At 60.1% G+C, this 115,343-nt stretch carries 94 protein-coding genes, 2 pseudogenes and 1 riboswitch (1 of these 97 running past the window's edge); of the genes and pseudogenes, 45 read left to right on the top strand and 51 right to left on the bottom strand.

From position 1 onward, the window contains the following. The 11 genes from LC094_RS15735 to LC094_RS15685 all read left to right on the top strand — a co-directional run. Positions 1–363, top strand: the end of a protein-coding gene (locus LC094_RS15735) for a sugar ABC transporter ATP-binding protein (RefSeq protein ID WP_226553748.1). The gene continues 1,164 nt to the left of window position 1, outside the view; only the last 363 of its 1,527 coding nucleotides appear in the window; the start codon falls outside the window, past its left edge; the stop codon is at positions 361–363. Further along, positions 360–1,337 (top strand): ABC transporter permease, encoded by a 978-nt coding sequence (locus tag LC094_RS15730; protein ID WP_226553747.1) that lies wholly within the window; start codon positions 360–362, stop codon positions 1,335–1,337. Before LC094_RS15735 ends, LC094_RS15730 begins: the two co-directional genes overlap by 4 nt. Continuing rightward, entirely contained in the window at positions 1,334–2,338 is a 1,005-nt protein-coding gene (locus LC094_RS15725) for an ABC transporter permease (protein WP_226553746.1), read from the top strand. Before LC094_RS15730 ends, LC094_RS15725 begins: the two co-directional genes overlap by 4 nt. Next, positions 2,338–2,652, top strand: a complete 315-nt coding sequence (locus tag LC094_RS15720) for an L-rhamnose mutarotase (RefSeq protein ID WP_226553745.1) — start codon at positions 2,338–2,340, stop codon at positions 2,650–2,652. Before LC094_RS15725 ends, LC094_RS15720 begins: the two co-directional genes overlap by 1 nt. After that, positions 2,649–4,028, top strand: coding sequence for an FGGY-family carbohydrate kinase (locus LC094_RS15715; RefSeq protein ID WP_226553744.1), 1,380 nt, complete (start codon positions 2,649–2,651; stop codon positions 4,026–4,028). Before LC094_RS15720 ends, LC094_RS15715 begins: the two co-directional genes overlap by 4 nt. Continuing rightward, the gene (locus LC094_RS15710) at positions 4,019–5,164 is read left to right on the top strand and encodes an alpha-hydroxy acid oxidase (RefSeq protein WP_226553743.1); all 1,146 of its coding nucleotides are present in this window, start codon (positions 4,019–4,021) and stop codon (positions 5,162–5,164) included. Before LC094_RS15715 ends, LC094_RS15710 begins: the two co-directional genes overlap by 10 nt. A 304-nt stretch (positions 5,165–5,468) precedes the next feature. Then, complete coding sequence (locus LC094_RS15705) at positions 5,469–5,918, top strand: ImuA family protein (RefSeq protein ID WP_319003302.1); 450 nt, start codon at positions 5,469–5,471, stop codon at positions 5,916–5,918. Continuing rightward, positions 5,833–7,287 (top strand): Y-family DNA polymerase, encoded by a 1,455-nt coding sequence (locus LC094_RS15700; protein WP_449727670.1) that lies wholly within the window; start codon positions 5,833–5,835, stop codon positions 7,285–7,287. Before LC094_RS15705 ends, LC094_RS15700 begins: the two co-directional genes overlap by 86 nt. Beyond that, positions 7,284–10,631, top strand: coding sequence for an error-prone DNA polymerase (locus LC094_RS15695; RefSeq protein WP_226553740.1), 3,348 nt, complete (start codon positions 7,284–7,286; stop codon positions 10,629–10,631). Before LC094_RS15700 ends, LC094_RS15695 begins: the two co-directional genes overlap by 4 nt. 170 nt (positions 10,632–10,801) lie before the next feature. Then, positions 10,802–11,215 carry a DUF2946 domain-containing protein gene (locus tag LC094_RS15690; RefSeq protein WP_226553739.1) on the top strand — a complete coding sequence of 138 codons (414 nt, stop codon included), beginning with the start codon at positions 10,802–10,804 and terminating at the stop codon, positions 11,213–11,215. A gap of 102 nt (positions 11,216–11,317) precedes the next feature. Further along, on the top strand, positions 11,318–13,390 hold the full coding sequence (locus LC094_RS15685) for a TonB-dependent receptor domain-containing protein (RefSeq protein WP_226553738.1): 2,073 nt from the start codon (positions 11,318–11,320) through the stop codon (positions 13,388–13,390). A gap of 90 nt (positions 13,391–13,480) precedes the next feature. Here the strand turns inward: LC094_RS15685 and LC094_RS15680 are convergent, their stop codons facing one another. Beyond that, the gene (locus LC094_RS15680; RefSeq protein WP_226553737.1) at positions 13,481–14,644 is read right to left on the bottom strand and encodes an S-(hydroxymethyl)glutathione dehydrogenase/class III alcohol dehydrogenase; all 1,164 of its coding nucleotides are present in this window, start codon (positions 14,642–14,644) and stop codon (positions 13,481–13,483) included. A gap of 32 nt (positions 14,645–14,676) precedes the next feature. On the opposite strand from LC094_RS15680, the gene LC094_RS15675 reads away from it, so the two are divergent. Next, entirely contained in the window at positions 14,677–15,789 is a 1,113-nt protein-coding gene (locus tag LC094_RS15675) for a GlxA family transcriptional regulator (RefSeq protein ID WP_226553736.1), read from the top strand. Between the two features lie 10 nt (positions 15,790–15,799). Here LC094_RS15675 and LC094_RS15670 read toward each other — a convergent pair whose 3' ends face one another. The 6 genes from LC094_RS15670 to LC094_RS15645 are packed head-to-tail and all read right to left on the bottom strand — an operon-like array spanning position 15,800 to position 21,715. After that, entirely contained in the window at positions 15,800–16,447 is a 648-nt protein-coding gene (locus tag LC094_RS15670) for a DUF1826 domain-containing protein (protein WP_226553735.1), read from the bottom strand. Positions 16,448–16,476: 29 nt separating this feature from the next. Further along, complete coding sequence (locus LC094_RS15665; RefSeq protein WP_226553734.1) at positions 16,477–16,950, bottom strand: phosphoribosyl-AMP cyclohydrolase; 474 nt, start codon at positions 16,948–16,950, stop codon at positions 16,477–16,479. 26 nt (positions 16,951–16,976) lie between these two features. Then, positions 16,977–17,387, bottom strand: coding sequence for a Zn-ribbon domain-containing OB-fold protein (locus tag LC094_RS15660; protein ID WP_226553733.1), 411 nt, complete (start codon positions 17,385–17,387; stop codon positions 16,977–16,979). A gap of 1 nt (position 17,388) precedes the next feature. Then, the gene (locus LC094_RS15655; protein ID WP_226553732.1) at positions 17,389–18,567 is read right to left on the bottom strand and encodes a thiolase domain-containing protein; all 1,179 of its coding nucleotides are present in this window, start codon (positions 18,565–18,567) and stop codon (positions 17,389–17,391) included. Beyond that, a complete protein-coding gene (gene thrS / locus LC094_RS15650; protein ID WP_226553731.1) occupies positions 18,564–20,510 on the bottom strand; it encodes a threonine--tRNA ligase in 1,947 nt (648 codons plus the stop codon). The genes LC094_RS15655 and thrS overlap by 4 nt, the downstream gene beginning before the upstream one ends. Before the next feature lie 56 nt (positions 20,511–20,566). Further along, positions 20,567–21,715: a CobW family GTP-binding protein gene (locus tag LC094_RS15645; RefSeq protein WP_226553730.1), complete on the bottom strand. Its 1,149-nt coding sequence runs from the start codon at positions 21,713–21,715 to the stop codon at positions 20,567–20,569. An 88-nt stretch (positions 21,716–21,803) separates the two neighbouring features. Here LC094_RS15645 and hisI point away from each other — a divergent pair, with 88 nt between their 5' ends. After that, positions 21,804–22,277: a phosphoribosyl-AMP cyclohydrolase gene (gene hisI / locus LC094_RS15640; protein WP_404815028.1), complete on the top strand. Its 474-nt coding sequence runs from the start codon at positions 21,804–21,806 to the stop codon at positions 22,275–22,277. 7 nt (positions 22,278–22,284) lie between these two features. Here the strand turns inward: hisI and LC094_RS15635 are convergent, their stop codons facing one another. Both LC094_RS15635 and LC094_RS15630 read right to left on the bottom strand, forming a co-directional pair. Continuing rightward, positions 22,285–24,039: an ABC transporter ATP-binding protein gene (locus LC094_RS15635; protein ID WP_226553729.1), complete on the bottom strand. Its 1,755-nt coding sequence runs from the start codon at positions 24,037–24,039 to the stop codon at positions 22,285–22,287. Positions 24,040–24,382: 343 nt separating this feature from the next. Then, positions 24,383–25,237 (bottom strand): DUF4394 domain-containing protein, encoded by an 855-nt coding sequence (locus tag LC094_RS15630; RefSeq protein WP_226553728.1) that lies wholly within the window; start codon positions 25,235–25,237, stop codon positions 24,383–24,385. 133 nt (positions 25,238–25,370) lie between these two features. On the opposite strand from LC094_RS15630, the gene LC094_RS15625 reads away from it, so the two are divergent. Both LC094_RS15625 and LC094_RS15620 read left to right on the top strand, forming a co-directional pair. Further along, positions 25,371–25,952, top strand: coding sequence for a sigma-70 family RNA polymerase sigma factor (locus tag LC094_RS15625; RefSeq protein ID WP_226553727.1), 582 nt, complete (start codon positions 25,371–25,373; stop codon positions 25,950–25,952). Beyond that, a complete protein-coding gene (locus LC094_RS15620) occupies positions 25,949–26,641 on the top strand; it encodes an anti-sigma factor (RefSeq protein WP_226553726.1) in 693 nt (230 codons plus the stop codon). The genes LC094_RS15625 and LC094_RS15620 overlap by 4 nt, the downstream gene beginning before the upstream one ends. 173 nt (positions 26,642–26,814) lie before the next feature. Here the strand turns inward: LC094_RS15620 and LC094_RS15615 are convergent, their stop codons facing one another. The 5 genes from LC094_RS15615 to LC094_RS15595 form a co-directional block, all read right to left on the bottom strand. Then, complete coding sequence (locus LC094_RS15615) at positions 26,815–28,224, bottom strand: PepSY-associated TM helix domain-containing protein (RefSeq protein ID WP_226553725.1); 1,410 nt, start codon at positions 28,222–28,224, stop codon at positions 26,815–26,817. 713 nt (positions 28,225–28,937) lie between these two features. Beyond that, the gene (locus LC094_RS15610; protein ID WP_226553724.1) at positions 28,938–29,927 is read right to left on the bottom strand and encodes an LLM class flavin-dependent oxidoreductase; all 990 of its coding nucleotides are present in this window, start codon (positions 29,925–29,927) and stop codon (positions 28,938–28,940) included. After that, positions 29,924–30,700: an ABC transporter ATP-binding protein gene (locus LC094_RS15605; protein ID WP_226553723.1), complete on the bottom strand. Its 777-nt coding sequence runs from the start codon at positions 30,698–30,700 to the stop codon at positions 29,924–29,926. The genes LC094_RS15610 and LC094_RS15605 overlap by 4 nt, the downstream gene beginning before the upstream one ends. After that, on the bottom strand, positions 30,697–31,752 hold the full coding sequence (locus tag LC094_RS15600; RefSeq protein ID WP_226553722.1) for a FecCD family ABC transporter permease: 1,056 nt from the start codon (positions 31,750–31,752) through the stop codon (positions 30,697–30,699). Before LC094_RS15600 ends, LC094_RS15605 begins: the two co-directional genes overlap by 4 nt. 80 nt (positions 31,753–31,832) lie before the next feature. Then, complete coding sequence (locus tag LC094_RS15595; protein ID WP_226553721.1) at positions 31,833–32,867, bottom strand: ABC transporter substrate-binding protein; 1,035 nt, start codon at positions 32,865–32,867, stop codon at positions 31,833–31,835. A 128-nt stretch (positions 32,868–32,995) separates the two neighbouring features. Beyond that, positions 32,996–33,186: riboswitch (cobalamin riboswitch) on the bottom strand. A gap of 468 nt (positions 33,187–33,654) precedes the next feature. On the opposite strand from LC094_RS15595, the gene LC094_RS15590 reads away from it, so the two are divergent. Next, positions 33,655–33,984, top strand: a complete 330-nt coding sequence (locus LC094_RS15590; RefSeq protein WP_226553720.1) for a DUF2322 family protein — start codon at positions 33,655–33,657, stop codon at positions 33,982–33,984. A gap of 121 nt (positions 33,985–34,105) precedes the next feature. Here the strand turns inward: LC094_RS15590 and LC094_RS21715 are convergent, their stop codons facing one another. Further along, positions 34,106–34,327, bottom strand: coding sequence for a helix-turn-helix domain-containing protein (locus LC094_RS21715; protein WP_226553955.1), 222 nt, complete (start codon positions 34,325–34,327; stop codon positions 34,106–34,108). A gap of 37 nt (positions 34,328–34,364) precedes the next feature. Here LC094_RS21715 and LC094_RS15580 point away from each other — a divergent pair, with 37 nt between their 5' ends. Together LC094_RS15580 and LC094_RS15575 are read left to right on the top strand one after the other, a co-directional pair. Then, the gene (locus LC094_RS15580) at positions 34,365–34,784 is read left to right on the top strand and encodes a nitrilase-related carbon-nitrogen hydrolase (RefSeq protein WP_226553719.1); all 420 of its coding nucleotides are present in this window, start codon (positions 34,365–34,367) and stop codon (positions 34,782–34,784) included. Between the two features lie 36 nt (positions 34,785–34,820). Next, positions 34,821–35,165 carry a RidA family protein gene (locus LC094_RS15575; protein WP_226553718.1) on the top strand — a complete coding sequence of 115 codons (345 nt, stop codon included), beginning with the start codon at positions 34,821–34,823 and terminating at the stop codon, positions 35,163–35,165. A 170-nt stretch (positions 35,166–35,335) separates the two neighbouring features. Here LC094_RS15575 and LC094_RS15570 read toward each other — a convergent pair whose 3' ends face one another. The 9 genes from LC094_RS15570 to LC094_RS15530 form a co-directional block, all read right to left on the bottom strand. Continuing rightward, positions 35,336–36,163: a carbohydrate ABC transporter permease gene (locus LC094_RS15570; protein WP_226553717.1), complete on the bottom strand. Its 828-nt coding sequence runs from the start codon at positions 36,161–36,163 to the stop codon at positions 35,336–35,338. Further along, positions 36,160–37,044 carry a carbohydrate ABC transporter permease gene (locus tag LC094_RS15565; protein WP_226553716.1) on the bottom strand — a complete coding sequence of 295 codons (885 nt, stop codon included), beginning with the start codon at positions 37,042–37,044 and terminating at the stop codon, positions 36,160–36,162. The genes LC094_RS15570 and LC094_RS15565 overlap by 4 nt, the downstream gene beginning before the upstream one ends. Positions 37,045–37,119: 75 nt before the next feature. Beyond that, positions 37,120–38,394, bottom strand: coding sequence for an extracellular solute-binding protein (locus LC094_RS15560; protein WP_226553715.1), 1,275 nt, complete (start codon positions 38,392–38,394; stop codon positions 37,120–37,122). An 89-nt stretch (positions 38,395–38,483) separates the two neighbouring features. Beyond that, positions 38,484–39,569, bottom strand: a complete 1,086-nt coding sequence (locus LC094_RS15555) for an ABC transporter ATP-binding protein (protein ID WP_226553714.1) — start codon at positions 39,567–39,569, stop codon at positions 38,484–38,486. Between the two features lie 66 nt (positions 39,570–39,635). Further along, positions 39,636–41,153 (bottom strand): arabinosylfuranosidase ArfA, encoded by a 1,518-nt coding sequence (arfA, locus tag LC094_RS15550; RefSeq protein ID WP_226553713.1) that lies wholly within the window; start codon positions 41,151–41,153, stop codon positions 39,636–39,638. Between the two features lie 132 nt (positions 41,154–41,285). Then, entirely contained in the window at positions 41,286–42,215 is a 930-nt protein-coding gene (locus LC094_RS15545; protein ID WP_226553712.1) for a LysR family transcriptional regulator, read from the bottom strand. Positions 42,216–42,412: 197 nt separating this feature from the next. After that, positions 42,413–43,660, bottom strand: a complete 1,248-nt coding sequence (locus LC094_RS15540; protein ID WP_226553711.1) for a TRAP transporter large permease — start codon at positions 43,658–43,660, stop codon at positions 42,413–42,415. Beyond that, positions 43,657–44,166: a TRAP transporter small permease gene (locus tag LC094_RS15535; RefSeq protein WP_226553710.1), complete on the bottom strand. Its 510-nt coding sequence runs from the start codon at positions 44,164–44,166 to the stop codon at positions 43,657–43,659. The genes LC094_RS15540 and LC094_RS15535 overlap by 4 nt, the downstream gene beginning before the upstream one ends. A gap of 34 nt (positions 44,167–44,200) precedes the next feature. Beyond that, positions 44,201–45,181: a TRAP transporter substrate-binding protein gene (locus LC094_RS15530; RefSeq protein ID WP_226553709.1), complete on the bottom strand. Its 981-nt coding sequence runs from the start codon at positions 45,179–45,181 to the stop codon at positions 44,201–44,203. Positions 45,182–45,610: 429 nt separating this feature from the next. Here LC094_RS15530 and LC094_RS15525 point away from each other — a divergent pair, with 429 nt between their 5' ends. The 3 genes from LC094_RS15525 (at position 45,611) to LC094_RS15515 (ending at position 50,466) form a co-directional block, all read left to right on the top strand. Continuing rightward, a complete protein-coding gene (locus LC094_RS15525) occupies positions 45,611–47,404 on the top strand; it encodes a sigma-54-dependent Fis family transcriptional regulator (protein WP_226553708.1) in 1,794 nt (597 codons plus the stop codon). Between the two features lie 141 nt (positions 47,405–47,545). Beyond that, positions 47,546–49,345, top strand: coding sequence for an NAD(P)/FAD-dependent oxidoreductase (locus LC094_RS15520; RefSeq protein ID WP_226553707.1), 1,800 nt, complete (start codon positions 47,546–47,548; stop codon positions 49,343–49,345). A gap of 68 nt (positions 49,346–49,413) precedes the next feature. Then, positions 49,414–50,466, top strand: a complete 1,053-nt coding sequence (locus LC094_RS15515; protein ID WP_226553706.1) for a 2,3-butanediol dehydrogenase — start codon at positions 49,414–49,416, stop codon at positions 50,464–50,466. A gap of 98 nt (positions 50,467–50,564) precedes the next feature. Here the strand turns inward: LC094_RS15515 and LC094_RS15510 are convergent, their stop codons facing one another. Continuing rightward, the gene (locus LC094_RS15510) at positions 50,565–51,326 is read right to left on the bottom strand and encodes a DeoR/GlpR family DNA-binding transcription regulator (RefSeq protein WP_226553705.1); all 762 of its coding nucleotides are present in this window, start codon (positions 51,324–51,326) and stop codon (positions 50,565–50,567) included. Positions 51,327–51,562: 236 nt separating this feature from the next. Between LC094_RS15510 and glpD the strand changes: the two genes are divergently transcribed. From glpD to LC094_RS15450, 12 genes are all read left to right on the top strand, one after another. Further along, positions 51,563–53,173, top strand: coding sequence for a glycerol-3-phosphate dehydrogenase (glpD, locus tag LC094_RS15505; RefSeq protein ID WP_226553704.1), 1,611 nt, complete (start codon positions 51,563–51,565; stop codon positions 53,171–53,173). A 42-nt stretch (positions 53,174–53,215) separates the two neighbouring features. After that, positions 53,216–54,304: an ABC transporter ATP-binding protein gene (locus tag LC094_RS15500; RefSeq protein ID WP_226553703.1), complete on the top strand. Its 1,089-nt coding sequence runs from the start codon at positions 53,216–53,218 to the stop codon at positions 54,302–54,304. 12 nt (positions 54,305–54,316) lie between these two features. Continuing rightward, positions 54,317–55,402, top strand: a complete 1,086-nt coding sequence (locus tag LC094_RS15495; protein WP_226553702.1) for an ABC transporter ATP-binding protein — start codon at positions 54,317–54,319, stop codon at positions 55,400–55,402. Further along, positions 55,402–56,274, top strand: coding sequence for a carbohydrate ABC transporter permease (locus LC094_RS15490; protein WP_207020869.1), 873 nt, complete (start codon positions 55,402–55,404; stop codon positions 56,272–56,274). The genes LC094_RS15495 and LC094_RS15490 overlap by 1 nt, the downstream gene beginning before the upstream one ends. A gap of 1 nt (position 56,275) precedes the next feature. Continuing rightward, positions 56,276–57,127: a carbohydrate ABC transporter permease gene (locus LC094_RS15485; protein ID WP_066708846.1), complete on the top strand. Its 852-nt coding sequence runs from the start codon at positions 56,276–56,278 to the stop codon at positions 57,125–57,127. A 15-nt stretch (positions 57,128–57,142) separates the two neighbouring features. After that, positions 57,143–57,415 carry a DUF2160 domain-containing protein gene (locus LC094_RS15480; RefSeq protein ID WP_226553701.1) on the top strand — a complete coding sequence of 91 codons (273 nt, stop codon included), beginning with the start codon at positions 57,143–57,145 and terminating at the stop codon, positions 57,413–57,415. A 57-nt stretch (positions 57,416–57,472) separates the two neighbouring features. After that, complete coding sequence (locus LC094_RS15475; protein WP_226553700.1) at positions 57,473–59,179, top strand: ABC transporter substrate-binding protein; 1,707 nt, start codon at positions 57,473–57,475, stop codon at positions 59,177–59,179. Positions 59,180–59,283: 104 nt separating this feature from the next. Beyond that, on the top strand, positions 59,284–60,768 hold the full coding sequence (gene glpK, locus LC094_RS15470; protein WP_226553699.1) for a glycerol kinase GlpK: 1,485 nt from the start codon (positions 59,284–59,286) through the stop codon (positions 60,766–60,768). Further along, complete coding sequence (locus LC094_RS15465; protein WP_226553698.1) at positions 60,768–61,925, top strand: iron-containing alcohol dehydrogenase; 1,158 nt, start codon at positions 60,768–60,770, stop codon at positions 61,923–61,925. Before glpK ends, LC094_RS15465 begins: the two co-directional genes overlap by 1 nt. 131 nt (positions 61,926–62,056) lie before the next feature. Beyond that, positions 62,057–63,037 (top strand): Bug family tripartite tricarboxylate transporter substrate binding protein, encoded by a 981-nt coding sequence (locus tag LC094_RS15460; protein WP_226553697.1) that lies wholly within the window; start codon positions 62,057–62,059, stop codon positions 63,035–63,037. Positions 63,038–63,040: 3 nt separating this feature from the next. Beyond that, on the top strand, positions 63,041–63,484 hold the full coding sequence (locus LC094_RS15455) for a tripartite tricarboxylate transporter TctB family protein (protein ID WP_226553696.1): 444 nt from the start codon (positions 63,041–63,043) through the stop codon (positions 63,482–63,484). A gap of 13 nt (positions 63,485–63,497) precedes the next feature. After that, positions 63,498–65,006 (top strand): tripartite tricarboxylate transporter permease, encoded by a 1,509-nt coding sequence (locus LC094_RS15450; protein WP_226553695.1) that lies wholly within the window; start codon positions 63,498–63,500, stop codon positions 65,004–65,006. On the opposite strand, the gene LC094_RS15445 is transcribed toward LC094_RS15450, so the two are convergent. Continuing rightward, positions 64,939–65,136, bottom strand: coding sequence for a hypothetical protein (locus tag LC094_RS15445; protein WP_226553694.1), 198 nt, complete (start codon positions 65,134–65,136; stop codon positions 64,939–64,941). The two genes, LC094_RS15450 and LC094_RS15445, sit on opposite strands and share 68 nt — an antisense overlap. Before the next feature lie 347 nt (positions 65,137–65,483). Between LC094_RS15445 and LC094_RS15440 the strand changes: the two genes are divergently transcribed. Further along, positions 65,484–66,287 carry a helix-turn-helix domain-containing protein gene (locus LC094_RS15440; RefSeq protein WP_226553693.1) on the top strand — a complete coding sequence of 268 codons (804 nt, stop codon included), beginning with the start codon at positions 65,484–65,486 and terminating at the stop codon, positions 66,285–66,287. Positions 66,288–66,338: 51 nt separating this feature from the next. Here the strand turns inward: LC094_RS15440 and LC094_RS15435 are convergent, their stop codons facing one another. Then, positions 66,339–69,929, bottom strand: a complete 3,591-nt coding sequence (locus LC094_RS15435; RefSeq protein WP_226553692.1) for a porin family protein — start codon at positions 69,927–69,929, stop codon at positions 66,339–66,341. A gap of 11 nt (positions 69,930–69,940) precedes the next feature. Next, positions 69,941–77,149: a DUF7507 domain-containing protein gene (locus tag LC094_RS15430; protein ID WP_226553691.1), complete on the bottom strand. Its 7,209-nt coding sequence runs from the start codon at positions 77,147–77,149 to the stop codon at positions 69,941–69,943. Positions 77,150–78,050: 901 nt separating this feature from the next. Between LC094_RS15430 and LC094_RS15425 the strand changes: the two genes are divergently transcribed. Then, entirely contained in the window at positions 78,051–79,007 is a 957-nt protein-coding gene (locus LC094_RS15425) for a sugar-binding transcriptional regulator (protein ID WP_226553690.1), read from the top strand. Between the two features lie 9 nt (positions 79,008–79,016). Here the strand turns inward: LC094_RS15425 and LC094_RS15420 are convergent, their stop codons facing one another. The 3 genes from LC094_RS15420 to LC094_RS15410 are packed head-to-tail and all read right to left on the bottom strand — an operon-like array spanning position 79,017 to position 82,978. Further along, on the bottom strand, positions 79,017–80,288 hold the full coding sequence (locus tag LC094_RS15420; protein WP_226553689.1) for a class II aldolase/adducin family protein: 1,272 nt from the start codon (positions 80,286–80,288) through the stop codon (positions 79,017–79,019). 22 nt (positions 80,289–80,310) lie between these two features. Beyond that, positions 80,311–81,882, bottom strand: coding sequence for an FGGY family carbohydrate kinase (locus tag LC094_RS15415; protein WP_226553688.1), 1,572 nt, complete (start codon positions 81,880–81,882; stop codon positions 80,311–80,313). 52 nt (positions 81,883–81,934) lie between these two features. Continuing rightward, positions 81,935–82,978, bottom strand: a complete 1,044-nt coding sequence (locus tag LC094_RS15410) for a 2-hydroxyacid dehydrogenase (RefSeq protein WP_226553687.1) — start codon at positions 82,976–82,978, stop codon at positions 81,935–81,937. Positions 82,979–83,104: 126 nt separating this feature from the next. Between LC094_RS15410 and LC094_RS15405 the strand changes: the two genes are divergently transcribed. The 4 genes from LC094_RS15405 (at position 83,105) to LC094_RS15390 (ending at position 87,386) form a co-directional block, all read left to right on the top strand. After that, on the top strand, positions 83,105–84,454 hold the full coding sequence (locus tag LC094_RS15405) for an ABC transporter substrate-binding protein (RefSeq protein WP_226553686.1): 1,350 nt from the start codon (positions 83,105–83,107) through the stop codon (positions 84,452–84,454). A gap of 97 nt (positions 84,455–84,551) precedes the next feature. Then, positions 84,552–85,469 (top strand): carbohydrate ABC transporter permease, encoded by a 918-nt coding sequence (locus LC094_RS15400; RefSeq protein ID WP_226553685.1) that lies wholly within the window; start codon positions 84,552–84,554, stop codon positions 85,467–85,469. Beyond that, positions 85,466–86,296: a carbohydrate ABC transporter permease gene (locus LC094_RS15395; protein ID WP_043869034.1), complete on the top strand. Its 831-nt coding sequence runs from the start codon at positions 85,466–85,468 to the stop codon at positions 86,294–86,296. The genes LC094_RS15400 and LC094_RS15395 overlap by 4 nt, the downstream gene beginning before the upstream one ends. A gap of 40 nt (positions 86,297–86,336) precedes the next feature. After that, entirely contained in the window at positions 86,337–87,386 is a 1,050-nt protein-coding gene (locus tag LC094_RS15390; RefSeq protein ID WP_226553684.1) for an ABC transporter ATP-binding protein, read from the top strand. A 67-nt stretch (positions 87,387–87,453) separates the two neighbouring features. Here the strand turns inward: LC094_RS15390 and LC094_RS15385 are convergent, their stop codons facing one another. The 4 genes from LC094_RS15385 to LC094_RS15370 form a co-directional block, all read right to left on the bottom strand. Next, positions 87,454–87,942: a VOC family protein gene (locus LC094_RS15385; RefSeq protein ID WP_226553683.1), complete on the bottom strand. Its 489-nt coding sequence runs from the start codon at positions 87,940–87,942 to the stop codon at positions 87,454–87,456. Positions 87,943–87,981: 39 nt separating this feature from the next. Next, a complete protein-coding gene (locus tag LC094_RS15380) occupies positions 87,982–88,962 on the bottom strand; it encodes an ABC transporter permease (RefSeq protein ID WP_226553682.1) in 981 nt (326 codons plus the stop codon). Then, complete coding sequence (locus tag LC094_RS15375; RefSeq protein ID WP_226553681.1) at positions 88,955–90,451, bottom strand: sugar ABC transporter ATP-binding protein; 1,497 nt, start codon at positions 90,449–90,451, stop codon at positions 88,955–88,957. The genes LC094_RS15380 and LC094_RS15375 overlap by 8 nt, the downstream gene beginning before the upstream one ends. A gap of 80 nt (positions 90,452–90,531) precedes the next feature. Then, complete coding sequence (locus LC094_RS15370) at positions 90,532–91,512, bottom strand: substrate-binding domain-containing protein (protein ID WP_226553680.1); 981 nt, start codon at positions 91,510–91,512, stop codon at positions 90,532–90,534. Between the two features lie 409 nt (positions 91,513–91,921). Between LC094_RS15370 and kdsB the strand changes: the two genes are divergently transcribed. Then, entirely contained in the window at positions 91,922–92,704 is a 783-nt protein-coding gene (gene kdsB, locus LC094_RS15365) for a 3-deoxy-manno-octulosonate cytidylyltransferase (RefSeq protein ID WP_226553679.1), read from the top strand. Beyond that, on the top strand, positions 92,697–93,365 hold the full coding sequence (locus LC094_RS15360; RefSeq protein ID WP_226553678.1) for a histidine phosphatase family protein: 669 nt from the start codon (positions 92,697–92,699) through the stop codon (positions 93,363–93,365). The genes kdsB and LC094_RS15360 overlap by 8 nt, the downstream gene beginning before the upstream one ends. Before the next feature lie 45 nt (positions 93,366–93,410). On the opposite strand, the gene LC094_RS15355 is transcribed toward LC094_RS15360, so the two are convergent. From LC094_RS15355 to LC094_RS15305, 11 genes are all read right to left on the bottom strand, one after another. Then, positions 93,411–94,421 carry a substrate-binding domain-containing protein gene (locus LC094_RS15355; protein WP_226553677.1) on the bottom strand — a complete coding sequence of 337 codons (1,011 nt, stop codon included), beginning with the start codon at positions 94,419–94,421 and terminating at the stop codon, positions 93,411–93,413. A 224-nt stretch (positions 94,422–94,645) separates the two neighbouring features. Further along, complete coding sequence (locus tag LC094_RS15350) at positions 94,646–96,271, bottom strand: FGGY-family carbohydrate kinase (protein WP_226553676.1); 1,626 nt, start codon at positions 96,269–96,271, stop codon at positions 94,646–94,648. 112 nt (positions 96,272–96,383) lie between these two features. Then, positions 96,384–98,009, bottom strand: coding sequence for a fucose isomerase (locus LC094_RS15345; RefSeq protein WP_226553675.1), 1,626 nt, complete (start codon positions 98,007–98,009; stop codon positions 96,384–96,386). 127 nt (positions 98,010–98,136) lie between these two features. Continuing rightward, the gene (locus tag LC094_RS15340; protein ID WP_226553674.1) at positions 98,137–99,141 is read right to left on the bottom strand and encodes a TRAP transporter substrate-binding protein; all 1,005 of its coding nucleotides are present in this window, start codon (positions 99,139–99,141) and stop codon (positions 98,137–98,139) included. A 56-nt stretch (positions 99,142–99,197) separates the two neighbouring features. Continuing rightward, a complete protein-coding gene (locus LC094_RS15335; RefSeq protein WP_226553673.1) occupies positions 99,198–100,475 on the bottom strand; it encodes a TRAP transporter large permease in 1,278 nt (425 codons plus the stop codon). Further along, the gene (locus LC094_RS15330) at positions 100,475–100,987 is read right to left on the bottom strand and encodes a TRAP transporter small permease (protein WP_226553672.1); all 513 of its coding nucleotides are present in this window, start codon (positions 100,985–100,987) and stop codon (positions 100,475–100,477) included. The genes LC094_RS15335 and LC094_RS15330 overlap by 1 nt, the downstream gene beginning before the upstream one ends. A gap of 75 nt (positions 100,988–101,062) precedes the next feature. Continuing rightward, entirely contained in the window at positions 101,063–102,016 is a 954-nt protein-coding gene (locus tag LC094_RS15325; protein WP_226553671.1) for a phosphoglycerate dehydrogenase, read from the bottom strand. Positions 102,017–102,029: 13 nt separating this feature from the next. After that, positions 102,030–102,980, bottom strand: a complete 951-nt coding sequence (locus LC094_RS15320; protein WP_226553670.1) for a dihydrodipicolinate synthase family protein — start codon at positions 102,978–102,980, stop codon at positions 102,030–102,032. A gap of 297 nt (positions 102,981–103,277) precedes the next feature. After that, positions 103,278–104,198 carry a dihydrodipicolinate synthase family protein gene (locus LC094_RS15315; protein WP_226553669.1) on the bottom strand — a complete coding sequence of 307 codons (921 nt, stop codon included), beginning with the start codon at positions 104,196–104,198 and terminating at the stop codon, positions 103,278–103,280. Next, the gene (locus LC094_RS15310; protein ID WP_226553668.1) at positions 104,195–104,356 is read right to left on the bottom strand and encodes a hypothetical protein; all 162 of its coding nucleotides are present in this window, start codon (positions 104,354–104,356) and stop codon (positions 104,195–104,197) included. The genes LC094_RS15315 and LC094_RS15310 overlap by 4 nt, the downstream gene beginning before the upstream one ends. Further along, positions 104,349–105,248: a ribokinase gene (locus LC094_RS15305; RefSeq protein WP_226553667.1), complete on the bottom strand. Its 900-nt coding sequence runs from the start codon at positions 105,246–105,248 to the stop codon at positions 104,349–104,351. Before LC094_RS15305 ends, LC094_RS15310 begins: the two co-directional genes overlap by 8 nt. A 105-nt stretch (positions 105,249–105,353) precedes the next feature. Between LC094_RS15305 and LC094_RS15300 the strand changes: the two genes are divergently transcribed. Beyond that, on the top strand, positions 105,354–106,451 hold the full coding sequence (locus LC094_RS15300; protein ID WP_226553666.1) for a LacI family DNA-binding transcriptional regulator: 1,098 nt from the start codon (positions 105,354–105,356) through the stop codon (positions 106,449–106,451). Between the two features lie 63 nt (positions 106,452–106,514). Here the strand turns inward: LC094_RS15300 and LC094_RS15295 are convergent, their stop codons facing one another. Together LC094_RS15295 and LC094_RS15290 are read right to left on the bottom strand one after the other, a co-directional pair. Beyond that, positions 106,515–108,128: an alpha/beta hydrolase-fold protein gene (locus LC094_RS15295; RefSeq protein WP_226553665.1), complete on the bottom strand. Its 1,614-nt coding sequence runs from the start codon at positions 108,126–108,128 to the stop codon at positions 106,515–106,517. Positions 108,129–108,130: 2 nt separating this feature from the next. After that, positions 108,131–110,203 carry a TonB-dependent siderophore receptor gene (locus tag LC094_RS15290; RefSeq protein WP_226553664.1) on the bottom strand — a complete coding sequence of 691 codons (2,073 nt, stop codon included), beginning with the start codon at positions 110,201–110,203 and terminating at the stop codon, positions 108,131–108,133. 237 nt (positions 110,204–110,440) lie between these two features. On the opposite strand from LC094_RS15290, the gene LC094_RS15285 reads away from it, so the two are divergent. Further along, positions 110,441–111,289, top strand: coding sequence for an AraC family transcriptional regulator (locus tag LC094_RS15285; protein ID WP_226553663.1), 849 nt, complete (start codon positions 110,441–110,443; stop codon positions 111,287–111,289). A gap of 784 nt (positions 111,290–112,073) precedes the next feature. After that, positions 112,074–112,842, top strand: a pseudogene (locus tag LC094_RS15280) (IS3 family transposase); the annotation flags it as partial. Between the two features lie 79 nt (positions 112,843–112,921). Here the strand turns inward: LC094_RS15280 and LC094_RS15275 are convergent. The 3 genes from LC094_RS15275 to LC094_RS15265 all read right to left on the bottom strand — a co-directional run bounded on the left by LC094_RS15275 (position 112,922) and on the right by LC094_RS15265 (position 114,911). Further along, on the bottom strand, positions 112,922–113,419 hold the full coding sequence (locus tag LC094_RS15275; RefSeq protein WP_226553662.1) for an RES family NAD+ phosphorylase: 498 nt from the start codon (positions 113,417–113,419) through the stop codon (positions 112,922–112,924). Next, positions 113,416–113,886, bottom strand: coding sequence for a type II RES/Xre toxin-antitoxin system antitoxin (gene parS / locus LC094_RS15270; RefSeq protein ID WP_226553661.1), 471 nt, complete (start codon positions 113,884–113,886; stop codon positions 113,416–113,418). The genes LC094_RS15275 and parS overlap by 4 nt, the downstream gene beginning before the upstream one ends. A 635-nt stretch (positions 113,887–114,521) precedes the next feature. Beyond that, positions 114,522–114,911, bottom strand: a complete 390-nt coding sequence (locus LC094_RS15265; RefSeq protein ID WP_226553660.1) for an MFS transporter — start codon at positions 114,909–114,911, stop codon at positions 114,522–114,524. 52 nt (positions 114,912–114,963) lie between these two features. Between LC094_RS15265 and LC094_RS15260 the strand changes: the two are divergent. Further along, positions 114,964–115,137: pseudogene (locus LC094_RS15260) on the top strand (integrase core domain-containing protein); the annotation flags it as partial. Positions 115,138–115,343: the final 206 nt, after the last annotated feature.

Raw genomic sequence — 115,343 nt, 5'->3', positions numbered from 1 at the left:
CTTGATCTTCGCGCGGCCTCGCTCGACACCACGGTGGGAAGCCTCTCCGGCGGCAACCAGCAAAAGGTGGTCATCGCCAAATGGCTCGCCACGCAGCCGACCGTCATCATTCTCGATGAACCGACCAAAGGCATCGACATCGGGTCCAAGGCCGCTGTGCACGACTTTATGTCGGAACTCGCCTCCGAAGGTCTCTCCGTCATTATGGTCAGCTCTGAAATCCCGGAAATCCTCGGCATGTCCGACCGCGTGATCGTCATGCGCGAAGGCCGGATGGTGGCGGAGTTGGAAGGCGACGATCTGACCCCCGAAACCCTCGTCCGCCATGCGGCGGGTATCTCATCGAAAGGAGAAGCAGCATGACCCTGCTGAAATCCCGCGAGGCGATCCTTGTTGGCGCCATCCTGCTTCTTCTGGCTCTGGTCGCGAGCCGTTTTCCGGGGTTTGTGACCCCCTCGAACCTCGTCGCCGTGTTCACCGACACCGCGCCGCTGATCATCCTCGCGCTGGGGCAGATGGTCGTCATCCTGACCCGCTCCATCGACCTCTCGGTCGCCGCGAACCTCGCGCTGACAGGGATGGTCTGTGCTCTGATCAACGTCGCGTTTCCGGGCGTGCCGGTGCCGGTTCTGGTCGCGCTGGCGCTCGGGCTTGGCGCGCTCATGGGCGCGATCAACGGCTTTCTCGTCTGGAAACTGACGATCCCTCCCATCGTGGTGACGCTTGGCACGATGACGATTTTTCGCGGCATCATTTTTCTTCTGACCAACGGCAGCTGGGTGAACTCGCACCAGATGAGCAGCGCATTCAAGGCCTTCCCGCGCGAGAACATCCTCGGCCTGCCGGTCCTCGGCTGGATCGCGGTTCTCGTCACGCTGATCCTTGGCCTTGTCATGAGCCGGACCACATTGGGACGCGCCTTTTTCGCGGTCGGCGGCAATCCCCATGCGGCCGTCTACACCGGCATCAATGTCGGTCGGACCCAGTTTCTGGCCTTCGTGATTTCCGGCATGTTGGCCGGTCTCACAGGCTACCTCTGGGTCGCACGTTACGCCGTGGCCTATGTCGATATTGCCGGCGGGTTCGAGCTTGATGTCGTTGCAGCCTGTGTGATCGGCGGCATCTCCATCGCCGGTGGAGTCGCCACCGTCGCGGGCGCCGTCTTGGGCGCGCTGTTCTTGGGCATCATCAAGAACGCCCTGCCGGTGATTGACGTCTCCCCCTTCTGGCAACTCGCCATCTCAGGGGCCGCGATCATCATCGCCGTGACCTTCAACTCGCGTGCTGGCCGCTCAAAAGGCCGTGTCATTCTCAAATCCGCGGAGCATGCCCAATGAGCCTTGCAGAGACACAAAAGACCGCCGCCCGTCACATTCCCGACCGGCTGACGACGCCGCTCGCGCGGACGCTCAAAAGCTGGGAAAGCCTGCTGTTGTTGGTGGCCATCGGAATTTTCATCCTCAACAGTTTTGCCTCGCCTTACTTTCTGAATGCGTGGAACCTGTCGGATGCGACGTTCAACTTCACGGAAAAGGCGATGATCGCCTTTGCGATGGCACTGCTGATCATTTCAGGTGAGATCGACCTCTCCGTCGCCTCCATCATCGCGCTCGCCTCCACAGCGATGGGCCTCGTGATGCAGGCCGGTTTTGGCACCCCTGCGATTGTCGCCACGGGCCTCGTCACCGGACTTCTCTGCGGCGCCTTCAACGGTGTGCTTGTCACCCGCCTTGGCCTCCCGTCCATCGTTGTGACCATCGGCACCATGAGCCTGTTTCGCGGCATCAGCTATATCGTTCTCGGCGACGGCGCGTTTCGTGGTTACCCCTCTGATTTCGCGTGGTTCGGTCAGGGGTATGTGTTCTGGGTGATCACCGTCGAGCTGATGATCTTCGCCATCCTCGCGGTGATCTACGGCATCGTGCTGCACAAAACCAATTTCGGCCGCGCGGTCTATGCCATCGGCAACAACGCCACCGCTGCCACCTTTTCCGGCATCCGTGTGGAGCGGGTGAAGTTCATCCTCTTCCTGCTCACGGGCCTGATGTCGGGGCTGGCCTCCGTCTGTCTCACCTCGCGCCTCGGATCGACACGGCCCTCCATCGCCTCCGGCATGGAGTTGGAAGTCGTGACCATGGTGGTGCTTGGCGGTGTCAGCATCCTCGGCGGCTCCGGCTCGATCCCCGGCGTCGTGATCGCAGCCTTTGTGATGGGCCTCGTGACCTTCGGCCTCGGCCTTTTGAACGTGCCGGGCATCGTGATGTCCATTGTGGTCGGCGCGCTGCTGATCGGGGTGATCGCCCTGCCGCGCATCTACCAGAACCTTCGGAGGACATAATGGAAAAATACGCCTTCCGCATGGTCCTGAACGAAGGGTGTCTGGACGAATACCGCAAACGCCATGACGAGATCTGGCCGGAGCTGGTCACCCTGCTCAAAGACGCGGGTGTCGAGGATTACTCCATCCACTACGACCCCGAGACCCGTCACCTGTTCGGCGTCCTCTGGCGGCGCGACGATCACGGCATGGCGGCCCTGCCCGACCATCCGGTGATGAAACGCTGGTGGGCGCATATGGCGGACATCATGGAGACCCATCCGGACAATCGCCCGAAAGAGCAACCGCTTGAAACCGTGTTTCACCTGCCATGACCACGCCGCGCCATATCGCCGTTCTCGATGTTGGGAAAACCAACGCCAAGCTCGCCTTGGTCGATGCCGACAGCCTGACGGAAATCGCCATCGTCACCCGTCCGAACACCGTTCTGGCGGGGCCGCCCTGGCCGCATTTCGACCTTGAAGGGCATTGGGCGTTCTTTCTCGACCACCTCGCGGCCTTCCATGAAAGCCACGGGATCGACGCGATTTCCGTCACCACGCATGGCGCCTCGGCCGTCTTGCTAGATGCGGAGGGCGAACTGGCCGCGCCGATGCTCGACTATGAGTATGACGGACCGGACAGCCTCACCTTCGCATATGACGCGATCCGCCCGCCGTTTTCCGAGACCGGGTCTCCCCGCCTCGGCATGGGCCTGAACGTGGGCGCGCAGCTGTACTGGCAATTCGAAACCGATCCGGGTCTGCGCGACCGCGTCGCCCATGTGCTCACCTATCCGCAATATTGGGGCTATCGTCTGACCGGTCAGATGGCGACGGATGTCACATCTCTCGGATGTCACACCGATCTGTGGAACCCGTGGGAGGGGAAGTTCTCGTCCCTTGTCGCCCGTCTCGGCCTCACCGACAAACTCGCCCCCGCGCACCCCTCCGCAGATGTGCTTGGCACGGTGTCCGACGCCATCGCCGCCCGCACCGGCCTGTCACCTGACACGCCCGTCGTCTGTGGCATTCACGATTCAAACGCCTCTCTCCTGCCCCATGTGCTTGGGCGCAAAGGGGCGTTCTCTGTTGTCTCCACGGGCACTTGGGTCATCGTCATGTCGATGGGCGGGCGGTCAACCGCACTCGATCCGGACCGCGATACGCTCGTCAACGTCAACGCACTCGGTCAGGCCGTGCCCTCCGCCCGGTTCATGGGCGGGCGCGAATACGAGATCATCCGCGCGGGCGGCGACACAGAGGTGACGGACGTCGACCGCGCAACTGTGCTCGCGGAACACATCATGCTCCTCCCCGCCGTCGAGCCGGGATCGGGCCCGTTCCGAGGGCGTGAGGCCAGTTGGCGCTTTGAGCCAGCGGAACAGGGCGTGCGCATGGCCGCGCTCGGGTTTTACCTCGCCCTGATGACCAAAACTTGCCTTGATCTCGTTGGCGCAGACGGCCCGGTGATCATCGAAGGTCCCTTTGCTCGCAATCGCGCGTATCTCGACATGCTCGCCACGCTGCACACAGGCGGGGTTGAGATTGCGGCCTCCGCAACCGGCACTTCCGTTGGCGCCGCCATGTTGTTCGCCGAGAACGCCGCCCCGCCACACACCCATAAGGTCACACCATCGCAGAGTGATGCACTCACAGAATACGCCACCGCGTGGCGGGCCCAAGTTGAGAAGGAAAAGACATGCGCCTGACCGAGTGTCACAACTTCCACGATTTCCGCCGCTTGGCCGAGCGCCGCCTGCCGGGGCCGATCTTCAACTATATCGACGGCGGCGCGGATGACGAAGTGACCCTGCGCCGCAATACCGAGGCCTTCGAACACGTCGATCTCGTCCCCAACGTGCTGCGCGGCGTGACCGATGTGGATCTGTCGACGGAGATCATGGGCCAAAAGCTCGCCCTGCCGGTCTACCTGTCCCCCACCGCGCTTCAGCGCCTGTTCCATCATGAGGGCGAACGCGCCACTGCCGCCGCCGCCGCCAAGTTCGGCACGATGTTCGGGGTCTCGTCTCTGGGCACCGTCTCTATGGCCGAGCTTGCCGCGAAACACGACACGCCGCAGGTCTATCAGTTCTATTTCCATAAGGATCGCGGTCTCAATTCCGCGATGATGCAAAAGGCGAAAGAGAGCGGCATCAACGTCATGATGCTCACCGTCGACAGCATCACCGGCGGCAACCGCGAACGCGATCTGCGCACCGGCTTTTCGATCCCCTTCCGCCTGACACTCGCGGGTTTGATCCAATTCGCGATCAAGCCGATGTGGGGGATCAACTATGTCACCCACGAAAAATTCAGCCTGCCGCAGCTCGACGCCCATATCGACATGAAGGGCGATACGCTCACCATCGGGCGCTATTTCACCGAGATGCTCGATCCGTCGATGAACTGGGACGATGTGGAACGCATGGTCGCCGAGTGGGGCGGGCCGTTCTGTCTCAAAGGCGTCATGAGCGTCGAGGATGCGAAGAAAGCCGTCGAGATCGGGTGTCGGGGGATCGTTTTGTCAAACCACGGCGGGCGGCAGCTGGACGGCTCGCGCTCCGGCTTTGATCAGCTCGACGAGATCGTGCAGGCCGTCGGGGACAAGATCGACGTGATGGTCGATGGCGGGTTTCAACGCGGCACCCATGTGCTCAAGGCGCTCGCGCTCGGGGCAAAAGCCGTGGGCCTGGGCCGCGCCTATCTCTATGCACTCGCGGCAGCCGGTCAGCCGGGAATTGAGAGGATGCTCACCCAATTGACCGCCGAGATCACCCGCGACATGCGCCTCATGGGCGTGACGCGGGTGTCTGATCTCAACCCCGATATGCTGCGCCTCCGCTAACGGGCAGGCCCGTTGGGCACTGCGGTCGTTCGTGCCATAGCACACGTCCGTTTCGAGATCTCTGAGGGGACGCGAAAGTCACTCCTGCAGTGGATGGCTGAGCCGTCTTCACTGACGGCCCAGCAGATGAATATGAACGTTGATCGGGGCAATCGTTCCCCTTATGTTCTCGCTCATGCGAGTCGATTTTCACACTGTCTTTCCCCTGCGTCGTGCCCGGGTCCATGAGGTCTGCGGTCCTGTTGCGATGGGGTTTGCGGCGATGTCGGTCGGGGATGGGGCGCTCTGGATCAGAGAAAGCTGGATGTCTGACACACTCATGCCTCAGGGACTTTTGCCGATCTTCAACCCGGCACGTCTGTTGCTGGCCCGCCCCAAGGATCAGACCGATGCGCTCGCCGTCGCCGAAGAGGCGCTGAAAGACGGCGCGCTGCCCTTTGTCGTCATCGAAATCACCCGCCCGCTGAACCTGCGCGAGGGGCGACGGTTGCAACTCGCGGCCAAGGCGGGCGGCACCACGGGGCTTTGCATCATTTCCGAAGGCATGGGGTCAAACGCCGCCGAGACCCGTTGGCATGCCGCCTCGATCTTCGACACACAAAGCGAGGACTCGACTCTGATGCGATGGGAAATTAAAAAGAACAAATCGGGAACACTTGGGGCCTGGAATGTTCGATGGGATCAAAAAACGCGTCGTGTGCATGTGGTTTCCCCGGTTGGCGAGCGACCGGGTTCTGCGCGCGCGTCTGGTTGATGGCCCCTTCGCAATCACGCTCAAGTCGAACAACACCGAACGGATTTATTGCCTCAACGAGACCGCCGAAGGCTTGGGCCTGACGCGCGGCATGAGCTTTGCCGATGCCCGCGCCTTTTGCCCCGACCTGATCAGCCAGCCCGCGCGCCCCGATCTCGACGCCCGGTTCCTCGCCATGCTGCGCCGATGGGCGACGCGCTATTGCCCTTGGGTGGGGCGCGATGGCGAAGATGGCTTGGTGCTGGATGTCACCGGATCGACGCATCTTTGGGGCGGCGAAGCGGAGATGCTCGCGGATATCCGAGCCCGTGCGATGCGGGCGGGCCTGACGCTCCGTCTGGGATGCGCCGAGACCCGAGGTGCTGCTTGGGCCTTTGCGCATTACGGCACCGGGACGGAGGCGCTTAGCGATCTCCCCGTGGCCGCGCTCCGCCTTGCGGACACCACTGTCACAGCCCTGCAACGTCTCGGGTTGCGCAGCATTGGCGATCTGGCGGAAGCTGCTCGCGCCCCGCTGACCCGTCGCTTTGGTCCTGATCTGCTGTTGCGTCTCGATCAAGCCATGGGTCATATCCCCGAACCGGTCAGGCCCGAAAGCGAACCGCCAAGCTTTGCGACCCGTATGAGTCTGCCGGAGCCCATCGGCCTGACAGAAGACGTGATGGGTCTCACCGCCCGGCTTCTGACCCCGCTCTGTGACAAGCTCAACCGCTATGAAATGGGCGCGCGCCGCCTGACCCTCACCCTGCGCCGCGTCGATCAGGGCAGCCAACAAGTCGAGCTGCGCCTCGCCGCCCCGATGCGCGATCCGCAGCGGATTTTGCCCCTGTTCGAGCGTGGCGTGAGCGAGGTGGATGCGGGCTTTGGCATCGATCAGATTCGGCTGGAAGCCACACAGGTCGAACCGCTCCCCGTGCAACAGATCGGCAGCGCACAAACCTCCCCCGATCAGCTCAACGACCTGATCACCCGGATCGGCACGCGCATCGGGCTGGAAAACATTCAACGTTTCCTCCCCTCCGACAGCCACATCCCGGAGCGCAGCTTTGCCATCGCGCCCGCCGCCTTCAGTACGCCCGACAGCGCATGGTCCTGCCTGCGCCCGCGCCCCCTGCGCCTGTTTTCGCCCGAACCGATTGCCGCTCATAGCGCCGAACCGCCCGCGCGGTTTCGTTGGCGGCGCATGTCGTTCACCACCGGGCGCGCCATCGGCCCCGAACGCATCGCGCCGGAATGGTGGCTGCCGGATGAGGCGTGGCGCTCCGGTGTGCGTGATTACTGGCGGATCGAAACTCGCGAAGGCCGCCGCCTTTGGCTTTATCACACGCCGCAAAACCCCGGCTGGTTCGTGCAGGGGGAATTCGCATGAGTTTCCTTTGTGCCCCAAATACTCATCCCCAGCCCGCCTCTTACGCCGAGCTGTGCGTCACCTCGAATTTCACCTTTCTCACGGGCGCTTCGCATCCCGAGGAGCTGATGCTGCGCGCCGCAGAGCTGGGGTTAGAGGCCATCGCGATCACCGACCGAAACACGCTTGCGGGCGTTGTGCGGGCCTATTCGGCGCTCAAGACACTCCGCGAAGAGGTCGCCGCACAGCTTCGCGTGCGCTCCTCGCATCAGGTCGACCCCTGTTCACGACAAGAGATTGGGGCGCCGCAAGACTTCCCTGTTCCGCTGACTCCAAAGCTGCCGAAGCTCATCGTCGGCAGCCGCCTCGTCCTGCGCGATTGCCCTGTCGAATGGCTCGCACTGCCTACCGACCGTGCGGCCTATCACCGGCTGTCGCGGCTTTTGACTTTAGGTAAGCGCCGGGCGGAGAAGGCCGAGTGTCATCTCGATCTAAGAGATTTGGAGGCCGGATGTCGGGGGATGATCCTCATTGCCTTGCCCCCGAAGGACCTAACGCGTGCTCAACCCGCCCTTCAGCGCTTGCAACGCCGCTACCCCGGTCACGTCTTTCTCGGCGCCGCGCCGCGCTATGACGGATCCGATCAAGCGTGGTTAGATGCCTGCGCTGCGTTGGCGTTGCGGAGTTCGACGCCTATGGTGGCGGTGGGCGATGTCCTCATGCATCACGGGCGGCGGCGCAGGCTTGCGGATGTGCTGACCTGTCTGCGCGAGGGGCTGACCATTGACCGGATCGGCACCAAGGCCCTGCCCAATGCCGAACGTCGCCTCAAAGGTGCCGCCGACATGGCGCGGCTCTACCGCAACCACCCGGCGGCGCTCAAGCGCACCTTGGAGATCACCGCGCGCTGCGGCTTTGATCTCTCCGAGTTGAGTTACGAATATCCCGACGAGATGTCGGAGGGCGAAGCACCGCAAGACCGCCTTGTCCGGCTGGCGCGCGACGGGCTGCGCCGCCGGTATCCGGAGGGCGCGACCGAGCGTGTGCATCAGTTGATGGACAAGGAACTGTCGCTGATCGGCGAGCTCAACTACGCGCCCTATTTCCTCACCGTGCATGACATTGTCCAAGAGGCCCGGTCGCGTGGCATCCTCTGTCAGGGGCGCGGCTCGGCGGCCAATTCGGTCCTCTGCTACCTTCTGGGCATCACCGACGTGTCGCCCGACATGATCGGCATGGTGTTTGAACGCTTCATCTCGCGGCATCGCGGCGAGCCGCCCGACATTGACGTGGATTTCGAACACGAGCGCCGCGAGGAGGTGATCCAGTGGATCTATGAGAAATACGGACGCCACCGCGCAGGTCTCTGCGCCACCGTGATCCATTTCCGGACCCGCGCCGCCATTCGCGAGGTGGGCAAGGTCATGGGCCTGTCCCAAGACCTCACCGCGCGGCTCTCGGGCGACATTTGGGGGCTGACCAATTCCGGCGCGGATATGGAGCGGGCGAAAGAACTGGGCCTCAACCCCAAGGACCGGCGGCTGGCGCAGACCATTGAACTGATCGGCGAGATCATCGGCTTTCCGCGCCATCTTTCGCAACATGTCGGCGGTTTCATCATCACACTCGGGCGCCTCGACGAGCTGTGCCCCATCGAGAATGCGGCGATGGAAAACCGCACGGTGATCGAATGGGACAAGGATGACATCGACGCCTTGGGCATTCTCAAGGTCGATATTCTGAGCCTCGGGATGCTCACCTGTCTGCGCAAGAGCTTTGATCTTTTGGACGCCCATGAGAAGACCCGCCTCACCCTCGACAGCGTGCCGCAAGAGGACCGCGCGACCTATGAGATGCTGCAACGCGCCGATGCGGTGGGGGTGTTTCAGGTCGAAAGCCGGGCGCAGATGAATTTTCTGCCACGCATGAAACCCGCCACGTTTTACGATCTGGTGATCGAGGTCGCCATCGTCCGGCCCGGCCCCATTCAGGGCGGCATGGTCAAACCTTATATCCGGCGGCGGCAGAAGCTTGAAGCCCCCGAACCCTTTGGCCCTGCGCTCGAAGAGGTCACGCGTAAAACACTTGGCGTGCCGCTTTTCCAAGAACAAGCCATGCAGATCGCCGTTGTCGGCGCGGGCTATTCGGCAGAAGAGGCCGACAAACTCCGGCGCTCGCTGGCCTCTTTCCGGCGCATGGGCACCATCGGCGAGCACCGTGACAGGTTTGTGCGCGGCATGATGGGGAATGGCTACAGCCAAGAGATCGCGGAGGCCTGTTTCGGCCAGATTGAGGGCTTTGCCGATTACGGTTTCCCCGAAAGCCACGCGGCCGCCTTCGCCATGCTGACCTATGTGTCGTCCTGGCTCAAATGCCATCACCCGGCGGTGTTTGCCTGTGCTCTGCTGAATTCCCAGCCGATGGGGTTCTACGCCCCGGCGCAGATCGTGCGCGATGTCCGCGACCACGGCATCGAGGTGCGTCCCGTTTGCGTCAACCATTCCGACTGGGACAATCTTTTGGAACGCCGCGCCGACGGAGCGTTGGCGCTGCGCCTCGGGTTTCGTCAGATCAAGGGCTTTCGCGAGGAAGACGCCGGTTGGATCACGGCGGCGCGCGGCAATGGCTACCAAGACCCGGAAAGCGTCTGGCTCCGGGCGGGCGTCGCACCCTCCGTGCTTGAGCGGCTGGCCGAGGCGGACGCCTTCATCGGCATGGGGCTAACCCGCCGCGATGCGCTATGGCAGGTCCGCGCGATCCGCGCCCCGAAACCGCTGCCGTTGTTCTCTGATCCGCTCGATGGTGAGGGCATTCGTGAACCCGAAGTCATCCTCCCCAACATGCATTTGGGCGAGGAGGTGGTGGAGGATTACGTTGCCCTGCGGCTGACGCTGCGCGCCCATCCGATGGAGCTTTTGCGCCCAACGATCCCAAACCTGACGCCGCACGACCGCCTGCCAACAGCGCCCCTCATCCGCACCACCGTCTGCGGTCTCGTCATCACCCGGCAACGCCCCGGCACGGCCTCGGGCGTGATCTTCCTGACGCTCGAGGATGAAACTGGCGTCTCAAACATAGTGGTCTGGCCCAAGGTCTACGAGCGCTTCCGCCGCATCGTCATGGGCGGACGGCTGTTGCGCGTCACCGGACGGCTGGAGCGCGAAGGCATCGTCGTCCACCTCATCGCTGATCACATCGAAGACCTGTCGCACAAGCTCTCGGAACTCGGCCACCCGCTCGATGACGCCATCGGTGTCACACAGCCCCAAGCCGACGACGCGCCACGACCTCCACGCTACCCGCCCCGTGCGCGTCACCCGAGGGAGCAGGCCAAGCGGTTGTTTCCAAGCCGGGATTTTCACTGAGAAATGAATAGGGGAAGCGATCTATTCCTGCCCCTCAGTGAAGGCACGCGCGGAATGTTTCCCAAGTTTGAAAGAGGAACACATTTTCACGCCTGCCGCTCTACATACAGCTGCAATGGATCTGAAAATTTTCAGTTGCGTTTTCATGAACTTGTGAACATACGAAAGCCATGGGGGACAAGTTTCTGAATAAGCGGTTTTTGCGTGGCGTCTGGGCCGCCTGCCTTGCTGTTCTTTTGTCCGTCCAGTTCGCAGTCGCTTTCCAGCCCGATGCGCGCGACGGGATCGTTCTTTCCGACACCGAAGTTCTCCTGCAAATTTGTAGCACGCCGGGAAGCGGTGCCACGCTTGTCTTTGACACGGCGACTGGTGAAATCCGGGACGTGCCATCGGGGGACACGACAAAAGGGGCGGAGTGTCCTTACTGTGTTGTCGGTGCCGCGTTCCTTATGTCGGCCCTTGCGACGCCCATTTTGCCGGTGGCGCAACAACGGGCAGAATTCACCCCATCTGCAACCGATGTGCTGTTGGTTGCCCGCCGCGATTTCAGCCGAACACCCCGCGCACCACCTCTGACGCTCTGATCACATGACAGGCCCGGAAGGGCTGTTTCCCGGATGTGCACCGCTATCGGTCACATCCGGGCCAAAAACATATGACCAGATACCATTCCCAGAGGGACACACATGACCACTCACAACACGGTAAAAACGGTGCGCCTTGGCGCGACCGCTCTCTTGATGAGCACCATCTCGACCCTGGCCTATGCTCAGGATGACATTCTAACGCTCGATACGATCATCGTCGAAGGCGCCCAAAATGTAACGCAAGCGGCCAATACCTATACGTTCGACCCCGAAGCCTTGCCGGTTCCCGCAGGCCTTGATGGTGGCGCGCTTTTGTCTTCCGTTCCCGGCGTTTCTGGTCGGCGGATGGGCGCACATGGCATCGACATCATCATGCGCGGCATGCAAAAGAACCAGCTCAACGTGATCGACGCCGGCGGCTTTACCTATGGCGGCTGTCCAAGCCGAATGGATCCGCCAACCTCGATCGCGGCGTTCTATCGTGCCGACAAGGTGATCGTCGAAAAAGGCTACACCAGCGTGACAAACGGGCCGGGTGGTTCTGGCGGCACAGTACGGCTTGAACGCGAGGCGCCGGAGTTCGCGCCCGGCAAGGTCTTCACCGGCTCTCTGAGCACTGGCGCGAATTCGAACGGCAATGGCTACGGTATCGCAGGGACGGTCTCCGCCGATCTGGGCCATGGCTTCTATGCTGAGTTTGCCGGTGAGCGCAAAAGCTCGGATGATTACGAAGACGGCAATGGCAACGAGGTGCGCAGCGGCTTTACGCAAAAAAGTGCGGGCGTTACCTTTGGCTATGCAAATGACGGTGTCGATCTTGCACTCGACATCGAGAAGGACCGTGCCGAAGACGTCAAATTTGCCGGGACGCAAATGGACAGCCCGCTGTCCGAAACCATGACCTACCGTCTGCGCGGCGGTGTCGATGTTGATGCAAGCCGACTGACCCGGATCGAAGGCGTGCTCTACAGTTCAAATGTCGATCACACGATGGACAACTATACCCTGCGCACCCCTGCGGCGATGAACATGCTCTCGCCGACAACCTCCGATACCGTGGGGGGCAGCCTTGAAGGCCATCTCGATTTCGGGACGACCACCGCCCGGATCGGTGTGGATTATCAGGCCAACACGCGCCGTGCGCTTGGCTATTCCAGCATGGTCGGCATGCCGATCAACCTCAACAGCCCCTCGTCGCTCAGCTGGCCTGATGTCACAATTGCGCAGCTTGGGGTTTTCGGGGAAACCGAAACGACACTCAGCGCGCACTCCACGCTGAAGCTTGGCCTGCGCTACGACCATGTCAAAGCGCGTGCCGATGAGGCGGATGTGGCCGTCGGGTCGTCTTCGACCAAGGCCAATGATTATTACCAGATGGTCTATGGCACCGATTTCACCGAGGATAAAACCGAGGACAATTTTGGCGGTCTCATCCGCTACGAACATCACCTGTCTTCGGGCACGATGCTTTTCGCCGGCCTGTCCCGGTCCGTGCGCACCGCCGACGCAAACGAGCGTGCGTTTTCCCGTGGCATGAACGGGGTGCCCTCCTATGTGGGCAATCCGGACATTGACCCGGAAAAACACACCCAGCTCGATTTCGGGCTGGAAACCCAAACGGAGACCTACAGCCTGACCGCCACGGTGTTTTACGACCGGGTCAACGACTATATTCTTGAGGAGAAAACCGCGTGGCCCGGGTCGATGAGCGGGGTAACAACCTATCGCAATATCGACGCAGACCTGGCGGGCGTTGAACTGTCCGGCAGCTGGACCTTCGGACAGGTGATCCTTGCGGGGGATATGAGCTACACCTACGGGGCCAACAAGACCGATGGCGGTGCTTTGGGACAAATTCCGCCGCTGCAAGGCACGCTGAGCGCGACCTATGATGCCGATCTCTGGCAGGCGGGCGCGCGCCTCAACTGGGCGTCGAAACAGGATCGTATCTACACCGTACTCGATGCGGGCGAGACCCCGGGCTATGCGACTCTCGATCTGTTCGGGTCCTATGCGCTGAATGACAGCGTCACGCTTGTGGCAGGAATAGATAACGTTTTTGACAAGTCCTATGCGACCCACCTCAACCGCTCGAACAGCTATGACACCTCCGTTGAGCGCGTCAACGAACCGGGGCGCAATGTCTACCTGACGATGCAGGTGCAGTTCTAATCCTTGCGGGCGCGCCAGTCTCTGGCGCGCCCTGTTCCTTTTTGCCTGACCCGCAGGTCAGATCCCGCAGGTCAGATTACGCGGGCCAGATTACGCGGGCACGATGACGCCCGGCAAATCATTGGCCAGCATCGTTTCACCCGGCTGGAAGTGGATCACGGAGCGGATCGACTTCCCGGCATGCAACAGATCGAAGGCGGTGTTGATCTGATCATGGGTCATATTGTGGGTGATATAGGGATCGACATCGAAATCGCCACGCAACCATTCATCGACCATTCCCGGCAACTGACTCCGGCCCAAAACGCCACCAAAGGCCGACCCGCGCCAGACGCGTCCCGTGACAAGCTGGAACGGACGGGTGGCAATTTCTTCACCGGCACCTGCGACGCCGATCACCGTGCATTCGCCCCAACCTTTGTGGCAACACTCCAGCGCCGAGCGCATGACATTGACGTTGCCGATGCACTCAAAGGAATAATCCACGCCGCCATCGGTCATCTCGATGATGATGTCCTGAATCGGCTTGGAGAAATCCGCCGGGTTGATGCATTCGGTGGCGCCGAGGCTCCGGGCCAGTTCGAATTTGTTCGGGTTGGTGTCGATGCCGATGATGCGCGACGCGCCTTGCATCTTGGCGCCCTGAATGACGGCCATGCCCACAGCCCCCAAACCGAAAACGGCGACCGTCGCCCCCGCTTCGACCTTGGCGGTGTTGCGCACCGCACCCATGCCGGTCGGGATCGCACAGCCCATGACCGAAGCCTTCGCAAGCGGCGCCTCTTTCGAGATTTTCGCAAGCGCAATCTCCGGCAAAACCGTGTATTCGGCGAAGGTCGAGGTGCCCATATAGTGATGGATCATCTTGCCCTTATAGCTGAATCGCGAGGTGCCATCGGGCATGACGCCCTGGCCTTGGGTCTTGCGGATGGTCTGGCAGAGGTTGGTTTTGCCGGATTTGATATAGGGACAGTTCGGGTCTTCTGGCGTGTAAAGCGGGATGACGTGATCGCCCGGTTTCACCGAGGTGACCCCCGGCCCAAGCTCTTCGACAATGCCGACGGCCTCATGGCCCAGCACCGCCGGGAACAGACCCTCGGGATCGGCGCCCGACAGGGTGAACATGTCGGTGTGGCACAGGCTGGTGGTGACGATGCGGATGAGGACTTCGCCTTCCTTGGGGCCGTCCAGATCGATCTCTTCGATTTCGAGCGGACGGTTGGCTTCCCAAGCAACGGCAGCGCGGATTTTCATGGCTGTTCTCTCTGTTAATCTGTGATCCCGAGATGTTACAGTATCACCTCGGGCGGTCCAGCGATCTGACCCCGCCCATTTGGCCAAACACCGGGCCGTACTGGCCACATCCGGGGAACCACGACACGATGCCGACAGATCACGACCTTGCCCCCGGGATGAACCAGCGACGACAGGTGACACTGATTGTTTACCCCGGCTTCAAGACCTTGGAGGCAACAGGCCCTCTGAGCGTTCTAAGCTATGCGTCGCAGCATCTTGCCGCCGCCGGGCATACGGGCGGCTATGATGTCACCATCGCGGCCCCTACCGCTGGCCCGATCCCCTCCGACACTCTGATGACGCTGGGCGCCACGGTCGCCCTCGACGACCTCGGCACCCCAGAAACGGTCCTGATCGCAGGCGCGGCCAAGATCGAAGAGGTGCTGCGCAATGAAGACAGGCTGGTGGCCTGGTGCCGCGAAAATGGGCGCGACGTCACGCGCTGCGCGGCCTTATGCACCGGCTCTTTCTTTCTGGCCGAGGCCGGTCTTTTGGAGGGCCAGAGTGCCGCGACCCATTGGAACTATGCCGACAGGCTGCGCCAACGGTTTCCAAAGCTGCAGGTGGACCCCGATGCGATCTTTGTGCAGGCGGGCAATTTCTGGACCTCCGCCGGTGTGACGGCGGCGATTGACCTGACCCTGGCCTTTGTCGAACAGGACTACGGGCGCGACATCGCCCTGGCCGTGGCGCGAGACATGGTGATGTACCTCAAACGACCGGGCGGGCAATCTCAGTTCAGCACCTTGCTGGCCGGGCAAATGTCGGGGACAAGCCGGATGAGCGATGTGTTGAACTGGATGAGCGAGCGGCTGGATCAGCCTCTGACACTCGATGAAATTGCCCGCGCGCAGGGCATGAGCGTGCGCAGCCTGTCGCGGGCGTTCACGTCGGAATTCGGCGCCTCACCGATGACCATGCTGGAAGGCCTGCGCTGTGACCGCGCCAAGGCCTTGCTGCTCGACACCGACCTGCCGCTGAAAAGCGTGGCGTATAAGGCCGGGTTCCAGTCGGACGAACAGATGCGCAAAGCCTTTCGCCGCCGCTTCTCCCTCTCACCGCGCGACTATCGCGCCCGGTTTGCAACGGCAGGGTCCGAATAGCTCTAGCGCCTCAATGCAGGTAAGCGCCCTCTGCCTCCTCCGCTGGATCCGCCACCGGGTCAAGCACCAAAAGGAGCCGCGTCTCCCCGGTTCCGGCAATCGGCGGCGAGCGATGCAACAGGCTTGAGAGCGGCGTCTCAGGCCAGCGCGTCCCCCGCAAGACAATCGGTGCGCCGGTCGGCACCGTGACGATGTCCACAGGATCTTGGCCATTCTCCGACAGACCGTATTGCGTGCCTGTCCCGCGATAGGTGCAGACCAGCCGGGCTGTCACGGCGTCGATGTGGAACTTGCGACAGGCATTTGTGTCCACGACATCAAGCCGCAGCCGCAGGTATTCGGCCTGCATGACATTGGCAAAAATCGCCGCCAGCGCAGAGGCATCTTCGATCAGCATGTCGCGCTCCGGGCACTCCGGTGTCCCGCACTGGCATGCCACGTGCATCAGCGCATCACAGACCACATCGGACCGCAAGATCAGGCGTGCCTTAGGTAACTGCTCCGGCGGCAAGGCCTCGATCCAGTTTTGAAAACGCGGCAGCGGATTGCGTTCCCAGATCGCCGCCGCGCAGGCCGGTTCGTGAATGTCCAAAAGGCCTTTAGGTGTTGAGACGACCGAGGTGCAATCGGTGAGATTGTCGCTGATTTCAAGGAACATCCGGGCACTCTTTTCTGATATTTGGAGGGTTACGGTTGGTAGGGCAAAGACGAATGGTGCAGCACGATGCGCATCTTGCCGGCCGCATCCTTTTTGTAGCCAAAGCTCTTGTCGACGGTGGTGACCGATCCGTCCTTATTCGTCAGTTTGATCCAGCCCATCCACATGGCGACATCGCCCTGAATGAAGCTGGCCGAGGTGATCCGCTCCATCGCGCGCCAGCCCATGATCGCAAAGCCATTGTCGAGCGGGTACTCTTCGGAATGGCCACAGAAATAGGCCAAAGCGCCCGCTTTCGTCGGGCGAAACGTCTGCGCTCCGCTGGCCATCGTCGGTTTGAACATCACCGGGCCAAGGTTATAGCCGTAGTACTCATCGAGATTGGCGGAGGCCACCTCGCGTGCCGCGTCGATACCGCCCTCTTCGAAAGCTTTCGAGATGGCGATCTTGCCCTCGCCCCAGGTGATGAGAGCGTTTTCGATGTCGTCTTGGGTGATCTGCATGGGATAGTCCTCTGTGTGATCTTGTTTCAATCGGTCGCAACCGTGGTAAACATGGGGACACGTCTGCCGTTTGCGCAAGGCTCAAAGACGACGTGGACCCTTTGCCCGATCTTTGCCGCGGACAGGTCGCACCGGGTCAGCGCGCTCAGGAAGATCGGGCCTTCTGTGAGGGCAATGTAAGCGATGCAATGCACCGCGCCCTGACGTTTCGAGACGCTGAGCGCATAAATTTCCCCTGTGCCCTCCGCCTCGATCCAATCGGTATCGTCCCGCCCGGTGAAGGGACTGATCGTGCGCGGCGGGTGAAAGGCCTTGCCCGTGCCGAGGCAGCGTTTCAACACCAGCCGCCCCTCATCGGCGGCGTCCCAATAGGCAGCAGTCTCTGCGGTCGGCTCCGGCGCGGTGATGGGATTTTGTTCAGGCATCTCAGCGGACATCTCAAACCCTCTCAAGAACAAGCGTGGCACTGCCGTGTCGTGATCCAAGTTGCCCGCCCGTGCCATGGGCCAGTGCCAAATGACAATCGGGCACCTGAACAGCGGGATGGGCCTCACCACGCAACTGGCGCACCGCTTCGATCAGCTTGGTCATGCCGCCGCGATTGCCGGGATGATTGCTGCACAGCCCGCCCCCATCGGTGTTGACCGGCAGACGTCCTACCCCCGCAATCAGGTTGCCCTCCGCCACGAAACGCCCACCCTGTCCCGGCGCGCAGAACCCGAGGTTTTCAAGCTGCACCAGAACGGTGATCGTAAAGCTGTCGTAGATCGAGGCATATTGGATGTCCTGCGGCGTGACGCCCGCCTGCGCAAAGGCTGCTGCGCCGGATTTCACGCCGCCCGAGGCCAGAATGTCGAAATAGCCGCCATTGAGATGCTTGACGGTGAACCCCGCGCCGATGGGGGTGATTTTGGGCCGATCCAAGTCGCGTGCCACGTCCGGGTGCACGACAACCAGCGCCCCGCCACCATCGCTGATCACACAGCAATCCAACCGGTGCAGCGGCGTCGCCACGATGGGGGAGGTCAGCACATCTTCGACCGTCACCACCTTGGGCAGGACGGCGTTGGGATTGTACTGCGCGTGATGCGAAGCGGCGACCTTGATCCAGGCCAGTTGCTCCGGCGTGGTGCCGTGTTCGTGCATATGACGGGCGGCCACCATACCGTACATGTTGGTGACCACCGGGCCATAGGGCAATTCGAACTGGGCCTCATACGCGCTTTGCGTCTGTTCGCTGTGCATCTGCGCGGGGGATTTACGCTCCGCGCGCGGGCGACCGGCCTGCGTGATCAGCGCCACGCGGCATTTACCCGCCTCGATGGCCTGCACGGCATGGGCGACGTGGTTGATATAGGCCGACCCCCAGCTTTCGGTGGTGTCGAGATGGCGCAGGTTCAGTCCCAGATATTCGACCATCGAAAACGGCCCGCATCCGGGCGCGTCCCAGCCCGCTACATCACCGTCACAGAAGTACCCGTCCACATCCGCAAGGCTCAACCCGGCATCCGCCAGCGCCCCCGCCGCCACTTCGGCATGCAGTTGCGCCAATGGAATGTCGATCGCATCCCGTGTCGGATGCTCATAGGCCCCAACGATAAAAGCTTTGTTCTTCATGGTTTCCCCACGCAAAGACTGTGGCCCGTCACCCCCGGCACCCGTGCCTCCGCAACCAGCAGCTGAAGCGCCTCCTCCAGTGGCAAAGACTGCGTCTTGTCCGTGCCGTGACGGCGGATCGAGACGCTGCGCGCTTCGGCTTCACGGGCACCAAGGGCGATCTGAACCGGGATTTTTTGCAGCGCGTGTTCGCGCACCTTGTACCCGATCTTCTCGTTGCGCAGGTCGGTCTCGGCACGCAGCCCGGCGGTTTTCAAGGCTTTCGCAACCTCCATAGCCCACTCATCCGCCGCCCCGGTGACCGTGGCGACCACAACCTGCACTGGCGCGAGCCAGAGCGGCAGGTGCCCGGCATAATGCTCGATCAGAATGCCCGTGAAGCGTTCAAGCGACCCGAACAGCGCACGGTGCAGCATGACCGGCACCATTTTGTCCCCCGAAGGCGCGACATAGGTTGTCCCGAACCGTTCCGGCAGGTTGAAATCCACCTGCAACGTGCCGCATTGCCAGTCACGCCCAATGGCGTCGCGCAGGACATATTCCAGCTTCGGCCCATAAAACGCGCCTTCGCCCTCGAAAATCGTATAGGGATGCCCCGCCTGATCCAGCGCGGCGCGCAACGCCGCTTCGGAGCGATCCCAGCTTTCATCACTGCCGATGCGGTTCTCGGGCCGGGTGGAAAGCTTGATCCGCACATCCTCGAACCCGAAGTCGCGGTAGATCGACAGCACCAGATCGTTGACCTTCAAACATTCCTCTGTGAGCTGTTCGGGCGTGCAATAGATATGCGCGTCATCTTGGGTAAAGCTGCGCACACGCAATAGCCCATGAAGCGCGCCCGAGGGTTCATAGCGATGCACCTTGCCGAATTCGGCCAGTTTGAGGGGCAGATCGCGGTAGCTTTTCACGCCTTGCCCGTAGATCAGCATGTGACCGGGGCAGTTCATCGGCTTCAGAGCATAGTCGCGGTCATCTTCGGTTTTGGCGAGGAACATGTTCTGGCGATAGTTCTGCCAATGGCCGGAGGTTTCCCAAAGGGCGCGGTCCATGATGTCGGGCGAATTCACCTCGATATAGCCCGCCGCCTCCTGCCGATCCCGCATGTAGCCAATCAGGGTCTGAAACAACCGCCAGCCCTTCGCATGCCAAAAGACCGAACCGGGCGCGACCTCTTCGAAGTGAAAAAGGTTCATCTCGCGCCCCAACCTGCGGTGGTCGCGTTTTTCGGCCTCGGCCATCATAGTGAGATGCGCCTCAAGGGCAGGCTTGTCGGCAAAGGCCACGCCGTAAATACGGCTGAGCATCTGGTTGTTGCTGTCGCCCCGCCAATAGGCCCCCGCTACGCGGGTCAATTTAAAGGCGCTGCCCGCATCGCCAGTGTGGCGCATATGCGGGCCACGACAGAGATCGAGCCACGCACCTTGACGGTAAATTGTCACCGGCTCACCTTCAGGGATCGCCTCCAGAAACGCCAATTTATAGGGCTCCCCTGCCGCCTCGAAATGCGCGCGCGCCGCGTCGCGGGTCCACTCCTCACAGTTGAAAGGCATTTTCGCCGCGATGATCTCGCGCATCTTCGTCTCAATCGCAGGCAGGTCCTCCGGGGTGAAGGGCGTGTCGCGCTCGAAGTCATAATAAAACCCATGCTCAATCGCCGGGCCGATGGCGGTTTTCGTGCCGGGCCAGAGCGCCTGTACGGCTTCGGCCAGCACATGGGCCAGGTCATGCCGGATCAACTCAAGCGCCGCCGGCTCATCGCGCGTGACAAGCTCCACCTCCGCCCCATCCGACAAAGGCACGGAGAGATCGGTGAGCTTGCCATCGACCCGCGCCGCCACCGTGCGTTTGGCCAGGCTTGGGCTGATGGAGGCGGCGAGATCGGCGGCGGTGCTGGCGGGCTGAAGCGAGCGGGTGGCGCCATCGGGCAGGCGAATATGGATCATTGCGGGGTCTTTCTTTGGCGGGGCGATTTGATGAGACAGGTCAGGCACGCATCGGATCAAAATGGCATCTCGAGGGTTTCGACCATCATGCCACTGGCCAGATCATGCACCGGCGCGCTCTTTGGCGGCCGCGACAGAAGCATGTTGAGACTGGCTTTGAGGTCGGCTTCCTCCATATCGCGCGCGATAACAACCACACGGCTTGTGGTGTCGGTACTGGACCAGTTTTTCAACGGCACAGGCGCGTCGAAAATATGCTGAACCCCGTGGATCACAAAGGGATAGGCCGCGCCCTCGACGTGCAGAATGCCCTTAATACGCAGGATGTTCGGCCCCCGGAGCGCGATCAATGTGTTCAGCCAAAAGTCAAAGACCGTGGCGGGAATGGGCTCTGTCACCTCAATCGAGGCCGATGCGATCCGGTGATCGTGACGGCCCTGCGCCACCGAAGGCATAGCGTTGAATGTCAGAGGAGCCGAAAGCGTGGCTTTCAGACCAGACAGCCCGGCCAGAGGGTCACGTTGCGTCGCATCCGACATGTCCCCGAGCCAGGTGTTAATCTCAGCATGCGACACACCCATGCGCATCGCGGACAGTCCGAAAAGCGCGCCGGACGGCACCTGCGCGTGGCTTGATCGGATGCGCCGGGCGGTATTGTTGATCCCCGCCAGACGCGTCTCGAACCGGATCAGATCAAAATCGTCGACCAGATCGGTTTTCGTCAGGATCAGCACATCGGCCATCGCCACCTGCTGCACCGCCTCTGGCTGTTGATCGAGCGTCTTCATGCCCGTCGCGGCATCCGCCAGCGTCACGACGCCATCCAGCCGAAAGGCCTGAGCGATCTGCCGGTCCGCGACCAGCGTGTGAATGATTGGCCCCGGATCAGCGATGCCGCTGGTTTCGATGATGACCCTGTCGAAGTGCAAATCACCCGCCGCGCGCTTCGCCTCCAGCGTCCCAAGCGTTGTCGCCAAATCGCCAAGGATCGCGCAGCACAGGCAGCCGGAGGGCAATAGCACCGTCTCCTCTGTCGCCTCCTCGATCAGATCGTGATCCAGCGCCACATCGCCGAATTCATTCATAATGACCGCAACCCGCCCCGCCTGCGGATCACGGATCAGGTGAGTCAACAGAGTTGTCTTCCCGGCGCCAAGGAAACCGGTCAGCAAGGTGACCGGAAGGCGCATGTCCTCCAATGCCATAGTGCGTGCCCTTTACAATGCGTCTGGATTTGGCCATGCGTTGTTACGTTATAACATTACTATTCGCAACAGCTGAAAAGAGACGCCGATGACACAAATGAACTTCGCCCCGCGCAAAACAATCGAACAGGTCGAAGAGAGTACCGAACTTGCCCCGAAATTCGATCACAATGGCTTACTGCCCTGCATCACCACGGATGCGGCGACCGGAGACGTTCTGATGCTGGGATGGATGACGGAGGAGGCCTTTCGGCTGACGATTGAGACCGGCGAAGCGCATTACTTTAGCCGCGCGCGACAGGTTCTTTGGCACAAGGGCGCAACCTCCGGGCTTGTGCAAAAGGTCGTCGAGGCGCGCATTGATGATGATCAGGATGCGCTTTGGCTCAGCGTTGACGTCACCGGATCGGGCGCATCCTGTCACGTGGGCTATCGGTCGTGTTTCTATCGCGCCGTGCCCCATGGCGCGCAGGCTGGAGCCCCCTTGGTGTTCGTTGAAGATCAAAAGACATTTGATCCGGTGGCCGCCTACGGAGACGCGCCGAACCCGACACAGCTTTGATACTGTCTCAACTCAAAGCCTGCCGGGCGCGCAGGGCGCGGTAGAGGCCGTCTTCGCGTGCCATGAGCTCCAAAGGCGTGCCGTCTTCGACGATCCGTCCACGATCAAAGACGAGGATGCGGTCCATCCGTTCGACCGTCGCCAATCGGTGCGCAATCACCAAAGTGGTGCGCCCCTCCATCAACCGCTCTGCGGCCTGCGCCACCTTGGCCTCGGCTTCTGAATCGAGCGACGATGTCGCCTCATCCATGATCAGAACCGGGGCGTTGGACAAAAAGGCGCGCGCGATGGCGACCCGCTGCCGCTCTCCCCCCGAAAGTTTGACGCCCCGCTCGCCCACCTTTGTGCCAAAGCCTTTGGGCAAACGCTCGATGAAATCGAGAGCCCCTGCGCGCTCAGCAGCCTCCTGGACCTCCTGCATCGATGCGCCGGGACGCGCGTAGGCGATGTTCTCGGCCAAAGAGCGGTGAAACAAAACAGGCTCTTGCGGGACAAGCGCGATGTGTTGGCGCAGCGCCTCCAAGGGGACGCGCGCGATATCGACGCCACCCAATGTGATGCTGCCGTCATTGATCTCGTGAATTCGCTGGATCAGCTTCACGAAAGTGGTTTTGCCCGAACCGGACCGCCCAACCAATCCGACTTTCTGGCCCTCAGGAATGGCAACATCCAGCTTGGTAAAAAGCGGTGTTGCAGCCCCGTCGTAGCCATAATCCACATGATCGAACGCCAATGCCGCCGCGCGGGGCGGCAAGGTAGCTTCGGGTCTTTTTGCGACAGAGGTTTCGGGGGTGACAGCCATCAGGGCCACCAGTTCCTCGGCATCGTTGACCGCCTTTTGCAGCCCGCGCACATGGTTGCCCATCTGGCGCAAATAGCCGTCGAGCATCCCGAGGGCCGAGACCACAAAGGCAATTTCGCCCGCATTGGCCAGACCACGGGTATAGGCAACAAGAGCCCCGCCCAGAACCAGCGCCCGCAAGGCCCAGATCGTCATGTCCTGCGACAGGCCGGACACTGTGCCGCGCCGCCATGTGCGTCGACTGCGATGTGCCCATTTGTCCAGAACAAGGCCCAGCCGCCGGTCTTCGCGCAGCTCGCCCGCATGGGCCCGCACAACCCCGTTGGAGGTGACCGCATCGGCCAGCGCGCCGGACACACGGCTGTCTTGCGCATTGGCCAAACGCGCCGCAGGCGCCACCCAAAACAGCGTCAACGACAGGGAGAGGGTCAGGAACACAAGCGCGCCGATCCCGGCGACCAGACCCACCTCCCAGCGAAACGCCGTCAGCGTTCCGATCGTGCCCAAAAGGATCAGCGCCGAGGGCAACAGTGCCAACAACAAAAGGTCTGCCATTTCATCCAAGGCCCAGGCCCCGCGTGTGATCTTCCGCACGGTGGAACCGGCAAAGGCATTCGCATGCCAGTCGGCGGGGAGCCGCTGAATATGGGCGAAGGCTTCGGCTTCGGCGGCGCGCATCGAAGGGATGGTCAGATCGATGATGGCAAAATAGCTTTGGATTTTGGCGAAGACGGAGAGAACACCAAACACCAAAAGCGCCCCGAAGGCGGGCCAAGGCGTCTCCGACGCGGCCACCGCATCAACGAGGCGTCCCGTGAAAACAGGTATGGAGAGATCGGAGGCCGCGGAGATCAGAACCAAGGCCAGAATGGTGACAACCTTCCCCTTTTGGCGCATCCAAAGACGGAAGGTGAACGAGAAAACACGCGCAAACGCGCTGTGAGCAGAAAAATGGATCATGATGACAATCTCACAACCGGACGGGTTGCGCCTTGCGAAGGGGTTGGAAAATGGGTCCAGCCTGGACCAGTCAATCTGTAGCTTGTGGGCGAAAGCGCCACGAAAGCGTCAGATAAGGGCTGCTCCGAAACCGGAGTTCCCCGGGAGGAAGCGATAAGCAATCGTCATGTGCGTCCTCCATGCAAGGTGTGTCGTCATGGGTGTTGTAGTTGGGGATTTTAGGGTCCGTCAAGTGCAACTTCAGGATCGACTGAGGGAAGATGCCATAGAAAAACACCCCGATCCTGAGATCGGGGTGTGCGTTTTGATCTTTGCATGACCGCAAGCGATCAGCATGATCGTTTTACATGCCTTTCGAGGCGGCAAAGCCCGTAAAGCCACCCATCCCAAGATCTCCGAGCATGGTCAGCGCGCCGGAGGAGAGGTCCACGGAATAGAGACCTGCGGAGCTTTCGCCGTCGATCTGCAAAATGGCATAGGCATGGTCCATGCCTTCCTCGGGCGACACGATATCAAAGCCGCCCCAATCGGTCACATCTACGGTCTCGCCATCGAGGGTCAGATAACCGATCGAGGTCAATTCACCTGCATTATTGGCCAGCGAAACCAGAGCGTTGGCGCGGGCATCGAGCGCAAATTGCGCCGTGGACCCGGCCGTCATGCCATTGATCGCATTGGTATAGGCATTGGCAAAAATCAGCGGCTCGGTGCCAGTGCTCATGTCCCCTTCGGCATAGAAGGTATCGGTAAAGCGACGGACGGACCCCGCACGTTCATCGCCGTCCCCGAACCCATCGGGGAAATACACAAGGTTCGCCCCATCGGCGCCCACAGCACGCACCGCGTCGATCATGTTGTTGAAGTCAAAGGCAACCGCGCCTTCACCGATCATCGCATCCTCCATGAACATCGCGCCAAGGTCCGTCAAAGCGCCCGACATCGGGTCGACCTCAAAGATCATGCCATCGGCATAGCCCAAAAGCTGTCCGGTCACGGGACGATAGGCGATGGCCCGCAGCGGCATCTCCAGATCGTGGGTCATCACCTCGCCGGGGGAGGCAATGTCGGCCATGGTCACAAGGGTTTTTCCGTCTTCGGCAAGTGCGTAGCCCATGGTGCCGACATGGTCCATGGCGAAGGTCGGCGCAGCGGTGGCAAGTGCAGCAGAGGCAGTCAGGGCAAGTTTCAGGGTGGTCATCGTGGTTTCCTTCCTATGTATTGGCCTAGGTATTGGCTTGCGTTGAGCCGAGATTTACGGATCAATCGCCTTTAACCACGGGGGGACACGGGCAAGAGTTTCAGCCCGATTGATTTTTTTTGAGGACGGCAGCGTGACAGAGGCAAAAGAGGGCGACAAAGAGGACAGCGCGCCACCGCCCCGAGACAGGGTCGAAGAGCTGATCGCGCGCGTGTCACTGGGCGAGCGGGCCGCCCTCTCCGAACTTTATGACCTGACGAGTGCGAAACTTTTCGCCGTGTCGCTGCGTGTCTTGGGGGAACGCCAGTCGGCCGAGGACGCCATGCACGACACCTATGTCAAAATCTGGAAGAACGCCGGACGCTACCGCGTGACAGGTCATTCACCGATGACATGGCTCATCACGATTGCCCGCAACACGGCGATTGATCGGCTCAGGGCACGGCGCAATCACGCCCATGTCGGCGATTACGAAGACACGCTGGCCGCGCCCAGCCAGACACCAGAGCAAGCCACCATCGTCGCCTCGGACGCCCGGCGCATCGTCGCCTGTCTCGACACCCTGCCCGAGGATCGGCGCGCCGCCATCACCGGGGCCTATCTCGACGGTCAAAGCTATGCCGAACTGGCCGAGGCCGCCAAAGTGCCGCTCAACACGATGCGCACATGGCTGCGACGCGGGTTGATCGCATTAAGGGAGTGTATGGACGGATGACCCAATCCCATGACGATGATGAGATGCTCGCCGCGGAATTGGCGCTCGGTCTGCTTGAGGGCGACGAGCGGGCCAGAGTGCAACGCCGCGCCGCCTCCGATCCCGGGTTTGCGGGGCTTGTGCGGGGGTGGGAAACACGCCTGTCCACGATGGCGGATTTGCCGCCCGTGACGGCGCCGTCTTCGGTCAAGACCGCGCTGATGGCGGATCTCTTTCCCGAGACCGTGAAGCCCCCCATCTGGAAACGGCTCGGGGTTTGGCAGGCCCTGACAGGCGGGGCGATGGCCGTCGCGCTTGTGCTCGTTCTCACACTGGCGCCGCTGCGTGGCCCCAACACGACGGGTCCGCTCTATACCGCCGAGATCACATCGGACATCGGAGATTTCCGTGTCGTCGCTGTGGTCGACAAATCCCGCCAAGAGGTCATCCTGACCCGCACCCTGGGCGGCGCTCCCGAGGGGCGTATCCTTCAGGTCTGGGCGCATGGCCCAGATGAACCGGCCCAGTCGGTCGGTCTGTGGCCTGCGGGCGAAAGTATCAGACTGCCGCTGCCGCCAGACATCGCCGCGGTGCGCGGGACGCTCACTCTGGGCGTTTCCGAAGAACCGCCCGGAGGCTCGCTGACAGGGTCGCCCTCTGGTCGCGTCTTCGGCACGGTCGACATCGCAAATGTCATGGGAGCGGGTTAAAAAATTTCAGTCGATACGCTTTCAGGCGGCACTCAATCGACGCCTTCGGCCCAAAACGGTCGTTCGTGATTGTTATCTTGCCCTTAGGTGACTGTCCCAGGCAGATAAATAGAGGGGCCAGCACCGGCCCCTCTTAAAGTATCTATTGTCTGAGCCCCATCGTACACTGGGTCTCATGCTAACTTTCTGCGACGTCCGATCGTATGAGCGACCAACTCAATCCCCAGCAGAAGCAACATCGACAGCCCCACCAGCGGGAAGAAGATCCCCGCCACAACGGCCATCCCGAGCAAAGTCCGGGGAATGCGCCAATCGGTCGGAACGGTCGGAATACCCAAGGCACCGGAGGGGCGACGTTTCCACCACATGGTTGCAGCTGACACGCAAAGCATGACCATAGCGAGACAGGAGAGCAGCAGGACGATCTGGTTCAGAAGGCCCCATTCCTGGCCCATATGGACCGAGATGCCCCATTCCGCCCAGCGACCCAGAGTGCCCAGGTCTTCGAGACCCGCGTCATAGAGCACGTCTCCCGTGTAGCGATCAAGGTGGATAACCCGCTCAAAAGTGATGTCGTCCGGATATACGGAAGCCGTGAAGACCCCGGTCGGCGTGGTCGGCACATTGATGGCATAACCCGGCACGATGCCCAGTCGCTCGACCGTGGCGATCACTGTGTCGAGGAGCGGAAGCTCGATGCCCTCCGGCATGGGGGATGTCGTCGCATGTTCACCATGGCCTGCATGAGCACCACCCTCAGGGGGCTGCGAAGACGGGATCGTCTGGCGCTCCATGATCCAGGGCGCGCGATCTACCACGTCCTGTGTGGGAACCTCGGATTGCGGTGTCTTGGACCAGTAACCATCGGGCATTCCGAGCCCAAGCGCGTAGGCTGTGTCATAGAATTTCGCCCCCCAGACGCCGGACCAAGGCAGACCCGTCATGGCAAGAAAGACGATGAATCCCCCGGTGTAGATCCCGGTGACCGCGTGCAGATCGCGCCACCAGGGACGGCCACGCTTGGCCTTTATACGTAGCGTCCCCACGGTCTTACGGCCACGCGGAAGCCACAGGTAGATGCCGCTGGCCACCAAAAGGACCATCCAGCCCGCCGCCGCCTCAATCAGGCGGTTGCCGAACCAGCCGACGTATTCCAGAGAATGCAGCTTGCGCACGACATACATCATTGGGCTGCCAGCCGCGCCGCCGTCCCAGAGCGTGCCCAGCACACGCCCATCGTAGGGATCGACGTAGATCGTGTTGCGCAGCCCATCCTCACCGACGATGTCGACCTCGGCGCTGCGGTTCGGGGCAGAGGCGGGCGTATAGGCGCGAAGCGTGCCGGGATGGGCGGCCAGTGCGGCCCCGGTGATCTGCGAGGGGGACAGGGCCACAGATTGGGCCTCCACGAAGCGCAGGTTCCGGTGCACGGTGTTGTTGATCTCGTCCTTGAAGAGATAGATTGCGCCTGTCACGGCCAGGATCAGAACGAAAGGCAGGACGATAAGCCCCGCGATGAAGTGCCAACGCCAGACGGCGCGATAGAGTGCAGCGCCTGCTGCACGATTTGGTGTGTCAGTCATTTGAACATTCCTTTGTTCCGCCTCTTGGGCGGGAACGGGCATGGGATTTGCCCCGCGCATCAGGCGACAGGGCCGTCGAATCTTTGCCAATCAGGCGATCCGCGGAGGGGCCCTTGTGGAATGATTGATGTTGCGCGCCGAGGCTGCACGTCGCAGTGGCTCTATCTGTCGCCATAGTTCATGCGGCTGGAATGCCAGGGACAGGTCAGGCGCAGTCAACTGCGGCGCGTTAGGGAGAGCGTGGCAGAACGGACAATTGGACGCGTGTTCACCATGCCCCGCATCTCTACCACAGAAATCTTCCGCCTCTAATCCGAAAACCATCGCATAGACGGCCTGGGCATTGCTGGTTCTGTTGGGGGCCATATGGGTCGCCGATACAACGCTCGTCACGGCGAGGCCGAAGCCAAGCAGCAAAGCGAAAATGGTCGAGGTCCGAACAGTCATCCACTTCATATGCCAGCAACTCTTGCAAATGTGAATAATGGGATTTGTGACGGCGCTCTCACGCAGGAAGCCGACTTTCACCCTAAGAGCAATTGAATGGCTACCCGCCCAAAATGACGGATGGCCGCATACGGCCCATTTCCGACGTTGGAAAAGCAATCCGCGAACGGCGCCTTAAAGGCCCTCCACTCCTTCGATTGATTGCGGCGAATGCCGATTTCCAACGCCCGGCCTTCCGCCGCCGGGCACCACCATCACAGATCCGATCAGCGGAAGTGGGGCAACGTACCTTTGCCAAGCAAGGTCATTTCGTTGATCGCGGCTTCATCGTCTAAAGCACCGTTCCCATTAAAGACCAACCGGATGGAGGAGATCCCGTGTTTGGCCCCGAGCGCTGCGATCTGCTCTGCACATTCGTCTGGCGTGCCGACGATCGCCTGTGTGTCACGAAAGCGATCCAGGTCTGGAGGACCTATTCGGGTGATGTCCCGGCCAGCGCGCTGCGCCGCGTCAATCCTGCGACGGTGGAAAAGATCATAGCGCTCGGTCATGAGTGCTTCCGCCGCACTCTTCGAACGCGCGACGAAAGCGAAGCGGGACAGCGAGAATTCCGCGCTGCGATCGACGAGAGAGTCGCGCTTGATGGTCTGGCTGTAGACAGCGCACTGCGCGGTTTCCGGGGGCTCCAGGCTGAGCAGGAGTGGAAGCGCGTGCTTTGCCGCGAAGCCTATGGTCTCTTCGGTAGAGCCACCAACGTAGATCGGCACGTTTTGTCCAGCCAAAAGCGGCCCGACCGGCGTGTCGGACGCAGGCCATGGGCTGTCGGCCTCTATGGTGGCGACCGAGTACAAGGCAGCGGTCAGGACGTCATAGGCGCTTTCGAACAGGCGGCGCGTGTCCTCTGGTGCAATCCCGAGGCACCGTAGAGTATCGGGATGCGTTCCCCGACCGATCCCCAAATCGAACCGCCCACCGCTTTGCCAGTGCAGTTGCGCGACCATCTCGGCCAGCATCAGCGGATGGTACAGAGGCAGGACAACGATAGACGTGCCGACGCGCAGCGCCTTGGTGCGAGCCAGCGCTGCCGAGGCCAGAAGAAGCGTAGAAGGATAGGCCTGAGGCGTGGGCTGAAAATGGAACTCGTTGAACCAGATGCCGCCAAAGCCGAGCGCGTCTGCTCTCTCGCAGACTTGCATCAGCCGTTCGTGCGGCATGTCTGGGGCGCCACGTGCGAAGCCGGCGATATCGATCCTCATGACGCCACGGCCTCGAAAGGGGCGATCACGGGTGTACCGCGCAATGTCCCGAACTCGGCCTCTACACCATAGGTCTGGCGGATGGTTTCGGCCGTCAGAGCCGTATGCCAAGGGCCTTCTGCCACCAAGCGACCCTGATGCAAAAGGGCGATCCGCGAAGAGAACCGGGCCGCCAGAGACAGGTCGTGAATCGCGACAAGTACACCGACCCCGCGTCTGCGGGCCTCGTCTGCAAGGAACCTCAGCGTGAACAACTGATTGCCAATATCGAGTGCGCTGGTTGGCTCGTCCAAGACGATCAGCGGCGTTTGCTGCGCAAGGGCACGCGCCAGCATGACGCGCTGGCGTTCGCCGCCGCTCAATGCATCCATGGTACGGAAGGCCAAATTGGTGAGGCCCAACTGCTCCAAAACCTGCTCGACGATGGCAAGATCTTCGCGGCCCGGACGGGTTCCCATGTAAGGGGTGCGTCCCAACAGACAGGTATCGAACACGCTGACGGGGAAACCGTCTGACGGGCGTTGCGGAACATAGGCGATTTCTCGTGCGCGTGCCTGTGCCGACAGAGTTCGGACATCTCGGCCGCCAAGCCGGATGTCGCCGCTGACAGGTCGTGACAGTCCCAGCATCGCCCGTACCAGCGTCGATTTGCCAGCACCGTTCGGTCCCACAAGGCCGACAATCTCTCCGGGCGAGACGGACAATGTCACACCGTCAAGTACAGTGCGTCCGCCGATACTCTGCCGGACTGCGGTGGCCTGAAGCACGGTCATGCGAAGGTCTCCCGTTTACGTGCGATGACGAGATGCAGGAACACCGGCACGCCGACAAATGCCACAACGATCCCAACTGGCAGGACCGTCGGGCTGAATGCCAGCCGCCCGACAGTGTCGGCGGCCAGAAGCAGACCCGCGCCGCAGATCGCCGCAAAGGGCAGCAGCAGGCGATGGTCACCGCCGATGATCATCCGGGCAAGGTGTGGGCCGATGAGCCCGACGAACCCGATCACACCGACAAAGCTGATGACGCCAGCAGCGGCAACGACAGACAAAAGGATCGCCGTGCCTCTTAGCCGCCGCACATTCATGCCAAGCGATTGTGCCACGTCGTCGCCGGCAACGGTCAGGGCGTTCAGTTGCCACCCCTTGGCCAGCATGACCGGCAGAATAACGGCCAGCATCGCCGCGCACAGACCGACTGCGTCCCACTGCACGCCGTTAAGGCTGCCAAAGGTCCAGTGGACCACTCTGGCAAGCTGCTCCTCAGTCGCGACGAACTGCACGGCTGCGGTCATGGCGCTAAAAAGATACATCAACGCGATGCCGGTCAGGATCATGGCCTGTGCGCCCATTCCGCGCCACCAAGCGAGAGAAAAGACACAAACCGCACAGAGCATTGCGCATGCGAAGGCTGACATCGGAACGAAGTAGACCCCGGCAGACTGCACACCGACCCCGTACATGATGGCAATGGAGGCGCCGAACCCGGCAGCCGAGGAAACGCCAATGGTGTAGGGGCTGACCAACGGGTTGCGCGTGATCGCTTGCATCAGCACCCCCGAAACCGACAAAGCGGCACCTGCAACGATCGCCATGACGACGCGTGGCAGCCGCAGATACAGCAGCACCCGAGCGGATTGTTCATCGCTCACAAGGCTAAGATGTCCGAAACTGGCCTGCTCGATCAAGACGAGCGCAAGTGTGCCGATCGTCGTCTCGTTGATGCCGCGCACGGTCACCGCCGCCGCAGCAACGATCAAGAGAATGAGAGCAGCCACCACGATGAGCGCGCGGCGACGTCCGGCGGCGCGATACGCGAGGCTCACAGCGGTAGCTGGTACGGCTGAACTATGCGGGGCGGCAGCCGAGGCCGCCCCAATGTGGATGCGAGACTGCATTGATGGGCTCAGCGATCGCCCTGATAGGTCATGCCCGGCTTATAGGGCAGTCCCTGAAAGTCTTCGATCCAACGGCGCATCGCCTCTTCCGGGTCGATATCTTCAAACAGATCCGGGTGAGCCCATTTGGCGATCTGAAGCGCCCCGGTGATCTTCGACGAGCCTCCCGCGAGATAGTAGTTGATCACGTGGACATTTCCGGTCTCTGCCGCTGGCGTCGACAAGACATCTTCCCGGTCGATCAGCTCCGACCACGTGGCCGCGTACTGCTCTTCCGGGATGGTCGTGTATGATCCCGGCTCAAGTTTCACGATCAATTCTGGGGCCCGCTCCACGAGCTCTTCCGGGTCGATCGTAAAGGCATTCGGGTTCCCGCGGGACGCCGCTTCCTCTTCGATCATGATATCGCCAAAGATATTCTCGCCACCGCCGGCACGGATCATATCATGCCAACCGGACCCCGGCGTGACGGTGACCAGCGGACGCTTTTCCTCGACATAGACCCGCACCGGCTCGACGCCGTCCAGCCGCTCTTTTAGCAGGTCTTGATAGCCCACGTAGTACTCTATCAGGTCACTTGCTTGCTCTTCCTGACCGAACAGATGGCCCATCAGTTCGACGTTCTCGACATGCTTCAGCGTATCCCACGCAGTCATGACCAGAACCGGGATGCCAAACGGCTCGAGTTGCCGGGCGGCTTCTTCATAGACGCCATTGCGCGGCATGATGACCAGATCGGGATTCTTAGCGATAATCGCTTCGTAGTTGGGCTCGCTTTGGCCTTGGCCCACGACATCCTGTTCGCTGAACTCAGGCCAGTAATCTGGATCTCTATACGTGCTGGCACCGGTCCCAACCACTTGGTCGATGGCGCCGACAGCGCGGGCGAACTCGACGGAATAGCGGTTAAAGATGACCGCTCTTTCGACCGGCAGATCGACGTCTACCTCGCGGCCAACGTCGTCAGTAATCGTTTCGGCCCAAAGCGACGAAGACAGAGCCATTGAAAGGGACACGGCGGCCAGAACAGGTTTGAAAAACATTTATACCTCGACTTGCTGAATTGCCCGAGGTGACGGGATAGGCAGGTCGATCTGATGCGCACCGGAACGATACATCGTCCGGCAAGTCTTGCCCAGTCATAGCTGTCTCCTCGCCGAACACCTCGTCGGCAGTTGCGTTCACCATGGCAGGTCTCCTGGCTTGCGGCTCAAACGTTCAACGATCCCTTCCCGGCAACAACCAGTGGCATGATCGCGAACTCACCGCCTACAGTTGCGAGGGCAGCCGCAGCCTGGGAGATATCCCGTCCTGCGTTCCCTTTTCATCCGCGAATGCGGAACCGTGGCGCAGCATCCTTTTCACATCCCTCGGGTTTACACAAGTGCGACCGCGGACCATTGCGACATGGGTGTTCGTCGGACCTAAATTTGAATCTGAAGAGTGTCTCCCTACGCTTAGATCCGAAAACGGCTGCTCTGTCTCCAGCAGCGTGAAAATCCCAAAAAAATACGCCGACTTTCTCAACTGTATCCGCCCAAACGCCCTCTCGGCCAAGCGCCGGATTTGGCGTGAGAAACGACTGCACTGAGCCCAATTCCGCCAATGTTGCGCGGCCGTGAGGCGGAGATGATCCAAAACGTTGATGCCCTTTGTGGTCATTCGCAGGGGTGGCGTGGCTCCATTTTCCCGAAACTGACACGCGTAGCAAGATGAGCGCTAACGGTGCCGATGTGCTGATGCCATGTGCAACGGCGCCTTTGCGGCCTTGGCGTCGCTTCCATTCTTTTGTTATGAGCTTTTCGGAATAGCGATTGAAAGGACAGCCCAATGATTCAGCCCGTTGCTTCGTTTAAGGAGAACCTTCAAAATCTGCCATCCATTGACGGGATCGAGAGATTAGAGTTGGTGAATGCGACAAGCGATGTGGTCGCGTCCATTGAGAACCAACCGGGCAAGCAAGGGTCCTTGGCAGTCTACCAATACCTGCTCGCGACATTTGGAGTACTAAATGCCGAAGCTGCGGCACATGGACTGGCAGTTTTTGCGGAACATACCGAGGACGCGCGGAACCGGCCCGGCGCGCATCCGAACATTGACCGCCTTTTCGAAATACAAGGCGGCGGTGCGCCATTGACCATGCGGCTCGTCGCAAAGTAACCGCCTTGGCTGCTACAATGTAAGAACTGGCTCTCGCTGCGCCGCAGTTCCCCTGACCGGAACTTGGTGGAAACGTGCCGCATCGTCTGTCAGCGTGATGCCCGCTCTGCATAGGGTTGCGTCACCTCTGGGTCGAGGCGTTGGCCCGGTAGTCCGACGGCGTTTGCCCGAAGTGCTTTTTAAATGAGCGCGAGAAACTCTGAAAGTTTGTGATGCCCCGCGCATAGGCGATGTTTGTGACGGATCGCCCGGCGCATTGCGGGCTGGCGAGATCCGCCGCGATGCGGTTCAGGCGGGCATTTGCGATCTCTCGTGAGATCGAGCTTTGATCCGAATGGAATATCTTATTTAAAGCGTTTTTTCATTTAATCTGAATCAGATTGAGCGAAAAACGTTACGACACTGCATTGTACACGCAAAACGAGCAGATCCATATCGGCGCTTGGCCGAGTTTTTCCCTCTACGAAGGCGGCGCCTATGCGCTCGGGCCGGAGGTGAACCTGTCTGCAAGCCGGATGTATGCCGTCGAGGGGCAATGTTTCGTTGTCGCGCCCTGCGCCATCGTTTCGGACGAGATGATCGACGTGATGTGCGACACGCCGATCAAACAGCAGCTTCTGAAAAAAGGTGGCGGATATGCACGTATCTTTGCGCCGGATGGCTCGCCCATGGGCACCAATCTCGCGCCCGATGAAGAGGGGCACGGTCGACCATCGCGACCTCCTCATGTCCTCGCAGGAGCGCGCCAACTTTCTCACCCCTTGTGTTTCGGGCTGCAACAGCGGCCGCGTCACGCTTGACCTTTAATGCACCTTTTCGAAAATAGGACCTCCTCCATGACTATGTCCCCACCTCTCAGCAAATTCCGCCAGGCCGGCGATACCTTCTATCTCTCGGGTGAACTCGGCTTCACGCCCGAAGGAGGGCTGGCCGAGGGCGTCGCGCTTCAAACCCGTGTCATCATCGAACGCATCACTGAAACACTGGCCGGTTTGGATCTGGGTTTGGCCGACGTCGTGACGGCAACCTGCTATCTCGCGCAGGCAGAAGATTTCGCCGCCTTCAACGAGGTCTACGCCGAGATGTTTCCCTCTCCCTACCCTGCGCGGACCACAGTCGAATCCCGCCTTATGCTCGAAGATGCAAAGGTCGAGATTACCGTGGTTGCTGTCAAAGGCTGAGGTGTTTGCGCCATTCTCAGCAAACCATCTCATCACCCGCTGGCGCTCTTCGCGCCGCGGGTCCTTCGCCTGCATGCGCGCAGGACAAAAAGAATATCAATGAAACCTTCCAAGGCCATTCCGTTCTCCTGTCGCATCACCCGATAGAATGGCCCGAACGTTGCCAGAGATCACCCTTTGACACCCGCGGAGATCATCACCGCTTCGGTCACGCGTTTTTGGAAGATCATGTAGCCAATGATCACAGGCGCGGCGGCCAGAAGCGCAAGGGCCATCATACGCGCATAGGCGACACCAAAGCTGTCGTTGACCTGCGTGATGCCGACCGGGATCGTCATCATACCTTCGCTCGTGGCAATGAGGAACGGCCAGAAAAAGTTATTCCATGCGGAAATAAAGGTGATGATTGCCAAAGCCGCTGTGATGCCCCAGTTGAGCGGAAGGTAGAGTTTGAACAACAGCGTAAACTCGCCGCCACCGTCGAGCAAAACCGCCTCCCGCATCTCTTTCGGGATCGCATCGAAGAACTGTTTGTAGACGATCACCACCACGGGCACGATCAACTGCGGCAAGATGATCCCCCACCATGTGTTCACCAGCCCCAGATCATTCATCAGAACAAACTGCGCCACGTAAAGCGCAGGGACGGGAACCATGAAACTGGCCACCACCAAAAGGTAAAGCGCACGTCGCCCGGGGAATTTCAGCTGCGAAAGCGCATAGGCGCACATCATGCCGGTCACCAAAACGATCACCGTCGTGATAAGCGAGGTGCCCACCGAATTGAGATACCAGATCGGCAATTTCGAATTCGAGAGCACCGAGATATAGGCGGAGAAATTCAGCTCATCGATCAAAAGCCCCGCCCCGTCGGACACGATCCGGTTCTCGCTGCGCAGAGACGTGGTCAGCGCCCAGTAGAGCGGAAAGATCCAGATCAGCGCCGCGATGAGGACGATGGCGGTAAAGGCGATGTTGCGGGCACGTTTGGCGGTCATTTGCGGCCTCGGATACGCAGAAGTTGAAATTGCAGGATCGAGACGATCACGATCACGAGGAAAAGCACCATGGCGATGGCGGAGGCATAGCCGCCGTTGTTCAGTTGGAACGCCTCGCGATACATCTGCATCAGCACGACATAGGACTGGTTGAACGGCCCGCCGTTGGACAAGAGATAGACCTGATCGAAGAGCTTGAGCTGCAAGATCAGCTGAAGCGTCAACACAAGAGACACCACAGGCCAGAGAAGCGGCCAGGTCACGCGCCAAAACCGCTGCCACGGGGTGGCCCCGTCCAAAGAGGCGGCCTCGTAGAGATCGGCAGGAATGTTGCGAAGCCCGGCGATCATCAAAAGCACGTTGAACCCATTGGTCCACCAGACTGTCACCACGGCGATCATCGGCATCACCCAGGTCGGGTTCTTGAACACGGGCACGGGTTTGCCGGTGATCGCGGCAATGAGCGGTTGCAGCACGCCGAATTGAAAGTCGAGCATCCATGCCCAGATCATGGTGACAACGGAGACGGGAAGCACATAGGGCAGGAAAAACAACGTCAGCACAAGCGCCTGCACGCGGCCCTTGAGCTTGCTCACCGAGAGCGCGATCAAAAGCGCGATCACGGTCGTCGGGATAACGGTCAGCAGCACGAAGTAAAAGTTGTTCCAGAGCGAGGTGTAGAACAGCCGATCACCGAACAGCTTGGTATAATTGGCCAAACCCACCCAGTTGCCCTCACCAATCAAAGGCGCATCGGTAAAGCTGAGCGCGACGACTTTATAGGTCGGATAGAGAAAAAAGACCGCAAAGATGAACACGAAGGGCAGCACCAATAGGGCGGCTGCGCGCAACTCGCGGTTTCGTCTGTTCGCCTGTGACATCAGGGACTCCCTTGCGGTCTCTCGGTAGCTTCGGGCCGGAAACGGGGTGTCGCACCGGCCCGAAAAGTGGGTGGATCAATCGATCAAAGATTGCAGCTGAGCCTTCATCTCGGCGGCGGCGTCTTCGGCGCTGAGAAACCCGTGCACCGCAGGCGCAATCAGGTTGTCGACGGCGTCATAGACCGGGGAGGCCACACCCGCGATCGAAGAGCGCGGATCAAAGGCCGCATTGTCGGCCAGCGACGCGTAGGTCGCATTCGGCTCAAGCGCTGCATATTCCGCACTGTCCACGGTCGGCTTATAGGCCGGGATGTGACCCGCATCGGCCCAGGCCAACGAATGCTCCTGCATCCAGCCGATCACGGTCATCACGGCGCTGCGTTCTTCGTCCGTCATGTTGGGGTTCTGCGGGATGGCAAAGGCATGGCTGTCGGCCCAGGTCGCGGGCTGATCCATCATCTGCGGCACTTCATTCGCGGACCAGTCAAACCCAAGCGAGCCATCCGCTGCGGAATCCTTAAACGTCGGCACTTCCCAGACGCCATTGATATGAATCACCGCCTTTTGCCCGGAAAACAGCGCCACCGAGGCCTCGTAGGCGGCTTGCTCCGGGATCAGCCCCTCAGATCGCCAATCCGCCAGCGTCTGGATTGCGGTCACGGCCTTGTCCATATTGTCGCCCGCAAGCACTTCGCCGTCGGTGATCAGCTCACCGTCCTGTTGGCGCAGCAAGGTGTAGAACATCCGCCAAGTGCCTCCGCCACCCTCGCTCTGAAAGCTGAGCGGGTCGGAAAAACCTTCGCCCTTGGCCCATTGCAAGAGCGCGGTCATGTCTTCGATGGAGGAAATGCCGGTCAGATTGCCGTTCTCGTCAAGCCAGTCGGTGCCCTCGAGCGCGGTCTTGTTGTAAAATGCCACGACCGCATGAATGTCAAAAGGAACAGCCATCAGTTGACCATCATCGGTCGACGCTGCCTCAATGGCCGCAGGAAAGAAGTCCTCTTTCGTCAAACCCGCAGTCTCGAGATCCTGCGCCGAGATCGGGGACAGCACGTTTTCCTCAAGCGCGAGCGGAAGGCGCGACAGGTGGTATGTCATGATGTCCGGTCCCTGCCCCACAGCCGTGGCGGTGCGGACCTTTGTGTAGAACGGCAACCCCCACTCAAGCGTCGTGCCGCTCACCTGAATGTCGGGATGTTCGGCGTTGAATTCGTCGATCAGCGCCTGCATCCGCACACCGTCGCCGCCCGCGAGAAAGTCCCACCATTCCAGTTTCACCTGCGCGAGAGCAGGCGTGGCAAGCCCAAGGCTAAGCGCCGTGGCCGTCGCAAGTTTCGTCATCAGTTTCATTTTGGTCTCCTCCTCCATTGTGTCTTTTGATCTGTCCTTGCCGACCCGTCAGCCCCCTCCTCAAGGCACGTTCGGGCCTGCGGACAGCCTTACCGGAGACGGTCTCCGGCCTCGTCGAAAACGAACATGCGCGCGGCATCAGGCATCACGGTCTGGACCGTGCCGTGCATCCCGTGGCGCGCACCTGTTTGTTGAAAGATCACGGGTTCGCCACCTTCGAGCGTGCCGTGTTGATAAGAGACGCCGCCAAGTTCTTCGGCCACGTCCACCGTCACACGCAGCCCCACACCCTCGGTGATCGAAATATGTTCTGGCCGCATCCCAAGTGAGACGGGCGTCCCCACGGCGGGCCGCTCGGTCAGGGCGATGTCGAACCGCGCATCGGGCTGGCTCGTGAGTTCGGCCGTAATGCCGCCGGACGTCTGCGCCACAACCTTTGCATCGAGAAAGTTCATCGACGGCGAGCCGATGAAGCCTGCGACAAAACGATTGGACGGATCGTCGTAGAGATCGAGCGGCGCGCCCGACTGTTGGACATGACCGCCTTGCAACACGAAAATCGTATCCGCGAGCGTCATGGCCTCCACCTGATCATGGGTGACGTAAATCATCGTTGCACCGAGTTTCTGGTGCAGCCGCGCCAGTTCGAGCCGCATCTGGACCCGCAATTCCGCGTCTAGGTTGGACAGCGGTTCGTCAAAGAGAAACACCTCCGGCGCCCGCACGATGGCGCGACCGATGGCGACGCGCTGACGCTGCCCCCCCGAAAGCTGGGAGGGCTTTTTGTCGAGATGATCGGTGAGTTGCAGAATGGCCGCGGCCTCCTGCACCTTGTCCTTGACCTCCGCCTTGGGCCGTTTGGCAAGACGCAGGCTGAAGGCCATATTTTCAAAGACAGACAGATGCGGGTACAGCGCGTAGGATTGGAACACCATCGCGACGCCCCGATCGGCGGGATCTGCATGGGTCACATCCCGCTCCCCGATGGAAATCGACCCGCCAGACGTGTCCTCAAGCCCCGCAATCATCCGCAGAAGCGTCGACTTGCCACATCCCGAGGGTCCGACAAAGACGGCGAATTCGCCACGCTTCACCTGCATATCGACACCCTTGATGACATCGACCATGCCGAAGCTCTTTTTCACCGCATCCAGATGAACACCGGTCCCCTGCATGTCTGTCCTCCCTGTCTCGCCTGTCATTCTACCTCCGGGCCTCCTCCTGACCGTCTTTTGTCCATGTCACCCGACCGCAAGCCGGATCACACTGTAGGAGAACGCCGGGAGACGTCCGGTCAACTCACCGCCATCGACCGAAAGTTTGTCCCCCTTGCGCGGGATGACCAGATCGGGCTGATCGGCGGTGTTGGCGATGCGTGCTTTCGATGCGTCGCCGCCCATCACCTGATGGTCGATCACCGTCAGATCGCCAAAGCCATGGAGCGCCATGTTCACATCCATCTCCTCTTCGAGATGACGGTTGATCGCAAAGACGGTAATGCTTTTGCCATCCGGGGCCAGCACTGCGGCCACATCGAGATAGTTGACGTCCTGCGCCACATGGGCGTTGTACTGCGGGCTGTCGACGGCAACATTGAGCGCCGTGCCACGACCATAAAGGCTCGCGAACTGATAGGGGTAGTAGATCGTCGTGGCCCAGGCCGGGCCGCCGGTTTTCGTACGGATCGGCGCGATCACGTTCACCAGCTGCGCGATGCAGGCGATTTTCACGCGATCCGAACGGCGGATGAACTCATTGAGCAGGCCGCCGACAAAGATCGCGTCTTCGAGGTTGTAATCCTCTTCCAAAAGCGCGGGCGCTTCTGGCCAGTCCCAGCTGTGCCAGTTCTTCGAGTCTTCCTCGCGGTTGTGATACCAGACGTTCCATTCGTCGAAACAGATATAGATGTCGTTCTTGGCGCGTTTCTTCGCCTTAACGTAATCGATAACCCCGCCGATAGATTGGATATACCGGCCCGTCTCTTCGATCTTCGCAAAATAGTTGAGCGTATCGCGGCTCGAATTGCCGAAATATTTGTGCAGCGAAATGTAATCGACATTCTCATAGCACTCTTCGAGCACCTGACGTTCCCAATCGGGATAGCTCGGCATCTCATCATTGGAGGAGCCGCAGACCACTGTCTCGATGCCGCCACCAAAGGCTTTGACCGCTTTCGAGGTCTCATCGGCAAGCCGTCCGTATTCTTTGGCCTCCATGTGGCCGATCTGCCAGGGGCCGTCCATTTCATTGCCAAGACACCACATCTTGACCCCATAGGGATCGGCAACGCCGTGGGACCGGCGCAGATCGCTCCAGTAGGTGCCTGACGGGTGGTTGCAATATTCGACAAAGTTGCGTGCGTCTTCGATGCCGCGCGTGCCAAGATTTACGGCCAGCATCATCTCGATGCCTGCATCCTTGGCCCAGACCGCGAAATCATTGATGCCCACCTGGTTCGTCTCTTTCGACCTCCAGGCAAGATCGAGCCGCACAGGCCGGTCCTCACGCGGGCCGATGCCGTCCTCCCACTTGTAGGCGGAGACAAAGTTGCCGCCAGGATAGCGAATGGCGGGAATGTTGAGCCCGCGCACCAGTTCGAGCACATCTTGGCGGAACCCGTGCGCATTGGCCGTTGGGTGGTCTGGCTCGTAAATCCCGCCGTAGATCGCGCGGCCCATATGTTCGATAAATGCGGCATAAAGTCGGTCGTCAATACGTGCGATGGTGAAATCGCGATGGATTGTGACAGTGCTTTTCATGTCCCCTCCCGGTACGAATCTTGTGCAATTTTTGCTTAGGAGGACGCTAACCGGGTATCCAGTTAACAGAAATTTACTTTTTTGAATATCGCGTTGACAGAATTGGTAACCCTTTTAAGGGAGGCTTGTCTTTCATTGAGCGGAGAGACGCTGTGTGACCAATTTTCTCAGACGATTTGCAGCGGCAGACATCAACCGGTCGCGCGGATAGAGCACATAGTAGGGCTCGATTATGATCGGTTTTTTCGTTTCCAAAAGGTCGAGACCGGCATTGTAGGGCGGCGATAGCAAAAGATCCGCAACCTCTTGCGTGACGACCGCGATCACATCCGAGTCACGCAAAAGCGCCATGATGGCGACGACCGAAGCCGTTTTGATGACGTTGTCCGGGAGCTCAAGCCCCTCATTATGAAACGCCAGCTCAAGGGCATGATGGATCGGCGCGCCGCGATCCTGCATCGTCCAGAAGGCGTCTCGCATCGCGGCAAGGCTAACCGGCCCCTGTGCGGTCAGCGGATGCCCTTTGCGCACCATCAAAAGCACTCTCTCACTCCATGCCGGAGTGATGTCAAAGGCGCCGGCATGTTCATGGACCCCGACGCGGCTGAGTGTAAAATCGAACTGGCCTCGTTCCAGCCCGTCCATCAATTGCGCCGAAGGTGCGATCTCCAGTGAAACGTCGATCTGAGGCGCGTCTCGTTTCAACTCAAGGATGGCGGGGATCAGAATGGCCAGCGCCCCACCTGTCACAGCACCGACGCGCACCGTGCCGCTGAAGCCTTCGAGATGCGTATTGAATTCGGACTCCATCAAGTCGAGATCATGAACGACCTTACGCGCATGCCGCACGATCACATCGCCAGCGGGTGTGGTGACCATGCCTTTCGGTTGCCGCGTAAACAGAGCCGTTTCGAGATGCGCCTCCAGATCGGCCAACATGCGCGACGCGGCGGGCGTCGTCATGCCACAGGCATCGGCCGCCAACCGCAATTTCCCATTTTGCGCAATCGCTGCGATCAAACGCAATTGCACAGGCCGCAAAGAACGTAGGTAATGCCCCATCCGAACTGTCCTCCCTCATATTCCGACCCGCATGGACAGCTGCAGGTCAGGAATACTGTCACAGTGTGGCTATACCAGCTTCACCAAACACCCATCAATCTCGTCACGCATCGCCGCGCCCCGAATGTGGCCAGAAACTGTTCCGCCGTGACAAACCTATCGCGCGCGCCACATCGAGGGGTGCGGCAGAGCTGGCCTCAGATCAGGATCGGTACGAAGGCGATCATGAGATACACAAGCAACAGCATCCCGAGATAGGGCAGAACCGCGCGGGCGATGCGTTCGATCGGCAGCCGCGCCGTTGTGGAGGCGACAAAGAGGTTGATCGCAACCGGCGGCGTGACCATACCAATGGCCAGGCCGACCACGATGATGATGCCGAAATGCACGGTGCTCAGACCGAGCTGCGCCGCGAGAGGCAGGAGCATCGGGGTCAGGATGATCAGGGCAGAGGCGGTTTCAAGGAACACCCCCGCCACGAGGATCACCGCCATCACCAGAAGCAACAGCACATAGGTATTGGAGGACAAGGACAGTGCCGCAGAGGCGATCTGGTTCGGCACCTGCCAGCTTGACAGCGTCCAGCTCAGGATCGAGGAGGCCGCAATCACAAACATGATGACGGAGGTGGTGACGCCTGCACGGATGATGATGCGATAAAGCTGTTTCAGGGTCAGGTCGCGGTAGATGAAAAGTGACACGAGGATGGCATAATCCACCGCAATCACGGCGGCTTCGGACGGGGTGAAAATGCCCGAAAATATCCCGCCGAGAATGATCAGCGGCGCCATCAGCCCCCAGCTGGCCGAAATAAAGGTGCGGCCAATGGTTTTCAGGTTGAACGCGGTCCCGCGCGGATAGGCGCGGCGGTGGCCTTGAATGAGCGCAATAAAGATCAGCCCCACGCCCATGGCGATGCCGGGGATAAAACCGTTCAGAAACAACTCTCGCACGGATTCCTGCGCGATCACAGCATAGATGATCATCGGCACGGACGGCGGGATCACCACGCCGATGGTGCCCGCTGCGGCAATGAGCGAGGCGGCCGACGCCGGATCATAGCCTTTGCGTTTCAGTTCCGGCACGAGGCTGGCGCCCACGGCGGCGGTTGTCGCCGCACCGGAGCCCGAGATTGCGGCAAAGAACATGCCTGCGAGCACGGAGACGATAGAGAGCCCGCCTTTGATAAAGCCGAACATGCTGTCGGCAAAGGCCACAAGGCGTTTGGAAATTTCGCCCTGCGCCATGACATCGCCCGCCAGAACGAACATCGGCACGGCGACAAGCGCGAAAGAGTTGATGCCGGAGAACATCTGTTGCGGCACAACCATCAAAGGCACGCCGGAGAGGTTAAGCGCGCTCATGGTCGCCGCGCCGATCACGATGGCGACCGGAATGCCCAACAGCAGGAAAAGAGCGAAAAGGCCGGCAAGCACGAGGCTCATTGTACTGTCTCCTGAGCCGCATTCTGATCGACATCCCTGTCGATTTCACTATGGGCCTCTCGCATCGGCTGTCCGGCCAAAAGCCGGATCAGGTCGATCACCGACAACCCCGCCATGACCAGCGCGGCAAAGGGCATGACGGCATAGACATAGGTCATGCTGAGCCGCAATGAGGGCGATTTTTGAAAACTCTGCATGTTCATATATTGCCAGCCGATTTTGGCCAGCGTCAGGAGGAACACGATCGTGACCAGAACCGCCGCGCCGGAGACGATCCGGCGCAACGCGGGCGGCAGGTTGTCACGCAGAACCGTGACCGCGATATGCCGCCCCTGTTGATAGGCCAGCGCAGCGCCGAGAAAGGTGATCCAGATCAGCAGAAATCTTGCGACCTCTTCCGTCCAGCCCACCGAGGTGAAGAACACTCGCGACACGATCTGAAGCGTGATCACCGCCGTCAGTCCCGCCATACCCGCGAAAACCACGGGTTTGAGGAGTGTCCCCACCAATCTGTCCAGCCACGCCAGCCCTTTGAGCATCTTACTTCAGCGCCTCTTGGATGCGCGGCAGATAGTCGCCGAATTTCTCGCCGTATTTGTCATAGACCGGCTGCACAGCGGCGGAGAAGGCTGCGAGGTCCGCATCTTCGACCACATTCATGCCCGCGTCTTTGAGGGCGGCCAGTTGCTCTTCTTCAAGCTCGGCGTTGAGCGCGCGCTCGTATTCCGCCGCCTCTTGTGCCGCGGCTGCGATGATGTCCTGCGTCTCTTCAGAGAGCTGGTTCCATTTCGGCATGCCCATCACAAAGAGCGCCGGCGCGTAGGTGTGGCGCGTCATGGTCATGTTGGTCTGGGTTTCGTTCAGCTTGAAGGAATAGACCACACCGACCGGGTTTTCCTGGCCGTCGATGGTGTTTTGCTGCATGCCGGTCAGGGCCTCGGTCCAGGCCATCGGGATCGCGTCGGCCCCCAGCTCACGGAAGCTGTCGATATAGACCGGGTTTTCCATCACGCGGATGCGCAGCCCGTCGAGATCGGCAGGCGTGTTCACCGGGCGCTTCGAATTGGTCAGGTTGCGGAACCCGCGCTCGGCATAGGCGAGACCTTTGAGGTTGACCTCTTCGAGGCGACCCAAAAGCTCCTGGCCGATTTCCCCATCAAGGACGCTGTAGGCCGCTTCGGGAGAGGGGAAGAGGAACGGCAGTTCGAAAACGGCGATATCTTCGAGGAAGTTCGCGACAGGACCGTTGGTGATCACGCCCATGTCAACCGTGCCGATTTGCATGCCTTCGAGCAAAGTGCGCTCGTCGCCCAGCGTGGCGTTCGGGAAAATCTCGACGGTGATCGCGCCATCGGAGCGCTCGGAGACCAGTTCCTGAAACTTCACGGCGGCGGTGTGATAGGCGTCCTGTTCGTTGACCACATGCGCCAGACGCAGGGTGACGGGATCAATATCCGCCATGGCCGGAAGCGCAGTAAGAGTTGCCGCAGCGAATGCTGCCGCTTTGATAAAGGATGTCATAGATGTCCTCCCAGACAAGTAAAAGAAGAGCGCCCGCCAGCGCCCGTTGCAAGACCCACTCCGACGCGCCCGTCTGGCGTCACTTGATGCAGTTCGAAGGCCCTCGTGAAGACCTGCGGAAAAGCATTTAGCTGCGGAAAACGGCGCCGGATTGCAGATTTATTGCGCATATGGCGGAAAAAAGCGTCAAGATGCAAGCCAACATCACGTTTGCCGGAGCGCGTCACATCCCCTGTGCCTTTTCAAACAAATCTCTGCCACGGGAGTTTCAGGCAAAGGTTTGGCCCAATCGCTGAGAGAGACGCTGGTGCAATCCAGCCCGCTGCGCACGGGATCTTCGACCATTGTCCCCTCTGGGTTTGCGCGCATCCTGTGCTACACTCCCGCCGGGAGGCGACGCGCCACGCAAGGCGCGTCATGATAAAAGCCATGAAACACGCACGCCATGTCGAAGAGATCGGGCAGGTGCTCGAGGGCGGCCAGACCGGGCGGGACAGTATTGTCTCGGCCTCCTGGCGGCGCTGTGTCGAGGTCTATGGCATGGACCCGATGCGCACCGATCCGGCGCATATCGTCACAGAGACCGAGTTGCGCGATCACCGCAAACAGGCCGAATGGATGATCGCGGCGGCACGCTCTGGGCTGCAATCTCTGTTTCGTCAGGTCGCCGGCCAAAACTACGTGCTGCTGCTGACAAATGCCGAGGGTGTCTGCGTCGATTACTTCGGCGACGACCTGTTCACCGAGGACCTGCGCAGCGCCGGGCTTTATCTCGGTTCCAACTGGTCCGAAGATCTCGCCGGAACCTGCGGCGTTGGCGCCTGTATCGTCACGCAAGAACCGGTGACCGTGCATCAGGACGACCATTTCGGCAATGCCCATGTGGCGCTGTCCTGCACGGCCGCGCCGATCTTTGACAGTCTCGGACAATTGGCCGCCGTGCTCGACATTTCACTTCTGCGCTCCCCCACCCCCAAAAGCAGCCAAAATCTGGCGATGAGCCTCGTCACCTCCGCCGCGCGCCGCGTCGAAATGGCCAATCTGATGGCCGAAAGCCCGCGTGACTGGGTGTTGCGCCTGTCGTCCAGCCCGGAATTCCTGGATGTCGATCCTGAGGCCGCCGTGCGGCTGGACGGCTCGGGGCGGGTGCTGGGCTATACCCGCGCGGCGCGGCGGTTGTTCCCCGAAACGGGGCAAATTCTCGGACGTCGGATCGACGAGGTTCTGAGCGTAAGCGTCGATGATCTGCCGGATCTGATGCGCGACCGCCCCACCGAAGAGCGGGTGATCGAGATGCGTGACGGCGGAGCGCTGTTCGGCCATGCCATCGCGCCCAAGGCCCCGCATCAGACCCGCCACGGGGCACGCCAGACTGGGACATTGGCCGGGTCACAAAAAGGCGCCCTGAGTGGAACACTCGGTGGTGCGCTGGCCGGGCTGACCGGCGGCGACCCGAATATGGCCCGTCTTTTGGAACAGGCCGAACGGCTGGCCCCCTCCACAGTTCCGCTTTTGATCACCGGCGAGACCGGCACCGGAAAAACCAAACTCGCCCGCGCGATCCATATGATGAGCAAAGCGCAAGGGTTCATGAGCCTCGAATGCGCCACACTGCGTCCCGAGGACATCGCCGATCTCTGTCTCGACTCGGTGAGCCTGACGACGCTTTTGCTGCGCCGGATCGAGGAGTTGAGCGAAGAGACCGCCATCGCCCTGAGCGGATTGCTCGACCGCAGGCCCGATTTGCGCACACTTTCGACAAGCTGTCTCGATCCGGCCCGCATTGCCTTGCCCCGCACGCTGTTTCACCGTTTGGCGGGCTGCAATCTCACCGTGCCCCCGCTCCGGATGCGGCGCGATCTCGACTGGCTGATGTCGCGCCATCTGCGGCGCCACACCGCCGAAACGATCCGCCTGTCGCCCTCGGCGCGGGCCGAATTGATGGGACGCACTTGGCCTGGCAACATCCGTGAGCTTGAACAGGTGCTCGACACCGCCGCCGCGCTCTGCGTCGGCACGGTGATCGACCTGCCCGATCTGCCCCATCCGGTCGTGGCCGCCCCTGTCGACGGGTCGCCCGCCTCGACAAACCCATGGGACTCGCTGGAGCAGGTTCTGGTCGCCTGCGACTGGAACATGGCCCGCGCTGCGCGCCGTTTCGGGGTCAACCGCTCGACCATCCTGCGCCGGATGCGGGCCGCCGGGTTGCGCCCGCCCGAGTGAGATGTTGCGCGGGCGTTGCGCGCGCAACATGCTGCGCTGCAACGATTGCTTTTCTGTCACCCATGGCCATCGCGCACGTAGATCGCCGCAATTTTCGCACCCCATACTCCTTCTGAACACACGCACAGAGGAGGAGTTGCGATGCTCGACAGTTCAACCACCACCCAAACTCAGGAGCTTCTGGACAGCCTGAACGCCGCATTGGAGGGCGGCGATATCGACCGCGCCGCGGGGCTGTTCGCGACCGACAGCTATTGGCGCGATCTCGTTGCGGTCAGCTGGAACCTGAAGACGGTCGAAGGCCCCGAGGGCGTGGCGGATATGCTGCGCAGCCAGCTTGACCACACCCGCCCGGGCAAGTTCGAGATTCAGTCAGGCGAGATGCCCGCCGAGGAGGACGGCGTCATCACGGCCTGGCTCACATTCGAAACCGCGACCGGGCGTGGTTGGGGGTTGATGCGGATGCGCGACGGTCGGATCTGGACGTTGCTGACCGCCTTGCAAGAGCTCAAGGGGTTCGAGGAAAACCGGGGCAAACGCCGCCCGATGGGCGCGGAGCATGGCGCCCAAAAGAACCGCAGCTCATGGAAAGAACGCCGCGAGGCGGAGGAGGCCGATCTGGGCTATGGCACCCAGCCCTATGTCGTCATCATCGGCGGCGGTCAGGGCGGCATCGCGCTTGGTGCACGGCTGCGTCAATTGGGCGTCCCGGCCATCGTGCTGGACAAACATGACCGCCCCGGCGACCAATGGCGCTCGCGCTACAAGTCGCTCTGCCTGCACGATCCGATCTGGTACGACCACCTGCCCTACATCAAGTTCCCCGACAACTGGCCGGTGTTCACACCCAAGGACAAGGTTGGCGACTGGCTGGAGATGTACACCAAGGTCATGGAGATCAATTACTGGTCCCGCTCTGAAGTCCAGAAAGCGAACTATGACGAGGCCTCAGGCACTTGGGAGGTCAAGGTCAACCGCGACGGCGAAGAGGTCACGCTGCGCCCCACCCAGCTTGTGCTTGCCACGGGCATGTCGGGCAAACCGAACATGCCGCAATTTCCCGGCATGGAGCGCTTCAAGGGGACGATCCAGCATTCCTCGCAGCATGAGGGACCCGATGCCTGGGCCGGCAAAAAGGTCGTCGTCATCGGTTCGAACAACTCCGCGCATGACATCTGTGCCGCGCTCTGGGAGGGCGATGCCGATGTGACGATGGTCCAACGCTCCTCGACCCATATCGTGCGCTCAGACAGTCTGATGGAGATCGGCCTCGGTGCGCTTTATTCCGAAGAGGCGATCGCCAACGGGGTGACAACCGAAAAGGCCGACATGATTTTTGCCTCCCTGCCCTACAAGATCATGCATGAATTCCAGATCCCGCTCTACGACCAGATGCGCGAACGCGACGCGGAGTTCTACAAGGGTCTGGAAAACGCCGGCTTCGATCTCGACTGGGGCGATGACGGGTCGGGCCTGTTCATGAAATACCTGCGACGCGGCTCCGGCTATTACATCGACGTGGGCGCCAGCCAGTTGATCATCGACGGAGAGGTCAAACTCGCCAAAGGCGGCGTCGATCATTTCGAGGAAGACGCGGTCGTTTTGACCGATGGCACCCGCTTGCCCGCCGATCTGGTGGTGTTGGCCACCGGGTTCGGGTCGATGAACGGCTGGGCCGCGGATCTGATCAGCCCGGAGGTCGCGGATAAGATCGGCAAGGTCTGGGGCCTCGGTTCTGACACTACCAAGGACCCCGGTCCGTGGGAAGGCGAACAGCGCAACATGTGGAAACCGACCCAACAGGAACACCTTTGGTTCATGGGCGGCAACCTGCACCAATCGCGCCACTATTCGCTCTACCTCGCCCTGCAATTGAAAGCCCGTCTGGAGGGGATCGAGACCCCCGTTTACGGCCTTCAGGAGGTGCATCACCTGTCGTGATGCGCATCGCGCGCCCGGGCTTTCTTCCCGGCCCGGGCGCAGACTTTACGAACCTAAGGAGAACCACAATGAAAGCAGCACGCTGGCATGGCGTCAAAGATATCCGCGTCGAAGACATCCCCGAACCCTCCCCGGCAGCGGGCGAGGTCAAGATCAAGGTGGCCTGGACCGGAATTTGCGGCAGCGACCTGCACGAATATCTCGCCGGGCCGATTTTCGTCCCCGTGGACGAAGAGCACCCGCTCAGCCATGACAAGGCGCCGATCACCATGGGCCACGAATACTGTGGCGAGATCACCGAATTGGGCGCGGGTGTGACCGGGCTTGCGGTTGGCGACCGGGTTGCCATCGAACCGATCTTTGCCTGCGGCACCTGCCCCGCCTGTCATGAGGGCAAATACAATCTTTGTGACAGCCTTGGCTTTGTCGGCCTTTCGGGCGGCCATGGTGGCTTTGCCGCCTTCTCGGTCGTGCCCGCAGGCATGGTGCACAAAATGCCGGATGCCCTGTCGATGGAGCAAGGCGCGCTGGTCGAACCGGCGGCCGTCGCGCTCCACGCGGTGCGCATGTCCAAGATCAAGGCTGGCGACACGGCTGCGGTCTTTGGGGCTGGCCCGATCGGTCTCTTGGTCGTCGAGGCGCTGCGCGTTGCCGGTGCGGCCCAGATCCATGTGGTCGAACCCTCGCCCGAGCGCCGCGAAAAGGCATTGGAATTGGGCGCGACCAGCGCCATCGACCCGATGTCGACCGATCCGGTGGAGACGATCCGCACGGCCACCGGCGGCGTCAACGTGGCCTTCGAAGTGACCGGGGTGCCGCGCGTGCTGCCGCAATGCATCGACAGCACGCGGCACGAAGGCCAGACCTTGATCGTATCGATCTGGGAGGGCGATGCCGCGTTCCAGCCCAACACCGCCGTGCTGAAGGAGCGTCAGCTTCTGGGCACCATCGCCTATCGCAACATCTATCCAGCGGTGATGGAGCTTATGACCCAGGGCTATTTCAGCGCCGACAAGCTGGTGACCAAGCGCATCTCCATCGACGAGATCGTCGATCAGGGGTTCGAGGCCCTCGTGGCGGAAAAATCTCAGGTCAAGATTCTCGTCCAGGCCCCGGTGTGATGTACGCGATTGAGCGGCGCTCAGAACGTTGCTTGAGCCGCCCCTGAACACCCTGACGGCCCCGTGCGATGCGCGGGGCCGCAATGCTAAGACCGACGCTAACCGCCCGCAACCACCTCGGTGTTCCAGCTTTTGCAGGCTTGGGACAGTTCGGCCGGAACGGCGTGATCGGTGAAATACACGTCGATGTCGGACAGCGATGCGATCCTTGCGGGGGCGCTTCTGGAGAATTTGGTGTGATCCGCGACGAGAAAAACCTTGCGCGATTGCCGCAGGATCGTCTGGCTCACACTGACCTCCTGAATGTCGAAATCCAAAAGATCGCCATCGCGGTCGAGCGCGGAACAGCCGATGACCGCCAGATCGAATTTGAATTGGCGGATGGTCTCTGCGGCCAGATTGCCGACCAAGCCACCATCGGACCGCCGCAAATGCCCGCCGGTCACAATGACTTCGCAATTGCTGTTCCCGGCCAGAATGTTGGCGACATTCATATTGTTGGTGACGACCATCAAATCCCTGTGCTGCAACAACTCCTGCGCGACGGCTTCCGTGCTCGTCCCAATGTTGAGAAACAACGAAATCCCGTTGGGAATCCGCGACGCACAGGCCCGCGCGATCGCGATTTTGGCCTCCGCGTTCAACTGCCGCCGATCTTCGTACCCGATATTGATTGTGCCGGACGCCAGCACCGCCCCGCCATGCACCCGCTCGACACGCCCCAGTTCCGCCAATTCCGACAGGTCGCGGCGAATGGTTTGAAGCGTGACACCAAAATGCTCTGCCAGCCGCTCGACCGTGACCTTCCCCTCTTTACGTGTCATTTCGAGAATCTCGGGGTGACGAAAGTTGTTGGACATAGATGTTCGCTTTGCTTCGTTTCTGTGGCGTCATGGGAAAAAGACGCGAAAACCCGATGCGAATCCAGTCAATTCATTGCCGCACCCGCGTAGATTCTCTTATCTTTTCTTCGCAGTTGCAGAAATATCTATCCTAACCCGTTGATTTTCCTCAATCGAACAAAAACGAAAACAAATACCTTGCGTTTTTGACCTTTTCGACCCAACGTTAGCGCCAGAACTTGGGAGGAAAGCCTGTGCAGGGGAATGACAGCACACATCCCGTCGATCTCTTTGTGATCGGCGGCGGCATCAATGGCTGTGGCATTGCGCGCGACGCGGCGGGACGGGGATTTTCCGTGACGCTCGCGGAGATGAGTGATCTGGCCTCTGCGACCTCGTCTTCCTCCACAAAACTCTTCCACGGTGGGCTACGCTATCTCGAATATTTCGAGTTTCGACTGGTCCGTGAGGCTTTGATCGAGCGCGAAATTCTCCTGCGGGCCATGCCGCACATCAGTTGGCCAATGCGTTTTGTCCTTCCTTATCATAAGGATATGCGCTTCGAATCCGAAACGCCGACCTCGAAACTTTTGTCTGTCGTGATGCCTTGGATGAAGGGGCGTCGTCCGGCATGGCTGATCCGGCTTGGCCTGTTTCTCTATGATCATCTGGGCGGGCGCAAAATCCTGCCGGGCACGGAAACCATCGGCCTGACGGGAACGCCCGAGGGCGCGCCGCTGCAGGAACGCTTTGCCAAAGCCTATGAATATTCCGATTGCTGGGTCGAGGATTCCCGCCTTGTGATCCTCAATGCCCGCGACGCAGCGGCACGCGGCGCGGCGATTCTGACCCGCACCAAAGTGACCCGTGCGACGCGCGAAGGCGATCTCTGGCGTGTCGAAACGAAAGATATGGAACATGGCCGCACCGCCACCCATTACGCCAAAATGCTGGTGAATGCGGGCGGGCCTTGGGTCGGCGACGTGATTCACGACAAAATCGACCTGCCGTCGAAAGAGGGCGTGCGACTTGTGCGCGGCAGCCATATCGTGACCCGCAAGCTCTACGATCACGACAAATGCTATTTCTTTCAGGGCACCGACGGGCGGATCATTTTCGCCATTCCCTATGAGACGGATTTCACCCTGATCGGCACCACGGACGCCGAGCACAGCGATCCGTCACTCAAACCTACCTGTACCGAAGAAGAGCGCGACTATCTGATCGCCTTTGCCAACAAATATTTCAAAGCGCCGATCAGCGCCGAGGATGTGGTCTGGAGCTATTCCGGCGTCCGCCCGCTCTACGATGACGGAGCGTCATCGGCGACAGCGGCAACGCGGGACTATACGCTCAAGGTCGATGCAGAGGGCGGTGCGCCGGTGCTCAACATCTTCGGGGGGAAAATCACGACCTATCGGCGGCTGGCGGAAAGCGCGCTTGAGAAAATCTCGGAACACCTGCCGAACGCAAAGGGGCCGAATGCAAAAGGACGCTGGACGGCAGGTGTGCCGCTCGCAGGCGGGGATTTCCCGGTCGACGGGTTTGACCGGCTCGTCTCCGAACTTCGTGCGCAATTCGGGTTTCTGACGCCGTTCTGGGCGCGACGTCTGGTGCGCGCCTACGGCACCGAAGCGCGTGACATGCTGGGAGACGCAGAGAATGCCGAAGCGCTCGGACGTGATTTCGGCGCGACCCTGACCGAGACCGAAGTGACATGGCTGATGGAGCGCGAATATGCGCGCACGGCCGAGGATATTGTTTGGCGCCGCTCGAAACTTGGGCTGCGTCTGGATGAAACGCAGATCCATGATCTGGATGACTGGATGAAGACCCACCGTGCGGGGCGTGCCGCAGCTGAATAGAGCCAAAGGCCAAAGACAATAAGGCGCGGGGAGGAGGACCTAATGACGCTGGAACTGAAGGGCGTATCGAAGATCGTCGAGGGGCAAATGCATATTGCCGCGACCGATCTGACGCTCGAAAAAGGAACGATGAACGTTCTGCTGGGGCCGACCCTCTCGGGGAAGACCTCGCTGATGCGTCTGATGGCCGGGCTCGATCAACCGAGCGCCGGGAAAATTTTCTGGGACGGCCAAGACGTCACCGGCATGCGGGTGCAGGATCGCAAGGTTGCGATGGTGTATCAGCAATTCATCAACTACCCCTCGATGAGCGTTTACGACAACATCGCCTCGCCGATGAAGCTGATGGGCGTGGACAAGGCGGAGATCGACGCGCGTGTGCGGGAAACGGCGGAGCTGATGAAGCTGACGCCGATGCTGGACCGCAAACCTCTGGAACTGTCAGGCGGGCAACAACAACGCTGTGCTCTGGCGCGGGCGTTGGTGAAAAACGCGGGCCTTGTGCTGCTGGATGAGCCGCTTGCGAACCTCGATTACAAACTGCGCGAGGAGTTGCGCGTCGAGATTCCGAAGATCTTTGAGGCCTCCGGCTCGATCTTTGTCTATGCCACGACGGAGCCCGAAGAGGCGCTTTTGCTCGGCGGCAATACCGCGACGCTCTGGGAGGGCCGCGTGACGCAATTCGGGCCGACGCCCGAGGTCTATCGCCAGCCGGTGGACGCCACGACGGCGCGGGTGTTCTCCGATCCGCCGATGAATTTCCTGCAAATCTCCAAGACCGGCGATCGGTTGATGTTCGGTGAGGGACAAAGCGCGCAGGCGACCGGCAAGCTCGCCGATCTGGCGGATGGGCGCTACACCGCCGGGTTCCGTCCGAACCATCTCGAAATCACGCAGCACGCTGAAAACGCAATGAAATTCACAACGAACTTGCATGTGACGGAGCTGACCGGGTCGGAAACTTTTGTCCACCTCGATCACCATGGCGCGCGTTGGGTCGGGTTGATCCACGGCGTGCACGATCTCGAGATTGGCGCCGCGCTCGATGTCTGGCTCGATCCGCGTCATGTCTATGTGTTCGGCGAAGACGGGGGGCTGGTTGCGCCCGCCGCCTATGCGATGGCAGCGTGAGGAGGCGCGATCATGGCTAGAATTACACTCGACAACCTTGCGCATTCTTACAATCCGACGCCTGCGTCGCAGGACGACTATGCGCTCAAGGAACTGAATTACGACTGGGAAGACGGCGAGGCCTATGCGCTTTTGGGCTCGTCAGGCTGTGGCAAGTCCACGTTGCTCAATATCATCTCGGGGCTGTTGATGCCCTCGCAGGGGCGCATCCTGTTCGACGGCAAAGACGTCACCCGCGCCCCCACGGCGGAACGCAACATCGCGCAGGTGTTCCAATTCCCGGTGGTCTACGACACGATGACCGTGCACGACAATCTGGCCTTTCCGCTCCGCAACCGGGGCCGCGACGAGACCTATGTGGCCGAGCGCGTTCAGGAAATCGCGCGTATGATCGGCATGGAAGACATGCTGCGCAAAAAGGCGCGGGGCCTTGGTGCGGATGCCAAGCAAAAGATCTCTCTTGGGCGTGGCATGGTGCGCAAGGACGTGAATGCGCTTTTGTTCGACGAACCCCTGACCGTGATCGACCCGCATATGAAATGGGAACTCAGAACCCAGCTCAAAAAGCTGCACCACGACTTCGGCCATACGATGATCTATGTGACCCACGACCAGACGGAGGCGCTGACCTTCGCCGATAAGGTGGTGGTGATGTATGACGGACGCGTGGTTCAGATCGGCACGCCTGAGGAGTTGTTCGAACGGCCCGCGCATACCTTTGTGGGCTATTTCATCGGCTCGCCGGGCATGAACGTGATCCCCGCCAAGGTCGAGGGCACGAAAGCCTATATCAACGGCTCGGAAATTGCGCTCGGCGCGGGTTATGCGCCGGTGAGCGGCAAGGTGGAGATCGGCGTGCGGCCCGAGTTCGCGCGGTTGAGCGAAAGCGAAGGCCTGCCCGTGAAAGTGCGCCGCGTCGAGGATGCCGGGCGTCACAAGATCATCCGTGCCGAATTCTTTGGCCAAGACATCAACATCATCGCAGGCGAGGACGATCCCGTGCGCGCGGACATGACCCGCGTCACCTTCGATCCGGCGCGCGTGAATGTCTACGCAAACGACTGGCGTGTGGCGCCGCAAGGCGGGGAGGCCGCGTGATGCAACAGAAAACAACCAATCACAAAGCATGGTTCCTTGTGCTGCCGGTCTTGGTGCTTGTGGCGTTCTCCGCCGTGATCCCGCTCATGACGGTGGTGAACTATTCCGTGCAGGACACCTTCGGCAACAACCAGTTCTTCTGGGCGGGGCTTGAGTGGTTCCAGGAGATGCTCTCGGACGAGCGCATGTGGAACGCGCTGCAACGTCAGCTGATGTTCTCCGGCATCATCCTCGCCATCGAAATTCCGCTCGGTATTTTCGTGGCGCTCAACATGCCGAAATCGGGCTTTTGGTCCTCCTTCTGCCTCGTGGTCATGTCGCTGCCGCTTTTGATCCCCTGGAACGTGGTCGGCACGATCTGGCAGATTTTCGGCCGCGTTGACATTGGCCTTCTGGGCTACACGCTCGACGCGCTTGGGATCGACTACAACTACACGCAGGACACGATCTCCGCCTGGATCACAATCATCGTGATGGATGTCTGGCACTGGACGTCGCTCGTGGCACTTCTGGCCTTTGCCGGTCTCAAATCCATCCCCGACGCCTATTATCAGGCCGCACGGATTGACCAAGCGAACCGTTGGAAAGTGTTCCGTTTCATCGAACTGCCCAAGATGATGGGCGTGTTGATGATCGCGATCCTGCTGCGCTTTATGGACAGCTTCATGATCTACACCGAGCCCTTCGTGGTGACGGGCGGTGGTCCGGGCAATGCGACGACGCTTTTGTCCATCGACCTCGTCAAGATGGCTCTCGGCCAGTTCGATCTCGGACCCGCAGCCGCCTTCTCTTTGATGTATTTCCTCGTGATCCTGTTGATTTCATGGGTGTTCTACACCGTCATGGTCAACCTCGACAAAAAGGGCATGTAAGATGACGGACGCAACCGCACTCACACCCGCCACCCGCGCGCGCAGCCTCCCCAAGGTGAAGGGCCGCGCCGTGGTGATGACGCTCTATCTTCTGTTTCTCATGTTGCCGATCTACTGGCTGTTGAACATGAGCCTGAAGACCAACACGGAAATTCTTGGCAGCTTCTCGCTCTGGCCACAAAACCTGACGTTCGAGAACTACGTCACGATCCTCACCGACGAGGCGTGGTATATGGGCTACGTCAACTCGATGATCTATGTGGTGATGAACACGGTGATCTCGCTCGCTGTCGCGCTGCCCGCCGCCTATGCGTTTTCGCGCTACAATTTCCTGGGCGACAAACACCTGTTCTTCTGGCTTTTGACGAACCGCATGGCGCCGCCGGCCGTCTTCGCCCTGCCCTTCTTTCAGCTCTATTCCTCGATCGGGCTGTTCGACACGCATATCGCCGTGGCTCTGGCGCATTGTCTCTTTAACGTGCCGCTCGCCGTCTGGATCCTCGAAGGCTTCATGCGCGGAGTGCCGAAGGAAATCGACGAGACCGCCTATATCGACGGCTACGGCTTTGGGCGCTTCTTCGTAAAGATCTTCATGCCGCTCATCGCCTCGGGCATCGGTGTGGCTGCGTTCTTCTGCTTCATGTTTTCTTGGGTCGAACTGCTGCTCTCGCGCACGCTGACCTCGGTGGACGCCAAACCCATCGCCGCCACAATGACCCGCACCGTGGGTGCGGCAGGCGTCGACTGGGGCGTGCTGGCCGCCGCAGGGGTGCTCACCATCGTGCCGGGCGCGCTCGTGATCTACTTCGTGCGCAATTACATCGCCAAGGGCTTTGCCCTCGGTCGGGTCTAAGAGGAGGAATTCGACATGGACTGGATGGCATGGACATGGCCGACCGCCGCCTTTTTCGGAACGATTGCAACGCTTTTGGTGATCTTCACCATTCTGGCGATCAAATTTCCCGAAACGCCGCGCGTTGGCGTCTTGGGCATCGAGACCACGCGGGGGGATCGTTTGTTCATCACCCTTCTGGGCTCGGCCTTCATCAATCTTGCATGGCTCGGTCTAGTCGGCGCCAACCAAGCGCTCGCGCTTGCCGTTTGCCTGATCTTTGCAGCCATCGTCTTTCGCTGGGTCTGAGGAGGCCCCGCGACGGATCGACACCTAAAAACAAAGGTTCACATAGGGAGGAAACCAATGAACCATCGTCTCAAGACAACCACCGCACTGGCGTTAGGCCTCGGCCTTTTGTCGGTGCCCGCTTTCGCCGATATGGATGCGGCCAAGGCCTTCCTCGATGCGGAAATCGGCGATCAGTCGGCGCTGTCCCGCGCCGATCAAGAAGCCGAAATGCAGTGGTTCATCGACGCGGCCCAGCCCTTTGCGGGCATGGAGATCAAAGTGGTCTCCGAGACCATCACCACGCACGAATATGAATCTCAGGTGCTCGCCCCCGCGTTCGAGGCCATCACCGGCATCAAAATCACCCACGACCTGATCGGCGAAGGCGATGTGGTCGAGAAACTGCAAACTCAGATGCAGTCGGGCGAAAACATCTATGACGCCTATGTCAACGACAGCGACCTGATCGGCACCCACTGGCGCTATCAACAGGTGCGCAACCTCACCGACTGGATGGCGAACGAAGGCGCGGATGTGACCAACCCGGGTCTCGATCTCGACGACTACATCGGCACGCAATTCACCACCGCACCCGATGGCAAACTCTATCAGCTGCCCGACCAGCAATTCGCGAACCTTTACTGGTTCCGCTACGATTGGTTCACCGATCCCGCAATCATGGCTGAGTTCAAAGAGAAATACGGCTACGATCTCGGTGTTCCGGTCAACTGGTCGGCCTATGAGGACATTGCCGAATTCTTCACCGGTCGCAATATCGACGGCGTCGAGGTCTATGGCTCGATGGACTACGGCAAGAAAGACCCGTCCTTGGGCTGGCGCTACACCGACGCATGGATGTCCATGGCCGGGATGGGCGACAAGGGCGAACCTAACGGCCTTCCGGTCGATGAATGGGGCATCCGCGTGAACGAGAACTCGCAACCTGTCGGCGCCTGTATGGCACGCGGCGGCGCGGCGAACTCTCCGGCGGCGGTCTATGCGGTGGAGAAAGCCATCGACTGGCTGAACAAATACTCGCCGCCCTCCGCCATGGGCATGACCTTCTCGGAGGCCGGTCCGGTTCCGGGTCAGGGCAACATCGCGCAACAGATGTTCATGTACACCACCTTCGTCGCGCCTCTGGTCGACAGCCCGGCGGTGATGAACGAGGATGGCACCCCGAAATGGCGTCTCGCCCCCAGCCCGCATGGCGTCTACTGGGAAGACGGCATGAAGGTCGGCTATCAGGACGTGGGGTCCTGGACGCTGATGAAATCCACGCCGGATGATCGCGCCAAAGCCGCTTGGCTCTACGCACAATTCGTGGGCTCCAAGACCGTCGACGTGAAGAAATCCCATGTCGGTCTGACCTTTACCCGCGAATCCACCATCCAGCATGAGAGCTTCTCCGATCGTGCGCCGAAACTTGGCGGTCTCGTCGAGTTCTACCGCTCGCCCGACCGCGTGCGCTGGTCGCCCACCGGCACCAACGTTCCGGATTACCCGAAGCTCGCCCAGCTGTGGTGGCAGAACATCGGCGACGCGATGTCCGGCGCGAAATCCGCACAGGATGCACTCGACAGCCTTTGCTCTGACATGGAACGCGTGATGGAGCGTCTCGAACGTGCGGGGATCCAAGGCGATCTTGGTCCGGTCATGAACGACGAGAAAGACGCCGCCGAATGGCTCGCCATGGAAGGCGCGCCGAAACCGGCCATCGAGAACGAACGCGAGGAGCCGCAAACCGTCTCCTACGACGAACTCGTCGCCTCCTGGCAGTAAGTTCAGAAAGAGGGCGGGATCACCGCCCTCTTTTACCCCCCTCTTTTCCGTCCAGCGCTGGTGGCATAGCCTTGGACCGAGCAGAGACCACCAAGGAGATGCATGTGACCTATATTCTTGCCATCGATCAGGGCACCACATCGACCCGCGCCATTCTGTTTGACGGAGATTTGTCCGTCACAGCCACCGCGCAGGAAGAATTCGAACAGCATTTCCCCAAAAGCGGCTGGGTCGAACATGATGCCTTCGATCTATGGTCCACCACGGCGGCCACCTGTCGTGCGGCGATCGAGAAATCCTCGGCCGACGTGTCACAAATCGCCGCCATCGGCATCACCAACCAGCGCGAAACCACGCTTGTCTGGGACAAGACCACCGGCCAGCCGGTCTACAATGCCATCGTCTGGCAGGACCGCCGCACCTCCGAGCTGTGCAAGACGCTTAAGGCGGAGGGCTTTGAAGAGGTCGTCACGGAAAAGACCGGGCTGTTGCTCGATCCCTATTTCTCGGCGACGAAACTCAAATGGATTCTCGACAACGTGGAAGGCGCGCGAGACCGCGCCGAGGCGGGCGAGCTATTGTTTGGCACGGTTGACAGCTGGCTGGTGTGGAAACTGACGGGCGGCAAGGTCCACGCCACCGACGCCACCAACGCCGCGCGCACCATGCTTTACGACATCCGCAAAGGCCATTGGTCCACAACCATTTGCAAACGCTTCGACATTCCGATGGCGATGCTGCCAGAGGTGCGCGATTGCGATGCCGATTTCGGCGAAACCCGCCCCGATCTCTTTGGCCGTCCGATCCCGATTTTGGGCATCGCGGGCGACCAGCAGGCGGCCACCATCGGTCAGGCCTGTTTCAAACCGGGCATGGTGAAATCGACCTATGGCACAGGCTGTTTCGCGCTTTTGAACACGGGCGAGACGCCGGTGATGTCGCAAAACCGGCTCTTGACCACCATCGCCTACCGCATCGGCGGCAAGACGACCTATGCGCTCGAAGGGTCGATCTTTATCGCCGGTGCCGTGGTGCAATGGCTGCGCGACGGGCTGAAAATCATCCGCGAAGCCTCCGAGACCCAGCCCTTGGCCGAAAGCGCCGACAAAACGCAGGACCTGATCCTTGTGCCCGCCTTCACGGGGCTTGGCGCGCCCTATTGGAATGCGGAATGCCGCGGCGCGATGTTCGGGATGACACGCAACTCAGGCCCAGCGGAATTTGCCCGCGCCGCGCTTGAAAGCGTCGGCTATCAAACCCGCGACCTCTTAGAGGCCATGCATGCCGATTGGCAGGGCGACGCCACCACGGCACTGCGCGTCGATGGCGGCATGAGTGCCTCGGATTTCGCGATGCAATTCCTGTCCGACATCATTTCCGCGCCCGTCGACCGCCCCAAAGTCCTTGAGACCACGGCCATGGGCGCCGCCTGGCTCGCCGGTCAGCGGGCGGGCGTCTATCCCGACATGGAGGGCTTTGCCGCCACATGGGCGCTGGAGCGCACCTTTGAGCCGACCATGGATGAGGCGACGCGTCAGACGAAATGTGACAGCTGGGCGCGCGCCGTTCGTGCCACGATGCTGGTCTGATGCCGGGTCTCGCCGACAGCCTCGCGTCCAATCCGGTCGCGGATCTCGCCTTTACCGCGCCCGCACGCTGTCTGATCGGACGTGGCGCAAAGGATCAGGTCGCAGTTTTGGTGCGCGAGAAGGGGCAAAAAATCCTCATCTTGCGCAGCGCCTCGGTGCCTTGGGCCGATGTGCTGATCGAAGAACTCGACACTCTTGGGGCACAGGTCACATCCCTTACCGCCCGAGGCGAGCCGACCGTTGATCAGGTCCGCGACGCGGTGGCCCGCGCCCGTGCGTCCGCCGCCGAGTGTATCGTCGCCATTGGCGGCGGTGCGGTGATTGATCTGGGCAAGGCGGTGTCGGGGCTATGTGTCTCCGAGGGCGATGTCATGGATCATCTCGGTCTCGGGTCAAATCCCGCGCCCAAACTCAACGCCCCGCTGCCCTTCGTGGCGATCCCGACCACCGCAGGCACCGGCGCAGAGGCCACCCGCAACGCGGTGATCGGTGTACCGGAACAAGGGCTCAAAATCAGCCTGCGCGATCCACGTCTCGTGCCGGACCTTGCGGTGGTTGATGCTTCCCTGACCGATGGTCTGCCCAAATCCCTGACCCTGTCGACCGGGTTGGATGCGCTGACACAGTTGATCGAGAGCTACCTGTCGAACCGCGCCAATCCGGTCACCGATGCCCTCGCCCGCGGCATGATCGGGCCTGCGGCCGCAGCACTTCAGACACTCATGACACATGAGGATGAAACCGCGCGCGACACTTTGGCCCAAGCCAGCTATCTGAGCGGTCTGGCGCTGGCCAATTCCGGGCTTGGGATTGTGCATGGCCTCGCCGCCGTCATCGGCAGTCGCGGGGGCGCCCATGGCGCGATCTGCGGGCGTCTGCTTCCTGCTGCACTGACGGTCAATCATGCCGCGCTGACGCAAGCAGGCAAGCCCACCGCGCGCTGCGAAGAGATCGAACGGTGGGTGCAAGACGGGCTTGGACTGCCCCTGCGCGCTTTCATTGACAGGCATGGGCTGGCCTCTCTCGCCGAGCTGCACTGCGGCCCGCCGCTTTGGGAGGAAACCGCGCGACATGCCCTCTCGGCCTCTTCCACACAGGCCAACCCTGTGCCGCTCAGTCTCGCCGAGGTGCAGCAAATTCTAAAGCTCTCCGCCTGATCCGAGGCCAAAAGCGCACGCCACTGCCGCGAAAGTTAATCCTGACGACGCCTTGCCGAATCCCGCGCTTTCCGCAATCTTGCGCGCGATTTACGGCTGTTACGCCACATATGACCCCGGGAGGCTCTACCATGATCATTTCGCGCCGCGCGGCCCTTTTGGGTGCCGCCGCCATGACGCTTTGCAAACCCGCTCTGGCACAGGACGCCACCTGGCCGAGCCAGCCTCAGCATGTCTATGTGGGCTTCCCCGCAGGCTCCTCCCCTGATCTTCTGGCCCGCATCGTGACCGAACCGCTGGCCGAGAAACTGGGTCAGCCGATCGTGATCGAAAACAAACCCGGCGCCGGTGGCGTGATCGGCATTCAGCAGATGCTGAACGCTCAGGATCAAAAGAACACCTTTGCCACCACCATCAACGGACCGCTCACCACGGCGCCGCGCCTGACGCCGAGCCTTGGCTATGACGTCGCCGAAGATATTGTTCCGGTGACCCTGATCGCGACCTCGCCGCTGGTGCTTGTCGTCGCCGCCGATTTCCCCGCCGAAGACCTCGCGGATTTTGTCCAAGCTGCGGGCAAAGAACCAGAGGCCCTCGCCTATGGATCCGTCGGCAAAGGCTCGGGCGCGCATCTGACGGCCGAGCTGTTCTCTGACCGTGCCGGTGTGGAGATGCTCCACATCCCCTTCACCTCCTATGCCGAAGTCACGACCGCGATCATTGGTCATGAAATCGATTGCGGCTTCATGGCCCCTTCTGCGGCCATGCAATATGTCGAGGCGGGCAAGGTGAAAATCCTCGGCATCACCTCCGCGACACCTTTCGCACAGGCCCCCGGCGTGCCGGTCATGGCCGGTCAGGCCGGATTGCCCGATGATTTCCGCGCCGAGCTATGGAACGCCTTCATCGCGCCCGCCGGAACGGAAGCGGCGACTGTCGACACGCTGAGCACCCATATCAATGCCATCCTTGCGGATGAGGCTGTGCAAAAGCGGTTGCTCGACATGGGCTGGCAAGCGGCCGGCGGCTCCGCCGAAGAGTTGCAACAGCGTATCGCAGAAGACACCAAGGTCTGGGGTGCCGTGCTCGACCGGATCGACGCGAAAGAGTAACCGATGAAGCGCGACATTCCTGATCTCGTTGGTGGCGTCCTTCTGGCCGCCATCGGCCTCTTCGTCGTCTTCTACACGCTGGCGCACTACGAGATTGGCTCCCTGCGCCGGATGGGGCCGGGGTTCTTTCCGACCGTGCTTGGCGCAGCCTTGGCGCTTCTGGGGGGGATGGTCGCGCTTCCTGCCTTGGCCCGGCAGGGTGAGGCAATCCACATCGCGTGGAAAGAAGGCCTCGCCGTGCTGGCGGCGATCCTGATCTTCGCCGCCGGTCTCGACCGCTTGGGGCTTGTTCTGGTGTCATTGACAAGTGTGCTGATCGCGTCGCTCGCGGCCCCGGATCGGCGGATCGGCTGGCGCATCGTGTTGGCCCTCGTGGTCACCGCGCTGTCGGTCGCGGTGTTTTCCTTCGGATTGAAAATGACCGTCCCGCTCTGGCCGGGACGATGAGAGGCGTAAGACGATGAATGGGTGGGACGGATTTCTGCACGGGCTGAGCGTCGCGACACAGCCCGGCGTGTTGATCTATTGTGTGCTCGGCGTGCTTTTGGGCACCTTCGTCGGCGTTTTGCCCGGCATCGGAGCGATGGCCACGATTTCTCTGTTGTTGCCTATCACCTATTACCTGTCCCCAGAGGCGGCTCTGGTGATGCTCGCTGGCGTCTATTACGGCTCGCAATATGGCGGGGCTGTGGCCTCCATCCTTCTGCGTCTGCCCGGCACGCCGCAGTCCGCAATCACCACGCTCGACGGCTATCCGCTGGCCCAGCAGGGGCGCGCTGGCGTGGCCCTGTTCACCTCGATGATCTCGAGCTTTGCAGGCTCTATGATTGGAATTCTCGTGCTGATCCTGCTGTCGGGCGCTTTGGCTCAGGCGGCAATTGCCTTTGGAGCGGCCGAATATGCCGCGATGATGATCCTCGGCCTTGTCGCCGCCTCGACGGTCGGCGCGAAACACCCGGCGAAAAGCATGGCTATGGTCGTGCTGGGGCTGATCCTCGGCTGTGTCGGGACGGATGTGAATTCCGGCGAACAGCGTTTTATCTTTGGCCAGACCGAGCTGATGGATGGCATCAACCTCGTGGCGCTGGCGATGGGCCTGTTTGGCGTGGCGGAGGTGATCTCCAACATTCGTGTCGCCGAACGCACCGGCGTGCCGCCGCGCGTCGCATTGCGCGATTTTCTGCCCAGCCGGGCAGAGCTGCGCCGTATCCCCTTCCCGGCCCTGCGCGGTGCCAGTCTCGGCAGTTTTTTCGGTGCGCTCCCCGGCACCGGATCGACAATTTCGTCTTTTCTCGCCTATGCCACCGAACGCCGCATCTCGCGCCGCTCAGAGCAATTCGGCAAGGGCGCGATCGAAGGCATCGCAGGGCCCGAGGCGGCCAACAACGCCGCCGCGATCAGCGCCTTCGTCCCCACGCTCTCGCTTGGCATTCCGGGCGATCCGATCATGGCCCTTATGCTGGGCGCCTTGGTCATTCACGGCGTACAGCCCGGCCCCATGATGCTCGACGCGCGCCCCGACATGTTCTGGGGCCTGATCGCGAGCTTCGGCATCGGCAACCTGTTGCTCTTGGTGCTTAACCTGCCCCTGATCGGCATCTGGGTGTCGATGCTGCGCATCCCGTTCCGCTGGCTCTACCCTGCCATCCTGATCTTTGTCAGCCTCGGCGTCTATTCGGTGCGCGGGTCGAGCTTTGACATCTTCGCCGTCGCCCTGATCGGTGTCATCGGCTACGCGCTGTCGCTGGCACGGTTCAACCCGGCGCTGTTGTTGCTGGGATTCGTTTTGGGACCTCTCATCGAAACCAACCTGCGACGCGCCCTTCTGATTGGACGGGGCGATCCGATGGTCTTCCTGCAACGCCCGATCGCCGCGGCCTTTATCCTCGCCGCCGGCGCACTCATCGTGATGGCCGTGGTACAGGTCCTGCGTCGGCGCTCCACGGATGCGGTTGAAACGGAGAGCTGACGGCCACCCTGTTCAATGGACACAAGCACGTCAGTGCGAGATCATCGATCATCCCCTCCTGACCTCCGACCATGCCACGCTTGCCCAATTCCATAAGCAATTCGCGCGCCGGGATGCCGTAGCGGTCCACCCGGACACCGGTTTCCCGCGTTGGTGGGCGATAGCCCAATGCATTGGGAGGTCAATTGGTGTATAGTGTCTTCACCAATATTGCAGAGATCATCGTGCAACTTGCGGTATGATAGACCTGACCACTGTCATCCAAAGCCAGGCGTCTGCAATTTTAGGGGCACCTCAAAAGGCTCTTCACCAATACAAAAAACAGTTCAAAGACACGTAAAAGCCAGACGCAACCTGCCATTTTTAGACGCGTTCACTCCATGGCGCACCATCGCCCTTGCACAACCTAAAGCACATCAATATTGTCTCCATTCCGGTTTAATTTTTCAGCACAAGTCGCGTTAGGAAAAGAGAAAAATGAAATCCCAGAACCTGCCGCGCAATCTCCGACTTCTACTGGGCAAATACAATTCTCTGGCCGAAGGCGCACATCACATCGGCATAAACCGACAGCAGCTGAACAAATACCTGAACGGCAGCAGCTTTCCCTCCGCGCACACGCTCGGTCGCATCGCCAAAGCGCTTGATGTCGAACTGGACATGCTGTTTGCGGACCCGGATAAATTCGACCGTGTGTCCTCAGAAATGCTGGATCTGTCGACCCCGGTCGAAGTTCAGATGAACGCCACATACAAACTGGCGATGGAGCGTAATGTCCGGGAAAGACAGACTTTGGCCACATATTGTGGAGACTACTTGTTCTATCACAGGACTGCGATGTCAGACCACAATGTGCATATCAGTTTGATCCGCATCTATCAGGAAAACCAAAAGACCTTTGCAAAGTCCCTGATGGCCCTGCGTCAGAACGGTCAGCCGCGAACTGGCATCAGAACCTACAAGCATGGCTCATTGGTGTTCCAGAACTCCGGATGTCTCCATATCCTGCGCATGTCCGATTTGAATATCGGGGATACCGATTTGGGTCTGGCAATCCTGACCTTACCGCGTCTGAAATCAGAGAAATATCTCTTTGGTCATACACTGACGACGAGCCTCAGCAAGCCGGGTACGATCGTTCCATCACAGGTTGTCTTTCAAAAGGTCACCGGCAACATCCTGGAGCTCTATCGCGAACATTGTGGCGCCTGGCCGCTTGAAAGCCCGCATCTGCCGCCCTGCGTGCGGGAGCATTTCAGCCCGCAGACATACGCCGCATAAAAGAAGAGGGGGCCTAGGCCCCCTCTTTTTATAGTCCGTCTCAGATTTGTCTCAGAACTTGGCAATCAGGTTCAAAAAGACCCCGGAGCTTTCGTAATCGAGATCGGTCATGTCCTCGGACACCTGACCCCATTCGTAGCCGACACCGACTTTGGCGTTGTTGCCAACATGGCGGTACACCCCGAGCAGAGCGCCCGTATCATAGGTTTCGCTGTCTTCCGTAAACATCACGCGCCCCTCGGCCATCGCATCCCAATTGTGAACGACGTGCCAGTCGAGACGCATAATCCCGAGATGCGCCGTCGAGTCGCTAAAGTCCTCCGTGCCGCGCGGGGCGACCTCGGACCGGCGATAGCCGTATTTGCCGCCCAGCGTGAAGTGCTGGTTCAGATCGTAATCGGCATCAATCGACAAGACGTGGCTTTTCTGCGCATCCCCCTCGGTGTCGCCATTCGCCGTCACCTGATCCGCACCCGGAAGGTCGTAAAGATAGGTGTATTTGAACAGCACGTTCAGACGCTCGTTGTCGATCGGGCGGAAGCCGTAGCCGAGGCTGGCCTCGACATATTCCCCGTCACGGAAACTGTCGTCATCGTTGTCGGAGATCAGAGCATCGACATTGCCGAGCCACCGCGCGCTTTCGCTGACATGGTATTCGAACCCGCCCGCAAAGGCCCAGGTGTCGGCATCCTGCGACACGCCATCGCCGCTTTCAGTGCGGTATTCCAACCGACCACGCGCACGCAGGCGATCCTCAGCCGTATAGGCCACCCCGAAGGAATAGGCATCGCGCTCGATGTCGCCATTGATCTTGTCGCGCACCGTGCCGCTTTCCATCGCGCCACTGAAAGACCAGCGCGCATTGGGCGTATATGTGATCCCATAAGCGTCTGTCATGGCATGACGTTCGCCAAAGAAATCCATCGAGGTTTCGGCAAAGCTCGAGAAGGTTTGGGAATGGCGATAGCGCCCGCCCATCACCACCTTGCCGCGATCTTCGCCGACAAGCTCATAACCGCCATTGGTCCGCGTCGGGTCCAGCGTGTAGCCGAGATAGAGCTCATTGTCGGCGGTCGGCGAATAGGCCAGACGCGCGTTGGCCGCAAAGCCTGCGGTGCCGTCGGAGGCCTCGCCCGAGACTTTGACCTTTTCACCCAGACGCGTGGCCGCACCAAAGCCCAGACGGTCGTCGCGGTCCAGCCCGCCGGAGCGGTCCACTGTCGCCTGCCCCAAGACCCAGACCTTGGTGTCATCGCTGAACGCATAGCTCAAACGCGCTGCCAGATCGGTGCGATCCCCGGTTTCCGTCGGATCGCCAATCGTGGTCTGGTCGAGATAGCCAAGCGCCGCCTCGATGGTCCAGGCGTCCGTCAGATCATAGGCCACGCCCAGCTCGCCCTCGGCCTTGCTGTCGCCACCATCGCGGTCGAAATCCTCGATCCGCACGCCAAAGCTGAGCCGGTCGGAGACCTCGATCTCGCTGCGCAAACCGATCAGGGTCTGATCCTCGGTGATGTCCTCATTGAGGGTCGAGAACCCGGCCTCTTTGCGCTCATAATAAAGTTCGGCATAGCCGCCGGTGGACAGGCCCAGATCGGCAAAATCGACATGGCTGTCGAAGCGATACGCCATCGCATCCTCAAGGCCCGCGACGCCATCTTCGGTGATGGTCAGACCGCCATCCGACGACAGGCTGCGGCTGAACCCCGGCCCATCAGTGCCGGCCACTTCGACCTCGAGGAAACTCGATTTGCCGAATTTGTAATAGGCATCCACCGCCGCCATACGTTGATCGGCCACGCCCGTGGTCTCGTTCATCGCCGTGAAGCCGAGGCGCAAATCGTTGGTCGCCCAGGCTTCGATACGTCCGCCGTAGGAGAAGCCGTCCACATCCTCGACGGTCGGGGTGTATTCGTATTGCACCACCAGATTGACGTCATAGGCGCCCGTGCCGGAGCCCACGAGACCGCCATCGGAACTCGACGAGCCCAGAGGTTGGGTCAGCGTGATCACACCCTGCATGTAGTCGATCTCGTAATCGACACCGGCCTGAAGGCTTTCGGTCGAGATTACCCGCCCTGTGTCGGGGTCCACCACCTGAACGCGCACCGTCTCTGAACCGCCGTTCAAATCCTGACGGGTCAGGAAATAGACCGACCCGCCGGTACCGCGCAGGATGTCGCGCTGCGGCAGAGTGTCGGGCTGGGCGCCATAAAGCACCCCCTGCACCCGCGCTTCGCCGTCTTCCGTGCGGGCACTCGTCGCGCTGCGCAGCTCCGCGCCGTAAAGCGAACGTGTGTTGGACAACAACTCGCCACCAGACACATCGGCCTTGAAATCGCCCCAGGTCAGGCGCGTGTCGTCTTTCTCCAGCCGCAGATACACCCGGCCCGAAGTCGGTGTGTCGTCATAGCTCGTCGAGTCGTCGCCATAGGTCGGATAGAGGTCCTCCGGGTCCAGGCGTTCGATCACCGAGCGCGGATCCTTTTCGTCGAGGCGGCGGAAGATGTCTTCCAAATCGCCCTCGCCCGTATCCAAAGACGAGGTCACCGACCAGCCGTTGCGGGTGATCCCCGAGGCATAGTAGGCCAAACGCCCCTCGGCGTAGTTGCGTTCGTAATCCGGGTCGGCCTCGGATTCCGTGTCCTTGATCCGATGCCCGAAGGTCAGATCGGCAATGGCCACATAGTGCCAATCGCTCGCCGGAATTTCGAGCCTGCGGGTGATTTGTTGCGGTTGCCCGAAGCGGTTGAACTCCACATCCACCGCGCGATCGCCCGCCGGCACGATCCGGCTCACGAGAAACTCACCGGAGGGCGTTACCGGAACCGTCTCGCCCATGACGCGCACCGGCTGACCGGCATCGGCGCGGCCCGAAACGGTGACCATGCCGCCCGCGATGGGAATGGCGCGTTGGCGGGTGCGATCTTCGCCCTCGCCCGCCGCCGTCAATGGCGCGCCGGAGGTCTCATGCGTGTCGAAATGGCCTTCGCTGCGGTTCAGCTCCAGCGGCCAGGTTTCATCGTAGCGCCCCTTGGCGTCATAGACGCGCACCACATAGACCATCTCCTCCGGGGCATCCTCCGGCATGGTCCAATTGACCGTGCCATTGGGCGCCACCGGCAGGGTCGCCACCGTGCGCGGGGTGCGGCCCGTGGTGTCGATCACCCGCACTTCGGCGCGGGCAATATAGGCCGGGTAGTTGGTCGAGGCGCGGAACCGCACCGCCTCGCCCGCCCGATAGGTCGCCCGAAGATCGTCGGTCGAGACATTGAGCAAACGGCGCGGCGTCAGCCCGTCGAAACGAATGTCGACATCCGCCCTGTCCGCCACGATGTCGGCCGGACGGCGCGGATCGGGGGGCGGCATGGCCCCCGCCACCGGCGTTTGGTCGATGGAGATCGAAAAGCCCTGAGCTTCGAAATCCGATCCCATCACTTCCTTCACCATTTCGGTGTTCTTGCCCACCGGCATGGTCACGACCACGTCGGAATTGGACCGTTCACAGCCTTCAGGCTGCGGCGCCAGCGCCTCGGCACAGAGCGTTTCCGCCCGCGCCTCGCCCGCCAGAAGTACGGCACTGATTGCGATCACCGATCCACCGCACAAAATCCGCGTGAAGGTTTTCTGTTTGCTGCTCATACCAAGCGTCCTCATTGCTCCACCCTCACGATGGTTTTCTCGATGGTCAGTTTCACACGGCCCGGCTCTCTCCAAAGATCCCGCAGCTCTCTCTCGACCTGCCGCATGGATTGCCGCGCCAGACGTTTCTCCGCAGATCCCGCCTCATCCGGCAGGTGATAGGCGATGCGCAGATGCACGGGTTCGCCAGCGATTTGCTGCACCAGACCTGCAAGCGCCGTTTCGAGCGCAGACGTCATCTTCGGACCGGAGGCGGTTTGCGCGAAACCCTGCGCATTCACATCCACACGCACCACACGGGTCAGCGCCGCTCCGAAGTTCAGCTCGGTCATTTTACCGGGCGTGAGACGCACGACACGCGGGTTCTCCGTGGTCAGGCGATAGCCGGTCGGCAGCGAGCGGGTGTCGAGCTTCAGGATAAAGTTCGAACCGCGATCTTCCGGCAGCATTGCACAGGGCACATGGAAGCGACCGTATTGGTCGGTGGTGATCACCGTGCCATCGACACCGGTCAGGCGCACAGCGGGGATGCCGTTCTCGACGATCTCGCGGTCCAGCTCCACGGGCGCATCGCCCTTGCCGCTGTATTTGCCGCTGAAGATCGCATCCTCATCGACGATCCGGCTGATCGGACCGTTTTGATAGCCGTCCCGGTTCAGGTCGTTGAACACCTTGCCGTAGACATCGCCACAATCGAACACCGGTTCCGGGAAGATCGAGACCGTGGCCGTCGCCTCCGGCGACAGCGGTTCCCGCGTGGTCGAGTCGCGCAGGCGCGCCCGGTTCACGTGATCGCCCACATCCGCGCTGGTCAAAACCCGCGCCGAAAGCGTCGCCTCGATGGTGGTGAGCGGCGGCACGGTGACGCTGGGCCAGGTCACAACCTTGCCCTGCACCGTGACCTCGATCGGTTCCCCGTCCCAGGTCGCCGTGCCCTCGACATAAACGAAGTCGGCAGGCAGCACGTCCATGAGATCCATCGTGCCACTGGTGCGCGGGTTCTCATTGGTCACCGTGATCGAATAGGGCACCACGGACCCGCGCTCCACGACGCCACGCGGCGTTGTTTTGCGCAGCACCAGACCGCTGTCATAGAGCAGAGGCTCAAGCGGATACTCCGTCGGATCGTCCACGGTATTGCCATCGCCATCGTCGCCGTCATCGGAGAGATCGCTCACCTCGGTCGGCTCCTCCGGGAACTCGTCCGGATACTCCGGCATCGCCGTCGCCAGAACCTGGTTCGACAGGCCGCCTGCGTCCACGGCTTCGATGGTCAGCTCATAGGTCGCCGTATAGGTGGCGGTCTCGCCCATCACCAAGCTGCCTTCCGAAGAGCCTTCGCTCGCGGACACAAAGGTCGGACCGCTGTCGAGGGCCAGCGTCTGGCCGGTGGTCAGCGTCAGGAAGGTGTCCTCGAGCGCCACGTCATTCACCGTGGTGTTGCCGATGTTCTCGACCGTGATCGTGTAGGTCATCAGATCGCCAACCCCATCGACACCGTCGCCGTTGTCGGTCAGCTCCTGCGTCTTCACCGCCTCAATCGCGCTGATCGGACGTTGGATCACCGTTTCCGTCGCCTGATCGCACACCAAAGGATTGTCGATGCGACAGATCTCATAGGTCACCTCATAGGTGCCCGCCGGATTGCCTTCAGACAGGGTGATGAGACCCGTGGAGGGATCGAGCGTCAGAGCCGGATCGCTGTCCACGACCGTGATCGTCACATTGTCAAGCGTCGCCTGCTCCTGACCGATCATGTCGGAGGCCAGCATCGAGGTCGTGATGCCACCGTCGGTGTCAAACTCCCATGGCGTCTCAGGAATGGCTTCGATGAAGACGGTTTCCGCCACCGCGTCGTCTTCGTCATCGACCGTCAGGTCGCCGCCATTGCCATCCTCACCATAGGTGCCGGTCGCAGTCGCAGTGTTGATCACTTCACCCGCGTCAATATCAGCCTGAGTGATCGCATAGATGCCTTTTTCCGTGAAGGTGTACTCTTCGCCGGGAGCAAGAGACGGGATAACCTCGCTGATCTGATTGGCGCCCAAAAGCGGGTCGGTGATCGTGACATTCGTCAAAGTGACGGTGCCCGTGTTCGTGACCTTGAAGGTATATTCAAGCTCCTCGCCCACCAGACCTATGGTTTGCGTCAGACCCGAATTGTCGACGGTTTTCTCCAGTTCGATCGACGGCGATTGACCGAGCGGCACGGTTTCATCGTCCGTGTCCGAAACCTCGCCCACAACCGAGTCCGCTGTGACTGTCGCCTCGTTCACCAGTTGGCCTGCGTCCAGATCGGCCTGCGTGAGAGCATAGCTCGCCTTGAACGTGTCGGTATCGACAGCCCCCGGCGCCATCTCGGCAATGCTGGCGTCCGGTGTCTCCCAGACGATCCCCGGAAGGATGTCCGCAAGCGTCACATCGGTCAGCGTCACGTTGCCCGTGTTGGTCACCGTAAAGCTGTAGGTCACAATCTGGCCCACCTCGGAGGGATCGCTCACATTGCTCGCATCTGCGGTTTTGATCAGCTCAATCGCCGCGTTGCGCGTCAGAGGCGTTGTGGTCGGCGTATCGTTGTCCTGCGACGTGCCGGAGGTGTCGGTCACCTCCTCGTCAAACGGATCAGTGCCGGTCACAAGCGCGGTATTTTCCACATACCCGCGATCGATGTCCTCCTGCGTCAATTCATAGACGGCAGAATAGGTGGTGTCGTCTGTGGCACCCGGCGCCAGCGACGCAATTGGGTTTCCGGTCAGAACACCCACACCTTCAAGCATCGCATCCGTGAGCGTCACATCGGTCAGGGTCTGCGAGCCGGTGTTGGTGATCGCAAAGCTGTAGGTGATCTCCTCCCCCGGTACCGGCGGATCGGAGAACGCCGTGGTCGCAGATTTCACCAGCGCGATGGCAGGTTCATAGATTGGCGTCACCGGTGTCGGGTCGTTTTCGCCCGGCTCATCGGCGCGGCCGTTGCCATTCGGATCGGGATCTGTGCCGTCGTCGGAGAGATCTGTCAGCATCGGGTTGTCACCCGGCGTTTGCCCGGTCCACGTACCATTGCCCGTCACATTCGCCTGGTTTTCATAGACACCGCCAGAGGCCTGCGGGTTCGGCAGCGGCACCTCGGGGCGCACGCGCAGCGAGAGAGAAATCTCACAGGTTGCCCCCACCGCAAGCGTCGTCCCCGAAACCAATGTCTGATTGCTTTCACCGTTGAACCCGGCGTTCAGTGCACCACAGGAGCCGCCCGGAGCGGAGAGGATCGTGTAGGTGCCGCGCACCATATCATCCGTCGCCGGATTGGACAGGCTCGCGTAGCTGCCAAACAGCGGCGCGGCTCCCGACAGGGCATCCGTCACGACCACTGTGTCAAGCGGCTCAAGGCTGAAGTTCTCAACGACAAAGCTGAAGCCAACAGTGAAGGAGCCATCCGCCGCAGAAGTCGGGCCGGAGCTGACACGTTTCGCAATCCCGATCCGCGCTTGCGGCACGAGGGTGAAATCGTAATCGGTGGCATCCGTTTCGGAAGGCAGATTGATCGTGGCAATCTCGGTGGCGCCCGTCGGGTTCCCGCCTTCAGAGCCGCCCACGGCTTGCCCATCCCCGACATAGGTCTCGCTGACGGCCCCACGTGTCACCGTATAGGTGCCACGCGGCAGGTTCGCGATGGAGTAGTTCCCATTCGCGTCCGTCGTCGCAGACACAGAGACGGGTGTGCCATCAAAGGCCGTCCCGGTCAGTGTCACCGTCACGCCAGCCACGCCGCTGTCGTCGGCATCCAGATCGCCGTTGTCATCGAAATCACGGAACACGGTCCCGGAGAGTGCAGAAGACACAACCTCGACCGGGCCGGAGTTTTCGTTGTTGTTCGGATCGACGTCGAGCGAGGTCGTTGTGATCTCTGCCGTGTTGGTAAAGCTCTGCGGATCGGAGGTCACACTGGTAATTTTAACGGGAACCGTGATTTCCGCCGTAGCCCCGCTTGAGAACGTGCCAAGCTCACAGGTGAAACTGGTGCCGCCTGCGGCCCCATCACAGCTTTGCAGCGTTGCGAAGCCAGAGGTCACATTGACCGACGGCATCCCCGCCAGCACCATATTGGCCGGCAGGCTGTCCGTCACTTCGACGCCATCGGCCTCGGCCAGCACAACGCCCCCATCGGAACCGGTGTTGTTGCGTACGGTGATAACGAAATCGAAGGTCTCAAGAAGTTCGACCGAAGATTTGCTTGCAACCTTGCTGACAACCTCGACATCGGCGCGGGTGCGCACGGTGGTGTTTTCGGTCACTTCGTTGTTCGCCGGAAGCGGATCGTAGCCATTGGTGATCCCCGGAGACGTCAGGTTCGCCGTATTGGTCGCGGTGCCTTTTTGCACGCCCTGAGCCAAGATGGTCACCACGCGCGATCCACCCGCTTCGATGCGGTCGAAACTACAGCTCAACGTTCCGCCGACCTGGCCAACGCTCGGCACTGTGCCACAAACACCTGTCCCCGCATTATGCGATTGATAGTTCAGATATTGTGCGGGCATGAGATCATTCATCGTGACGTTCTCTGCCGCGGAAGGCCCGTTGTTGCGGATCGTGACCGTGTAAGTCACCTCCTCACCGACTGCCACCGGGTCGATGCTATCGACCTTGTTGACCTGAAGATCATAGCTGGGCGCCGCGACGGTCGTCTGCACCGAGGCACTGTTGTTGGTGTCGTCGGTTTCATCGAGGCTGGTGCTCACGGTCGCGATGTTTTCCATCACAGAGCCAACCAGCGCCTCGGTCGGTTGCACCACGATTTCGACGGCTTGTTGACCGCCGGACGTCACCGTCCCGAGATTACAGACTACCTGATTGTTGCCCGGTGCCGTCTCACTTCCGACAGTTGGCAAGGTTGAACAGCTTCCCGTCGTCGGCGTTGCGGAAACAAAGATCAGCCCATCCGGCAACACATCCGTAATCGTCGTATCCGGCGCACTGCTGAGGAAGAACTCTGTCGACGGGTTGAGCGCCGTGACGACGTAGCTGAGGTGCTGACCAACGATGGCCGTCACAGGCGTCGCCGTTTTGGTCACGGTCACATCCGTGCGCGCTTCGATGTCGAAGGTCACGGTATCATCGTTGTTGGTCAGATCGGGGTCGGCCACGCTCGACGACAAGACTTGAACCGTGTTGCTCCGCTGTCCGGCATTGCCGCCGGGGCGCACCTGAACTTCGATCACCGGGCAAGTGCTTCCTGCGGTACAGACCGGCAAGGTATCGAAGGTACAGCTCAGATCTCTGCCCCGCCACCGCGCCGTGCTGCCACAGGTGGCGCCTGCGGGTGCGGTGATGCTGACGAGACCCGCGTCCGTTGCGCCAACCTGATTGTTGATCAGGCTCAACAAGGGATCTGTCACGGTGACATCCGCCGATGCCGCAGGGCCCGCGTTCACCACCTCGATGTAATAGGTCTGAATGTCGCCCACGGTGACCGCGGAGGCCGCCACGGTTTTGTTCACAGTGATGTCGGCAGAGGCGCTGTCGGCGCTGCTGTCCACATCGTAGCTGTCGGAATCCCCAACGCCCGGGTACTCCGGCGACGACACGCTGGCCGTATTGGTCAGGTTCCCGGATTGGGTGGCCTCAGTCCGGATCACCGCGATGGGTGTATTGGCGCCAGGCGCCAGAGGTCCGGTCACACCTGCGGTATAGACAAGCTCACACACCACATCGACTGGGCCAGCCTGCGGGGCCGCCGGCGAACAGGTCCAGCCATTGCCATCGTACCCCGTAAAGGTCATCCCGGCCGGCAGGCTGTCGGTCATGTAAAGTGTACCGTAGAAATCGGCATTGCCAGTGTTCTGCGTGCGCAGATTGAACTCATACTCATTGCCAACCACGACCAGCGCGGGGCTGGGGCCGGTTTTGGACACGGAAAGGTCAACCACCGGGTTTTCGATGGTGCGACCGCCATCGGTGTCGGTGTTGTTGCCGAGATTTGTATCTACGGGGCCAGAAGAAGTCACTGTCGCGCTGTTGCTGACAGAGCCCGGCGCGATGGCCGTGGCATTGATCAAGATGTCGCCAAGCGGCACATTGGTGCCCGCCACAAGCCCGTCGGACGGACGCGTACAATTCAGGTCCTGACCACTCACCGTACAGTTCCAGCCGCCGGACAACACATCGACAGAGTCGATCTGATAGGCAGAGGGCACACTGTCCGCGATCTCAAGGCCATAGGGCACACCGCCCGTGAAGCTCGGGGAGAGCGTAAAGATAACCGGATCGCCGACCAGAACCGTTCCCGGTGCTGAGTTGCTTTTCGTCAAACGCACATCGCTGCCGTCGCTGATTTGCGTGGTCAGGGAGGCGCTGTTGTCATCGGTGAGAGGGTCCTGAGGCGCGGAGATGTCAGCCGTCCCGGAGACGATCAAGGACGATCCTGTGCCCGCCGCTGTCACTTGCCCTGTCAAATCGAAAGAAAATGTACCGCCATCCGGAATATCGGTCGGGATTGTACAGAGATACCCGCCGCCGCTGGCACTACAATAGGATGGCACCGAAGTGACCGTCAGACCGGTGATTGCCGGAATTTCGACGACAGCTTCGGTCACTGTGTCAGGGCCATTGTTGTCGAGCGTATACGTATAGGTGACCACCTCGCCGGAATTCGCTTCCGTCGGGCCATTCACCTCAAGGGCGACATCGGCACCGCTGAGAATAGTCGTTGTTTCGCTGAAGATATTGTTGGCAGGCGCGGCATCATTGGTGCTCGGAACGCCGCCTGTCAGGGTGATGGTGCCGGATTCTGTCGAGGTGACAATTGCGGAAAGCGCAAAGGTTTCGTCCTCAGCCAGCGCCGGGATCACACAGGAGACCGCCGCGGGCCCCGTGATCGGAAGAGCAGGGTCACAGGTCGTATTGGTCACATCCTTCAGGATGCCACCCGCCGGAATATCCAGATCGATTACGGTTTCAGGAGCTTCACCGGCACCGGTGACGGAGACGTTGTTGTTGACCGTGATGTTATACGTCACATCACCGCCGGCAACTGTCGGATCCGAACCGGCATCGTTCACGTTGACCACCCAGTCGTAGCTTTGCGCACTGGCACTTGCCGGAGCCAGGGCGCCTACACCCAGAGACAACATCGCAAAAGTCAGGATGGATTTCGCCGCCGCGCGCAGCGACGTTGCCTTTTGCCCCTTGAGGTCAAAAGATGCCGTGGGTTTAAGCCCCGTGTTCATATCTGCGCTCTCCGCTCGCCCGCGACCGGCCTGCAAACCAGTCGCTTCAAGATGAGAGTGGCAGTGCTAAGAGAATCCGTCTGAGATGTGACATCTGACACGCCCTTTCCGGGCATTCATGTCTATATAAATGTCGGGAATGTGGCTGTCGCGAATGTCCGTATGTGACATTCTCTTTTGCCATGAAAACGCTCTGTCCGAGGTATGTCAAAATCGATCTGTAAAAACATAACTCAGAACAATCTGGCCTGTCGCAACACGACGAAAACCAAAACGTTCTGCAAAAGGTTGACCTGATATGCAGAAGGACAACAGCCTTCAAAGCCTCTTAAAGCTTACACATACCACTCCCAATCTCAAATTTGCGGATATCTCGACCGCACATACCGCCCCCCGTAAATCAACTACAGCTGCCCTGTATGAATCCGCACTCACAACGGTTTTTCTTCATAGCCAGCAGTGGGCCTGTGGGTAATCAAATGAAATATCAGATGAAATTCTCTACCTTGCGCAGAGAGCGACGCGGAAAAGCGCCTCAGTATAAAGAAAGAGATTACACTGTAGTCTTAAGCGATATTCAGATGCGCGACTTCAATTCGGACCACAGCATTGGCTCCGCTCGATGAGCCGATGCGCTCCTATACTCTATCGATTGAATAGCGAGACGCCTTGCCTCTGAAGTTTCCTCGGCGTCTCATACTCGAGGTCGCGATGCGGACCTGTGAAAAACTCGGCACGACGTGTATGCGTGACGCCTTGCTGGCACGCGGATGAGACGACAGGTCTCAGCCGTGATGGCCACTCCAGAGTTGCACATCATAGACAGCTATTGCGACGCACCATCACATGACTATCATACGCGACACCTGACAGTATATTTCGGAATAAAGACATAAAGCGCATGGGATCGAACTCTGACACGCAAGACCAGATACGCGAAATCGCATGGATGCATTACGTTGGCGGCCTGACTCAGGCGCAAATCGCCACGCGTCGCGGTCTGAGCAAGATGAAAGTCCATCGCTTCGTGCAAGCCGCCCATGAACAGGGGCTGGTCAAGATTTTCGTGAACAATGTCCCGACGAATTGCATGGAGCTCGAAAGCCGCCTGATCGAGGATTACGGTCTGTCGAGCTGTACCATCGTCCCGGATGTGAACGAACTCCAGACCATGGATATTTCGATGCCCGCCGTCGCCAGTGCCGGGGCGCGGTTCCTGCATGGCCGGTTGGAAAACACGGACCAGATGATCCTCGGCATCGGGTCAGGGCGCACCATGTCCGCGATTGTCAAAGCCATGCCCGCGATCAAACGCAAGAAAGCGGAGTTCATTTCTGTCACTGGCGATTTCGCGGCCCTGAGTGACGCCAACCCCTTCGAAGTCATTCACGCCCTGATCGACAAGACCGAAGGCAAGGGGTACGCCTTTACCGCACCCTTGATCGTCGACAGCGAAGCGGACCGCACCCTGTTCCTGCGTCAACGCAGTATCCGGGACTCCTTTGATCGGTTGCGCGACGCCTCCATGATCATGATCGGCGTCGGACATGTCGGCCCCGGCTCGTTTTTTCGCTCTTTCGGTCTGATCACCGATGCCGAACAGGGCGACATGATCCGCCAGGGCGTGGCCGCCGACCTTGCGGGCAATTTGATCGACGATACAGGCGCCTTTATCGACAGCGGCATCGCAAAACGCATGTTGGGGATGGAGCGCGACCTGATGCATGACCGCGAAATCGTCGCCGTCTGCGCCGGGATCGAGAAATGGCAAGCGGCCCGTGCGGCGCTGCGCTCGGGCCTGCTCAATGGCTTCATTTCATCCTATAGCGTGGCCCAGCGTATTCTCGACGCCGAGTAGCGGCCTCTTTTAGGCTTTCGGCTTGAGCTTGGCCTGTTCCAGCGACCAATATTCCATATCGAACAGATCACGCTCGTTGAGCGGCGTGAAACGCCCGATCCCTTCTGCGGCCAAAACGATCCGCGCGGTTTGTTCGGCCAGATCGGCGGCCACACCGGCCTCTTTGGGCGTCCGCCCGATGCCGACAATCCCAAGCCCCCGGATCAGCGCCACACGCGGCAACGGATCGAGCATCGTTTTCGGCTCGTCGGCATGGGGCGCATTGCGGTTGAAATAGGCCTCATACCATGCCGCAAAATCTTTGATCGCCGCGCGCCAGTCTTCGACGCCGAATGTCGCCTCGCCGATGACCGGACGGGGCTTGATGCGGATGACGTGATCCGGCGTCGCGGTGCCGCGCCCGGTGATCTCCGCCAATCCCTCCAGCGCCAGAAAACGATCATTCGCATCGCTGAGACGCAAATCGAGCGCCAGATTGTCCGCAAAAAATCCCCATTCTTTCAAGGCATCCCGCAGCGCCGCAACCGAGGGATGCGCCTCCGGGTCCTGCGCCTTCGTGCCGACCTCTTCAGGCAACAAAGCCGCGCCTTTCGCGGCAAGATACTCTTCGCACATCGTCGTATAGCGCAGAATGCGCTCGTAAGAGGTGCGGGCATCGTCGCCAAAGGAGAACAGGCCGTGGTTCACCAGAAACTGCCCCGACGTTCCCGCGCCCTCTTGGACATGGATTTGATCCGCCGCGTGCGAGAGTTTGAAACCGGGCATGACATAGGGCACGATGCTCAGCTTATCGCCGAAAATCTCACGGGCGCGCTCGGCGGCGTCCGGTTGATTGGCAATGGCCAGCGCCGCACAGGAATGGGTGTGGTCGACGAATTTCGCCGGCAAGAATGCGTGCAGCAAGGCCTCCACCGACGGGTTCGGCCCGCTTTGGTCCAACATCTCGCGGCGCAGGAAAGCGACCATCTCTTCGTCCGACATCGTCGCCGTCTTGCGGGCCTCCAACAGCGGATCGAGCCACATCGCGGGCAGACCCGGCCCCTCGATGGTCGCCAAATCCCAGCCGGAGCCCTTCACATGGATGACATCGTGCTCCGCGCCGCTCTCGTCGCGCCGCCGGGTTTTGACCGAGGTGTTGCCCCCACCATGCAGCACCAGATCCGGCTCCTGCCCGATCAGCTGCGACGTATAGACCCGCATCGCAAGATCCTGTTCCGCCGGATCATCCCCCGCCGCGCGACGCAAACGCTCCGCTTCCGCTTCGTCCCAAAGAGACTTCATAATCACATGTCCTTTTCCATAATTACTGTTTCACACGCGCCCCCGCCGGACGCCAGATTGGCTCCAACCCGGAGGCCTCACCAAGATCGCGCACACCGTCAGTCACCTCAGACCAACGCGCTTTCAACGGCGCATAGAGCGCCATATTGTCCGGATCGGGCACCACGCGGCGTTCGATCGGGCTGGCCATTGCCGCGACCGCCTCGTCCAGCGTCGCAAACAATCCCGCCCCCACAGCCGCCAACATGGCGCACCCCAGCGCGGTGGTTTCCTTGACCACCGGGATCTCAATGTCCCGACCCGTCACATCCGCAATGATCTGCGGCCAAAGCCTGCCCTGACTCGATCCACCCGTGAATTGCAGCGTGTCATAACGCTGCCCCGACAGAGCTTCGAGCGTCTCAAGGTGGTGATTGGCCAGGAAGGCCCCCGCCTCCATCACAGAGCGCGCCACCTGTCCAAGCGCCAGTCCCGGCGCATTCAGATCGAGGCCCAGAAAACTCAGCGGCGGCTGTTTCCACGCATCCGACTGCATCGGACAGGCCGTGGCGGCAATCGCCCCAGCGGAGCCCGCAGGCGTGTCTTGCGCCAGCTTTTCGATCAGATCGAAGGCGTCACCCTCGCCGCCAGAAAGCTTTAACAAAGGCTCAAAAAACGCGTCCCGAACCCAGCGCAGCGCAAAGCCGCTCAGAAATCCGATCCCTTCGACCATCCATTCTTCCGGGCGCGCGTGGCACAGCGTGCGCGGCCCGAACGCCGGATCGACCAGCGGCTGATCCGACAGGATCGTCATCTGCCAAAAGCTTCCGCCCACCAAAGTCGCCTGACCGGCCCGACGGCCCAGCCCCAGAAGCGCAAGCTGCGTGTCGCCGCCGCCCGCGACCACCGGCGTACCGGGGGCCAAACCGCAGCGCGCGGCGGCCTCTGCGGTGACTTCACCAATCTTGGTCCCGGCCTCGACCACCGGCGGCACGATCTCTGGCGAGAGCCCGATCAATTCGAGCAACTCTTCGGACCAGCCGCGCTGAGAGAGATCGAAAAGCGCACTCGACGAGCCCGCCGTGGGTTCAGTCACATAGGCGCCGGTCAGCCGAGTCGCCATCCAGTCGGAAATCATCCCGAGGCGATGCACACGCGCGAACACATCCGGCCGATTGTCACGCAGCCAATGCAACCGCGCAGGCGCCGTGATCGACACCCAATCGCCACCGCGCCGGTAAATCTCATCCGAAATGCCCGCCTCGGTCAGCGCCTCGGCCTGAACCTGCGCGCGCCCATCGACATTCGGACAGGCCCAAAGCACCTCGCCCGCATCGTCGTAAAGCACGATCCCTTCACGCATCGAGGTCGTCGACACAGCGGCGATCTCCCCGGCGGAGATCTCAGCGGCGGCAATCGCCCGGGCAATCACCCGGTCAATCAGCGCACCATTTGGCCCAGTCGTGAAATCCAGACCGCCGGGGACACCCTCCACCGCCGGATGCCCCCATTCCTCCTGGGCGCTTCCGACAATCTCACCTCGCGTGTTGTAAATAATCGCGCGCCCGCTGCCAGTGCCGGCATCGACCGCCATCACATAGGCTGTCTTCATCATGTCCTCCCTGACGATGCCTCCCCGCACCGTCTCGAATGTCTCGCATTCTACCTCAGTTACATGGGTTTCTGAGTTTTTCCCCTTTCAGAAAGCGCGCCAGATCTTCTGCGATCTGTTCGGCAGCGAATGTCGCCACGCGACGCGATGCACCGGCAATATGAGGGGTCAGCGTGACATTGGGCAATCGCAACAATTCATCGTCTTTTTTAGGCGGCTCCACCTCGAAAGTATCAAGCGCCGCGCCGCCGAGATGTCCGCTGAGCAAAGCCTCGCAAAGCGCTGGTTGGTCGACCAGTTCACCCCGCGCCGAGTTCACCAGAACCGCGCCTTTTTTCATCTTCGCGATCCGCTCCTCCGAGATGATCCCCATCGTCTCTGGCGTCACCCGAGCATGGAGGCTCAGAATATCGGATTGCGCAATCAGATCGTCGATTTCGACCTGTTCGACGCCGTCAATGCCATCCTGCACGGTCAGTTTCGCATAGGGATCGCAGATCAAGATCCGGCAGCCGAAGGGTTTGAGCAGACGCACCACCCGCTGTCCGATATGGCTGTACCCCAAAAGCCCGACCGTCAGATCGGACAGCTCGTCGCCGGTGCGGTCATAGCGGTAGAGATCGCCGCGCCAGATGCCTTGGGACAGCCCGGCATGGCCAAGGGTGATGCGGCGCACATTGGCGAGGATCGCCCCGACGGTAAACTCCGCCACGGCGGAGGCGTTGCGACCGGGGACATTGCACACGGTCACATTGCGGGTGCGGGCCGCCTCCATGTTGATATTGGTCGGGCCACCGCGCGACACACCGATGAATTTCAGGCGCGGCGCTTTTTCCAAAAGCTCTGCGGTCACAGGCGCCAGATGCGTCACCAGAACCTCTGCCTCCGCCAGCATGGCTTCGAGGTCTTTGGGGTTGCCACTGTATTCCTTGATTTCCGTTCCCGCCGGTCCGTCATGCGCAAAGAACGGCACCTCGGGCCATTGCAGATCGCGCGTGACCACCTCGCAGTCCGCGCCAATCGCATCGCGCACCGCAGTCTCAAAAACCGCCGAGGTGATGAATTGATCGCCGATGGCGGCAATCTTGAGTTTTTCCATGTCGTCCTCCCATTCCATGTCTTCCACATGTTATAAATAACTTGACTGATATTAATTTCATGTCAAGGTCATTTATGCGGCTGCCGGTCCGGGAGGAAACAGGGCCCAGCCCAAAGGGAGGAAAATATGAACAGCAAAACTCAGACGAATAATCGGACCAAACCGAAAAGCACGGGGACCGCGCTGTCGCGGCGCCAGGTTTTGGGCGGTGGTATGGGCGTGGCCGTCGGCGCCGCTTTGGGCAGTGGCGTGCTATCGGCGCGGGCCTATGCGCAGGCGGGCGAGACCATCACCGTGCTGATGTCCCAGCCTCAAGTGGGCGGTGCTCGCATTGTCGCCGCCGCTTTCGAGGCGGAAACCGGCGTGAAGGTGGAGATCGTCCCCGTGCCGCTCGACCAGATTCAGCAGCAACTCACCCTCGACCTGCAATCCGGCGCGAAACGATTCGACGCCTTTGACTATTGGTACATCTCGAAAGGCTCGCTGGTCGAAACCGGCGTTCTTGAGGACATCACCGACCGGATTGAGGCCGACGCGGACGAAATCATGCCGGAGGATTTCATCGCGACCGTCTACGATCCCTACAGCCTCTATAATGACCGTCGTTACGCCCTGCCCTTCGATGGCGACACCCATGCGCTGTTCTACAACACCGAGATTTTCGAGCGTAACGGTCTGACGCCGCCGAAAACATGGGATGAGGTCATCACCACATCCGAGGCCATCACCAAGGCCGAAAGCGCCAATGGCATCTATGGCATGGCCTTGATGGGCATTCGCGCCCCGCTTCAGAACATTTCCGTCTTTGCCAACCGCCTTGCCAACTATGGCGGCGAGTTTCTCGATGCGGATGGGCGCCCGGCGCTCGACAGCGACGCCGCGCTCATGGCGGCCCAGAACCTTGTCGCCACGGTGCCCTCGGCTTTGCCGACACCCGCGGAAACCGGCTTTGATCAGGCGCTCACCGCCTTTGTCGGCGGACGCGCCGCAATGACCGAAGGCTGGATCGACCTCGGCGCCTATTCCGAAGACAATGAGACCTCGAAGATCGCCGGAAAATGGGACGTGGTGCAATTGCCGGTCGGCGGCAGCCAGACCGAAAGCCGCGCGCCGCTCAACGCGGGATGGGCGCTTGGCATCGCGGCCTATGGCAGCAAGAAAGATCTTGCCTGGGAGTTCATCAAACTGGCGTCGTCGGCGAAGATGCATCTCGATTTGCTGACCACCACCGGCTCCGGCATCGATCCGACCCGCATCTCCGCTCTGACCAGCCCGGAGTACGAGGCCTTCAACGCCCGAAGCCAACGGGCCGCGAGCGCCTCGCTCAATGGGGCGATGGCCTGGCCCACCGGACCGCAAGCACCGCGCATGCTCGAAAGCCTGTCCGAACAGCTCGCCATCATGATCTCCGGCGAAAGCACGCCCGAAGAGGCGATGGAGCTGGCGCAGAAAAGCTGGGAACGCCTGCTGCGTTAAGCCCCCTGCGGACAGGGCCTGCCTCTTGGACGCGCATCGCGGATGCCGCGCCCAAGGGGTGTAATTTCATGAATGACAACACAGAGGAGGCCCCACGATGGCGACGCCACCGGCAGCTTCTTTCGGATCAGATCGCGGCGCAAACCAGCGCAAGCGTGCGGAATGGAGCATGACCCTGCCCTTGATGGCTGGGCTTGCGATTTTCGCGGGCTACCCTTTGGTGTACCTCGTGCTTCTGGCCTTTTCCCGCTCCGATCTCGGTCAACAGTTTCAGGGCTTTGTGGGCCTCGAAAATTTCGATTGGGCGCTCAGCGGCACGAATTTTTCGGGCTCCGTGGGCCATGCCATCCTGTTTGCGCTGATCGTATCCTTGGTGCAACTGGCGCTTGGGCTCTACCTTGCGGTGATCCTGAGCAAGATCGTGCGTGGCGGGCGGTGGCTTCGGACCATCGTGCTTTTGCCGCTGATGACACCGCCGGTGATGGTCGGGATCGCGTGGAAGCTGATCCTCAACCCGTCAGGCGGCTGGCTAAACGGCATCTTGCTACGCACCGGGCTGATCGACGCTCCGATTTCGTTTTTCGGCAACCATGACCTCGCCTTTCCAGCAATCATGCTGGCGGACACATGGCAATGGACACCGCTGATCGTGATCCTGTGCTTTGCGATCCTGCAAGGCGTGCCGCATGACGTCGAAGAGGCCGCCGCCCTCGATGGCGCCTATCCGAAACGGATTTTCTGGACTGTCACCCTGCCGATGATCGCGCCTGCGCTGCTCTCCGTCTACCTGCTGCGGGTGATCATGGCGCTCAAGACCTTCGATCTCGTCTATACGCTCACTTTCGGCGGCCCCGGCAATGCCACCAACATCGCCACATTCGAGATTTGGAAAACCGCGCTGCGGGAATTCGATGCCGGCCTCGCCGCGGCCCAGACGCTGATGTTCGCGATCACCGTTTCTGTCGTCACCCTGCCCATCGTTTTGCTGCACAATCATCTGGAGAAACGTCGATGACCGCCTCTGTTCAGGACACCCGCACGGATCGCCTGATCCGGTTCGGCTTTCTGGCCGCGATGCTGATCTTTTTCGCGCTGCCCATCGTCTACCTATTCTCGACCTCGTTCAAAACGCCCGACGATGTGTTGCAAGGTCGGCTCCTGCCAGAGGCCGCAACGCTCAAGAATTACCCCAATGCCTTCGCGCATGTCCCGGTTCTGCGCATGATTTGGAACTCGGTCGCCGTGGCGCTTTTGAGCGGGGTGATCACGCTGGTGATCGCGGTGCCTGCGACCTATGCCACGATCAAACTCGGGGCTTTTCGCAGGACCGTCCCCAACATCACGCTGGCCTCTTATGCCGCGCCACCGATCATCGCGTTGATCCCGCTGTTCTATCTGTTGCAAACCGCACAGCTGATGGACAGCATTCCGGGCCTTGCGCTGGTTCACGGTCTGATGAACCTGCCCGTCGCTTTTTGGTTGCTCAAGAGTTTTGTCAGCGACATCCCGGCAGAGATCGACGAAGCCGCCTGGATCGACGGCGCGGGCTATTGGCACACGCTCTTCGCGGTGATCCTGCCGCTGATTTTTCCCGGCATTCTGGCCACCGCGCTGATCTGTATCATCCTGTCTTACAACGAGTTTCTTTTTGCCTCGGCCCTGACATTCAGCGAAGCGAGCCGCACGATCACGGTCGGCATGTCGCTCTTTCAGGGCGAGCGACTGGTGAATTTCGGACAGATGGCGGCGGCCTCCTTCACCGGCATGGTGCCGATCTATCTCATCGCATTCCTGTTTCAGAAACATCTCGTCGGCGGCCTGACACAGGGCAGCATCAAATAGCGCGCGCCCTGCGACGCCACCATTCTTGGGAGGAGAACCCATGGTCTCAATCAACATCCAGAACCTCGAAAAACACTACGGCAAGGTGAAGGCACTTCACGGGCTGAACCTTGAGATCGACGATGGCGAATTCATCGTGCTCGTCGGCCCCTCGGGCTGTGGCAAGTCGACCTTGCTGCGCTGTGTGGCCGGGCTGAACCCGATCTCGGGCGGCGACATTCTGTTCGACGGCACGCCGGTCGGCCACCTGCCGCCGCAGGAGCGCGATCTGTCGATGGTGTTTCAAAACTATGCGCTCTACCCGCATCTGACGGTGGCGCAAAATCTCGCCTTCGGTCTCAAGGTGCGCAAGACCTCCGCCGAAGAGATCGAAAAGCGGGTGAAATGGGCTGCCGACATTCTGGCGATCACCCCCTATCTCGACCGCCGCCCGCGCGCCTTGTCAGGCGGGCAACGTCAACGGGTGGCCATGGGCCGCGCCATGGTCAAACATTCCAACGCCTTCCTGTTCGACGAACCGCTGTCGAACCTCGACGCCCAGCTCCGCGTCCAGATGCGCAAGGAAATCCGCGCCCTGCAACAGCGGATCGGCGTGACCTCGATCTACGTGACCCACGATCAGGTCGAGGCGATGACCATGGGGGACCGTATCGTGGTGATGAAGGACGGGCGGATCGAACAGGTCGGCAGCCCGGCCGAGCTTTATACTGCGCCGAGAACCCGCTTTGTCGCGGGGTTCATCGGCTCGCCGCAGATGAGCTTTGTCACCGCGCAGGCTGACGGGCATCAGATGACACTGAGCGACGGCACGGTTCTGACCAGCGCCACCGCCGCGACAGGCGCGGTCACCCTTGGCATCCGACCTGAACATTTCCTCGATGGCACCTCCGAGGCCAACCGGCTGACACTCGATGTCACCACTCAACAGGTCGTTGGCACCTCGACGAGCTATTTCGCCACTCTTGGCGACGGTGAGATCGAGGTGATCCGGCAAGGCAGCGACACAGAGCGCCCTGCGACCCTCGCGCTTGGCATTCGGCCCGAACATATCATGGTCTTTGACAAGGACGATCAGCGCATCGCGGCCTAAAGCGCCACAAAGCGAGACCTAAAAAAGCCCCCGCAATGCGGGGGCTTTGTCTTGGGACCGGGATCGTTCACTCAGGGTATGTGCGGATCGGCTTCAGGTCGATGGCATGGCCAGTGCCGGATTCGAGGATCACCTTTAGTTGCGGCTCGCTGTCGAGGTAATAGAACTCGATGGTCTCACCGATGCGCCCCCCCATAAGCATCTTCGCACCCGCTGCATCCATGTCCTTCTTGAACTGATCGGCCGCGTTCTGGCCGTGTTTCATCACGGCAACGTGGTGCAGGCCCTCGCCATGTTCTTCGAGCCATTCCTTGTAGATCGAGTCGCCCTCAAGCGGCTGGATCAGCTCGTAACACATGTCACCCACCATCACCTCGGCGCAAAGCATCGAATAGGTGGCCGGCTTGCCGTGCAGATGGGTGTCATGCAGCACGGGAGCAGTATGTTCGTAAACATTCCACGGCCCCCAACCCAGAAGCTGGTGATACATTTTCATCGTCGCATCGAGATCGCGCACGACGACACCGATCTGAGTGATTTTGGTTTCCTCGGACATTCCTATCTCCTCCTTTGGAATGAATTTGCGGGCGGGGGATTACCCCCGGCCCATTTTGCGTGTGATGGCGTCGAGAGCGACGGCGATCACCACGATCGCACCCGTGACCACCTGTTGCAGGTAGACGTCGACACCGCCCAGCACGATCACATTGCCGATCACCGCGATGATGGCCGCGCCCAGAAGAGCGCCCCAGATCGTGCCGATGCCGCCCGTGGTGGCGATCCCGCCGATGACAGGCGCGGCAATCGACGGCAAAAGCCAGGATTGCCCCATCGAGGCCTGCGCCGACACAAGGCGAAAGCACAACAGCATCCCCGCCAGCCCGGCCAATGCACCCGCCACGGCATAGGCGGTGATGCGGACACGTTGTTCGTGGATGCCGATGATCTTGGCGGCCTCGCGACTGTTGCCCACGGCATAAAGGCGGCGCCCGTAGACCGTTTTCGTGGTCAGGAACAGGATCACGAGAAACACGCCCGCCATGATATAGACCGGCACCGGCACCCCCATGAGCGTGCCGCCGCCCAGAACCGTCACCTCTTTCGGCAGCCCCACGATGGTGCGGCCCTTGGTGATCCAGAGATTGAGACCCGAATAGACACTGAGCATGCCGATGGTCACCACCAGTGAGTTCAGGTTGAACATGGTGATGATCGCGCCGTTCACTGCGCCGGCAATGGCCCCGACCGCCAACCCCGCCGAAATGGCGAGCGCCGGATCGAGCTGCGCATCGACCAAAAGCTTGGTGCAGACGATGCCACACAGCCCCGCGATTGCGCCGATGGAGACGTCAATGTCACCGAGCAAAAGCAACAGGCCCTGCGCGATGGCCACGATGCCGATAAAGGCGAGATCGCGGGAAATGATCGTCATGTTGTAGCTTGTCAGGAATTGCGGCGCGACCAGAGACGCAACCACACAGATCACCACAAAAGCGATCAGAACCCCGACGATCTGGCCGCCGCCTTTCAGATTGAAACCTCGTCTCTGCGTCATGTTCACCAGCCCGTCAGACATGGGCATCCTCCCTGTTTGCGGCCGTCGCATCAGAGGCGCCGCCCGTGTTGATAATCGAGGACAGCAAGCGCTCTTCGCTCAGCTCCTCCGCCGCGATCTCTGCATTGATCCGCCCGTCATAAAGGCTCAGAACCCGGTTGCTGCATTTCAACAGCTCTTCGATTTCCGAGGAGATCAGCACCACGGCGATCTGTTGATCCTCGGCAACCTGTTGCATCAGGCGGTAGATTTCGTCCTTGGCGTTGACGTCGATGCCGCGCGTCGGTTCGTCAAAGATCATCACCCGCGGGTTGGCCATGAGGCCGCGCCCGATCAGCACCTTTTGCTGATTGCCGCCGCTAAGGTTCATGATCTTGGTCTCGGATGAAGCGGTTTTGACCCGATAGTCGCCGATGATCTTGGCTGTGGCCTCTGCCTCGCGCGCATTGGACACCACACCCAGTCGCGCCACGTCCCGCAACAGACCTGCGCCGACGTTCTGGCGCACAGACATATGCGGGAAAATCCCATGCGCCTTGCGTTCCTCAGAGAGATACATCACCCCTTTGGAAATCGCGCGGGCCGGTTTGTTGAACACCCATGGCTCACCGTCGAACCACGCTTGCCCTGCCGTCGGTGTGCGCATCCCGAAGAGCGTTTGCAGCACTTCGGAACGCCCGGCGCCCACCAGCCCGGCAAACCCCAGAACCTCACCCGCGTGAAGATCGAAAGAAATCTCTTCGAAGCCATCGCCAGACAACCCCTCAACCCGGAACACAGGGGCGCCACGCGGGGTGCGCGGACGGTAGAGCGTGCTCAGGTCCATCTCCTTGCCGGTCATCTTGGAGACGATCCAGGCCTCTGAGACCTCCTCGCCATCGGAATTGCCGACCACACAGCCGTTGCGCAGAACGGAGACCACGGAATGCAGCCGCATCACCTCGTCGAGCCGATGGGTGATAAAGACAATCGCCGTGCCGCGGGCCTGCAACTCTTCGACAATCGCAAAGAGCCGCTCAATCTCGGTCGCGGTCAGAGAGGCGGTCGGCTCATCGAGGATGAGAATATCAGATCGGCGGCTCGCCAGCGCGCGGGCGATTTGCAAAAGCTGCTTTTCAGCCACCGAAATGTCCCGCACCAGATCCTCCGGCGCACAGGTCATTTTCAAATCATCGAGAAAGGGCCGCGCCGCCTCTTCAAGCGCCTTGCGCCGAAACAGCGCGCCATTTTCCAGCGGCAGGAACATGTTTTCCGCGACTGTCATGTGATCGAAGAGATTCAACTCCTGCGGCACATAACCGATCGCCGGAGGTGCCTCCCCATCGTGGTGCAAATCGCCCTCATCGGGTCGGTAGATGCCGGTCAGCACCTTGACCAGCGTGCTTTTCCCCGCGCCATTTTCGCCGACGATGCAATGCACTTCGCCGCGTTCGAACCGCAAATCCACCGCATCCAGCGCGATCACGCCGGGAAAGCGCTTGGTGATGCCACGGGCTTCCAAAAGACTCATATCGATCTCCCTGAGATTGGCCTGAGAAGGAGACCGGGGCATCGCAGGGATGCGCCCGGTCGATGTTCTGAAACCGGATCTTAGAAGCCGTCGATATTGCCTTCGGCCACCATGTCAGGCGTCATGTAGCCGATGCCCGTGTCGATCCAGGACGGCGTTTCCACGCCCATGTTCTGAAGCATCAGCGCCACCGTGGACCATTCGCCGATCATGCGCGGGCGGGTGGCAATCGACAGATCGAGCACCCCGTCACGCATCAGTTCCTGAAGCTGCGGCACATCGTCGATGCCGACGAATTGCACCTCGCCGACACGCCCCGCTTCGCGCAGCGCGAGCCCCACACCAACGGGACCGGCGGCATCCACCACGGCGATGGCATCGAGATCGGCATTGGCAGCCAACATGCGCGAGGCTTCTGTCTGGGCCTTTTGCACATCGTCATAATCAAAGCCCTCGTCGACGATCTCGACATCCGGGTATTGCGCGAACAGGTCCGTCAGCGCCTTGTAACGGTCCGCATGGGCGGAGTTGGTCGGCACACCGTGCAGGATCGCGATCTTGCCCTTGTTGTCGATCCGCTTCAAAAGTTCCTCGCCTAAAATCCGCCCCTGATCGTAGAAATCATTGGAGATATAGGTGAATTGAGAGCCCTGCGGCGCGGTCGAGACAAAAAGCACGACCGGGATGCCGCGATCACGGGCTTCATTGAGGATCGGCATGCTGGCATTCACGTCGATGGCATCGATGGCGATGCCGTCGGGTTTGGTCGCGATGGCACGCTCCAAAAGCGTGTTTTGTTCGACCAGATCGGCCTGCGCCGGGGCTTGGTAATCGATGGTGATCTTGGTGCCGAGCTGGGCGCTCAGCTGTTCCGCGGAGTCCGCCGCCGCGTCGTGAACGATGTCGAACCACGCCTGCGCCAAGATCGGGATCATCACAAAGCGATATTCGTCCTTGATCTCAGGAACTGCGTCCTGAGCCGATACGCTTGTTGCGCCCAACGTTGTGCCAAACACAATACCACAGGCTGCGGCCGAAAGACCGCGCATAAGTTTTCTCATAGTTTCCTCCCATTGCGAGCATGCCTCCACGCATGCTCAGTTTCAGGCCCCTCTCCTCCAGAGAAACCAACTCCAATCCCGCGCCGGATATGCGCGCCTCTCGCCGGGGCTCCTCTCCCCAGCGCGAGTCTTTGGATGTTATTTATTTCATAAATGTTATTTATATAATATCAGCTGTCAAGAAACATTCTTCGCCACAGCTTCAATCCCTCCGCCTATCTGTTTCCAAGGTGACGGCTTTCGGGGAGATATGGCATGTCATTCAACGCAGGACCTGTCCCGCCCGGCTCTGCCTTAGACAGAGCTGCAGCACGTCGGACCGCATAAAAGCGGGCCCGATAAATTGAATGCCTTTCGAAAAGGCGGTATCTGCCTTTAAAGAGTACGCAAAGGTTTCGGAAAGGTCGCAATGTCCGTTTTAATCGTCATCCCCGCTCGCTATGGGTCAAGCAGATTGCCCGGAAAACCCATGTTCGACATCGCAGGTGTCAGCATGCTGGAGCGGGTTTGGAACATCGCGAAAGCGACGCGCGGCAACTCGCGAGTGGTGATCAGCACCGAAGATCAGCGCATTGTCGATCACGCCCAGAGTTTTGGCGCCGAGGCCATACTGACCGATGTGCAATGTCGCAACGGCACAGAGCGCTGTTACGCCACGCTCGAAGCGCTTGGGGCGACAGAGAGCGCCGTCTTGAATTTTCAGGGCGATGCGGTTTTGACCCCGCCTTGGGTGCTTCAGGCAATGATCGACGAATTTGACCAACCCGACAACGCCTTTGACATTGTGACCCCCGTCACCGCGCTGGACGATGCGATGCTGCGTGATCTGCGCAAAAGTAAGGAAGTCACCCCCGCAAGCGGCACCACCGCCGTCTTCGACAAACAGCGAAATGCGCTCTATTTCTCCAAACTCATCATGCCCTATGTGAGATCGCCCGGACACACGCAGACCTATCGCCATATCGGTCTGTACGGCTATCGCCCGGAAGCCTTGCGCACATATGTCAACCTTGAGCCCTCGCCTCTGGAACTCACAGAGGGGCTTGAACAGTTGCGGGCCTTGGAAAACGGCATGACAGTGCGCACTGTCATTGTCGACTACCACGGTCGCACCCATGCCTCTGTCGATGCCAAAGAGGATATCGCCATCGTCGAAGACATCATCCGGCGCGAGGGTGAGCTTGTTGACTGAGACCTGCGACACATCCCGTTTGGAGGCCAAGACTGGGCTGACATTGGTTCTGGTCCGCCACGGCAACACCTTTGGCCCCGAAGATCGCGTGGTCTGGGTGGGCGCGCGCAGCGATATGCCTTTGGTGCACAAAGGGAAAGATCAGGCGCAGCAATTGGGCAAAGCCTTCGCAGCCTCCCGGATCAAACCGGATACGCTGATCTATGGCCCATTGCAGCGCACCACAGAAACCGCAGAGATTCTGGCCGATCATGCGGGGTGGCAAAGCGTGCCTCGCCAGTCCTCAGAGGCGCTGCGCGAAATTGATTACGGTGTGTGGGAAGGCAAATCGAACGACGAGATCATTGCCCAATTTGGCCCGGATGAGATCACCCGATGGCAAAAGGACAGCATCTGGCCCGATGGGTTTGACTGGCATCCGAAACCGGATCATATCGCGCAGGCCTGGGCGGAGATGATCGGCCAGATTGAGGCAACGCATGGTCCCGACGCCACGGCGGTGATTGTGACCAGCAATGGCATTTTGCGACTGATCGCAGAACAATACGGGATTGCCCCCCGTCAGGCGAAGGTGCTGACCGGGCATTTCTGTGTGATCGAGGCTGGCAAGGCGCTGTGTTGGAATCACAACCCTGCGGAGCCCTGCCCGCCCCTCACGTGAATGAGGCGCCCGACCGTTTTGTGCACACGGGCCGCACAGGAGGGATCACGGCGTGTCGAGGCGCATCATCTCAGCAGGAAACACCTCCCTGCTGTTGCCAATCGGCGCGTCGCTTTGCATCTGCTGGAACAAAAGCTGGAAAGCCGATTTGGCCAAAGCGTCTTCATCCTGCCGCGCAATCACCACAGGATTGGGCAGAGAATGCAGCATCCCGTCATAGTCAAATGCCCCGATCATCATCTCAGACGGGATCGAACCCGTGGTGAGTTTCAGCTGATAGAGCGCCCCTTCAAGCACCAGCAACGATGAACAGAGAATGGCCGCCGGCCTCTTTTGCGGGTCCTGCAGCAAAGCCTGCATCATCCGCTGCCCGGCCTCGACACTGTCCTCCTCATCGGACAAGAGCTGTGTGTCGTCGACGCCGAACTGCGCCTCTGCGATGGCGGCCCGAAACCCGTTCATCCGGGCCTGAACACTGGGAATATCCGGGTGTCCACAGAGAAACGCGATATTCGCGACGCCAGATGCGATCATTTCGCGGGTGAGCTGACGTGCGCTGGCCTCGTGGTCGCTGGACACGACCGGAAAGCTGCGGACGTCATAATCGCGGTCGATCAGCACAAGCGGAACCGCCTTTGCGGACCTTTGCGCGGCCTGCGCCTGAAGCGGCGAACATGGCGCAACGACAAGCCCGTCCACGCCACGCTCAAGCAAACTGCGCAACGCCTTTTGTTCGAGCTGCGGGCTCTCCCGGCTGGAGGTCGTGATCAAAACCAGATCTTCGGCGCGACAGTATTCCTCAAGACGCGCCATGATGCGGGCAAAGAAGGTGTTGGCCAGATCGGGAGCAATAAATCCGACGGTGCGGCTGCGGCTGGTCTTCAGATTGCGCGCCGTTTGGTTGATCGTGACCCCGTGTTTCGCCACATAGTCTGTGATGATTTTCTGGGCGCGTTTGCTGATCCGATATTGCTCTGCCCGCCCATTGAGCACCATCGTGATCGTCGTCCGCGAATACCCTGTGGCCTCTGAAATCTCCGAGATCGTTTTTGCCATGCTCACAGGTCCTTACACAGATCAGCGGCCTGTCAGCCTCATTGAGACCACAAGCCGCAACCACCAGATATAAATGGGGCGATACGCCCCGGGCACATGCCGGTCAGGCCCAGTGTGAAACCTGTTTACTTGGCATGTCTCCCTAGCACAAACTTCCGTCGCCGCAATCTTTCACACCACCGACGCCCTCAGGTTCTCAACACCTGTGTCGCGGGCGGCCGCGCTCACAATGACAGCGCCCGGATTTGACGATCCGCGTCCTGCAACAGACAAAATGCCTCGTATTTGCGCTGGTGCAGTGCGGCAGACGCCGGGTTCGGCACTGTGATTTCCTGAATTGCAGACATCTGTGTCGCACCGCTTTGCAGATCCGGCGCGCGACCAGAGGCCACCGCCCCCACAATCGCGCCGCCCAGCAACACCGGCTCCTGCGTCCGGGGCAGAGCCACCTTCATCCCGGTGGCATCCGCCAAAATCCGGCGCAAAAGCGCGCTTTGCGCGGCTCCCCCGCTCACGACCAGCGTCTCGATCGGCAGACCTTTGTCCTTTTCCGCCTCAATGATCTGACGCGTGCCATAACACAGGCCGCACAAACCGGCCACGTAGAGCTGCAACAAACTCGTTTCGGAAGCATCCAGCGTCAGCCCGCTGATCACGGCGGTCGCATTGGGATCGGCATAGGGCGCACGGTTGCCGAGAAACTCCGGCACGACATGCAGAGCCTGCGCCAAATCTGCGGCGGTCTCCACCGTCAGACCCTCCGCCAAGACCCGGCATTCGAGATACACCGGCAACGCCTGAGACGCCTCCGCGGCTTTGCGCATCATGTCAGGATAAGCGGGATGCAGGCTGAGCAAATGATCGAGCGCCGCGCCATAGGCGGATTGTCCGCCCTCCAACAGCCACCAGCCGGGGATCATCGCCCCATAGTAGGGACCCCAAACGCCATCGACGAAATTCGGATCACGCGACAAGGTCATCGCACAGGCAGAGGTGCCCATGATCAGCGCCATTTGGGTTTCCGGCGGCAGGTCTTCGCCCTCAGGGCCGCGACAGGCAAACGTGCCCACGCCACCACAATGCGCGTCGATCGACGAGGCGCCCACGGCGGTCCCCTGCGCCAATCCCAATTCGCCCGCAGCCTCGGCGGTCAGCCCCTGCGCGAGCGGCGTTGCAATATCGGCAATCTCCGTGCCGATACGCCGGAACCCGTCACGGGCGAGATCCCCAAGGCCGATGGCCTCGAAATAGCTCTCGTCCCAGCGCTTTTCATGCGCGAGATAGGTCCATTTGCACGTCACCGTACACACGGACCGCACGGTCGAGCCGGTGGCTTTCCACGACAAGAAATCGGCCAGATCAAAAAAATGTCCTGCCTGCTCATAGATATCGGCGCGGTTCTCTTTCAGCCAAAGCAACTTTGGCGTTTCCATCTCGGGGGAGATGCGCCCGCCCACATAGCGAAGGACCTCATGCCCGGTCTCATTGATCCGGCGCGCTTGCTCCGTGGCACGGTGATCCATCCAGACGACGACATTGCGCGCGGGGTCTTCCGAGTCTCCCACCGCAAGCGGTGTCCCCTGCGGATCGAGCACCACCAGAGAACAGGTGGCATCAAACCCAAGACCGACGACGGCGGAGGCATCGACACCGGACTGTTTCACCGCCTCGCGTGTGCAAAAACAGATCGCCTGCCAAATATCCTCGGAAGATTGTTCGACATGACCGCCGGCGCTCTTCCAGATGTGGAGGTCCTTCTTTGCCACCCCCAAAAGGCGTCCGTCCGCATCGAACACCCCTGCGCGGGCGCTGCCGGTGCCCACATCAACCCCGATGAAATACTCGCTCATGCGTCAATTCCTTTCTTGCCTGTCAGTGCACATCACCCCGCCGGGCTATGGAGTGGGGCGCACCTGATACGCCCCGCCCCTCTCGCGCGCCCCTTGTGATGTGCCGGGCGCTTTAGCTTACAAACTCGCGGCCATCGGCGGCGGTGCCGCAGAAATTGACCTGAATACCAAGCTCATGCGCCAGAGCGGCCCGCACGCGCATTGCCTCATCGGCCTTTGCGGCATCCGTGGCGTAGACCACCTGAATGTGGTTCGATTTGTGCCGCGCCATCATTTGGTCGCGGGACACACCGTAAAGCACGCTGTGCATCATCGGCCACGCATAGTCGGTCGAGGTCCAGCGGCGTTCCGTTTCCTCTTCGGGCAGGGAAATCGCCTTGCCGCGTCCGATGTCCATATGCAGCGCGCCACCTTCGACGAAAATCCGGGACCAGATGATTTCACCCGGTTTGGCAATGCCGCGCAGCGTGCCGCCGCCGAACGGGAAGAACATGGCCGGCTGACGCATCGAGGACGATCCCGCATAGCCACCTTCGTGGTGGGCCGCCGGAGCTGCGCCGGAGATTTCGAAGGTCCAGACATAGTCCTCCGTCGTCCCGGTCGGGTCGAAATCGCCCCAGCGAATGTCATGCAACGTGGTTTCGAGCGGCTGGCCCAAGGCGTTGTGAACGCGGTTGATCAAGAGCGCGTCAAGCCCGGCACATTCATCCACCTCATTGAAATGCACAATCGGCTCGCCATCCCGGATGATCTCGCCTTTTGCGCCTTTAACCGGAGGCCGTTCGGCATTGTTGAGCAGCCCCTCGACGAGATCGGACGCAGGCAACAGGTCTTTGAGCCCCTGTTGATACTGAATGCCGACGGTTTCACAGCCGTAGCTCTCCGCCATGCGCACCACGGCGATATACATCTTACACTGGACCAGCACCTGCTCAGGGGTGAGATCTTCGGCGCCGTTGTCACCGAAATGGAAGGTCAGACCCTTTTCGACCAGCCAGTCGAACACCTCTTGCGCCTCGGCGTCTGACACCTGCGTCGTTTCGAAATAGAGAGCAGATTGCGACAGACGCTCTTTGAAGACCCCCAGCGGGAAGAGCAATTCATCGGGGATAATGGCGTTGTACATGCCCATACATCCCTCGTCGAAGACCCCCATGATCGACCGCCGGTGGCGCAGGTCCTCTGCGATGGCCTTGGCCTGAGCCAGGGTGTCTTGCGCAGCACTCGGCTTGTAGGGGGCGACGTGGGAGGTGTCTTGGCTCACCTCGCCATCGCGCAGCCATTGCGCGAGACGGCTCAGGAACCATTCGTCTTTGAAATCAACGGTCCAAAGCGAGGAATAGTTCACATTTGCCTTGGTCATAGAGCCGTTCAGGTTGAGAAGCCCAACAAGACCCGGCCAGGTCGGCGACCAGTTGCCAACCGTCAAAATCGGGCCTTCATGCGCCATCAGCCCCGGCAGCACATGAAGCGAATATTGCCACACGGCCTCGGCAACGATCAGCGGCGCCTTGCGGTCGATGTGTTCGAAAACATCAAGGCCTTCTTTCTGGCTGGCGATAAATCCGTGACCGAGGTGTTCTTTAAACGGATGCGCGCGCTCCACCTGCCCGCCCAGACGTTCGATCTCTGCGGTCAGTTGGGTTTCCAGTTCCTGTTGCGCGGGCCAACATTTGACATTTGCACTTTCGCGCAGATCGCCGCTTGCAACGAGATACACCTTTTTGGACGAGCTCATATGCCTACCTTCATGAATGATTGTGAGAATTTTCTCGCGGATGAGAGAGGATGCAGCAATGCATCCTGCGAGAGAAAAAAGCCGCAAAACGTTTGGATGCGGCTTTTCCTTTATGTTCGGTCGCCTGTTACTGGCCGACTTCGGTCATGAGAATGTCGACGATCTCATCACCGGCGCGTTCGCGCACGAGGTCCGCAACGCCCGCTGTTTTCTCGCGGAATTGCTGCATTTCTTCCTCGGACAGATCCACGATCGTCATATGTTCCGAAAGCTGCGCACGCTGGCTTTCCTCAAGCTGCGCCTGCAATTCCCATTGGAAATCGGTCGCGTCCTTAAAGCTGTCGTCCACGACTTTCTGAAGATCTTCGGGCAGGGATTCGTACCAGTCCTTGCTGATCATCGAGATGTTCGCGAGGAAGATATGGTTCGTGTTGGTCAGATAGCCCTGCACTTCGTAAAAGCGCTGAGACAGGATGTGACCATAGGGGTTTTCCTGCCCGTCCACGACGCCCTGCTGGAGCGCACCGTAGAGTTCAGGGAAGGAAATCGGCGTCGGGGCGGCGCCCAGATCGGACCAGATTTTCACGTGCACCGGATTTTCCTGAACCCGGATGCGCAGACCGGCTTCCGCGATATCAGCCGGGGTATGCACTTCGGTGTCCGCCGTCGTGAGGTTGCGGAAGCCACCGTTCATGATGCCTTCATAGCGCAGACCTTTTTTGTCGAGCGCTTCAGAAATCGCCTCGGCAAGCGCACCGTCATTGACGAGCGCACGACGCGCTTCGCTATCGGTGGGCATCACGTAGGGGATGTCGAACACGGACAGTTCGGGAATGAACTGGGTCGCGCCAGAGGTGGACATGGGACCGAACTGGATGTCGCCAAACAAGGTCGCTTCCATGATTTCACGGTCGCCGCCAAGCGCACCGCCGCCTTGGTCGAGCACTTCGATACGGCCCTCGGAACGCTCTTCGATCAGCGATTTCAGCTCAAGGAACGCCTGATAGATCGGGTGCTCTTTATCCGACAGCGTATGCGCCATGATCATCGTATAATCCGCAGCCCACGCCGGGGTGGTGAAGGTGGCCGCCGCAACGGCCGCTCCGGAAAGCAATTTCTTGACGTAGTTCATAAGGTCTCCTCCTTTGATATGAGATCGTCAATTCGAGAAAAGGACAGCTGGCGAGATCAGTTCATCACCCCAACGAGCCACAGTGAGAGTCCGGGGACATAGGTGATGAGCGCGAGGCCGATCAAAAGCAGCGTCAAAGGGATGGGCAGCCCCTTGCAGATGTCGACCACCGAGACTTTCGTGAGCCCCGTCGCGACAAAGATGTTGGCCCCGATCGGCGGTGTCACAAATCCGATTGCGAGGTTGGTCGTCATGATGAGACCGAAGTGCAACGGATCGATGCCATAGGGCGCAAGGATCGGCAGAAGGATCGGCGTCAGCACGATGATCGCCGACAAGGTTTCCAAAAACATCCCGACGACCAGCAGCATCAAGTTGATCAAAAGCAACAGCATCAAAGGTTCACTGACGACACCATTGATCATCTCGCCAATCATGCTCGGCACACGCAGCAGGTTGAAAACCCGCCCCAAGGCCGCACCTGTCGCCGTGATCACGAGGATCGGCGCGATGATCAATGTCGTTTTGCCAATGGTGTTGAACAACTGAACAAAGGTCATTTCACGGAAGATAAAGATCGAGACGATGGTGCTGTAAGCCACCGCAATGGCAGCCGCCTCTGTCGGCGTGAAAGTGCCGGAATAGATCCCGCCCAGAACCACAACCGGCGCCATCAACGCCCAGAAGCTCTCACGGAACGCCTTGCCAATCGACACCTGACCCGCTGTCGTCGTGATCTTGTCCTTGTGCTTCGTGCCATACCAGAAGGCATAGCCCGAAAGCAGCGTACCGATGGTCAGTGCCGGGAAAATGCCCGCCATGAACAGCTGGCTCACCGACACATTGGCCGCCATGCCGTAGATGATCATCGGAATGCTCGGCGGCACGATGACACCCAGCGTCCCTGCCGTCGTCACCAACACCGTCGAGAAACGTTTGTCATAGCCGTTCTTGATCAGCAAAGGGATCGCCATTGCGCCGATCGCGGCCACGGTTGCCGGCGAGGACCCGGAAATGGCGCCGAACAACATACAGGCGACCACGGTCGAAACCGCCAGACCGCCATTCATCCGGCCAAGCAGAGCATCGGCAAAGCTGAACAAACGGCGCGCAAGACCACCCGTCGTCATGATGTCGCCAGCCACCATAAAGAGTGGCACCGCGAGCAGCGGGAAGGAATCGATCGACGTGGTGATCGTCCGAATAACCTGACTGGGGTTGATCGGTGCCCCGAGCCAGCCGGGGACAAAGGCCGCCAGCCCGAGAGACATGGCGATTGGAACCGTCACCAACAACAGGATGACAAAAGAGGCCAGAGCAAAAACCGGATACATCACATCACCTCTGTGTTGGTTTCATCGTGATCGTCGGACGGGGTCGGCTGAACCAGCAAAAGATAGATCGCCTGCAACGTCCGAAGGGCGGTCGCGGCCATGCCCACCGGCAAGGCAAGATACACCAGCCACATAGGCAGGTTCAGCGTCGGCGACAGCTGCCCGATGGACCTGACGCGTTCCACGAAGGGGACGCCGTAATAAAGCGCCGTGATGCAAAAGGCGAGCACGCCAAGATGCGAAACTAGGGTGAAAAACGTAATGGAACGCTTGCCGAACATCACGGGTGCGAAATCGACGATGATGTGTCGGGATTCTCTCACGGCATAGCTGCTGCCGATCATGGTGCACCAGACCAGCAAAAAGCGGGAAAGCTCCTCGGCCCATACCAAAGGACTGGCCAGGAAATAGCGCATGAAAACCTGCGCGATCAACGTGATCGAGATCGTCACAAGGATCACCGTCAACAAGGACCGCTCAAGGTTGCGATCCAGATATCTGACAAACTTCACAGTCAGTCCTCCCTTCGTACTCTTGCCACCTGCCCGCAGGGTCTGCGGGCAAGTGAAGCGCCTCCCTTACCGTTCTCAGAGAAGGTTCTTCGGCGTTTTGCCCGCCAGAACGTCCAGAACAGCCTGTGCTGTGATCAGGCCGACGCCGTGATAGGTCTCATAGGTCTCGGCGGCGGTATGCGGCGTGGTCAGGATGTTGGGGATTGAGAACAGCGGGTTGTCGACAGAGGTCGGTTCGGTCTCATAAACATCAATCGCAGCGGCGCGCAGTTTGCCACCGGTCAGCGCCTCGGCCAGCGCCGCCTCATCCACCAAAGCGCCACGCGCGGTATTGATGAAATAGGCCCCGTCTTTCATCTTCGCGAAAGTCTCCGCATTCATGAAATGATGGGTTTCCTTCAGGCTTGGCAGCATCATGCACAGCACATCGGCCTCTGCGACAACCGTATCCGCATCCACCATCGTCACGCCCAGCTTTTCTGCCGCTGCCATATTCGGAAACTTGTCATAGGCCATGACGTCTACATCAAAGCCCTGAAGCTTCTTCGCGATGCTTTGCGCAATATTGCCGAACCCAAGGATCCCGATCTTGCGATTGATGATCTCATCGCCCACGAAGCGGTCCCATTTGCCTTCGCGCGTCGACGCATGAAGCTGGGGCACGCTGCGCATCGCAGAGATGATAAGACCGACGGTCAGTTCCGCCACGGCGTTGGAATTTCCGCCTGCCGCATTGGTCACGGAAATCCCGTATTTGCGTGCGGTTTCGATGTCGATGTTATCCACCCCGACCCCAAAACGCGCGATGGCTTTGAGGTTCGGAGCGATTTTAAACACATCCTCATTCCAATCATCGACACCGGCCACAACGGCATCGACATCGGCGACGCGGTCTTTGAGCTCGTCAAATGTCATCGGACGGCCAAAGTCATTCTCGATGACGTCGCAGCCATTCTCGAGCAAGAGGGCCTTCGCCTCCTTGCAGAGCTCCGAAAAGTTCGTTGCGGTCACGAGGACTCGATAGGTCATGAGATTTCCTCCGTTAGAGTTCAATGCCAAGCATGTCAGCAACCTGATCGCCCAATGCGAGGGTGCGCGTGACAGTGTGCGGGAAATGGCCCTGATAGTATCCGCCAATCGGGCGGGTGCGGCTCAGATCCGTGGTGAAATTGCCAATGCGCTTTTGATAGTCTTTGGCACAAACCGGATAGTCCAGATATTCGAGCATAGCCGCCGACGACAGATAATCCGACAAGGTCTGCGCCTTTTCCGGCTCTTTGTCCCAATTCTCGACCAACCACACCCACAGACGCGGGTGGAAATTGGCCATGACACCGCTATAGCCATGGCAGCCCGCCTTCAGGCTTTCCAAAACCGTCTGGCCGTTGGCGTTCATGATCCGGAGTTGACTGCCCTGCACCAGCTGGGCCCGGCGGCGCAGCATCTCAGGGTCGCAGCAGGTATCCTTGAGAAAGCTGAAACGCCCGGAGTCAGCGCACCATTTGACCGCCTCATCGGACAAAAGACGCTTGTACGGATAGGGGCACTCATAAAGTCCCGCACTCACCGTTTCCGGGATATGTGCCGTGATATCCGAGAGGCGGCGCAAGAACACATCATCGCCCTCATCCTGCGATGCAAGACGGTTGCTGATCAGGATCAGGCTTTCGATCCCGGTTTCGGCATGGGCCTGAATCTGTTCGATCTGACGGCTCGCAGATCCAGCGGTGTGGCCGGATGAAATCACCGGAACACGCCCTGCGGTGTAATCGACCACGAACTGCGTCAATTTGAGAGACTCAGCCGCATCGAGAAAGAACATTTCGCTGGACTGGCAATTGGCAAAAAGCCCCTGCACGCCGGCGTCGATATACCAGTCGATCAATCGCTCCAAAGAGGCCCAATCGATTTCGTAATTCTCGGTGAATGGCGTCAGCATGACGGGCCAGACCCCATATTGCGAGCCAATTTTGGCTTTGTCAGAATTCTGCATGACCCATCCTCTTCTTATCAGTCTCCAGCCAACAGTTCGCGCCCATATTCAAGAGGAGCGGCATGGAACTGCGCTGCTTTGCCGTGAAATGCCTACGCACAGGTCGCAGGCACAAATTGGGGGTGTGTCCTCGCAGAGCCCGAGAACCTTCTCTTGCACCTGCGTGATCTCCTCCCAAAGAATCTCTTTGCTAATTCGAGTTAGCATGGCGACACTAATGTGACATATCCGGCAGATCAAGTTGTTTTAAATGAGCTGCCGGACAGATTTCTACGCGTTCAGTCTCTGCCCTGTCGGTTAAAGCGCTGCGATCCGGGCGCGGAAACTCTCGGTGCCGCGTTCGATATGCTCCAGCGTCGGGACCAGCGCCCAGAACCGCTCTTCGATATCGAAATTGGCGGCCCGGCTCGAAATGCCGTCAAATGTGCCGAGACGCTGATGATACAGCTTGGCAAGCTTGGGATAGCCCATCGGTTCGGTCTGGGCCGCGAGCGCGAGGAAGATCGTCAGATCTTCGGCCAGTTCCGGATGGGCCTCCCCCTCGGTCATCAGCCAGCGGTAGAGGTCCGGGTGGAAATTGGTGAACACCCCCGAAAAGCCGCGCGCGCCAGCTTTCATCGCCGCACCCGCAATCGCCGCATTGGCGTTGACGATGCGCAGCGGCGTGCCCTCGGTCAGCGCCACCCGGCGCGTCACAGTCGGCAGATCGCAGGACACATCCTTGAGCACCCCAAACCGTCCGGTCCCGGCGCAATAGGCCAGTTCTTCGTCGCTCAGCAAACGGCGGAACGGCGCGGGGCATTCGTAAAGCCCCAGCGGCAGGTCTTCCGGCAGGCGCTCCAGAAGCCAATCGAGATCGTCCTGCCAGGACGCCTCGCCAAGCCCGAGCCGGTTGGTCACAAGAACCATCCCGTCCATGCCGGTCGCCGCGATGGCCTTCAACTCTTCGAGCTGGGCCTCCATGTCGTCGCTGACATGGCCCGAGGCGATCACCGGCACCCTGCCCCGCACAGCCTTGAGCGTCAGCTCGGCCAGCTGCACCCGCTCAGCGAGCGACAGATGTTGCATTTCACTGGACTGACACACCGCGAACAAGGCGTCGACCCCGTGGTCGATGTACCAATCGACAAGCCGCGTCAGCCCCTCGGCATCGATCTCGCCAGTGTCGAGAAAGGGGGTGATCATGACGGGGATAATCCCCGAGAAAGAACGTGTCATACCGAAGCTCCAAACAGCTGAGAGGTGGCGAAAGAGGGATGCAGCCCGTCGATGTCACCCGACAGGCCAGAGAAAGGCGCGATCGTGTATCGCGTGGTCACGCCCGGAACCTGCGGCTCACGGGGCTGCTGAACCAGAAGGGCTTTGACGCTACGCATCCAAGCTCTCCTGTTCGAATGTCGCCGCATCGAGCGCGGCAGCATCGGGAATGGACTGTTGACTGCCCCGTGTCAGGCAGGTGAGCGCACCCGCCCGCACCGCGCGTTCCATGGCCGTCCCGATAGGCTGGCCCGCATCGAGGGCGGCGGCGAGAAAGCCGATGAACGTGTCCCCGGCCGCTGTCGTATCAACAGGCCGGATGGAGGGCGCCGCCGCTTTCAGAAGCACACCGGAGGTCATAGGGCCGCAACATTCCGCTCCTGCGCCCCCAAGGGTGCGCAAAACAGTGATCCCAAGCGCCTCCGACAGGGCCTCCGCCGTTGCCGCACACCCGAGTTGCAGGCTGAGTTCCGTGGCCTCGCCTTCGTTCACCACCAGAAGCGTGAGTTTTTCGAGGCTGGCGCGGGGAAAAGGCGCGGCAGGTGCGAGGTTGAGCATGACCTTTTGGCCAGAGGCCGTGGCGCTGTCGATCGCCTGAACAAGACTTTCAACCGGCACTTCCATCTGAAGCAACAGCCAACCATCCTGATCGGCATCCGACATGGTCACGTGATCATTGGCCCCGGCAGCGATCAGTATGCGATTGTCGCCGCCCGGCTCTACGAGGACGATGGCCGTTCCCGTGGGCTGATCTTCGATACTTGCAACACCGGACAGATCGACCCCGGACGCAACGAGCCCCGACAGCGCCTCTGTCGCCGCCGCGTCCTGGCCGACAGCTCCGATCATGCGCACTTTCGCACCGGCACGCGCCGCCGCGACGGCCTGATTGGCGCCTTTGCCGCCCGGCATCGTCTGCAATGCGGTCATCCTGAGAGTCTCACCTTCGTCCGGCAGACGAGGCACCCTGCACAACAGGTCGAGATTGATCGAGCCGAAAACCGTGAGCATAGTTGTCTCCTCCTATGTAAGCGCTTACATATCTGCCCAATATGGGTCAACCGCTTTCTTCCACCGGACATCGAAACCTGACATACTCATCTGACTGGAGGACCCGTGCAAAACGACGACACACAACCAAAACGCCGCCGCAACAGGTCGCGCAAAACAGGCGCAAGTCTCAGTCAGGTCGCGGAAAAAGCCGGCGTCTCCACTGCGACAGTCAGCCGCGCCTTCAATGACCCGGAGCGCGTGAGCGAAACCGTGAGGACACGTATCTTCGCGGCGGCCGAGCTTTTGAACTGGGTGCCGAGCGCCGCCGGGCGAGCCCTGGCGACCAACCGGACCCGAATCCTCGGCGCGATCATCCCGACGCTCGACAACGAAATCTTCGCCCGTCAGGTGTTGGGGATGCAGGATGTCCTCACCCAGCACGGATACAGGCTCTTTCTCGGCTGTTCGCGGTACTCCGGCGCGGACGCTTTGGCTGAGGTCGGCGCCATGCTGCAACATGGTGTCGAGGGCCTGATGCTCGTGGGCGAAGACTATCCCGACATGCTTTTTCAACAGCTCAAAGTCCACAAGACGCCCTATGTTCTGAGCTACATCTACGGCTCTGATCTGCCGCATCCCTGTATCGGCTTTCGCCACGACGAAATTTTCGCCGCATTGACTCGCGTTCATCTGGATGCCGGGCATCAGAAATTTGGCCTGATCTTTCAGCAGGTCGAGGGAAACACACGCGTCGCGGCACGTCTTGAAGGGGTAAAACTGGCCCTGTCAGAGGCCGGTATCGCCCTTGACCCGGACCACATCCTGATCGGCGACGGCAGCCTCAAACACGGTGCCGACAGCCTTGATGCTCTCATGCGCCTGCCCTTGGCGGAGCGCCCCACAGCCATCATCTGCGGCAACGACACACAGGCGATTGGCGCCCTGTCCCGCGCGCGGGAACTGGGCCTCAAGGTGCCCGAAGATTTCTCAATCAGCGGCTTCGACAACACGGCGATGTCCGAAATGACCTCTCCACCATTGTCCACCGCGGAAATCGACAACTACGTCATTGGCGTGGAGGCCGCGCATCAGATTCTGCACCGGCTCAAGCTGAATGACCTCAGCATTTCTCACAGCCTCGTGGAGCCTCGGCTGGTGCTCAGACAATCCATCGCCGCCCCGCCCCGATACTCTGACCCAGAACACATGATTTCTGCCTAAGAACGCCCACATCGGCGGGGCGTCGAGAATTCTGACGGGCCCGCCGCGCAGGCCCGCCTTGCTTCATTGACCGAACAGGTCGAGCAACCCTTCGGTCAATGCCCCGCGCCAGACCAGATAGTCATGCCCGCCCGCATATTCGCGATAGGTCACATCCTTTCCCTGCAATGTCAGAATGTCGCGCAGATGCCGCGTGGTTTCGAGGATGGAAACGGTTCCGGGGATGCGCCCGGTCTCGTAAAGTCCGGCAGACATCCAAAGCCGAACCTCCGGCGCATTGTCCATCCAGAGCTGTGACATGTACGGGCGCCCCTGCCCGTCATAGCCCTCAGGAGCCCACCAGAAACTGCCGGACAGAACGATGCCGTTGCCGAAAACATCCGGGTGACGATGGGCGATATAAGCACTCGCAAGCCCGCCATAGGACGACCCCGCCAGAACACGCTGCGCCGCATCCGGGGCAATGCCGAGCGCGGCTTCGATCTGTGTCATCCAATCACCGGCGAGAAGATCCGCAAACTCGGGGTTGCAGGTCAGATCGACATCCCGCTGGTCACCATCCACCGGGTCGATCAGCACAACAACGACCTGTGGCAGGCGACCCTCTGCGATCAGCCGGTCCAGCATACGGGGGATCGGCGCACGGTCGGTCTGATAGTTTGGCCCATCGAACAGCACCAAAAGCACCGTGTCGGAGCGGTCAGGATCGAAATGCGCCGGCGTGTAGTAATCCACCCGCCGATTTGCCCCGTCCGGCGTTGTAAGCACCGAAGATCGGAGGGCGCCTGCGGGCGCATTCGGGTCTGTCACCTTCGAAAGACCGGGCTGAACCGGCGCTTTGGACCCTTCGACCATGGAGCGCTGTGCGAATCTATCCGACGCTTGCGAAAAGACCGGATGTTTGTTCAGCGGATCGGCCTGAAGCGTGGCCAGCAAGGCAACCCGGTTTTCCCGTGCGCTGCCTTCGAATTGGGGAACATCGGGGGCAAACCCGTAGGACAGCCGCGCGGTCACGGGCATTTCGAACGAGGCATACCAAACATCGCTTTGCCCCAGCCGCGTCAACCAGGTGTGATCATACGTCGGGCCACCCCAAAGGCGAACATTGTGTTGCGCGCCCCGCCACAGAAAGGTGGCGATGACATGTCCGTCCCGAGAAGACGGTTCGATCATCGGCGTGCCATCGCGGGCGCGATCTGCCCAGAACGCCTCTGTTCCCCCGCCCTCCGCGATCTGATCGTTGAGCCGAGTCAAAGTGGGGCTGAGAAAGCTCGGCGCAGGTCCGGACATCTCCTCGGGAGAGACGCTGCGTTCGATGTCCCATGTGATCTGCGTTGCCTCTGAGCCTTCGTTGCGGATCATGAAATAATCCCCGTCCTGCACGATGACATGTATCTGTGGCGCGCCCAAAGCATTGTCCAGAAGCTGGCGCAGCGGCGTGCCATCCGCGTCGACAAGGGTCAGGTCAATTGGCTGTGTCTCACTGTGCAGCCGCAGCCGCAAATAGGTTCCTGCCGCGGCTTGCGAGTATAGGGCCTGACTTTCTCCCGCAGCAATTTGCAGGATTTGGCTGTCCGGAACAGACCCGAGATTTTCGGCGTTGGCGGGGGGGCAAAAGCCAATCCCGGCGCTCAGTAAGAGCGTCGGGATGACCGCCTGATATGGCTTAGAGGTCATGTTTACCACTCATATGTCAGCGTTGCCGCCCAGTTGCGCCCCTCTCCGAGCCAGCAATACTCGCGGACACAGGACGTGACATAGCGTTCATCCGTCAGGTTCTGCACACTCAGCTTCGCCTTGACCCCTTGGGCCGAGGGGATCAGCTTGCCCATATCCGCAGAAACCCCCGCATCAAAGAGCGTATAGGACGGCACTTTGAAGTCATTCGACGAGGAGTTCCAACTCGATCCCACGTAACGAATGCCAAAGGAGGTGTCGATCGCATCCGTCAGCCCGTATTTCACCCAAAGCGAGGCATTCTGATCCGGCACAGCGTAAAAGTTGTTCCCCTTATTCTCGCCGGTTTCATAATAGCCATCGTTATAGCCATAGGCCGCGATGAGGGAGAGACGCTCATTGACCTCTGCCTGTGCCTCGATCTCGACACCCTTGGAGCGCACGGAACCGATCTGATCCGTATAGGTCTCGCCCTCTTCGGTGTAACTTTCGAGGATGTTCTTTTTCTGAATGTCGAACAGGGCAGCGGAGACAAACATCCGGCCATCGACAGATTGCCATTTGGCCCCAAGCTCCCATTGGCGCGCGGTTGTCGGGTCGTAAACATTGCCGTCATCGTCGGTATCCGTCACCGGCTCGAAAGAGGTGGAGTAGCTCAGATAGGTCGTTAGCCCATTGCCGAACCCGTAGGACACGCCGAGACGCCCGGTCAGGGCCTCTGCGTCATAGGTTTCCTCAGCAGAGGTTTCCGTCCAGTCATAGCGAAGGCCCGCAAGGAAATCCCAGTTGCCATAGCTCACATGATCCTGAACGAACAGGCCGGTTTGGGTCAGCTCTGTGTCCGTGACGCTGTTCGAGGCATCAAGAGCAATCGCCTCAATCTCCGCCAAGGTGGGCGATGTGCCATCCGCGAAATTATAGGTGAACACGACACCGGACCGGTCATAGGTCCCGGTGGTCTTCCTTTTCAAAACATCCATGCCGACCGCAATGTCATGCTCCAACGCGCCGGTCATCACAGTCCCGCTCAGGGCGGCTTTCCCGGTAAGGCTTTCGCGTTCAGAGGCTTCGCGGAAGACATACAGATCGTAGTTGCCCGCACTGTCACTCGAGGAGGTCCACAGCCCCACCTGGCTTTGATCCATGTCGATCTGGCTCCAGTTCAAGCTATGCTTAAGGGTCCAGCCGTTCCCGAAAGTATGATCCAATTCATACCCCAGCGATTTGGTGGTGCGCTCCACGTAATCGTAGTCCGGAGCATAGGATTGGAAATCCTCATCAATCCAGATGCCGTTTGACGTTTGGATCAAAGTGCCACCTTTGGGCATGAACCCGCGCTGACCGGCCTCGGGTTCGTCCTGATACAGTGCTTTGAACGTGAGCGTGGTGTCCTCAGACAGCTCCCAACGCAGCGTTGGCGCGAAAAGGTAGCGGCTCTGGTCGAACTCCTCTTGCAGGTTTTTCTGCCAGGCCGATGTCACCAGGCGATACGACAGGGAACCGTCCTCACTCAGATCGCCCTGAATATCGCCATTCACACGCCGATAGTCATCAGAGCCGAATTCAAACTGAAGTTCATTGCCCTGCTCCTGCGTCGGTTGTTTGGATGACATGGCGACCATCCCGCCGGGGGTGGATTGACCACTCACCACGGAATTCGGACCTTTGACCACTTCGACACGGGAGAAATAATAAGGATCAATCTGGCCGCCAGAGCCAAAGGAGAGCCCATCGAGAGTTTTAGGCACAAAGGCCCGATCCCCAAAGCCACGCAGAACGATTTCGTCAGACAGGTTCGATGTGCCGCGATATTCGCCAAAGACCCCCGCCGTGTAGCGCAGCGCTTCGACCAGAGAGGTGGCCCCCTGATCCTCGATCTGATCGGCACCGACAACAGAGACGGACACCGGGGTTTCTACACGCGACATGCCACCGATCGTCGCGGCAGAGGATGTATTGGCCACATAGCCCTCGACCTCACCGTCACTCTCAAGGCCCTCGCCTTCGACGTAGATCGGATCAAGGTGTATGATCTCCTGAGCCTGTGCCATTCCCGCAAGTGCCGTTGTCGCCATAAGGCCGATCCAGACACACGTCTGCTGCCGGCAACCACCGGGTTTCTTCATTGTTTTCTTCATGTTTCATCCCCTAACGGACAGGCATGATTTCGCCTGAGTTTCCGTCGCGCGTATTCTTGAGTTTTTCACTCAGGTTTGATAACTTGCCTGAAACATGACGTCCATTCGTGGGGTCCGCGCCAGCGCGACTCATGCCTTTGGAGACGCGACACACTGACTCATCAAAGCATCGAAATGGCCGTTAGTATCTTCCCTGGAAATTTCCGAATCGGTGTGAGGAATCTGGCGCTGGCCGATTACCCCGAACGCCCTCAGGTCACCGACCTCGACCCAAAATTTCAGCTGATGGTCTTGCTGGACGGGTTTCAGTCCTTCGCCATCAATGGTGAAATCTTTGAAATGGATGCGCGCCGAGCCCCGATCGCTTTTGTGATGCGTCTCGTGCGTCGAGCCGATTTGCAATTTCTACATGCCTATGGAACGCCATTTCGCAAAATTGCATTGGCGACACCACATGACTGGCTGGCTTTATTGTCCTCTGAAGCCACAGCCCCATGGTCTGAGACCACCACCCCCGGGCTGAGTACGCATATCTGGCAGCCGGGAAAACAAATTGTGCGCCTGAGCACGCAGATCCTAAACCCACCGCCTTTACAGGTTGCGGTTCAAACCGAACTGTTCAGAGTTTCCCGCGGGCTGGAGCTGATCCGTCGGGTGTTGGCGGAAGCCTCGACCACACCCACGCAGCATGGCGTTGCCAGTGCCGACCCCGTGGCGGAAAAGATCCGTCTCTATATGTTGAAGCATCTCGATCAGACTTTGACATTGGAGCGAATGGAGCTGGATCTGGGCATGAATCGTCGCTCCATACAGCGACATTTCAAAGCAGGGACCGGACAAACAATTAGCGATTTCCTGCGCCAGCAGCGGCTTGAAAAGGCCAGACGCGCTTTGTCGGAGGACGGTTTCACCGTGGCCCAAGCGGCGCATATTGCGGGGTATGCTTCTCCTGAGAATTTCGCAACGGCCTTTCGTCATGCCTTTGGCCTGACCCCGCACATGCTGCGCAACAGCGCGATTTGACCCGTGTAACGCAGTCCCCTGCACCGCTTCAGAGATTCTCTCACAAACTTTGCCGATTGTCGGCATAGCCTGATCTTCTCCTCGGCCGATTACTGTTTACGGGTAGGCCGACGGATGTCCTTGGCGACCTTCTCGCCGTGGCTCTGCCTGTCAGTTTCTATCTTACCGGCATCTCTCGAAAGTAAATTTTCGAGGAATGTAAGAGAGCGTATGTTGCCGTGCTCTGCCATCATGAAACGTGACCTATTTAGGAACGACGACGTCAGTTATTTCATTCTGTCTCACCTGCGACGATAATGTGAACTCTAGACCTCCTATTGCATGACCGGTACGGCCCGCATTGGAATGGCAAAATTTCCGACACAGGGATCGCTCCTGCTCCAATGTCATAGGATATAGCCAAATCGAACCGGACGACGAAATCCTGCGGTGCGGTCTCTGCAAGTTGGCCATGGCCTGAAAAGATACGGCTATGAATTGCGTCGGTATGCCTTGTCCAGCTACTGATCAACACCTCCTCGCCTGCTCCGATCATCTTTTGCTGCACACTGGCGCCGCCGCTGACATCATTAAAATCCACGGATTGGTTGGAATGACCGGCGGGCCATAGGGCACTGGACCGGAAAGAACGCATAGGGTCGAGCTGATAGTGCACGTTAACCGGATCAGAACCTGAGTTGCGGATACGCATTGTCGCTGTGTAGGGGGCCAGATTTGCGGTTCCCTGCGGCTCAATACACAACGTGTTCGCACCGAGAACCTCAAGCTCTAACGGACCGGTAGATTTGGTGTCGAGCCGATCTGCCGTGTTTTGCCGATCGCCCCTTCGACCTGTCTCATGAACATCTGGCCGTTGCCCGCGATCCGGATCTTACGTCGGATCGCGCTAAGCGTGATGCGGTTCTGCGCCGAGAGGTGCAACCTGTCTGGGATCAGAACTTCAAGGTCTACAGCGTACGCAAGGTCTGGCACCAGATGCGCCGCGAAGGCTTTGATGTGGCCCGCGTGACAAGGTAAACTGGCAGTTCGGTGCATCGGCCCCAAACATGCTCTGGGTCAGCGACTTCACATACGTGTCGACCTGGCAGGGATTCGTCTATGTGGACATCGTGATCGAAACCTTCGCCAACCGGATCGTCGGCTGGCGAGCGTCACGATCACCGCAGACTCAGTTCGTGCTGGATGCCCTGGAACAGGCGCTCTATGAGCGGCGACCGGTTGATGATCTCATCCATCACAGCGACCAGAGCAGCCAATATGTGTCGACCTGCTACACTGAGCGCCTGGCCGAGGCTGGGATCGAGCCTTCGGTTGGCAGTGTTGACGACTCGTATGACAATGCCTTGGCAGAAACGATCAATGGTCTCTTCAAGGCTGAGGTCATCCATCGCCGTGGCCCATGGCGCAGTCTGGACGCAGTGGAATAAGCGACGCTGGAATGGGTCGACTGGTTCAACAATCGCCGCCTCCTCGAGCCGATCGGGAACATCCCGCCAGCGGAAGCAGAGGCAAACTTCTACGCAGCTCTGGAAACTGAAATCATGGTCGCGTAACTTAAACCAAACAGCCTCCGGCAAACCCGGAGCGATTCAAACTACCGCATTTGGGAAAGTGGCATTCATCATAAATGTTTCAGGGCTGCAGACGTGGATCCAGAGCGAAGCGTTCTTGGGTTATATCATCGTAGTCAGTCGCTGGTTTTGTCGCATCGAAAATCAGGTTCCAGCTCTGTTTCGAAACGGCACTTGGAATCAGGATGAAACGGTGGGCCCTCAGAAGTTCATCCCCATACTGCTGTTGGTTCTGATTTGGGGTACATGGGTATAACCAATTTGGGTTGGGAACATCATCCGGCCACACAATATGGATACCCTTTGGGTCGACAATGCGGCCAGACGTCAAGACATGCGGCTGCGTATCAAGGACACGAAACCCCTTATGCACGGCGACCTCCAGCGTCGCGGTGGATGGATCAATCGACGCGTAGATCGCTCGCGTGCCGGGCGAATTCCACCTGCCGCCCACCCGGAAGCTCCCTTCTCCGGTGTTCCAGATCGCGGCGTGCCGTTCAGCGTCCAATCGCCAGAAGCGGATCTCCCCGGTCCCCAGCGGGGGAGGCAGTGGCGTCATGCATAAACTCCGTACTCAATACGCGTCAGATAGTCCTCAACGGCCTCCACTCCGACAGCCGTGCTGAGCAGATCGATCGGCCGGCGCTGATCAAGACCGATCGCAGGCGTGTTCAACCACGCCTCTGCCTCCGCCTTGGAGCCGAAAATCTCGGAAGCTCGACCAAGAATCTCCGCGAATTTCCAGGTCCGGTTGCTCTGATCAACGCTCAGCACAGCGTCCGGAGCATCTTTTTTGCGACGCTGAAGTGTTCTCACGCTGATCCCGATGGCCTTTTCCAGAACGGAATCTGCGGCCAGCAAGGCGACTTCGGAAGTGAGATGCAGCAGGGCAGCCGAGGGCAATCCCAACATCAGAATGTCGTGCGCTTCCAAGTTGTTGCGCACCTGCTTCCGAATGGTTTCCCTTCCACCCAGCAAGGCATAGGTGCGAGCAATGTCGTGTTCAACTGATACTGTCTGGATCATATCACTCCCTCAATGCGACATATGTCGTAATATATATGACACATGACGCATATGATTTCAAGGTCGGTTACAGCGCTTGGCCTCTCTTCATTGCTATCCTCGCTTAGCCCGCGAGTCTTCAAGGTTCTGCGCGAGAAGGATGCACAGGCTTTAGTCATCAAACCCCACAGCGAATTCCTGAGGCACCGGCGGTAATTGGTCGCCCTTCAGCCCATGCCGACCGCCAAAAAGCGATCAAGTTCACTTTTGGCGGGTCAGGGGATCGATCAAAAACGATGGCTTTTGACAGCGTTAAATCCTGAAAGTCGGCGTTGGTATTGGGGGAAAGAAATGGCGCCTTGTCCGCTGAGCCGACCTTTACCATCCGAATTCGTTGCGCGAGCCACGGGCCTATTGCGACCTTCCGTCACTTTCTGAGGAAAGCGGACATGCGGCGGTGCAGCGCCGTGGCTGCCGCAGTTAAAGATAGCTGCCGTTCGCATTCGGTTCGATGATTAATCTTAATCATACGCAGTTTGAGCAAATACCTTCCCGGACCGAGCGCTTGGGCAGGATGATCAGGGCCGGCGTGACAATTGCGGCTGCAGCCAGCATGAGCGCACCGGTCATGAGCACAGCATCGATGCGATGGGCCATCAGGCCCACGCGGTCAGCGATGCGTTGCCGCTTTGGGCGAAGACAACGACCAGCAGGCTGAGATCGACAGCGCCGGTATCTCGGGCCTGAACACCAGCCATACCTGATACGGTCATTGGTCCAAGGGCAAAACCGTCCCCGAGGCCTGTCAGGACCATCGGCATTGCGATCGCCGTCAAACAACTCATCCCCGGATGGGCATGCGCCTGCCAGAACAAGCCGGTGGCGCCAAGGATCAGAACAACCAGCAAAAGAGTGCCATTGCCAATCCGGCCGCCCGAGAGCATGAACGCCGACAGTAATATGATAGAAAAAACCAGTTCTCGGATGGTTTGACACAAACACTGATCGACCTTTCGATCGGGTGTGCGCATATCAATGGTTGGCAAGGGGCATTCATAGGGCTTACGCCGCACCACTGGCGCGACGGTCCCTCTTCATCTCGACAACATTTTCGTGGCACGACTCTGGCGGAGCCTAAAATACGAATGCATCTACCTATACGCCTGGGAAACAGGATCAGAGGCGAGGACCGGTGTCGACAAGTGGGTCACCTTCTACAACCGCAAACGTCCCCATTCTGCCCTTGCCCCCCAGCCGTGGCTTATTGGCTGAGAAAAGAAAAAACCGATCCGCAGGGGTAGCGAGTAGCTTAATTTACGCCAGATGCTGTCCAAGAGATGGAAGTAGCTCATTGTCGTGAGTCAAGATGTTTCCGGCTATGCAGTTTCGATTTTTTCATTAGGTGTTTTGCTATGTTTATTTTTCGCAATTTTCCTTTGGCTTGAATTGCTCGGATAAACGGCGCGTGTTCGAATTTT

Origin of the sequence: Celeribacter naphthalenivorans (assembly GCF_020524585.1) — a bacterium.
GTDB lineage: Bacteria > Pseudomonadota > Alphaproteobacteria > Rhodobacterales > Rhodobacteraceae > Celeribacter > Celeribacter naphthalenivorans.
This window is presented reverse-complemented; position numbering and strand designations above follow the sequence as displayed.

Coding starts and splice junctions, on each gene's coding strand:
- LC094_RS15315 (WP_226553669.1), bottom strand. CDS start 104,198: ATGACACGTTCTTTCTCGGGGATTATCCCCGTCATGATCACCCCCTTT.
- LC094_RS15570 (WP_226553717.1), bottom strand. CDS start 36,163: ATGACCGCCAAACGTGCCCGCAACATCGCCTTTACCGCCATCGTCCTC.
- LC094_RS15555 (WP_226553714.1), bottom strand. CDS start 39,569: ATGCAGGGGACCGGTGTTCATCTGGATGCGGTGAAAAAGAGCTTCGGC.
- LC094_RS15690 (WP_226553739.1), top strand. CDS start 10,802: ATGGGGGACAAGTTTCTGAATAAGCGGTTTTTGCGTGGCGTCTGGGCC.
- LC094_RS15680 (WP_226553737.1), bottom strand. CDS start 14,644: ATGAAAATCCGCGCTGCCGTTGCTTGGGAAGCCAACCGTCCGCTCGAA.
- LC094_RS15390 (WP_226553684.1), top strand. CDS start 86,337: ATGGTCTCAATCAACATCCAGAACCTCGAAAAACACTACGGCAAGGTG.
- LC094_RS15450 (WP_226553695.1), top strand. CDS start 63,498: ATGAATGGGTGGGACGGATTTCTGCACGGGCTGAGCGTCGCGACACAG.
- LC094_RS15595 (WP_226553721.1), bottom strand. CDS start 32,867: ATGTTTTTCAAACCTGTTCTGGCCGCCGTGTCCCTTTCAATGGCTCTG.
- LC094_RS15350 (WP_226553676.1), bottom strand. CDS start 96,271: ATGAGCGAGTATTTCATCGGGGTTGATGTGGGCACCGGCAGCGCCCGC.
- LC094_RS15480 (WP_226553701.1), top strand. CDS start 57,143: ATGGACTGGATGGCATGGACATGGCCGACCGCCGCCTTTTTCGGAACG.
- LC094_RS15660 (WP_226553733.1), bottom strand. CDS start 17,387: ATGTCCGCTGAGATGCCTGAACAAAATCCCATCACCGCGCCGGAGCCG.
- LC094_RS15455 (WP_226553696.1), top strand. CDS start 63,041: ATGAAGCGCGACATTCCTGATCTCGTTGGTGGCGTCCTTCTGGCCGCC.
- LC094_RS15645 (WP_226553730.1), bottom strand. CDS start 21,715: ATGGCATTGGAGGACATGCGCCTTCCGGTCACCTTGCTGACCGGTTTC.
- LC094_RS15375 (WP_226553681.1), bottom strand. CDS start 90,451: ATGAGTCTTTTGGAAGCCCGTGGCATCACCAAGCGCTTTCCCGGCGTG.
- LC094_RS15320 (WP_226553670.1), bottom strand. CDS start 102,980: ATGCAGAATTCTGACAAAGCCAAAATTGGCTCGCAATATGGGGTCTGG.
- LC094_RS15495 (WP_226553702.1), top strand. CDS start 54,317: ATGGCTAGAATTACACTCGACAACCTTGCGCATTCTTACAATCCGACG.
- LC094_RS15485 (WP_066708846.1), top strand. CDS start 56,276: ATGACGGACGCAACCGCACTCACACCCGCCACCCGCGCGCGCAGCCTC.
- LC094_RS15490 (WP_207020869.1), top strand. CDS start 55,402: ATGCAACAGAAAACAACCAATCACAAAGCATGGTTCCTTGTGCTGCCG.
- LC094_RS15345 (WP_226553675.1), bottom strand. CDS start 98,009: ATGAGCTCGTCCAAAAAGGTGTATCTCGTTGCAAGCGGCGATCTGCGC.
- LC094_RS15370 (WP_226553680.1), bottom strand. CDS start 91,512: ATGAGAAAACTTATGCGCGGTCTTTCGGCCGCAGCCTGTGGTATTGTG.
- LC094_RS15715 (WP_226553744.1), top strand. CDS start 2,649: ATGACCACGCCGCGCCATATCGCCGTTCTCGATGTTGGGAAAACCAAC.
- LC094_RS15530 (WP_226553709.1), bottom strand. CDS start 45,181: ATGACATCCTTTATCAAAGCGGCAGCATTCGCTGCGGCAACTCTTACT.
- LC094_RS15705 (WP_319003302.1), top strand. CDS start 5,469: ATGTCTGACACACTCATGCCTCAGGGACTTTTGCCGATCTTCAACCCG.
- LC094_RS15720 (WP_226553745.1), top strand. CDS start 2,338: ATGGAAAAATACGCCTTCCGCATGGTCCTGAACGAAGGGTGTCTGGAC.
- LC094_RS15540 (WP_226553711.1), bottom strand. CDS start 43,660: ATGAGCCTCGTGCTTGCCGGCCTTTTCGCTCTTTTCCTGCTGTTGGGC.
- LC094_RS15430 (WP_226553691.1), bottom strand. CDS start 77,149: ATGAACACGGGGCTTAAACCCACGGCATCTTTTGACCTCAAGGGGCAA.
- LC094_RS15655 (WP_226553732.1), bottom strand. CDS start 18,567: ATGAAGAACAAAGCTTTTATCGTTGGGGCCTATGAGCATCCGACACGG.
- LC094_RS15285 (WP_226553663.1), top strand. CDS start 110,441: ATGGCCGTTAGTATCTTCCCTGGAAATTTCCGAATCGGTGTGAGGAAT.
- LC094_RS15605 (WP_226553723.1), bottom strand. CDS start 30,700: ATGACCGTGCTTCAGGCCACCGCAGTCCGGCAGAGTATCGGCGGACGC.
- LC094_RS15620 (WP_226553726.1), top strand. CDS start 25,949: ATGACCCAATCCCATGACGATGATGAGATGCTCGCCGCGGAATTGGCG.
- LC094_RS15425 (WP_226553690.1), top strand. CDS start 78,051: ATGGGATCGAACTCTGACACGCAAGACCAGATACGCGAAATCGCATGG.
- LC094_RS15725 (WP_226553746.1), top strand. CDS start 1,334: ATGAGCCTTGCAGAGACACAAAAGACCGCCGCCCGTCACATTCCCGAC.
- LC094_RS15405 (WP_226553686.1), top strand. CDS start 83,105: ATGAACAGCAAAACTCAGACGAATAATCGGACCAAACCGAAAAGCACG.
- LC094_RS15685 (WP_226553738.1), top strand. CDS start 11,318: ATGACCACTCACAACACGGTAAAAACGGTGCGCCTTGGCGCGACCGCT.
- LC094_RS15385 (WP_226553683.1), bottom strand. CDS start 87,942: ATGTCCGAGGAAACCAAAATCACTCAGATCGGTGTCGTCGTGCGCGAT.
- LC094_RS15440 (WP_226553693.1), top strand. CDS start 65,484: ATGAAATCCCAGAACCTGCCGCGCAATCTCCGACTTCTACTGGGCAAA.
- LC094_RS15295 (WP_226553665.1), bottom strand. CDS start 108,128: ATGACCTCTAAGCCATATCAGGCGGTCATCCCGACGCTCTTACTGAGC.
- LC094_RS15395 (WP_043869034.1), top strand. CDS start 85,466: ATGACCGCCTCTGTTCAGGACACCCGCACGGATCGCCTGATCCGGTTC.
- LC094_RS15500 (WP_226553703.1), top strand. CDS start 53,216: ATGACGCTGGAACTGAAGGGCGTATCGAAGATCGTCGAGGGGCAAATG.
- LC094_RS15460 (WP_226553697.1), top strand. CDS start 62,057: ATGATCATTTCGCGCCGCGCGGCCCTTTTGGGTGCCGCCGCCATGACG.
- LC094_RS15465 (WP_226553698.1), top strand. CDS start 60,768: ATGCCGGGTCTCGCCGACAGCCTCGCGTCCAATCCGGTCGCGGATCTC.
- LC094_RS15615 (WP_226553725.1), bottom strand. CDS start 28,224: ATGACTGACACACCAAATCGTGCAGCAGGCGCTGCACTCTATCGCGCC.
- hisI (WP_404815028.1), top strand. CDS start 21,804: ATGACACAAATGAACTTCGCCCCGCGCAAAACAATCGAACAGGTCGAA.
- LC094_RS15475 (WP_226553700.1), top strand. CDS start 57,473: ATGAACCATCGTCTCAAGACAACCACCGCACTGGCGTTAGGCCTCGGC.
- LC094_RS15675 (WP_226553736.1), top strand. CDS start 14,677: ATGTTACAGTATCACCTCGGGCGGTCCAGCGATCTGACCCCGCCCATT.
- LC094_RS15290 (WP_226553664.1), bottom strand. CDS start 110,203: ATGGCGACAACGGCACTTGCGGGAATGGCACAGGCTCAGGAGATCATA.
- LC094_RS15510 (WP_226553705.1), bottom strand. CDS start 51,326: ATGTCCAACAACTTTCGTCACCCCGAGATTCTCGAAATGACACGTAAA.
- LC094_RS15415 (WP_226553688.1), bottom strand. CDS start 81,882: ATGATGAAGACAGCCTATGTGATGGCGGTCGATGCCGGCACTGGCAGC.
- kdsB (WP_226553679.1), top strand. CDS start 91,922: ATGTCCGTTTTAATCGTCATCCCCGCTCGCTATGGGTCAAGCAGATTG.
- LC094_RS15275 (WP_226553662.1), bottom strand. CDS start 113,419: ATGACGCCACTGCCTCCCCCGCTGGGGACCGGGGAGATCCGCTTCTGG.
- LC094_RS15730 (WP_226553747.1), top strand. CDS start 360: ATGACCCTGCTGAAATCCCGCGAGGCGATCCTTGTTGGCGCCATCCTG.
- LC094_RS15435 (WP_226553692.1), bottom strand. CDS start 69,929: ATGAGCAGCAAACAGAAAACCTTCACGCGGATTTTGTGCGGTGGATCG.
- LC094_RS15700 (WP_449727670.1), top strand. CDS start 5,833: ATGTTCGATGGGATCAAAAAACGCGTCGTGTGCATGTGGTTTCCCCGG.
- arfA (WP_226553713.1), bottom strand. CDS start 41,153: ATGAAAAGCACTGTCACAATCCATCGCGATTTCACCATCGCACGTATT.
- LC094_RS15710 (WP_226553743.1), top strand. CDS start 4,019: ATGCGCCTGACCGAGTGTCACAACTTCCACGATTTCCGCCGCTTGGCC.
- parS (WP_226553661.1), bottom strand. CDS start 113,886: ATGATCCAGACAGTATCAGTTGAACACGACATTGCTCGCACCTATGCC.
- LC094_RS15590 (WP_226553720.1), top strand. CDS start 33,655: ATGATTCAGCCCGTTGCTTCGTTTAAGGAGAACCTTCAAAATCTGCCA.
- LC094_RS15515 (WP_226553706.1), top strand. CDS start 49,414: ATGAAAGCAGCACGCTGGCATGGCGTCAAAGATATCCGCGTCGAAGAC.
- LC094_RS15665 (WP_226553734.1), bottom strand. CDS start 16,950: ATGCAGATCACCCAAGACGACATCGAAAACGCTCTCATCACCTGGGGC.
- LC094_RS15575 (WP_226553718.1), top strand. CDS start 34,821: ATGACTATGTCCCCACCTCTCAGCAAATTCCGCCAGGCCGGCGATACC.
- LC094_RS15630 (WP_226553728.1), bottom strand. CDS start 25,237: ATGACCACCCTGAAACTTGCCCTGACTGCCTCTGCTGCACTTGCCACC.
- LC094_RS15305 (WP_226553667.1), bottom strand. CDS start 105,248: ATGCTCACGGTTTTCGGCTCGATCAATCTCGACCTGTTGTGCAGGGTG.
- LC094_RS15400 (WP_226553685.1), top strand. CDS start 84,552: ATGGCGACGCCACCGGCAGCTTCTTTCGGATCAGATCGCGGCGCAAAC.
- LC094_RS15520 (WP_226553707.1), top strand. CDS start 47,546: ATGCTCGACAGTTCAACCACCACCCAAACTCAGGAGCTTCTGGACAGC.
- LC094_RS15380 (WP_226553682.1), bottom strand. CDS start 88,962: ATGTCTGACGGGCTGGTGAACATGACGCAGAGACGAGGTTTCAATCTG.
- LC094_RS15310 (WP_226553668.1), bottom strand. CDS start 104,356: ATGCGTAGCGTCAAAGCCCTTCTGGTTCAGCAGCCCCGTGAGCCGCAG.
- LC094_RS15340 (WP_226553674.1), bottom strand. CDS start 99,141: ATGAACTACGTCAAGAAATTGCTTTCCGGAGCGGCCGTTGCGGCGGCC.
- LC094_RS15560 (WP_226553715.1), bottom strand. CDS start 38,394: ATGAAACTGATGACGAAACTTGCGACGGCCACGGCGCTTAGCCTTGGG.
- LC094_RS15420 (WP_226553689.1), bottom strand. CDS start 80,288: ATGAAGTCTCTTTGGGACGAAGCGGAAGCGGAGCGTTTGCGTCGCGCG.
- LC094_RS15525 (WP_226553708.1), top strand. CDS start 45,611: ATGAAACACGCACGCCATGTCGAAGAGATCGGGCAGGTGCTCGAGGGC.
- LC094_RS15325 (WP_226553671.1), bottom strand. CDS start 102,016: ATGACCTATCGAGTCCTCGTGACCGCAACGAACTTTTCGGAGCTCTGC.
- LC094_RS15670 (WP_226553735.1), bottom strand. CDS start 16,447: ATGTTCCTTGAAATCAGCGACAATCTCACCGATTGCACCTCGGTCGTC.
- LC094_RS15355 (WP_226553677.1), bottom strand. CDS start 94,421: ATGGCAAAAACGATCTCGGAGATTTCAGAGGCCACAGGGTATTCGCGG.
- LC094_RS15610 (WP_226553724.1), bottom strand. CDS start 29,927: ATGAGGATCGATATCGCCGGCTTCGCACGTGGCGCCCCAGACATGCCG.
- LC094_RS15335 (WP_226553673.1), bottom strand. CDS start 100,475: ATGTATCCGGTTTTTGCTCTGGCCTCTTTTGTCATCCTGTTGTTGGTG.
- LC094_RS15565 (WP_226553716.1), bottom strand. CDS start 37,044: ATGTCACAGGCGAACAGACGAAACCGCGAGTTGCGCGCAGCCGCCCTA.
- thrS (WP_226553731.1), bottom strand. CDS start 20,510: ATGATCCATATTCGCCTGCCCGATGGCGCCACCCGCTCGCTTCAGCCC.
- LC094_RS15695 (WP_226553740.1), top strand. CDS start 7,284: ATGAGTTTCCTTTGTGCCCCAAATACTCATCCCCAGCCCGCCTCTTAC.
- LC094_RS15635 (WP_226553729.1), bottom strand. CDS start 24,039: ATGATCCATTTTTCTGCTCACAGCGCGTTTGCGCGTGTTTTCTCGTTC.
- LC094_RS15545 (WP_226553712.1), bottom strand. CDS start 42,215: ATGGGGCATTACCTACGTTCTTTGCGGCCTGTGCAATTGCGTTTGATC.
- LC094_RS15410 (WP_226553687.1), bottom strand. CDS start 82,978: ATGGAAAAACTCAAGATTGCCGCCATCGGCGATCAATTCATCACCTCG.